The sequence below is a fragment of the Streptomyces bluensis genome (assembly GCF_014650715.1).
Classification (GTDB): domain Bacteria; phylum Actinomycetota; class Actinomycetes; order Streptomycetales; family Streptomycetaceae; genus Streptomyces; species Streptomyces bluensis.
The window spans coordinates 1-90729 of record NZ_BMVM01000024.1 but is presented as its reverse complement, the minus strand read 5'-3'; the positions used below and the strand labels follow the sequence as shown (position 1 = coordinate 90729).

Below are 90729 nucleotides of genomic sequence, written 5' to 3'. Positions count from 1 at the left end.
GTGTTTCCGACTCTATCAGATCCTTTCGGGCCTGATTCCCAGTCGGCGGGAGTTTGTCGGCGGGCTTTTCGCCTTTCGACATCCACTACGTTAGCCGATTCCCTCGGGAAACTCATAATCGAGTTCCGCAGGCACGGAATTCAGGCATGCGCGCACACTGAATTCGCCCCCGTTGAAGGGGAGCTGTAGGTAGTGGGGTTGCCGCCTCCGGCTGCTGACCAAACGCAGTACCCGGTTCAAGCGGCTCGGGCTACGCTACGGATCTCGCGGGGACGCGTCAAGTTCGGCGGCGGCGGGGGGTGTGCGCCCGGTATGGGCTCACCGTGGGGTCGTTGCCGATCCAGTAGCGCCAGGGGTGGATGCCTCCGTCGCCCGCGACGCCGGTGCGGGGGCCGCTTCGTACCTGGTCGGGGGCTACGGGAGTGCCGGTCAGGGTGGCGAAGGGGCTGTCGGGGGCAGCGCACGCGTCCGCACCGTCGAGGGCCCGGTCCACGCCCAGGGCCATGGTCAGGCGGGCCGGACCTTTGGCCAGTTCCTTGTCGTTCCGGGCCGAGATTCGACGTTTGCGGGCGAGTTCAGCGCCCACTATGACCTCACCGGCCCGCAGCAGTACCGCGCTCGCCCGGCCTTCCGGGCCGCACACCAGATTCATGCAGTGCCACATCCCGTAGGTGAAGTAGACGTACACGTGGCCGGGCGGACCGTACATCACCTCGTTGCGGGCTGTGCGGCCACGGTAGGCGTGGGAGCCGGGGTCGTTCTCGCCGTCGTATGCCTCGACCTCGGTGAGGCGGAGTTCGATCGGACCGTCCGGGGTGGTGCGTACGAGGACGCGGCCCAGGAGGTCCGGTGCGACCTCAAGGACGGGTCGGTTGAAGAACTCACGGGTGAGGGGCGTACGGTCGGGGGTCGCGATCATGGCGTACGAGCGTAGTCCAGACGGGTGGGTACCGACGGGTCGTCGGGTGGCGTCCGCCTTGGAAGGGTAAGGGCGCGGAACCGGTCGCGGCTGGATCGCGTTTCTAGGGATCAAGGATCCGTACGGAACAGGGCTTCATAGACGGCACAGGCGTTGCCTGGGGAGGAAGAGACATGGGGTTCAAGCGGCTGCTCGCGAGCCTGGGAGCCGGTGGTGCTTCGGTCGAGACGGTGCTGACCGAGGTCAACGTCGTACCGGGCGGCGTCGTCCAGGGTGAGGTGCGTATCCAGGGCGGCTCGGTGGACCAGCAGATTGAGGGGCTGTCGGTCGGGCTGCAGGCCAAGGTCGAGGTCGAGGGCCAGGACACGGAGTACAAGCAGGACATCGAGTTCTTCAAGGTCCGGCTCGGTGGGGCCTTCGAGCTGAAGGCCGAGGCGGTGCACGCCGTGCCGTTCGGTCTGGAGATCCCGTGGGAGACGCCGATCACGATGATCGAGGGTCAGGCGCTGCGTGGGATGAACGTCGGCGTGACGACCGAACTGGAGATCGCGCGGGCCATCGACTCCGGTGACCTGGACCCGGTCAACGTGCACCCGCTGCCGGCGCAGCAGGCGCTCCTGGATGCCTTCATCCAGCTGGGATTCCGCTTCAAGAACGCGGACCTGGAGCGCGGGCACATCCGGGGTACGCGGCAGAGGCTGCCCTTCTACCAGGAGATCGAGTTCCTCCCGCCGCAGCAGTACCGCGGCCTGCACCAGGTCGAGCTGAGCTTCGTGGCGGACGAGCACGAGATGGACGTCGTGCTGGAGATGGACAAGAAGCCGGGTCTGTTCAGCGAGGGCAGCGACACTTTCCGCTCCTTCCAGGTGGGGCTGAACAACTACCAGGGCACCGACTGGACGGCCTATCTGAACCAGTGGCTGTCCGAGGTCGGCAGCAGGCGCAACTGGTTCTAGGCTCAGGAACGAGCGATTCCAACCCACCAGGAGGTACCGAGGTGACCGAGCCCAGCAGGCCGCCGCTCCCCCATGACTTTCATCCGGTCGTGCCGTCGTTCACGGTCACGAGCGAGGACGTCGAACCGGGGGCGACGCTGAAGGACGCTCAGGTCTACGCGGCGGGGAACACCTCGCCGCAGCTGCGCTGGGAGGGCTTCCCGCCGGAGACCAAGAGTTTCGCCGTGACGTGCTACGACCCGGATGCCCCGACCGGGAGCGGGTTCTGGCACTGGGTGGTGTTCGACATCCCCGCCTCCGTCACGGCGTTGCCGGCGGGCGCGGGCACGGGCAAGTTCGAGGGGCTTCCGAAGGGCGCGGTGCAGGCGCGCAATGACTACGGGACGAAGGACTTCGGCGGTGCCGCACCGCCGCCCGGAGACCCGGCGCACCGCTATGTGTTCACGGTGTACGCCGTGGACCAGGAGAAGCTCGGCCCGGACTCGGACGCCTCGCCCGCGGTGGTGGGGTTCAATCTGCGGTTCCACACGCTGGCGCGAGCTCAGCTGATCGGTGAATACGAGGCTGTCGCCGACAGCTGAGCTGATGCGGATTGCCGCAGACTGACGTTCATTGAACGTTTGCTCGCCTCTGGTCTTGGAATTGATCAGAGGCGGGCATTTTTATTGCGTTGTCCATCTCGGCGTGCCCGGCCAGAGTTGATCCAAGCCCGCCAGGGGGTGGGCGGTGCACAGGAGGTGGGCTGGAATGCGGGACACGCTGGTACTGAACGCGAGCTTCGAGCCGCTGTCGACGGTGACGCTGAACCGCGCCGTCGTGCTGGTGCTGCAGGACAAGGCCGTCGTGGAGCAGACCCACCCCGAACTGCGCATGCGCGGAGCCGCGGTCGACATACCGGCGCCCCGGGTGATCAGACTCTGCAGGTACGTACGGGTGCCGTTCCGAAGACAAGCTCCATGGTCGAGGCGGGGGGTGCTGGTGCGCGACCGTCACAGGTGCGCGTACTGCGGCAGGCGGGCGACGACCGTGGACCATGTGGTGCCGCGGTCGCGGGGCGGTGAGGACACGTGGCTGAACACGGTGGCCTCGTGCGCGGAGGACAACCACCGCAAGGCGGACCGTACTCCGGAGCAGGCGGGTATGCCACTGCTGCGGCAGCCGTTCGAGCCGACGCCGGCCGATGCGATGTTGCTGGCGCTCGGCCGGGACGACCTTGAGGCTCTGCCGGATTGGTTGGGTCAGTCCGCTGCGTAGGGATTCGTGAGGTCGGCGGGAAACTGCGGGCCGTTCGTGGCTGGTCGCGCCCACGCGGCGCAGCCGCATATCGATACAGCCCCGCGCCCCTTTCGGGGCGCGGGACCCCTCAGTCCGTGATGGACGGCTTCTCTCGGCGTTCCATTCCGGAAGCCGGGGCGGGGACCGTGCCCGGGCCGCCTGAACCGCCGGTCATCGGGCCGAAGTTGCCGATGGCTCCGGAGAGGCCCTTGAGGGCGTCTCCGATTTCGCTGGGGACGATCCAGAGCTTGTTGGCGTCGCCCTCGGCGATCTTCGGCAGCATCTGGAGGTACTGGTAGGAGAGCAGCTTCTGGTCGGGGTCTCCGGCGTGGATGGACTCGAAGACCGTACGGATGGCCTGGGCCTCACCCTCGGCCTTCAGGGCCGCCGCCTTGGCCTCGCCCTCGGCGCGCAGGATCGCGGACTGCTTCTCACCTTCGGCGGTGAGGATCTGCGACTGGCGGATGCCTTCGGCGGTGAGGATCGCGGCGCGCTTGTCACGGTCGGCGCGCATCTGCTTCTCCATCGAGTCCTGGATGGAGGTCGGGGGCTCGATGGCCTTGAGCTCCACGCGGTTGACGCGGATACCCCACTTGCCGGTGGCCTCGTCGAGGACTCCTCGCAGGGCCGCGTTGATCTCCTCGCGGGAGGTCAGGGTCCGTTCCAGGTCCATGCCACCGATGATGTTGCGGAGGGTGGTGACGGTGAGCTGCTCGATCGCCTGGATGTAGCTGGCGACCTCATAGGTGGCAGCGCGTGCGTCGGTCACCTGGTAGTAGATGACGGTGTCGATGTTGACGACCAGGTTGTCCTGGGTGATCACCGGCTGGGGTGGGAACGGGACGACCTGTTCGCGCAGGTCGATGCGGTTGCGGATGGTGTCTATGAACGGGACCACGATGTTCAGGCCCGCGTTGAGTGTCCGTGTGTAACGGCCGAAGCGCTCGACGATGGCGGCGCTGGCCTGTGGGATGACCTGGATGGTCTTGATCAACGCGATGAAGACCAACACCACCAGAATGATCAGGACGATGACGATCGGTCCCATCGTGGCTTCCCCGTACCCTTCTCCGCTTCGGCGCTTCGGGAGGATCTTATGCTTGTTGAAGATCTTGCTGGACGAGTCTGACAGAACACAGACTCCCAGGTGGGCCTTCGGCCCAGTTCCGTCGTGCGAGATCACATGATGATCGCCGTGGCGCCCTCAATGTCCACGACGTCCACTTCCTGACCCACCTCGTAGGCCTGTGCGGCGTCGAGAGCGCGTGCCGACCAGACTTCCCCGGCGAGCTTGATCCGGCCGCCTCTGCTGTCGACTCGTTCCAGTACGACGGCGTGCTTGCCCTTCAACGCGTCTATGCCCGTGGAGTGTTGGGGCCTCTGGGAGCGGTGCCGGGCCGCGATGGGTCGTACGACGGCGATGAGAGCGGTCGAGACGACGGCGAACACGACCACTTGGAGCACGACATCGCCACCGAGCCCCGCGGTCACGGCGCCTGCGACGGCGCCTACAGCGAGCATGCCCAGCTCCGGCATCGCGGTCACGACGAGCGCGACCCCGAGCCCGGCTGCGCCGACCAGCCACCATACCCATGCGTCGATGCTGTCCACATGGCCATGGTAGGACCGCAACGGTCCCGCGGACAGAGCGCCTGATCAAGTTGTGGCAGTCCAGCCCGGGTTGTGGGGCCGGGTGGTCCAACTCTCGGGCGGATGCGAGGGTTTGGTGGTCAGGTCAGCGGCAGGCCCTGGGCGGTCCAGCGGTCGCCGACCTGTTCGACGACCAGGGGGAGGCCGAAGCAGAGGGAGAGGTTGCGCGAGGTGAGCTCCAGTTCCAGCGGGCCGGCCGCGAGAACCTTGCCCTGGCGGATCATGAGGACGTGGGTGAAGCCCGGCGGGATCTCCTCGACGTGGTGGGTGACCATGATCATGGAGGGCGCGATCGGGTCGCGGGCCAGGCGGCCGAGACGGCGTACGAGGTCCTCGCGGCCGCCGAGGTCGAGGCCGGCGGCCGGCTCGTCGAGGAGGAGCAGCTCGGGGTCGACCATCAGCGCGCGGGCGATGAGGGTGCGCTTGCGTTCGCCCTCGGAGAGGGTGCCGAACCTGCGGTCCACGTACTCGGTCATGCCGAGGCGGTCGAGGAAGGCGCGGGCGCGGTGCTCGTCGACCTCTTCGTAGTCCTCGTTCCAGGTGGCCGTCATGCCGTAGGCGGCGGTCAGCACGGTCTGCAGGACGGTCTGGCGCTTGGGGAGCTTCTCGGCCATGGCGATGCCCGCCACGCCGATGCGCGGGCGCAGCTCGAAGACGTCGACCTTGCCGAGGGTGTCGCCGAGGATGGTGGCGGTGCCCTTGCTGGGGAAGAGGTAGCTGGAGGCGAGGTTCAGGAGAGTGGTTTTCCCGGCGCCGTTGGGGCCGAGGATGACCCAGCGCTCGCCCTCCTTGACCGACCAGGAGACCTGGTCCACCAGAGCCCGGCCCTCGCGGACCACGGATACGTCCTCCAGCTCCAGAACATCGCTCATGAGCGCGCTGTCTCCCCTTGCAGTGTCGGCCTGTCTCGGATGTCGGCCTGGTCTCGGCTGTCACGTACGCCTGTGGGCGCCGCCCTCGCCTTGTGGTGCGCGGCCCCCAGGGAAATCTACGCCACCGGCCCGGCGCTCCATCCCATCGGTCGGTCCTTAGGGTGGGGAGCATGCTCTCGGAACCACGTTCAGGACGCCTCGCCGCATGGGGAAATGCCCTCTTGGCCGGACTTGTCTCACCGGATGACGCGGTGCTCGCGATCGTCGGGGAGGATGCCGTGCACCGGGTCGACGGGTTGCCCGGGGAGTCGGGGCCGGTCGGTCTGACGCTGGCACTGGGGCGGCTGCGGTCGCTCGGTGCGAGTGGGTTGCGGGTGGCGCTGCCCGCTCCGGGGCATCCGCTGGGGCTGAGCGGGCCGCCGGAGTTCAATGCGCGGGCGCTCGACGCGGAGCAGGCGGTGATCTGTCACGGGGCCGCTCTGGGGCTGGTGCCGGAGGTACAGGAGGCAGGGCCCGACGGCGATGTGCACGTGGAGGTCGTCTGGCACTGTCTGGCGGTGCGGGAGGCTCCGCCGGCCGACGTGCCGTCCCTCGGGGAGGCCGAGCGGGAGCTGGCGGAGGCGTTGCGGGAGGCGACGGAGGTGCTGTCGCGGCTGGACGTGGCGGCCTCGGGGCCGGTGGCGGAGGCGGCGATCGACGCTTACCGGGCGCGGTCCGAGCGTGGGCGTGAGGTGCTGGCGCCGGGGTATCCGCCGCGTGCGGTACGGGTGCTGGAGCTGGCCCAGCGAGTGGGGTTGCTGATCTCGGTGGCGTACGAGCGGGGGCACGGGGGTGCGGTGAGCGCCTCGGAGATGGCGGCGCGGGCGTCGGCCCTTCGGCCCGTGGAGCGGACGGCTCGGCGGGCGCAGGTGGCGGCGTACAACTCCGTTGTGGAGGAGCGGGAGCGGGGGGTGCGCTGAAGCGGAGCGGCGCCGGACGGAGATGTTTCGCCCCCGCCGCCCCTACCCGTCCCATCCCTGGAGGCTGCGCCACCAGACCCCCGCAGTCTGCCTGAACGGCCTCGTCCTCAAACGCCGCATGGGCTGGATATGGCTGACCGGCCTCCCAGGGATCTCTGGGAGGCCGGTGGTCACTGATGGGTCGGGGCAGACCTCAGCGGTTGACACCCAGGTTGCCGAAGGCCGGGTTCAGGACGCCGATGACGTTCACCGAGTTGCCGACCGCGTTCACGGGGACGTGGACCGGAGCCTGGACGAGGTTGCCCGAGAGCACGCCCGGCGAGCCGATGGCCTTGCCGCCCGCGTGGGCCCCACCGTCGGTCGCGGAAGCCATACCGGCACCGGCGGCAACCAGGCCACCGGCCACGAGGGTGACGGCAGCGGCCTTCTTCAGGTTCTTCACTTCTCAGTCCTCCTTGGCGATCGCTGCGGCAAGTCGCCGCAGCACGCCCTGGAAAACGGCCCGGGCCCGGCAGGAGATACGCCATCCGGGGGACATACACACGACGGTATGAATCTCAGCCCGGAGCGTAACCTTCTGAATTGCCGCTCATGCCATCAATCCCACTGGTCATCCCGTCACACCGTGGCGGACCGCCCACAGCGCGGCCTGGGTGCGGTCGGCCAGGTCCAGCTTCATCAGGATGTTCGAGACGTGGGTCTTGACCGTCTTCTCGGAGAGGACGAGGGCGCGGGCGATCTCGCGGTTCGAGCGGCCGTCCGCGATCAGGCCGAGCACCTCACGCTCCCGCTCGGTGAGTGAACCGCCCCTGCCCTGGCCCGAGTTGGCCTCCTCCTGGGAGAGGAGCGCGCCGGCCACCTCCGGCTGGAGCAGGATGTGCCCGGCGTGCACCGACCGGATGGCGCCCGCGAGCGCGTCGGGGTCCACGTCCTTGTAGACGTATCCGGCGGCGCCGGCGCGCAGGGCCGGGACCACCGTGCGCTGCTCGGTGAAGCTGGTGACGATCAGCACACGCGCGGGGTTGTCGAGTGAGCGCAGCCTGCGCAGGGCCTCGACGCCGTCCATGCCCGGCATCTTGACGTCCATGAGGACGATGTCGGGCCTCAACTCCTCGGCGCGGGCGACTCCTTCGGCACCGTCGGACGCCTCGCCCACGACCTCGATGTCGTCCTGCACCTCCAGGAAGGTGCGCAGGCCGCGGCGGACCACCTGGTGGTCGTCGACGAGCAGCACCTTGATTGTGTCAGCCACCGGGGACCTCCATGTCGATCGTGGTGCCCTTTCCGGGCGCCGACTCCACGGTCAGGCGGCCGCCGACCCCGCTCGCCCGGTCGCGCATGGAGACCAGGCCGAGGTGGCGTCCGGCGCGGCGTACGGTCGCCGGTTCGAAGCCGCTGCCGTCGTCCGTGACGCGCAGGACCGCCGTGCCGTCGCGCCGCTCCAGGGTCACCTCGACCCGCTCGGCCCCCGAGTGCCGCAGCGCGTTGTGCAGGGCCTCCTGGGCGACGCGGAGCATGGCCTCCTCCTGTGCGGCGGGCAGGGCGCGGACGCCGCGGCTGGTGAAGGTCACGCGCGCGGTGTGGGCGCGGTCGAGGACGTGGACCTGGGTGCGCAGGGTGGCGACGAGACCGTCCTCGTCGAGGCCCGCGGGGCGGAGCTCGACCACGGCGGCGCGCAGTTCGTCGGCGGCCTCCGCGGCGAGCGTGGCCACCTGCTGGAGCTCTCCCTTGGCGCGGCCCGGGTCGCGGTCGACCAGGGCGGCCGCGGCCTGGGCGGTCAGACGCAGGGAGAAGAGCTTCTGGCTGACGGCGTCGTGCAGCTCGTGAGCGAGGCGGGAGCGCTCCTCGGCGATGGTGAGCTCGCGGCTGCGCTCGTAGAGCCTCGCGTTCGTCAGGGCGATCGCGGCGTGCTGGGCGAGGATCGACAGCAGTTCCTCGTCCTCCCCGGTGAATCCGCAGCCGCCCACCGGCTTGGGGCACCGCTTGTTGGCGAGGAAGAGGGCGCCGATGACCTCGTCGCCGTCACGGATGGGCAGGCCGAGGAAGTCGGCCAGGTCGGGGTGGGCGCTCGGCCAGCCCTCGAATCGGGGGTCCTTGCGCACGTCGGCCAGGCGTTCCGCCTTGGCCTCGTGCAGCATCGCGGCCAGGATGCCGTGCTGGCGCGGGAGCGGGCCGATGGCCTTCCACTGCTCGTCGCTGACGCCGTCGACCACGAACTGGGCGAAGCCCCCGTGGTCGTCGGGCACGCCCAGTGCCGCGTACTCCGCGTCGAGCAGCTCGCGTGCGGAGGCCACGATCGTCTTGAGGACGTCGCGCACCTCCAGGTGCCTGCTCATGGCCAGCAGCGCGGAACTCACCGCGGCGAGGCCGGACCGTGGACCGTGACTCATGACCTCACGGTACCGGCGGGGTGTGACACCGCGGATCGGACCTGTGACGGCCTCCACCTGGGCCGCGAGCCCTAGGGCGAAGGGCCCTGGTGCGTTGCGGCCCGCGCACGAGGCGGGCGGGACGGCCCGGTTCCTACGGTGAAGGCGTCCGCCGAGAGCGATCGGTGGCCGGCGCCTGGGGGCGGTCGGCGGCCGGGAACACGCGCCGGGAGCGGCGGTCATGGGACGAGGGGACGGATGACATGCCAGTAGCGATCATCACAGGGGCTTCGAAGGGGCTGGGGCGGGCGCTCGGCGCTGCCCTGGCGGAGCGCGGCTGGGACCTGGTGCTCGACGCCAGAACCGCGGAGGTGCTCCAGGGGACGGCGAAGGAGCTGTCGGCGTACGGCACCCGGGTGGAGGCCCTGGCGGGGGACGTCACGGACGCCGGGCACCGGGCCGCGCTGGTGGCGGCGGCACGTCGGCTGGGCGGTGTCGATCTGCTGGTGAACAACGCGAGCGCGCTGGGCGCCGAACCGCTCGTACGGCTGGACGAGCTGCCGCTGGAGGGGCTGCGGCGGGCGCTGGAGGTGAACGTGGTCGCGGCGCTGGGTCTCGTCCAGGAGGCGCTGCCGCTGCTGCGGGCCGCCGGGGCGGGCGCGGTCATCGGCGTCAGCTCGGACGCGGCCGCGGAGGCGTACGAGACGTGGGGCGGGTACGGGGCGTCCAAGGCGGCGCTGGACCATCTGTCGGCGGTGCTCGCCGAGGAGGAGCCCGGGCTGCGGGTGTGGGCGGTCGATCCCGGGGACATGGCCACGGACCTGTACGCGGCGGCCGTACCGGACGACGACGATCCGCGGCCGGAGCCCGCCGGCGTCGTACCGGCCTTCCTGCGGCTGATCGACGAACGGCCGGCCAGTGGCCGCTACGGTGCGCCGTCGCTGCTGGAGGGTCGATGACGACCGCGCTGCGGGTGCCGGATGAGCTGTCGGCGCGGGTGCCGGCCGAGCAGCGCGGCCCCGGCCTGGACCGGGACGCGGTGCGGCTGCTGGTCTCGCGCGGCACGGAGGTGTCGCATCACGAGTTCGTGGAGTTGCCGCGGCTGCTGCGGGCCGGGGACCTGCTCGTCGTCAACACCTCCCCCACGCTGGCGGCCGCTGTGGACGGTCATGTGGGGCACGCGCGCGTGGTGGTGCACTTCTCGACGTGGGGTGATGACGGACGATGGGCCGTCGAGCTGCGGGATCCGGACGGGACGGGCACCACGCGCGCGCGTGCGGGCGGGCCCGCCGGGACTGTGGTGCGCCTGCCCGGGGACGTAGGGCTGGTGCTGGAGGAGCCGCTGAGCGCGCACAGTGCCCGGCTGTGGTGGGCGCGGGTGTCGGCCCCCACGGGGCCGGACGAGGGTCCGGACGTGCCGGGGCTGCTGCGGGAGCACGGGCGGCCCATACGGTACGCGTACACGGAACGGGACCAGCCGCTGTCGGCGTACCAGACGGTGTTCGCGCTGCCGTCGGCCGACGGTGCCGGCAGTGCGGAGATGCCGAGTGCGGCGCGGCCTTTCACCGCGCGTCTGGTGGCGGAGCTGGTGAGCCGGGGCGTGCAGTTCGCGCCGGTCACGTTGCACACGGGGGTGGCGTCGGCGGAGGCGCACGAGCCGCCGTACCCGGAGCGCTTCGCGATGCCGGAGGCGTCGGCCCGGCTGATCAACGCGGCGGGAGCCGGTGGGGGGCGGATCCTCGCGGTGGGTACGACCGCGGTGCGGGCCGTGGAGTCGGCGACCGGGCCCGACGGGGTGGTGCGGGCCACGGAGGGCTGGACCGGCCTCGTGGTGACCCCGGAGCGCGGGGTGCGGGTGGTGGACGGGCTGCTGACCGGACTGCACGAGCCGGAGGCCTCGCATCTGCTGATGCTGGAGGCGGTCGCGGGACGGGCGGCGGTCGACCGGGCGTACGAGGGGGCGCTGCGTGGGCGCTACCTGTGGCACGAGTTCGGGGACGTGCACCTCATTCTCCCCGAGGAGGGATCTCACACAGCGCAGGACAGCAGCGACTGCTGGTGAGACGGTCCCCGGGCGCTGTGAGCCCTACTCGGGTCTCGTGAACGGAGCAGGGCGGCACCCCGGTGGGGTGCCGCCCTGCCCGTGCCGGGACCGGTTTCCGGGAACTACTTGCGCATGACTTCCGGCTCGTGGCGGCGCAGGAAGCGGGCCACGAGGACGCCGCAGATCGCGCCGATGGCGATCAGGGCGATCATGTCCAGGGTCCAGACACCGACCGTGTGGTCCCACAGCGGGTCGGTCTGGGTCGGGTCGTCCTTGTTCGGGTTGACCAGGTTGAAGTCCAGCGTGGCGCCCGCCGCGGCGACGGCCCAGCGGGACGGCATCAGGTACGAGAACTCGTTGACGCCCACGGCGCCGTTCAGCGTGAAGAGACAGCCGGTGAAGACGACCTGGATGATCGAGAACATCACCAGCAGCGGCATGGTCTTCTCGGCCGTCTTCACCAGCGCGGAGATCACCAGACCGAACATCATCGCGGTGAAGCCGAGCGCCATGATCGGCAGGCAGAGCTCCAGTTTGGTGAGGGTGCCGAGGACCAGGCCCTCCGAGGGGACCTCGCGCGCGCCGAAGCCGATTCCGCCGACGATCAGGCCCTGGACCATGGTGATCATGCCGAGCACGATGACCTTGGACATCAGGTAGGCCGAGCGGGACAGGCCCGTAGCGCGTTCCCGTTCGTAGATCACCCGTTCCTTGATCAGCTCACGGACGGAGTTGGCCGCGCCGGCGAAGCAGGCGCCGACGGCGAGGATCAGCAGGACGGTGGTGGCGGTGCCGTTGGGCGCCCGCAGACCGCCCGCGCGCGGCTCGTTGGGCAGCAGGTCGTTGCCGGATTCGATGAGCAGGCTGACCGCGCCGAGCACGGCGGGCAGGATCAGCATCAGGGCCATGAAGCCCTTGTCGGAGGCGATGACCGACACGTACCGCCGGACCAGGGTCAGCAGCTGTGAGCCCCAGCCCTGCGGCTTGGGCTGGCGCATCTGCTGTGGCGGAGGCATGTGTACGGACTGCGGGGCGACGGCGTCGATGTCCGCGGCGTACATCTGGTAGTGCTGCGAGCCCTTCCAGCGGCCCGCCCAGTCGTAGTCGCGGTAGTTCTCGAAGGCGGAGAAGACATCGGCCCACGTGCCGTAGCCGAAGAAGTTGAGGGCCTCCTCCGGCGGACCGAAGTAGGCGACGGCACCGCCGGGCGCCATCACCAGAAGTTTGTCGCACAGCGCGAGTTCGGCCACCGAGTGGGTGACGACGAGGACCGTACGGCCGTCGTCGGCGAGGCCGCGCAGCAGTTGCATGACGTCGCGGTCCATGCCCGGGTCGAGACCGGAGGTCGGCTCGTCCAGGAAGATCAGCGACGGCTTGGTGAGCAGTTCCAGGGCCACGGAGACACGCTTGCGCTGGCCGCCGGACAGGGACGTGACCTTCTTGTCCTTGTGGATGTCCAGCTTCAGCTCGCGCAGCACCTCGTCGATGCGGGCCTCGCGCTCCTGGGCCGTGGTGTCGGCGGGGAAGCGCAGCTTGGCCGCGTACTTGAGGGCCTTCTTGACGGTCAGCTCCTTGTGCAGGATGTCGTCCTGCGGGACCAGACCGATGCGCTGGCGCAGCTCGGCGAACTGCTTGTACAGGTTCCGGTTGTCGTAGAGAACGTCGCCCTGGTTGGCCGGGCGGTAACCGGTGAGGGCCTTCAGCAGCGTCGACTTGCCGGAGCCGGACGGACCGATGACCGCGATCAGCGACTTCTCGGGGACGCCGAAGGAGACGTCCTTCAGGATCTGCTTGCCGCCGTCCACGGTGACCGTCAGATGGCGGGCGGAGAAGGAGACCTCACCGGTGTCGACGAACTCCTCAAGGCGGTCGCCGACGAGACGGAACGTGGAGTGGCCGACGCCGACGATGTCGTTCGGGCCGAGCAGCGCCGAGCCGCTCTTGGCGATCGGCACGCCGTTGACGAACGTGCCGTTGTGCGAGCCGAGATCGCGGATCTCGTAGCGGCCGTCGGGCGTGGCGTGGAACTCGGCGTGGTGGCGTGAGACCTGGAGGTCGGAGACGACGAGTTCGTTGTCCAGCGCACGGCCTATGCGCATGACGCGGCCGAGGGCCAGCTGGTGGAACGTGGTCGGGCTGCGGTCGCCGTAGACCGGTGGCGCCCCCGCGACACCACCAGGCCCCTGCTGTGCGTGGCCCCCGGCCGGACCCTGCTGGTGCGGGACCTGCGGCTGCTGCCAGCCCTGTTGGGGTGCGGACTGCGGCGGTGCGGACTGCGGCGGTGCCGCCTGGTGGGCCGCCCACGCCGGGTTCGCGCCCTGAGCCGCGTACGGCTGCTGCGGCTGTACCTGATGTTGTGCCTGCTGTTGTACCTGCTGTTGTACCTGGGGCGTCGCCACGGATGCGGCCGAGCCTTTCAGGCTCAGGCGCGGGCCGTCGGTCGCGTTGCCGAGGTGCACGGCCGAGCCGGGGCCGATCTCCAGGTGGTGGATCCGCTGGCCCTGCACGAATGTGCCGTTGGTGCTGCCGTGGTCCTCGATGACCCAACTCCGGCCGCTCCAGCTGATCGTGGCGTGACGCCAGGAGACTCTGGCGTCGTCGAACACGATGTCTCCCTGTGGATCGCGTCCGAGCGTGTATGACCTGGACGGGTCGAGCGTCCAGGTTTGTCCATTGGATTCCAGTACGAGTTCCGGCACTCCATGCCCCACTGAGTTGTCCCCCGAGTTACCCCCGTCGCGGGGAGTCTAGGGATGTCGAACATCGGGTGGAACTATTTCAGGCTCGGCCCCCTGACTGAAAGCCGGGCCTTGCGAAGCCTGCGAACCAGGGCGTCGACCGGTCCCGTTGACGGGGTTGAAACCGGGCCGGAGAGTGGTAATCCGACGCGAGGGGGATATCTGCGGTGGAACGCCGCGGGGCTGATCGGGGGTCCGACCATGAGCACCGGTACCTCGCAGCAGGCCCGGGGTATCCCCTGGGGCGATGTCCTGCTCTCCGCGATCGCCGCCGTGAGCTGGGCGTTGATCGGAATGGCGGGGACGGCGGCGCTCGGTCTGCGTCTGCTCGAAGCGGACTCTGCGGGCCCGCTCGGGCCGATGACCGCCGCGGTTGTGGCCCTTGGTGTGGGTGGTTCCGTCACCCCGTCGGGTGGTGTCTCCTTCTTTGGCCTGGAAGGAGCGCATGCGACCACCGCCATCGAGATTTCGCCACTCGGTGTGGGGCTCGTGGGGGCGGTCCTGCTGTCGTGGTTCTTCCTGCGGTCCTTGCGCGGAGCTGGGACTGTGATCGCGCCCGCCGAACTCCTCGCGCGCGCGGGCGCGCTGCTCGTGCTGTTCGCCGCCGTGCTGGGCGGCATCGCCCGGGCCGGTCACAGCGGCATGGACCGGCTCGGCGACCTCGCGGACGTCAGGTCGAGGATCGGCTTCACGGTGAACACCGCGCCCACGCTGCTGGGCGGTCTGATCTGGTGCACAGGCGTCCTGGTGATCGCTCTGCTCACCTCCCGCCACACTCCCCTGCCGCCCGGCTGGGCCACGGTGCACAAGGTGGTACGGCCCGCCGTGTCCGCCCTGATCAGCATGTTGCTGATGGCGGTCCTCGCGGGCCTCGCGGCGGCGGCGTACGCGGCGATCGGTGACGACAACCCCGAGCGGATCGCGGGCGCGGCGCTGCTGGGTGCGCCCAACGGGGTCTGGCTGGGCATCCCGATCGGTCTCTTCGTGCCGTGGAACGGCCGGGCCACCGGTGAACTGGCCGCCCTGCTGCCCGGCCCGCTCGACGAGCTGCTCCACGCCGACTCCGGCCGGCGCGTCACGCTCGGCCGGCTGGCCGAACTGGACGGAAACGTCTGGTGGTTGGGGGCGGGGGCGGCCCTCATGATGCTGTTCGCGGGCGTACTGACCGCCGTGCGTACGCCTTATACGTCTCATACGTCTTGCGTTCGGGACTCGTCCGCCGTCGTTGGACGAAGGCCGCCCGGTGCGGATGGACCAGGCGGGGGTCCGCTCGGGTTCGTGGGGCGCTGCGCACTTCGGCTCGGGGTCGCGACGGCGCTGATACTGCCGCTGCTGGCCTGGCTGACGGAGGTGTCCGTGGACGCCTCGCTGTCGGTGCTCGGCTTCGGCGCGTTCGGGGCAGGCATGGAGCTCCACGGGAACCTGGGGATGGCGCTGCCGCTGGGGGCGCTGTGGGGTGCGGGCGCCGGGGCCACCGGGGCGTTGCTCGCGTGCGCGAGCGGGGCGGCGGGACGCAACGCCTTGCCGTGGGCGCGGGGTGACGTGGAGGCTGCGCCGGGCACTGCGACGTCCCCGGGCGCCGGGGCCGGGACTTACGCGCCGAGTGCGCCGTACCGGCCGCGGCACCCGGACACCAATCCGTACCTGGGGCTGCCCGAAGGTCCACGGAGGCCTGGGGACGGGCGGTCGGCCTCGGGGAGCGCCGCGCAGCCCGACGGCGGGGATCGGTCCGGCGGTGCGCCGCCGCCCGGCGCCGCGGGGTCTGAGCAGGAGACCGACGTGTACGGGGGACCCACGGTGTCCCGGCCGTTTCCCCCGCCACCGAGGCGGCCTCCGCAGCGCCCCCGGTCGAGTTCCCGCGACCGGCCGGAGCCGCCGCCACGGGGGCGTTGAGGCGCCGCGCATCCGGGTCACGGCGCCCACGGTCCAGGCGTACGTCATCCGCCCGCAACCCAGTGTTCGCCGTCCGCTGGGCGGACCTCGGAGGCGACGGGCACTGCGTGCCGGATACGGTGGGAACACCATGAGCGCTTCGCAGACCTCTGACGCCCCCACTCTCCTCGTCAAGATCTTCGGCAGGGACCGGCCGGGCATCACGGCCGGGCTCTTCGACACCCTCGCCGACTACTCCGTCGACGTCGTCGACATCGAGCAGGTCGTCACCCGTGGCCGCCTGGTGCTGTGCGCACTCGTGACCCTGCCGCCCGGCGGGCGCGAGGGCGATCTGCGGGCCACCGTCCACAACTGGGCGGAGTCCATGAAGATGCAGGCGGAGATCATCTCCGGGCTCGGCGACAACCGTCCGCGTGGCCTCGGGCGCTCCCTCGTCACCGTGCTCGGGCACCCGCTGACCGCCGAGTCGACGGCCCGCATCGCCGCGCGGATCACGGCGACCGGCGGCAACATCGACCGTATCTTCCGGCTCGCCAAGTACCCGGTGACCGCGGTCGAGTTCGCCGTGTCGGGTACGGAGCCGGAGACGCTGCGAACGGCTCTCGTGACCGAGTCGGCGGCGCTGGGCGTGGATGTGGCGGTGGTGGCGGCCGGGCTGCACCGGCGGGCCCAGCGGCTGGTGGTCATGGACGTGGACTCGACGCTCATCCAGGACGAGGTGATCGAGCTCTTCGCCGCCCACGCCGGGTGCGAGAAGGAGGTCGCCGAGGTGACGGCGGCCGCGATGCGCGGCGAATTGGACTTCGAGCAGTCACTGCACGCGCGCGTGGCGCTCCTCGAAGGGCTCGACGCCTCGGTGGTGGAGAAGGTACGCAGCGAGGTACGGCTCACGCCGGGGGCGCGCACACTGATCCGTACGCTGAAGCGGCTCGGCTTCCAGGTAGGGGTCGTCTCGGGTGGGTTCACCCAGGTCACGGACGATCTGAGGGAGCGGCTCGGGCTCGACTTCGCGCAGGCCAACACGCTGGAGATCGTCGGCGGCAAGCTCACGGGCAGGGTCGTCGGCGAGATCGTGGACCGGGCGGGCAAGGCGCGGCTGCTGCGGCGCTTCGCGGCCGAGGCGGGCGTGCCGCTGGCGCAGACGGTGGCGATCGGTGACGGTGCGAACGACCTGGACATGCTGAACGCGGCCGGGCTGGGCGTCGCCTTCAACGCCAAGCCGGTGGTGCGGGAGGCCGCGCACACCGCGGTGAACTTCCCCTTCCTCGACACGGTCCTCTACCTGCTGGGTGTGACCCGGGAAGAGGTCGAGGCGGCGGACATGCACGACGAGGACGTCTGACGCGTCTGGGACGCCGTACCGCACGAGCAGGCCGTACGGGGCCGTACAGAGGCCGTCCGGAGATGTCATGAAGGGGCCCGGCACCGATGGGGTGCCGGGCCCTCGTCGCTCGGTGGGTGCCCTTACTCCGTGGGCGCCCAGTAGTCGAGCAGTGCGGCCACGCCCGGCTCCAGGGTCTTCCAGGTGCCGTCGATGGAGAGCACGGCGAAGGCGGCGGCGGGGAAGCCACGGCGGCTCATCCGCTCCCGGGCGTCGCTCTCGGAGCGGCCGGCCAGGATGTCGGCGAGGCCCTGAACGCCGGGGTTGTGGCCGATCAGGAGGATGTTCTGGGCGTCGTCGGGGAGCTCGTTGAGCACCTCGATCAGCTCGCCGGGCGAGGCCTCGTAGATCCGCTCCTCATAGACCGTTTTCGGCCGATGGGGCAGCTCCTGGACGGCGAGCTTCCAGGTCTCGCGGGTACGGACCGCGGTGGAGCAGAGGGCCAGATCGAAGGGGATGCCGGAGTCGGCCAGCTTGCGGCCGGCGACGGCGGCGTCCATACGGCCCCGGTCGGCGAGCGGCCGCTCGTGGTCGGTCACCTGTGGCCAGTCGGCCTTCGCATGCCGGAAGAGAACAATCCTGCGGGGTTCTGCGACGCTCATGCGTCCCAGCTTCGCATGAAACACGCCATGGGGCGCAGGGAGTTGAGAGCGACGCTGCGTCCTTGTCACGGCACGCCGTGCAGCAGGGCCTGCTGTATCCGCTCGAAGAGGTGAGCCGGCGCGGGTCCGGTGGTCGCAGCCTGGGCGTCCGAGGGGTTGAGGATCATGAGCAGCAGGGCGACGAAGGCGAGCATGGGCAGGACGAGGGCCCACCAGGGCAGCCGGACGCCGACGCCGTACGTGGTCGCCGGGTGGGGCCTGGTGTGCGTACGGGCCGACATGCCGCCTCCGTGGGTCCTTGAGTGGTCCGCTGGCCGCGTCCTCGCGGCCACATCTCGAAGCTACGGAATGCGAGCCCCTCAACCCATCCGGTGATCCACCCACTTGACCCTGACCCTCACCCCCTAGGGGATGGGGGTGCCAGCCCCACCATGGCCCGATCAGACGCGCAAAGACTCGCGGACGCGGGGCGTCGGCGCGGCTCAGTCAGGCAAGGCCGTCGTCACCGCGAGGCGACCGTCACGGCAAGGCGATCATCACGGCTGGACGGTCGTCACGGCGAAGCGATCGTCACGGCTGGACGGTCGTCACGGCGAAGCGATCGTCGCGATGACGCCGATGATCACGAAGATGGCGAAGAACGCGCCGAACACGATCAGCATCTTCTTCTGGCCGTTCTGGGGGTTCGGGTCGAGCACAGGCATGCCGTCAGTCTCGCACCTTCGTCCGCCCGGCCGCCGCCGGGGTCGCCCCGCCGCGAGGCTCAGCGGGCGGCCAGCGGCCGGCGCGGGGCCTCGTCCTCCACGGTCCGGGGCCGGCCCGCCAGGACGCCCACCACGATCTGCGGGATCATCAGGCCCGTCATCAGGGCGATCGGCAGGCCCCAGCCGCCGCTGTGCTGGTAGAGGACGCCGACCAGAAGCGGCCCCGGGATCGAGATCAGGTAGCCGGTGCTCTGCGCGAAGGCGGACAGCTTGGCGACACCGGCGGAGGTCCGCGCCCGCATCCCCACCATCGTGAGAGCCAGCGGGAAGGCGCAGTTCGAGACGCCGATCAGCATCGCCCAGGCCCAGGCGCCGCCCGCCGGGGCGACGTACAGACCCGCGTACCCGGCGAGGCCGCACAGGCCCAGGACCACCACGATCGGGCCCTGGTGCGGCAAGCGCGTGGCGAGCCGGGGGATCACGAAGGCCAGCGGCACGCCCATCACCATCGTGACGGCCAGCAGCAGGCCCGCCGTACCGGCCGGGACACCCGCGTCGCGGAAGATCTGCGCCATCCAGCCCATCGCGATGTACGCGGCGGTCGCCTGGAGCCCGAAGAACACGGCGAGCGCCCAGGCCGTACGGCTCCGGGTGATGCGCGGCGCGTCAGGGTCCTGCCGAGGCGACGGCACACCCCGAGCGGCGCCGGCCGCGGAGACGTCCCCCCGCGCGCGTGCCATCGCCATCCACGGCAGTGCGGCCGCCACGGCGAGCACCGCCCACGCGACGAGGCCCGACGGCCAGCTCCCGCCCAGGGCGCCGGTCATGGGGACGGTGAGCGCCGCGGCGGCCGAGGTGCCGAGGGCGAGGGCCATGGAGTACAGGCCGGTCATGGAGCCCACGCGGTCGGGGAACCAGCGCTTGACGATCACCGGCATCAGGACGTTGCTGACAGCGATGCCCATCAGGGCGAGCGCACTGGCGGCCAGGAAGCCCGCCGTGGTGCCGGCGTAGGGCCGGACCGCCAGGCCGGTGGCGATGGCGAGCATGCCCGCGCAGACCACGGCATCCGGCCCGAAGCGGCGGGCGAGCCGGGGTGCCATGGCTCCGAAGACCGCGAAGCAGAGCGTCGGTACGGAGGTGAGCAGCCCGGCGACGCTGCCGCTCATGCCGAGCCCGGCGCGCACCTCTTCGAGGAGGGCTCCGAGGCTGGTGATGGCGGGGCGCAGGTTGAGGGCCGCGAGGACGATGCCCACGACCACGAGACGCGTTGCCCACGCGCGCGTGGGGGCCGTTTCGCCCGGGGACGCGGCATCCGGGGAGTCGGCCGGGCCGCCGGCTCCGGACTCCGTGTACGCCGAGCCGCGTGCCCGGGGTTCGGTCCGGGTCGTCGGGGCCGTCTTCGTCCGTATCTCCTCGCACGCCATGCGGCCCATCATAGAATCATGGGATGATTGGTTGTCCACTCCCCCGCTCCCTGTGCCTCGCTGCCGTTCGCTGCCGGGGACTTCGTGCGAAGGTAATGCCATGCCGCTGAGCCATCCCCGCCGTTCGGCGCTGTCCGAGCAGGTCATCGCCGCGCTGCGGAACCAGATCGCCTCGGGCGAGTGGCCGGTCGGCTCCCGCATCCCCACCGAGCCCGAGCTGGTCGAGCAGCTGGGCGTGGCCCGCAACACGGTCCGCGAGGCCGTGCGGGCCCTGGCGCACAACGGCCTGCTGGACATCCGCCAGGGCTCCGGCACGTACGTCGTCGCGACCAGCGAGCTGGCGGGAGTGATGCACCGCCGCTTCGCGGACGCCGATCCGGAGCACATCGCCGAGTTGCGCTCCGCGCTGGAGTCGAGCGCCGCGCGGCTGGCCGCCGAGCGGCGCACCGAGAAGGACCTCAAGCAGCTCGACGCGCTCCTCGTCCGGCGTGAGGAGGCCTGGGCGTCGGGCGACGCCGAGGCCTTCGTGGCCGCGGACGCGACGTTCCACATGGCGGTGGTGGCCGCGTCCCACAACGACCCCATGACGGCGATGTACGCGGATCTGGGCGAGGTGCTGCGGGACTGGCTGCGCTGGGACGTCGGCCAGGAGCTGACCCCGGGGACGTACATGGAGCACACCCGGCTCGTCGACGCGATCCGCACGGGCGACGCGGAGGCGGCCGCCGCGGAGGCCGCGAGCTATCCGTTCACGTGCCGTCCAGGTCGTCCGGGGCGCCCCGGACGTCCGGGGCATTCGACGAGGGCAGCGGCCTCTGGTGGCTGACCCACGCCGAGCGGACCTCCTTCCAGCAGCGGCCGGTGAGCCGCACGGTGCGCGCGGGACCGACCTCCACCGGGGAGCCGTCGCTGTCGATGTCCCACCAGCGGTCGCACTCGATGTGGAGACGTACGCGGTCGATGTCCACGTAGGCGTTGTGGCAGTAGGCGACCACGCGGGAGCCGGTGATGTTCGTGCGGCACTCCGCCCCGAACGGATCACCCTCGGCGGGCGGTTGCGCACCTGCGGGCGCATGGGGCACGGCCTCGTACGACAGCACGACCAGGAGGGCGGCGACGACCGCGGTCACCGGGGCGACGATGCGGAACAGACGCACAAGGGAGACCTCCTCGGCCGGGCTGGGGAGGACCACGTGGTGAACCGCAGTCACGTGGTGAAGGCGTAATCCCAGAGTGCGAGCCGTCCCCGTCCTCCGCCCGGCCGGATGGGCCGAACGGGGGACACGACAGGACGACGCACCGAGGGCCCGCATCCGCGGGGACGCGGGCCCTCGGTCGTCGGCCGGGCCTCAGCGGCAGCGGTCACGCACCGATCGCGTGCAGACCGCCGTCCACGTGGATGATCTCGCCGGTGGTCTTGGGGAACCAGTCGCTGAGCAGCGCGACGACACCCTTGCCGGCCGGCTCCGGGTCCTTGAGGTCCCACTCCAGCGGGGAGCGGTTGTCCCAGATGGCGGCCAGGCCGTCGAAGCCAGGGATGGACTTGGCGGCCATGGAGCCGAGAGGGCCGGCGGAGATGAGGTTGCAGCGGATGTTCTGCTTGCCCAGGTCGCGCGCGATGTAGCGGCTGGTGGCCTCCAGGGCGGCCTTGGCCGGGCCCATCCAGTCGTACTGCGGCCAGGCGAACTGGGCGTCGAAGGTGAGGCCGACGACCGAGCCGCCGTTCTGCATCAGCGGCAGGCAGGCCATGGTGAGCGACTTCAGGGAGTACGCCGAGACGTGCATGGCCGTGGCGACGGACTCGAACGGCGTGTTGAGGAAGTTGCCGCCGAGGGCGTCCTGCGGGGCGAAGCCGATGGAGTGGACGACGCCGTCGAGGCCGCCGAGTTCCTCGCCGACGACGTCGGCCAGGCGGCCCATGTGCTCGTCGTTGGTGACGTCGAGCTCGATGACCTTGGTGGGCTTCGGGAGCTTCTTGGCGATGCGCTCGGTCAGGGTCGGCCGCGGGAACGCGGTGAGGATGATCTCGGCGCCCTGCTCCTGCGCCAGCTTGGCGGTGTGGAAGGCGATGGAGGACTCCATCAGCACGCCGGTGATCAGGATGCGCTTGCCCTCAAGGATTCCGCTCATGGTTCAGTGACCCATTCCCAGTCCGCCGTCTACGGGGATGACGGCTCCAGTGATGTACGAGGCGTCGTCCGAGGTGAGGAACCGCACCGTCGCGGCGACCTCCTCGGGCTGCGCGTACCGGCCGAGCGGCACCTGCGACACGATGTTCGCGCGCTGCTCGTCGGTGAGGACCTTGGTCATGTCGGTGTCGACGAAGCCGGGCGCGACGACGTTGAAGGTGATGTTGCGCGAACCGAGCTCACGGGCCAGGGAGCGCGCGAAGCCGACCAGGGCGGCCTTGGAGGCGGCGTAGTTGGCCTGCCCCGGGCCGCCGTACAGACCGACGACCGAGGAGATGAGGACGACACGGCCCTTCTTGGCGCGCAGCATGCCGCGGTTGGCGCGCTTGACGACACGGAAGGCGCCGGTGAGGTTGGTGTCGATGACCGAGGTGAAGTCCTCCTCGGACATGCGCATCAGCAGCTGGTCCTTGGTGACGCCGGCGTTGGCGACGAGGACCTCGACCGGGCCGTGCTCGGCCTCGATCTCCTTGTAGGCCTGCTCCACCTGCTCGCTGTCGGTGATGTCGCACTTGACGGCGAGGAAGCCTTCCTTCTGAAGAGCCTCCGGGTCACCGGAACGGTATGTGATCGCGACCTTGTCGCCGGCGTCGGCGAAAGCGCGGGCGATGGCGAGGCCGATGCCCCGGTTGCCTCCGGTGACGAGAACCGAGCGGCTCAACGGATCACCCTTTCCATAGCGGTCTGGACGCCCGCCCGACCAGCTGGCGGACAGGCGGCTTCTCCAAAAACCTATCGGTCCGTCCTGCTGGGCAGGGAATCGGGCACCGACAGTGGCACGGGGGACTCACTGTCGGGTCCCTACAGTCGTCGCGGTCCGTCAGTCCGCCATTCCGGGGGCATGAGCGGGCAGTCCCTCGCCGCGCGCCGTCTCAAGCATCCTGCGGTCGTACGTCACTACCGCGGTCAGGTCGTCCCGCAGCGACAGTGCGCTGGCCACATGGATGGCATCCAACGTTCTCAGGCGCCCGACCAGGAGAGCCGCACTGTCACGCACCTCCCGGGTGAGGAGGATCTCGGTGATCCGGGCCTCCAGGTCCTCCATCGCCTTCGGAAAGTGCCCCATGAGGTCCAGAGTCCGTACGGTCTCCACGAAGCCGAGCGTGCTGGTGGCGAGCGGCTGCGTGACTCCCTGCTGGAGGAAGGCGTCCAACTCGGCCCAGTGGTTGCGGCGGGTCATCCACGTGACCAGGGCCGACGTGTCCATGTAGATCAACGGTCGTCCGCCTCGCGCTCGGCCAGGAGCAGCGCCACGGGGTCGACGTCCTCCGGCACCTCGTAGTGCGGCATGCTGTGCCGGTCGGCGGCGGTGACCGGCTTCAGCTCGATCTTTCCTTGCGCCACCAAGTGCGCGTACCGCTCCATGGGGCCGCCGGCCGGCGACAGTATGGCGATCACGTTGCCGTGCCGGGTGACCTGGATCGCCTCCCCCTTCTCGACACGGGCGAAGACGGCGCTGGGGTTGTACGAGAACTCGCGGACGGAGATGGTGCTCATGGGGTACCCCTTCGGCAGGCCGGAGCATGTACCTACATCACAGAAAGTGTAAGCACGTTTTGCGGCGTCTACGGTGCACGACGTGCCAGTACCACTCCTGCTAGGGCATCGATGCTCTGGTTCAGTTGCTGCACGGGCTGGTTCAGGTCCAGCACATGGCGGTGCAGTCTGACCTCACCGTCGGCCACTGGCACGCGTACGACGTCGGCACGGCCGGAGGCGTACACCAGGTGACCGTCCATGAGACCTAGGCGTATGCAATATGCGAGCATCTGGTAGAGGTCGTCCCGGTGGAAGCCGTGCTTGTACTTGGCGTCGACGACCACTGCGGCCCGGCTCCCTCCGGAAGGCGCCGGGAGGTAGTGGACCAGGTCGGGTTTGAGGACGTACTTGCGCGGCGGGGCGAGGAAGTGGGCGCGGTCTTGCGTCTTGTACCTGCCTCCCGCCCTGCGGGTCAGCGCCTCCCCCAGCGCGCGGGCTAGGAACGCCTCGTACACGCGCCACATCTGGAACATCACCCCGTCGACGGTGATGGCCCGCCCGTCTTCCAGTTCGTACGACGCCCCGGCGAGTATGAGTTCGGCGAGGGCGAGGGAGCGGTGGTAGCGCGCGTTCAGGCGGTTTCGCCGCCATGGTCGCAGGGGGACACCGGGGACTGGCGGCGTGACCCCGTCCAGGCGTGCTGCCAGGGCGTGGAGTGCCGTGCGCTGCGCCCCGTCGACTCCTGGAACGCGCAGCAGCCGCCGTGCGGCGCCGAGCAGCAACTGGTTCTCCGCGATGTCGACGGTGTGCTCGTCGTAGGCGACCTCCAGCGGCAGCGCGAGTCCGGGGCGGCGGCTCATCTGTGCCGCCGCCCGTAGTCTGCCGCGCAGGACGGGCTGTGACGCTTCCGTCTCCCGGTAACCGAGCAGCACCCCTTGCCGCAGGGCCCTTTGCGCGGCCCGCGTGTAGGCGCGGGCGACAGCCGGCAGGAGGTCGGTGCGGGTCGCGGCGTCGACCGGGCCACCGTCGTGCAGCCACTGTTCCTCGGCGTAACCGAGGAGGTGGAGGAGCCGGTCCACGGGCACCTTGGGTTCGACGGACAACCGGACCTGTGCGGGGCCGCGGCCTACTCGGGCGGCGCCGACTCGGTCGCGGGCCTCGAGGCGGCACCAGCCGGGGCGGCGGGAGGGCCGTACCTTGACGTGTTCGCTGTCGTCGAGGGCCACGATCTGCGCGGGGGTGAGTTGCCACTCGCTCCAGCCGTCGGCCTCCTTCAGCCGAACCGGCGGCGCGTCGGTCACGGGGCACCGCCGGTGCCGTCAGCGCCGTCAGCACTCTCGGCATCCTCCGCGTCTTCCTCGCCGATGCCGAGGTGGCGGAGCAGCTCGTCGAGCGCGTATTCGGCCGACACGTCGATGTCGTCTCCCCAGTGGAACTCGGTGAGCAGCGGGATGATCTGGGTCCGCCACAGCCGTTCGAGTGCGGCACGCCCACCGTGGGCAAGGGGCTGCATGAAGTACGACGGGCCGATACGGAACCCCTGGTCGCCCGAGGGGCTTTGGCCGATGCGCCGGTTGAGCTCGGCGAGGAGCTTCGCCGCGTCCTGGGACTGGCCCCTGTCTTCCAGCCACCGCTCCAGCATGCCGTCCAGCGGCTCGACCTCGGGGTGCAGCTCCATGAAGGAGAAGCGCCGCCGCATCGCCGCGTCCATGAGGGAGACGCTGCGGTCGGTGGTGTTCATGGTGCCGAGGATGAACAGGTTGGGCGGCAGCCGGAATCCGTTGCCGTCGTCCGAGCCGTACTGGAGGTGGATGTACTGCTTGCGGTATTCGAGCAGGAAGTACAGCTCGCCAAAGACCTTGGCGAGATTGCCACGCGTCATCTCGTCGATGACCAGCACGAAGATCTCGGCGGGCCTGAGTTCGGCAGCGTCGGCGAGCCTGCGCAGCGGTCCCTTCGCCAGATGGAAGACCACGCCCGAGCCGCCGTCCGGGCCGGTGTCGGCGCCCTGCTTGGTGAGTCGGGGCCGGATGCCCTCGAAGAAGTCCTCGTAGGAGTAGGCGGGGTGGAACTGCACCAGACGTACGTTGCCCGGGTTGCCGCCGGTCAGGTGGCGGGCGAGGGCCAGCGCGGTGAAGGTCTTGCCGGTGCCGGGCGGGCCATGGAAGACCAGTTGGGGTTTGGCGCGCAGCAGTTCCACGCACTCCTGGAGCCAGGTCGAGTTCTCCTCCTGAGTGAGTTCGTCGAGCAGGTCCTTGGTGACATCGGGCAGTTGAGGCTCGATGTCGGCGGGCGGCACCTCCTCCACAGGGTCGGGTCCGATGAGCGCTTCGAGACGGGGCGCGAACTCGCTTATGTCGACGATCCGGGCGTCGGCGTCTCCGAGCCGGCCTAGCAGTGCGTCGCCGAGGTCCTTGACGATGTCGAGCGGGGCGTCGAGGTTGCGCCAGTCGACTCTGCGCCGGTATGCACCCGTGGTGCCCGGCTCATACACGGCCGGGCCGCCCACCACCCCGAGGTATCCCTTGGTGCCGTCCGTGCACACCACGATGTCGCCCTCCTGTATCCGGGCGACGAAGGTGTGCACCTCCTTGGCCAGCTCCTCGCGGCGGCTCGCGGACAGCGACTCGTACGCGTCGTCGATGGCCTTGCGCACCCGCTGCGGGCCTGCGCCCGTGGGCAGTGGTGACATGCGCCCCGCCCCGAGGGTGACCACGGACTCGTCGCGCCAGAGCGTCCGGATGAGGCTCGCGCCGGCGTCGTCGGTGCCGCGCAGTACCCAGACCCGGCGGGGCCGCTCGGGCAAGGCGGGGTCGTCGGCCGGTTCGCCCAGGACGAGCGCGGTGATGTCCGCGCGGCTCAGCTTCCTTTCGGGCAAGGCTCGTACGACGTCCATGCTGGAGGTCTGCTCGTCGAGGAGGCGGTCCTCGCTGAGCAGGTTCCGCCACGTCTCGATCTCGTTCGACAGCAGCGTGATGCCGATGCCCACCGTCGTGCCCTCGGAGTCGAGCGCTAGGTGCCAGCCATCGGGACGGGTGCCCTGGAAGACCGAGGCGAGGGTGTACGCGTCGACTTCGTACTCTGCGGCGAGGTCCTCGATGTCCAGCCAGTGGCCGTCGGGGAGGAGTTGGAGGAGAGCAGCGGCCGCGTCGAACGCCTCCCGGTCCCTGCGCCAGTCCATATAGCGGTCGCCGGCCTCGCTGAGGAAGTCCACCGGCTTGGGGAACTCGGCGAGGGCCTGGACACCAAGCCCCGTCAGCCGCCAGACCCGACCCTTGCGACATAACCAGCCAGCCTTGACCAGGCTGGTGGCGTTGTGACTCAGGTTGACGTCGATGCCCCGCGTTGCATTCGGCGCGACGGCCCAGAAGTCATCCTCCAGGCTTGGATCGGCCGCCTGGACCAGCGGCCACAACCGCCGGAACGGAAGTCCGTCCTGGGTGTGCTCGAGAAGCACCGTCGCAGCCTGGTGGACCGCCCTGGCGCTGATCTCGAAAGGCGTGCTCACGGGTTCCCTCCGTCCGGAGTTGACCTTCAACTCCACCCACCAGAGAGGCTAACTCCGAGCACTGACAATCACCGGGCCACCGACCGCCCCCCTACGATGATCCAGCCACCAGCCGCCTTACGGTCAGCCGACCCCGTCCAGGTCTCGCGCCAGCAGGCAGCGGACCTGCTTCCCGACGGGCGTGGTCACCACGTCCCAGCCGGGCGCGAGCAGGTCCATAAGCGGCAGCCCACGCCCCGACTCGGCTTCCGCCTCATCGAGTTGAGCCCCAGGCCTGCGATGCGGACGCCTGTGTCCGTCGGGGTCGTGCAGCCGCACCCAGACTCCGGTCCGCACCGCCTCCACCTCCGCGACCAGCGGCACGTGGTCGCCGCAGGCGCGGACGGCGTTCGAGTACAGCTCGGAGACGACGAGTTGGGCGGCGTCGACCAGGTCCGGTCCGGCTCCGGCGCCGCGCAGGGTGTGGGCGGTGAGTCCGCGGACGGCATGGAGGTTCCTGGGCGAGGCGGACATGTGGAGGGTGAAGCCGGTGGGGGTGGGGGTCAGGTAGTGGCCCAGGGAGGCGGTGGGGGTGAGGGGGGTGGGGGGTTCGGGGCACGGTGGGCTCCTTAGCGGTTTGCCGACCAACTCGTTCGGGTTGCGGCCAAATTGAGAGTGGCGCCCTTCCTTGATCGATTGCAACTTTGTCACCTGAATTGGTTAGCCGAATTTCTGTTCCCCTGGACTTGCGGCGGGCTGCGATGGAAGGCTCGCCTCATGCCAAACGTGCGCCCCGTACCCACCGTTCGACGACGCCGGCTCGGCGAGGCTCTGCGCCGGTACCGCAACGCCACGGGGATGAGCCTCGACACCGCATCGGCACAACTGGGGTGGATGGGACCCAAGCTCTCGCGGATCGAGACCGCCAACGCGCATATCCGCCCGAGCGAGGTCGCCGACCTGTTGAAGGTGTACGGGGTCACTGACCCAGAAGTCGTGAGCGCACTGGAGGGGCTGGCAAGGGACGCTCGCAAGCAAGGGTGGTGGCAGACCTACAGCGGGATCGTCGCACCCGCGTATGCCGACTACATCTCTTTGGAGTCGGATGCCGAGAGCGTGCATGCCTACGAGCCCCTGCTTATCCCCGGGCTGTTGCAGACCGCTGGCTACGCTCGCGAAGCCGTTGCCGCGAACGCCACCACCCGCACTGCCGAGGAGGTGGCCGCCCTCGCAGAGGTGCGCATGGCTCGGCAAGCGGTGCTCACACGTCCCGAGGGGCCCTTGAAGTTCTGGGCCGTCATTCATGAAGCGGTGCTTCATCAGCGGTTCGCGGTACGCCCCAACACGATGCGTGATCAGCTGCGCCGCCTCCTCGACATTGCGGAGCTGCCCAACGTCACGCTTCAGGTCATGCCGCTGGCGGCCACGCCCCACCCTGGTGGGGCGGGCGGTTTCAGCCTTGTCGGCTTCCCGGGGCCCATGCCTGACGTAGTTCTACTGGAAAACCTCATCGGTGCGACCTACGTTGAGGGGGTCGACGAAGTGCAGGTCTTCGCCGATGCCTTCGAGCGCATCGTCGCGACAGCACTTCCCGTCGACGACTCGATGGCACTCATCGCACGGATGGAAGAGGAAAGACGCACGTGACTGACCCGAAGGCAGAGCTGTACGCGTACGACCTCTCTGCCGCGACCTGGCGCAAAGCCTCTGCCAGCGCCGGAGAGAACAACTGCGTCGAGATAGCCGAACTGCCCGGTGGCGCTCGGGCCGTGCGGGACTCGAAGAAGCCGGAGCGGGTGCCACTGCGGTTCGCGGCATCAGAGTGGGCGGCGTTCCGGGCGGGTGTGCTCGCCGGCGAGCTGTGAGCAGTTGGGCGTTACGCAGCCAGCCGTCACTCGAAAGGTTCAGGTGACGGCCACTCTTGCGTGCGTGAGTCCGGGAGGTTACTCGTCGCCGGAGGAGAAAATGTCGAGCTGTATGTCGACTCCTTCGACCTCCTCCAAACCGAACAGGCCGCCGCCCAACTGGTCGGCTTCGGAGACCTTCTTGGCCTTTTTAACCGGGACCGCCTTCTTTCTCTGAGTCGGCACGTCGGCCGTCGGGGCGGGCAGTGACGGCGGGGCCACTCGGGTCAAAGGGCTGGTGCCCGGGGCGTGGCGGGGACCTGCGCCCGGGGGCGGGTCGAGGGGGGTGACGTAGGGAACGCCGGACGCCATCTCCTCGTAGACACGGACGATCTCCTTCTTCGTACGCTCGAACAGCTCCGGCTGCTTGTTACGGAAGGCGCGGAAGCTGTCCATGACGAGATCGACGTCCTGGCGCTTGATGCCGTAGAGGTGGAAGTACGCGGCGTCGAGCTCGGCGCGCATGAGGAAACGGCGCTCCTCGTCCCAGATGAATGGGGAGTTTTCGTCACCCAGATAGCTGGCCCAAGAAGCCATCTCGTAGGACGCGTAGGTGAGTTCGAGGACCCGTGAGCGGATCCAGGACTCAGGCGCCCGGTTGCCGAGCCAGGGGACGGGCTTGCCATAATTTTCTGGAGGAAGGACTGGCAGTTGTTCGAGGTAGGTATAGGTGACGTGTGAGCCCTGAATCTTCTGGCGCGCCGCGAAATCAAGCACGATGGATGACAGATTGGCGAGAAGGGCAAATACCGGCAATCCCAGGTCCCTGGGCACAATAAACGGCTCCGTATGACCCACAGCTGTACGCGGCAGCACAGACGGAATAATCGTGCGCTGGTTTGCTGCAGGAGCCACATCTCGCCAGCCCAGCAACCAGCCGTGGGGCCATCGGACTCCTGGACTGCCAGGCTCCGGATCCAGCCAGGCCTCCACTTCCTCCGCAGCAATCCAATGGCGCGGAAGCGGCAACTTTGCCGGGTCTCGGTGGTCTTCCGGGCCAAACCGAGGAAGCGTACCCTTGTTGATCTGCGCCTGCGTGGCGTTCTCGAACGTCGCGAATCGAGAGTCGAAATGGTGCGTGAACTTTCCTTCATAGAGCGGAAGGAAACGATACTCGCCCTTGACGAAGACCGAACCTTGAAGCGTCCAGCGATCCGCCATGAGAGCTTCTAGGCTGCGAAATCGGTCAGAGTCATCCGACATGTGGAACATCCGAATGAGCAGAAGCCGCCATGGATTACCCTGCCCGTCGCTTTTGTCCCAAAGAACCGACGACACTTGGTGCATCTCGTCAAGAATTCGATAGTGATCGGGCCCCTCGCATACTGGCGACGTCAGACTATTCGGGTTGATCCGACGAAGTGCCTTAGCATCCATAGGGAACTCCCGCGCGTCCAGCTGATCCGGCCGCCTCGCCCGGAACGCTAGTCGAACCTGCCCGAACTCACGTCCCGGCCCACCGAACGTGAACAGGCAGAAGCGGTACTGGTTGTGCACATCCGCGAACAGCTTCTCCTCGTTCTCAAGATCCAGCACCGTCGCCAGCTGCCTCCGCTCCACCAGGTCCGCGAAGAACCCCGACGTCGTCTTGTCCGTAGCAATGCCCGTCGGTAGGACCAGCCCCGCCACCCCCTCGGGGGCCAGCAGCATTCGAGACTTCTCCGCGAAGACGGCGTACGTGTTGACGTCGCCCTTGCCCGTCAGCGGGAAGATGCCCGAGTCCCGGAGCATGTTGGTCGTGCCCTTGGACTCTCGCTGGGCGGTCAGGTACTCGCGGTGGAGCTTGCGGTCGGCCTCAATGGGCTGGCCGTGTTCGTCTACGGTGCGGAGCAACTCGCCGATGCGCGCTTCGCGCTCGCTCGCCGTGGCCGCGTCGGCGACGTAGGGGTTCTGGGCGGCGAACCACTCCTTCTTCTGGATCTTCACTCGCTCCCACGGCGGATTCCCCAGCACCGCATCGAAGCCCCCCTGCCACCCCGTGGCCGGGTTCGCGTCCTCGGCGTCCCCGTCCTCCACCCGGAAAACACGGGGAAACTCCAGGTGCCAGTGGAAGAAACGGTTACGGGAGACGATGTTGCGCAGCTCACGCTCGCCCGCGCGCTCCCGCCACTCCACCTCCTCGTCCGTCTCCTCGACGGGCTCCTCCCCCATCTTCGGCTCGGGCTTCGGGATGCCCTCCAGCAACTGGTCCTTTTCCAGCTTGGCCAGCGTCCCCGTAGTGATCGGAGCGGGCGCGTCCGCGCGCTTGGGCCAGATGAATGCCGCGCACCAGGCGTCAGCGACCCGCTTGAGCCGCTTGAGCTCCGGGTCGCGCTCGAACTCACGGTGCCGCTTGGCCAGCTCGCGGATGGCCGCGAGCCCCTTGCCGACCGGGCGTCTGGCGGCCTCCTCGGCGGCTACGCGTACCGTCGCTGTACCGGTGTGGGTCGCGGGCTCGCCCAGCTGGGTCTGGACCCAGACCTTGACGCCCTTGAGTTCCTTGCGGTTGCGGTCCCGCGCCTCGGTGACCGCCTTGGGCTCGTCGCCCTCCAGCTTCTTGAACGCCGTCTCGGGGATTCCTGACTCCAGGAGCTTCGGCGTCGTACCGAGGAGGGCGTTGCCGACCTTGATACGGTCGTCGAGGTAGGCCAGCGGCTCACCCGGGGTGAGGGATTCCAGCCACAGGGACACCTTGGCGATCTCCGCCGCCAAGGGGTTGATGTCGACGCCGTGGACGCAGTTGCGGACAACCTTGGACATCGCCTCGCGGATCCGCTCAGGCGCGGGTTCCAGCTCGCCGTCGTACATCTGGGCGTAGCGCAGCGCGATACGGCGGGCCGCGGCGACCAGGACGTGCCCCGATCCGCAGGAGGGGTCCACGAAACGAATTTTGAGCAGGTCGTCCGGGATGCCGGAGGCCGCGTGCTTCTCGATGACCGGGTCGAGGGCGTTGTCGAGCAGCTTCTCGATCAGGACGGACGGGGTGTAGTACGAACCGGTGGTCTTGCGTTTGTTGCCCGCCACCAGGTCCTGAAGCCAGAACTCGTTCTTCGCCGGGTTGTGGCGCGGGATGAGTTCCAGGAGGGATTCGTAGACGCTGCCGAGTTCGTCGGCGCCCAAGTGGCGGTAGTCGACCCGGGTGGGGCGGCCCTGGCGGTCGTACACCCGGGAGAGCAGCTTGACCGCGGCAAGGAGGTTCTCGTTCGGCAGGTCAGCCGCGCGCAGTGGCTCGGGGCTGCCGGGCAGCAGCGCCACCCACTCGGGGTCTTCCTCCTCGAAGCGGAAGTACAGGCCGCCGAGTTCGGGGAGGGCAAGCGCTTCGAGGCCGCCCTCCTGGCCGAGGGCGTTGAGGACGGTGCGCAGGCCGACCCACAGGTCGGTGTTGCGGTCGCCCAGCCTGCGAGAGGCGATGCGGCGCAGGCGGGCCGTGGAGAAGTAGCGGTTGTAGAGGTCGCGGGCATCCTCCAGGGCCTCGGCTTCCTCGGGGGAGGTGTCGTCCTGGGGGCGCAGCAGGAGGGCGTCTCGGTCCTCCGCGACGAACAGGAACACCAACTGGTAGGCCAGGCGGAGGAGTTCGTGATGGAAGTCGTCCAGGGCCGCCTTGCCGCCACGGGTGAGGGCTTTACCGAGCCTTGGGTTGGCCTCAAGGAAGCCGCTGCCGAGGATGCCGAGAGCCGCCTTGACCTGGTTACGCAGGCGGTCGCGGGCGCGGATGCCGGTCTCGATGGCGAAGGTGCGCCACCATTCGATGCGGCAGTCGGCGGGGGTCAGTTCGTCGACGTCGTCCGCGAGGTTCGCAGCTCCGTCGAGTGTGCCCTCCTCGGCCTCGGCGTCGTCCTCCGCATCCTCAACGACGGCCGCCGTACGGCGCTTCTTCTCCGGTTTGGCCGTGAGTTCGAAGCGGGAGGCGTGGAGCATCGCGTACAGGAGCTGGAAGTCGGCGAACTGGTCGCCGCCGAAGATCGCGTCGAGATCGAACTCGACGTACGCGGAGCCGACGAGCGCGGTGGAGTCCCGTAGGACGCGCAGCACCCTGCCGTTGGAGAGCAGGGCCCACAGGTGCTTGTCGGATACGTTGAGGAGTTCCTGGAGCATCGACTGGGGGGCTCGGTCGTTGCCGATCCCCCGGTCGAGGTGGGTGTCCCAGCGCAGCAGATGGACGGGCAGGTGGGACTGCCAGAGGTGGCTGACGCGATACGAGCCCGGCTCGCGGCCGGGGACCAGGATGCCGGGCCGTTTGGGTACCGCGGTGCGGCCCGCGTAGCCCAGCTCGTCGAGGAGGACGCTCAGCCATTCCTTGTACGTCAGCTTCGCCCAGTCGGCTTCGGGGCCGAGCGTCGCCAATTGCTCACGGAAGGAGGCGTACGTGGCCTTGAGGTACTCCCATTTGCGGCTGGCCGCGTCCTCCACGCGCACACCGCGCGGCAGGCCGTAGTCGGCGGGGGCGGCGCCGGGGAGTTCCTTGTCGCCGAAACGGATCTTGTTGATCAGGTCGGCGGAGAGCAGGGCCCCTTCTACGCGTACCGCCGTGCTCGCCGGGAGGTGATCGGGGGCGAGAGTCGTCACCGGGAGCCTCCGGGGCGCTTGACGTACACGTAGACACCGAGCAGGTCAGGCTCGCCTGCCGGGTCGGCGGTGATATTGCGGACCGCGGCGGCGCCGCGTGCCCGGCCGCGTTCGCCTGCGGCCTCGCGTACCCGCTTGTGGGCGGCTTCAAGGCGGCCGGCTACCTCTCGGCCGTGGGCGGCGAGGCGTTCCTCCACCCCTTTCTCCTCGAGTTCTTCCAGGGCCCGGTCGATCTGTTGCTCACGCATGGAGGGGATCGTGTTGCGGTCGGGTGCGGCGCGCAGCAGGTCCGCGATCTCCTCGTCGGTGAGCCATTCGCGGGTGCCGTCCTCAGCGGCGCGCCAGGCCAGCAGCTGGGCGTCCTCGGCGACCAGTTCGTGAGGCCGGCCCTTCTCCGGGCCGGTGCGGCGACGAGGCAAGGTCAGACGGAAGCGGTAGCGGGCAAGGAGCAGCACGGTGCGCGCCTCGACGGCAGTGGTGCGGATGACGCCGAGCCGCCGGGCGGGGCGGTCGTGCTCGGACAGTTTCGGGTCGAGAGCGGAGTCCAGGACGTAGCGGGCCACGGCCCGTACGGCCGGGTCGCCGCGGAAGAGGGCGTGCTCGCCCGCCGCGACCGGCAGGTCCTGCCGGAACACGAGCTCGGGTGGGGCCGTCGCGGTACGGGCGCGGCCCTTCGCAGATGTGCGCGCGGGCGCCGGGGCGGCTCCAGGTCCTTCGCTCTGGTCCGGGTCCTCGAAGATGCCGAGCGCGTGGCGCAGGCCGCGTGGCAGCGGACCCACCGGGGCGGTGAACCCGGTGGAGCGCGGGTCGGGGCGTACGGGCGAGCCGAGCGCCTTCAGCGTCTCCCGGGTGAAGTCGGCGATGTCGGCGGGCTCGCCGAGCGCCTGGCGCAGGGCCGCCAGTTCGGCCTGGACCTCGTCGGGCCGCAGACCGCTGTGGGCGAATTTGGTCAGGACCTTCGACTCGCGGTCGGCGGCGCTGTCCCACTCCTTGTGAAGCCGCTCCCTGGCCTGGCTGAACAGTTCGTCGGTGCCGAAGTCGAGGGTGAGCTGCTCGTCGACGCCCTGACCGCGCACCAGGAGGCTGTTGGCCAGGGCTCGCAGTACGCCGTCGCCGCCGTCGGGGACGGGGACGACAACGCCGATCTGCTGGGCGATGTCCCGGTGCTTGCGGATGAGGACATCCAGGACGAGGCCGTCGATGCCGGTGTCGGTGTCGTACAGAGTGACCGCCCGGACGTTCTCACGGGACTGTCCGAAGCGGTCGACGCGGCCCTCGCGCTGCTCGTGCCGGGTGGGGTTCCAGGACAGGTCGTAGTGGAGGACCGCGCCGAAGTCGTCCTGCAGGTTGACACCCTCGGAGAGGCAGTCGGTCGCGACCAGGACGTGCCGACCGCGTTTGGCGGTGAGTTCGTCAATGCGGGTCTGGCGGGCGTCCGGGTGCAGTTTGCCGGTGACGGCGTCGACGTGGGCGCTTCGCCCGAGGGCATCGGCCAGGTGCTGGGCGACGTACTCCGCCGTGGGGATGAAGCGGCAGAAGACGATCGGGTCGTAGCCGTCGACGAGGAGGCTCTTCACCTCGTCGACGAGGGTGCGCAGCTTGGTGTCGGTGTCCGGGCCCGCCAAGGCCTCGGCCCGGACCGCGAACGCCTGCAGCTTGCGGCGGCCCCGGGCTCCGTCGCCGATGTCGTCCGTGTCGAGGAGGGAGCCGTGGACGGCGTCCATTCCCTCGGTGGCCTCGTCGTCGATGAGTTCCAGGGCTGCCGCGCGACCGATCCGAACCGCCTCCTCCTCGCTGCGAGCGGCGGCGATCGAGGCGCGTGTGGTCAGCGTCTCGACGGCGGCCGCGGGTGAGGACAACACGCAGCGCAGCAGGTTCAGTACGGACCACCAGGTGAGGCGCTGCTTGTGGGAGCCGTCGGGGCGGCGGACCTGCTCGCGGGCGTAGGCGATGATGTCCCGGACGAACTGGGCGTATTCCGGGCCCAGTTGGTAAGGAACTTCGCGCAGCTTGCGGTCGCTGGGGAACGGTGTGTCCTGGTCGAGGTAGTGCCTGATGTCGCGGCGGCGACGCTGTACGAAGTGGCGGGCGAGACGGTCACGGTGTGCGGGCAGCGAAGGATCGAGGCCCTTCAGGCCGGGGTCGAGAAGTCCGGTGAGCTTGGCGAAGGCGTGGGCGTCGCCGCTGTGCGGGGTCGCGGTGACGAGGATCAGGTGGCGGTCCTCGTCCCGGGCGAGGGAGCTGAGGAGCTCGTAGCGCTGCTGGTGCCCGGTGCCCGCGCCGACGCACGTGTGTGCCTCGTCGACGATCAACAGATCGGGGCAGGTGCGGCGGAACGCCTCACGGCGGTCGGACTGCTTGATGAAGTCGGTGGACACCACCGTGTAGGGGTAGCTCTGGAAGAGCGTCTGCCCCTGTTCCACCCCCTTCTGGAGCCTGGCCGCGGTGGAGGGCAGTACGAGCTCCGCCTCCATGCCGAACTTCTCGTGCAGTTCGCTCTGCCACTGCTCGGCGAGTGACGGTGAGCAGAGCACTACCATGCCGCCGGCCGAGCCCTGTTCGATGAGTTCCTTGCCAATGAGAGCGGCTTCGACGGTCTTGCCGATACCGACGTCGTCGCCGATGAGGAGCCGTACGGTGTCCATGCGCAGCGCCATCATCAGCGGCACCAGCTGATACTGGCGGGGCTGCACCGAGATGGACGCCAGCGAACGGAAGGGGCCCGCTCCGTGGCTGGCGGCGATGCGCAGGGCGGTGCGCAGCAGTCCGGCGGAGGCGAAGTCGCCGACCTCTCCAGGTACGGCCCGGGGCCTGCCGAAGCCGGGGTCCTCGATCTCGTGCGGGAAGAGCGCGGTGACGAACTCGCGGTCCCCGTCGAGGGGCTGGGCGATCACCAGGCCTCCGGGCGAACCGGGCTGCACCACCCAGTCGCGGCCGCGGGCGGAGATCAGGTCGCCGGGTGCGCGAGGCGTCGTGGACTGCGCCGAGCCGGTGCCGGGGAATGTCATCGGATGCTCCGTCCGGGGCCGAAGACGTCCGGGTGTGCTCGCACTGCGTTCTCCCACTCCTTTGTGCCCTCGCCGGCCCGGATGACCAGCCAGCCGTCGTCGATCAGCCGGAACTCGGTCTGCCGGTCGAGATGCCAGCCGCCGGGTTCGTCCACGTAGACGGCGACGTCCGCGCCCGGAAGGCGGTAGACGACATCGGGCCGGGCCGAGTCACCGGACCGCTCGGGGTGCGTCTCGTCGGGGAGGCGGTGGCCCGAGCGGCCCAGCCACTCTACAAACTCGGCGACCGGTCCCCGCGCGTGCTCCGTGGCCAGGGCGAGCGCCTGGGCCCGTTGCGCGGCGGGCGTCACCTGTCGCTCGCCCCGGGTGGTCGAGGCGGCCAGCCGCATCAGGAGGGGGACGACGACGAGCCGGTCGATACGGGTGTGGAAGCGCTGGTTGCTGTACGTGAGCAGGCAGTCGTAGCAGCCCCGCTCGCAGCGCTCCACTGCGCCCGGGGCCTGACCGAGGTCGCGGCCGTCGTCCGGGTCGACGTGGATGATCCGCAGAGCGGTCCGGGCCACCTCTGCGAGGGCTTCGGAGTCGTCGTGCAGGAGCCTGAGCACACCTGCCCCGCCTTCGGCGCCCTCGATGAGGAGCATCCGGCCGCGTTGCTCGTCGTCCGGGAGGTCCTGGCTGTCCAGCTCGGCGTCCTCTAGTTGGTAGCGGGCCTCTATGCCGCGCTCCAGGGCATAGCGGAGAGTGACTGCGACCGTTTCGTCGTCGACCGGTTCGGCCAGGCGCAGCACGGCGATGTTCTTGCGGTCCTCGACGTAGGGGATGACCTGGAGGGTGCGGTCCGCGGAGGCGAACGGGCTGAGGGCTTCGTCCTCGGCCGATGCCTCCTGGATCTCAGTCGCCTTCTTTGCGCTGAGCCACCGGCCCTGGATCGGGTCGAGCCAGAAGCCCCGGTCCGCGGGCTGCTTCCGCTTGCGGCGGCCGATGTTGAAGACCCGGACCCGTGCCGTGTCGCCGTAGCTGACGGTCAGTACCGGGCCGTCGTCATCCGCGGCGGTGGCGTCCAGCCGTCCGCCGTCCTGCGAGAACTGGTAGCCCGTCAGCAACTCGAAGCCAGATCTGAGGCGTTCCTCCTCGTCGGAGGAGATCCGGCGCACTGGTGACGCGTGCACCGTGGACAGGAGCATGGTCCGGCTCAGCGTGAGGGAGAGCGGCACCTCGCAGTCGTCGCACCGGTCGAGCCCGTCCGAACGGTCGTACCAGGTACCGCAGTTGCCGCAGATCCGTACATCGCTGGTGGCGACCTGCCCAGGGGTGGCGCCCATGGGTACCTGCACCCGGTCGACGGCGTACCGCTGGCCCTCGTGGTAGATCAGCGCCCCGGGGCCGAACTCGGAGATCGCGATGAAGCGGGGGCGCTGGATGTACGCCCCGTTCTTCTGCCCCAGCCGTCCTTCGCCCCGCTGCCCGGGGATGTAGGCGGCGAGCGGAAGGCGGGGGAAGGAGTAACCGGGGAGGAACCCCTCGGATGCGAAGTAGCGATAGGTGTAGAAGTCGCTGAAGGACTCCTCGCTGTCCTCGTTGCGCAACAGCTTCAGCTGGTTCTCGGCCTCGGCCCGGCGTGCCTGGGCAATGCGGCGGCGGCTGGGATCGACAGAGAGATCGCCTACGGTGCGATGCTGCTCCTCGCGCTCGGCGAGCGCCGCACGGTACAGGCGACGCCAGCGCTCGCAGTCCTCGTCGAAGCGGCGCAGTGCGGAGCGCACGATGTCCTCGATCCATCCGTCGTACCACCAGGTGGTGCGCGCCCGGAGGTCGTCGAGGAGCGGTTCCAGCACTGCGGTGGCGCGGTCGATGGCCCGCCGACGGGCCGCCTCGCTGTCGAGCTGGGTGCGCATGGCCTCGGTGAGCCGGAGGGGCACCGGCTGGCCGGGCACCTGGGCGGCGGTCTCGGCGTCGATGAAGTCGGTCATGCGCTGGCCGAGGGCAGCTCCGGTCTCGGCGAGCCAGATCGCGTGGACGTGGCTGCGCAGCAGTTCCTCGTTGGCCAGGTCGAGGCGGGGTGGTGTCACGCTGCCCGAGACCATCAGCTCGGGTCGCCGGAAGTAGTACTGGTCGTGTGCGCTGCCCGTCGAGCAGTAAGTGGTGACCAGCGCGGGCTGCCCGGAACGGCCGGCCCGGCCCGATCGCTGGGCGTAGTTGGCCGGGGTCGGCGGAGCGTTACGCATGGCGACCGCGTTCAGGGTGGCGATGTCGACGCCGAGTTCCATGGTCGGCGAGCAGTACAGCAGGCTGAGGTCGCCGTCACGGAACGCCTTCTCCCGCTTCTCCCTCAGGTCGGAGGGGACCTGCGCGGTGTGCTCCCGGGCTTCGATGCCTGTCAGCTGGGACGCAGTGTCCCGGTAGAGGTCTCTGAAGTAGGCGTTGACGTAGGGCTCGGCGTCCGGATCGCTGACCTTGCGCAGCGGGTCGGGCTCGGGAGCGAGCCCGTCACCCGGCAGCCATCGCAGGGCGGCGGCTCTGACCTGATGGCCGAGTGAGCCGTCCCGCTCCTCGCGGACGATCGCGACCAGCCCCTGGGTCTCCAGGACGCGCAGCAGGCCGCGGATCACCGCGTCCGCGTCGGCGACCGACATGCGCTTGCCGGCAAGCCCGGGAATCTGATGGAACTGGTCGGGGCGGCGCAGGAAGCGGCCGTACGCCCCGAGGCCGCTGAGATAGATGGCCTCACCGGAGGGGGCGCCCTTGGGGCCGCTGCCGGGGAAGGCGACCCGCGAGGGCACGCCCGGCTCCTTCGGCGGGAGCGCCCAGACGCCGAGCAGGTGGGCGTCGGACTGGCGCCGGAGCTGGTCGAACCCTGCCTGTGTCAACAGCGGCTCGTCGACGGCGAGGGACCGGCGGAGCTCGTCAAGGAGGACTCGGGCGAGGTACTCGCGGTGCTCGGGAGAGTCACCGGCGAGCGCCGCGGGTGCGTCCTGCCAGCACTCCTGGTCGGCTGCGATCTCCCGCAGGTCCGTGTACTCGAACCGCAGCAGTCCGGTCTGGGTGAGGTTGGGCATGGTGATGCGCCAGCCCCGTTCGAGATCTGCGTTGACACGGTAGGCGAGGACCGCTCGCAGGGCCGAGCGGGCGGACTCACGTTGGCTGTACTTGGCTGCGGGGTTGCGGGCGAAGTCCTCCATGCACAGGCCCAGCGCCTCCTCGACGGCCTGCGGCAGCGCGTCGTGGCGCAGCCCCGCCGGGCCCGCGGCGGCGAGTGCCCGGTACAGGGCGCCACGGATCTGGGTGACCTGGGCGAAGTCGTTGAAGTGCCCGGCCTGGAGACTGGCGTCCTGACGGTTGTCGACGAAAGTGAGGAGTTTGCGCGCCCGCTCGTCGATGTCCTGCTGGCCGCGCAGGGAGCGCACCACGCTGGAGCTGATGAGGGAGACCGCCGAGCTGCGGCCCTCGGCGGCGAAGGTGGCGAGCTTCGCGAAATCACGGGCGCGCAGTTGTTCGTGGCTGACGCGACATCGCAGACAGAAGCGGAAGGGGGCGGCGATCCACCAGGCGCGCATTCCATCGCCCATTCCGGCCGCTGCTCCGGCGAGGACCGTTCCGTCCGGAGCGATGCGTACCTCGCGCGGGACGTCACCGCTGCGGGCCTGCACGATGGAGCGCGAGCCGTCATCGGCGGTCTCGACCCAGCTGTCGGGCAGCCTTCCCAGGAACTCGTCGGGCGCGGTCGGCCAGGGCCGCTCCTCACTGACGTAGAGGTAGCCGTCGCCGTCCTCGGCGGGGGCCTCGGGATCCCGGCGTGCGACGAAGCGCTGCCCGGCCGCGCCTTCCTCGCGGGTCACCACCAGGTATTCGTGGCCGCAGTCCCGGCAGAACGCCAGGGGGATCAGCGGCTTGTCGCGCTGCGTAGGCACACTGACCTGGTACTGGCTGGTCAGGTGGCGCTGCCCTGATGGTTCGAGACTCGTGTAGACGGTGTCGCCCTTGGAGAGGAACTGGTGGAGCCTGAAGGCGAACAGCGGACGTCTGTGCTGCGGGTGCAGCGCCTTCGCGCCGGCTCTCAGGACAGCCTCGATCGCCGTATGGCACGTCTCCTGGTGCTCACCGCAGTCCTCGCTGAGCACGGCTGCCGCCGCGGGCACCGTGACCGGCGTACGGCGCACCAGCCGGCCGTCGGCTTTTTCGTCCTCGACCAGTCCAAAGGAGTCCTCCACCCAGATGGCGAGGGGATCGACCTTCAACACCGAGTAGTCGCGTGACAGCGCCTGCGGTTCCTGCGCGGCCCGGCGGACAGCAGCGGCCAGCGCCGCTCTCCGTTGGGCAGCGGGCAGCGCCAGGTACCCCACCGGATCGGTGGACCGCTCCAGCGTCTCGCCGATGACATTGCCGGGTCGCACCGTCGTACCGAACAGTCGGGATGCGACGTCTGCGACCTTCTCCTGGGCGTCCTCGAACGTGGCGGCGCTGGCCATAGTGGCGGACGTACCGATGCACTGGAGGCCGGGGGCAGCACAGGCGTCCCGGAGCCTGCGTACGAGGAAGGCGACATCCGCCCCCTGCCTGCCGCGATAGGTGTGCAGTTCGTCGAGAGCCAGAAACCTGAGGCCCTGGGCTGCCCCGATGAGTTCCTCCCGCTCGTGAGGGCGCGTGAGGAGGTACTCCAGCATCACGTAGTTCGTCAACAGAATGTCAGGCTTGGCGCGCAGTACGGCCGCTTTTCCCTGAGCATCCTCCTGGCCGGTGTACCGGGCGAAAGTCACTCGGCGGTCCGCCTCGGGGATCCCCCATTGCAGATAGCGGGCGAGTTCGTATTCCTGACTGTTGGCGAGCGCGTTCATGGGATAGACGACGATCGCCGAAATGCCGTCGGGATTCGGGTGGCGCAGCACCTCGTTGACGATGGGAAGAATGTAGGCGAGGCTCTTGCCGGAGCCGGTTCCCGTGGTGAGGACGTACGAATCTCGGCGACCAGCCGCATTGATCGCCTGCCGCTGGTGGCGGTGGAGCGTCAGGGTCCGGGAACCTGGGTCTTCCTCGTGTTCCTTCACGCGGAAATAGTCGCGGCACATGGGGTGAAGAACGCCGGCATCGACGAGTTCAGCGACGGTGCCGCCACTGCGGAAATTCGGGTTGAGTGAGATACGGGGGTCGGGCCAGCGAGCCTTGCGTGCCTGCTCCTCATCGAGATGCTGCTGAATATCCCTGTCCCGGACGGATACCAGCGAACTCGTAAAGGCGCTGTAGTCACTGATCAGGTTGTGGTGGACCCCGAAAACATCCATCGTCGCCTGTACTCCCCCTTGCTGCTGCGACGGCTCCACCGGCGCCGTTGCCCGGACAACACCCCCGTCGCCGACGACTCATCAGCCTACTGCCATGGACGCCCCACGAACGCGTGAAAGAGGTGGCCGCCCACAGCCGCCGCACGGCATGGTTCACTGCGGACATCCGCAGAACAGACGGGGAGAGCTTCATGGCCCATGGCATCGACGAGACATTCCTGGCCCTGCCTCTCAGGGCGCTGGCCGACGCCGCCCTAGCACGCGCCCGCGCCCTCGGCGCAGAGCACGCGGACTTCCGGTTCGAGCGGGTGCGGAGCGCGGCCTGGCGGCTGCGGGACGCCAAGCCGGCCGGGTCGTCGGACACGACCGACCTCGGGTACGCGGTGCGGGTGGTGCACGGCGGGACGTGGGGGTTCGCGTCCGGCGTGGACCTGACCATGGACGCGGCCGCGAAGGTCGCCGCGCAGGCCGTGGCCATGGCGAAGCTCTCCGCGCAGGTGATCAGGGCCGCCGGGTCCGAAGAGCGCGTGGAGCTGGCCGACGAGCCCGTGCACGCCGAGAAGACGTGGGTGTCCTCGTACGAGATCGATCCCTTCAGCGTGCCCGACGAGGAGAAGTCGGGGCTGCTGACCGACTGGAGCGCGCGGCTGCTCGCGGCCGACGGGGTCGACCATGTGGACGCCTCGCTGCTCACGGTGCACGAGAACAAGTTCTACGCGGATACGGCCGGGACCGTGACCACCCAGCAGCGGGTGCGTCTGCATCCGCAGTTCACCGCCGTGTCCGTCGACGAGTCCAGCGGTGAGTTCGACTCCATGCGCACCCTCGCGCCGCCCGTCGGGCGCGGGTGGGAGTACCTGACGGGCACCGGCTGGGACTGGGACGACGAGCTGGCGCGGATCCCGGAGCTGCTCGCCGAGAAGATGCGGGCGCCGAGCGTCGAGGCGGGCGTGTACGACCTGGTCGTGGACCCGTCCAACCTGTGGCTGACCATCCACGAGTCCATCGGGCACGCCACGGAGCTGGACCGCGCGCTCGGCTACGAGGCCGCGTACGCCGGCACGTCCTTCGCCACCTTCGACAAGCTCGGCAAGCTGAAGTACGGCTCCGAGCTCATGAACGTCACCGGTGACCGCACCGCCGAGCACGGCCTCGCGACCATCGGGTACGACGACGAGGGGGTCGCAGGGCAGTCGTGGGACCTCGTGAAGGACGGGACCCTCGTCGGCTACCAGCTGGACCGCAGGATCGCCCGGCTCACCGGCTTCGACCGGTCCAACGGGTGCGCGTACGCCGACTCCCCCGGCCACGTGCCCGTGCAGCGCATGGCGAACGTGTCGCTCCAGCCGGACCCGGCCGGGTTGTCGACCGAGGACCTGATCGGCAGCGTCGACCGCGGGATCTATGTCGTCGGTGACCGGTCGTGGTCCATTGACATGCAGAGGTACAACTTCCAGTTCACCGGGCAGCGGTTCTTCAAGATCGTGAACGGGCGGATCACCGGGCAGCTGCGGGATGTCGCGTACCAGGCGACGACCACCGACTTCTGGGGGTCCCTGGCCGCCGTCGGCGGACCCCGGACGTATGTCCTCGGTGGCGCCTTCAACTGCGGCAAGGCCCAGCCCGGCCAGGTCGCCGCCGTCTCGCACGGCTGCCCGTCCGCTCTCTTCAAGGGCGTCAACATCCTCAACACGACCCAGGAGGCCGGTCGATGAGCGCTGCCGCGTCGACGAACCGCACGAACAAGCCGCACGAGGTCGTCGAGCGCGCCCTGGAGCTGTCCCGGGCCGACGGCTGTGTGGTGATCGCCGACGAGCACTCGACGGCCAACCTGCGGTGGGCGGGCAACGCGCTGACCACGAACGGGGTCACGCGCGGGCGCACGCTGACGGTCATCGCGACCGTCGACGGCAAGGAGGGCACGGCGTCGGGCGTCGTGTCGCGGTCCGCCGTCACCGCCGACGAGCTGGAGCCGCTCGTCCGGGCCGCCGAGGCCGCCGCGCGCGGGGCGGGTCCCGCCGAGGACGCCCAGCCGCTCGTCTCCGGCATCCCTCAGTCGCCCCACTTCACGGACGCGCCCGCTGAGACCTCGTCCGCCGTGTTCGCGGACTTCGCGCCGGCGCTCGGGGAATCGTTCGCCCGCGCGCGGGAGGGCGGCCGCGAGCTGTACGGGTTCGCCAACCACGAGCTCGTCTCCAGCTATCTGGGGACGTCGACGGGGCTGCGTCTGAGGCACGACCAGCCGAACGGCACGCTGGAGCTGAACGCCAAGTCCCCGGACCGTACGCGCTCGGCGTGGGCCGGCAGGTCGACGCGGGACTTCAAGGACGTCGACCCGGCGGCGCTGGACGCGGAACTGGCCGTACGGCTCGGCTGGGCCGCGCGGCGGGTCGAGCTGCCCGCCGGGCGGTACGAGACGCTGCTGCCGCCCACGGCCGTGGCGGACCTGCTGATCTACCACATGTGGTCGGCGTCGGCCCGGGACGCCGCCGAGGGCCGCACGGTCTTCAGCAAGCCCGGCGGGGGCACACGGATCGGCGAGAAGCTGACCGAGCTGCCGCTGACGCTGCGCAGCGACCCGAACGAGCCGGGGCTGGAATCCTCCCCCTTCGTGCTCGCGCACTCCTCCGGTGACGACGCGTCGGTGTTCGACAACGGACTGCCGCTGACGGCGACCGAGTGGATCGGCGGGGGCGAGCTGCGGCACCTGACGACCACCCGGCACAGCGCGGGCCTGACCAAGCTGCCGGTGACACCGTTGATCGGGAACCTGATCCTGGACGGCGGCGAGGACCGCTCCCTGGAGGAGATGGTCGCGAACACCGGGCGCGGGCTGCTGCTGACCTGCCTCTGGTACATCCGCGAAGTGGACCCGGCGACGCTGCTGCTGACCGGGCTGACCCGGGACGGCGTGTACCTCGTGGAGGACGGCGAGGTCACCGGCGAGGTGAACAACTTCCGGTTCAACGAGTCGCCGGTCGACCTGCTGGGCCGGGCCACTGAGGCCGGGCGCACGGAGAAGACGCTGCCCAGGGAGTGGAGCGACTGGTTCACCAGGGCCGCCATGCCCGCGCTGCGGGTGCCGGATTTCAATATGAGCTCTGTCAGTCAGGGCGTATAACCTCGTAGCGGTAGTCACTCGACTGCCCGATGATCACCAAGGAGACGCGAGAACCGTGACGGACATCGTCGACGAGCTGAAGTGGCGGGGCCTGTTCGCTCTGTCCACTGACGAGGACGCTTTGCGCAAGGCGCTCGCGGACGGTCCCGTCACGTTCTATTGCGGTTTCGACCCGACGGCGGCCAGCCTGCACGTCGGCCACCTGGTGCAGGTCCTCACCATGCGCCGGCTCCAGCAGGCGGGTCTGCGTCCGCTCGCCCTGGTGGGCGGGGCGACCGGCCAGATCGGCGACCCGCGCCCCACGGCGGAGCGCACGCTCAACGACCCGGAGACGGTCGCGAACTGGGTGACCCGGCTGCGCGGGCAGATCGAGCCGTTCCTGTCCTTCGAGGGCGAGAACGCCGCGGTGATGGTGAACAACCTGGACTGGACGGCCGGAATGTCGGCCATCGAGTTCCTCCGGGACATCGGCAAGCACTTCCGCGTCAACAAGATGCTGACCAAGGACTCGGTCGCCCGGCGCCTGGAGTCCGAAGAGGGCATCAGCTACACGGAGTTCAGCTACCAGTTGCTCCAGGGCATGGACTTCCTGGAGCTGTACCGACGGTACGGCTGCACGCTCCAGCAGGGCGGCAGCGACCAGTGGGGCAACCTCACGGCCGGGCTCGACCTGATCCACCGGCTGGAGCCGCACGCTCAGGTGCACGCGCTGGCGACGCCGCTGATGACCAAGGCGGACGGGACCAAGTTCGGCAAGACCGAAGGCGGCGCCATCTGGCTCGACCCGGAGATGACCACGCCGTACGCGTTCTACCAGTTCTGGCTGAACGTGGACGACCGGGACATCTCCACGTACATGCGCATCCTGTCCTTCCGGTCCCGTGCGGAGCTGGAGGAACTGGAGCGGCAGACCGAGGAGCGTCCGCAGGCCCGGGCCGCGCAGCGTGCGCTGGCCGAGGAGCTGACGACGCTGGTGCACGGCGCGGACCAGACGGCCGCCGTGATCGCCGCGTCCAGGGCCCTCTTCGGTCAGGGCGAACTGACCGATCTCGACGACCGGACCCTGGCCGCGGCTCTCTCCGAGGTGCCGCACGTCAAGGTCGCCGAGCTCGGTCCCGTCGTGGACCTCTTCGCGGAGGTCGGGCTCGTGCCCAGCAAGTCGGCCGCGCGGCGGACGGTGAAGGAGGGCGGGGCGTACGTGAACAACGTGAAGGTCACCGCGGAGGACTCGGTCCCCGTCAAGGAGGATCTGCTGCACGGGCGGTGGCTGGTGCTGCGGCGTGGGAAGAAGAACCTCGCCGCGGTGGAGGTCACCGGAGTCTGATCGCCCCGTTGAAGGGGCGCACCGCGGGGAGCACGGTGCTGGTTTCCGCGCCCTTGCCGTGCGCTCCGACGACACGTGCCCCAGTCTCGTAGGCGACACAGACGCGGCGTAACGTGGACCTTGTCCGGGTCGCGGTCCCCTGACCGGTCCGGGCCCAGGTACGTGCCGGGGGAGCGTCCGACGCAGGCGGGTGGTGGAACGTGATGCGGAAGCAGAGCGACGGCCAGGTCTTCCGGATCACCGGAGCCAGGCAAGGGCTCGCCGACGATGTGCGTGGCAGGCAGCGGCGGTACGTCATCTCGATGTCGATCCGCACGCTGTCCGTGATCGCGGCGGCGGTCCTGTGGAATGTCGAGCGGTATGTCGCGATCGTCGCGCTGGTGCTCGGTGTGGTTCTGCCCTATATCGCGGTGGTGATCGCCAACGCGGGCCGGGAGAACGCGCCCTCGCTGCCTTCGACGTTCGTGCGGGTCCCCCCGAAGCCGATGATCGCGCCTTCCGAGGACAGCGGCTCCGACCAGGGCCGTGCCGAGGGTGGGACGGGCTTCGCGGGATCCGTCCCGGAGGACGTCGCCGACCCCGCGGCCGCCTCGGCGACCGGCCCCGAAAAGCGGCCCTGACCTCGGGGAACAGCGGGAAAGCGGAATCCGGTCGGCCGCCCGGCCCAGGAAAAGCTGAGAACAATCGTGTTGTTCCGGTGCCGGGCGACGGGTTCCCCGTGACATACTTCGTACGCGCTCCGCATCCCCCGTCGGAGCGACAGACCGACGCCGGGCAGCTCCCCCCGTGGCTGCTCGGCGTCGCCTTTTCCCGGCACTTGTCCGTGCTGCGGGGCGCGTTAGGGTCGGGGTGTGATGCTGAACGTCCCCGGCAACGACCCCGGTCCCGAGCCGTCCTCACCCATCTGCTCCGCCAAGGGCTGCCGCGCCGACGCGGTGTGGGTGCTCGCGTGGAACAACCCGAAGCTGCACACCCCGGAGCGCCGCAAGACATGGCTCGCGTGCGAGGAGCACCGTGAGCATCTTTCGCAGTTCCTCGGAGTGCGGGGGTTCTTGAAGGACGTCGTGGAACTGACGGAGTGGCGGGCTCCCGAGGGCAGCGAGAGGTAGGGCGGCGCCCGGAGGCTCGTCAGGGCGGCAGACGAGGGCTCGTCAGCCGCCGATCGCCGACATCGGCCGGTCCGGCTGCACGAATGACGGGTCGTCCAGGCCCGCTCCCGCCTTCTTGCCCCACATCGCAAGCCGCCAGATGCGGGCGATCTCCTCGTCGGGGGCGCCGGAGCGGAGCGCGGCGCGCAGGTCGGTCTCCTCGCGGGCGAACAGGCAGGTGCGTATCTGGCCGTCGGCCGTGAGCCGGGTACGGTCGCAGGCCGCGCAGAACGGGCGGGTGACCGAGGCGATCACGCCGACGCGGTGCGGGCCGCCGTCCACGATCCAGCGTTCGGCGGGGGCGGAGCCCCGCTCGTCGGCGCCCTCGGGGGTCAGGTCGAAGCGGGTGCGCAGGGAGGCCAAGATGTCGCCGGCGGTGACCATGCCCTCGCGCTTCCAGCCGTGCTGGGCGTCGAGGGGCATCTGCTCGATGAACCGCAGTTCATAGTCGTGCTCCACGGCCCAGGCCAGCAGGTCCGGGGCCTCGTCCTCGTTCAGGCCCGGCATCAGGACCGAGTTGACCTTGACCGGGGTCAGGCCGGCCTCGTGGGCGGCGTGGAGGCCCTCGATGACGTCCTTGTGGCGGTTCCGGCGGGTGAGGGTCTTGAAGACGTCGGCGCGGAGGGTGTCCAGCGAGACGTTCACCCGGTCCAGGCCCGCGGCCTTCAGGGCCGGTGCCGTGCGCTGGAGGCCGATGCCGTTGGTGGTGAGGGACATCTGGGGGCGCGGCTCCAGGGCGGCGACGCGCTCCACGATGCCGGTCAGTCCGGGCCGGAGCAGGGGCTCGCCGCCGGTGAAGCGGACCTCGGTGATGCCGAGCGTCCGGACCGCGATGTCGATGAGGCGGACGATCTCGTCGTCGGTGAGCAGGTCGGGCTTGGCCAGCCACTGGAGGCCCTCCTCGGGCATGCAGTACGTACAGCGCAGGTTGCACCGGTCGGTCAGCGAGACCCGTAGGTCAGTGGCCACTCGGCCGTAGGTGTCGATGAGCACGTGGGCCCCCTCCCGCGAACGGATCACCAATTCTCCGACATCTGCGAGCCTACGTGACCGGGCTGACAACAACAGTGGCGCGCATCGCACGAGACGCGGCGGGGCCGCCGTAGATCCCTACGACGGCCGAAAACCGATGGCCCGTAGATCTCTGCGACGGCCCCGCGCGCTGTCGAGTGCTGTACCCGGTGGGGGAGCGCTCAGTGGGCCCCGGTGCCGGTGAGGGAACGCACCTCCAGCTCGGCGTACTTGCCGGCGTCGGGCTCCTCCTTGGACAGGACCGTGCCCAGCCAGCCCATCAGGAAGCCGAACGGGATAGAGATGATGCCCGGGTTCTTCAGCGGGAACCAGGCGAAGTCGACGTCCGGGAACATCGCCTTCGGGTCGCCGGAGACGACGGGCGAGAACAGCACCAGGCCCACGGCCACGATGAGACCGCCGTAGATCGACCACAGCGCGCCCTGGGTGGTGAACTTCTTCCAGAACAGGCTGTAGAGGATGGTCGGCAGGTTGGCGGACGCGGCGACCGCGAAGGCCAGCGCGACCAGACCGGCCACGTTCAGATCGCGGGCCAGGGCGCCCAGGGCGATGGAGACGATGCCGATGAACACGGTCGCCCAGCGGGCCGCCTTCATCTCCTCCTTCTCGGTGGCCTTCCCCTTGCGGATGACGTTGGCGTAGATGTCGTGCGCGAAGGAGGACGACGAGGCGAGGGTGAGACCGGCGACCACGGCGAGGATCGTCGCGAAGGCCACCGCCGAGATCGTGGCGAGCAGGATCGCGCCCCAGGCCGAGTCGACGCCGCCCAGGTGCAGGGCGAGCAGCGGTGCCGCCGTGTTGCCGGACGGGTTGGACTCGATGATCTCGTCCTGGGAGATCAGCGCGGCGGCGCCGAAGCCGAGGGCGATGGTCATCAGGTAGAAGGCGCCGATGATGCCGATCGCCCAGTTCACGGACTTCCGGGCGGCCTTGGCGTTGGGCACCGTGTAGAAGCGGATCAGGATGTGCGGCAGACCGGCGGTGCCGAGGACCAGCGCGATGCCGAGCGAGATGAAGTCCAGCTTGGAGGTGCCGTTCAGGCCGTACTGCAGTCCGGGCTCCAGGAAGGCGGCGCCCTTGCCGCTGTTCTCGGCGGCCGAGCCGAGCAGGTCGGAGATGTTGAAGTTGAACTTCAGCAGCACCAGGAAGGTGATCAGGAGGGTGCCGCCGATGAGCAGCACGGCCTTGACCATCTGGACCCAGGTGGTGCCCTTCATGCCGCCGATGGAGACGTACACGATCATCAGGAGGCCGACGAGGGCGACGATGGCGATCTTGCCCGCGTCCGAGGTGATGCCGAGCAGCAGCGAGACGAGGACGCCCGCGCCCGCCATCTGGGCCAGCAGGTAGAAGATCGAGACGACGATCGTGGAGGTGCCGGCCGCCGTGCGCACCGGGCGCTGGCGCATGCGGTACGCCAGGACGTCGCCCATGGTGTAGCGGCCGGAGTTCCTGAGCGGCTCGGCGACCAGGAGCAGCGCCACCAGCCAGGCGACCAGGAAGCCGATGGAGTAGAGGAAGCCGTCGTAGCCGAAGATGGCGATCGCGCCCGCGATGCCGAGGAACGACGCGGCCGACATGTAGTCGCCGGAGACCGCGAGTCCGTTCTGGAAGGCGCTGAACTGGCGGCCGCCCGCGTAGAAGTCGGCGGCGTCCTTGGTCTGACGACCCGCCCAGACGGTGATGACGAGCGTCGCCACGACGAACGCCGCGAACAGGGTGATGATCAGTGGCCGGTGCTCGCTGGCCTGGTTCGCGGCCAGCACGGTCTGCTGTACGGGGCTCATGCGCCGCCCTCCATCTCGGACTTGATGGCCTCGGCCTTGGGGTCGAGCTTCGCGGCGGCGTGCCGCGAGTACCACCAGGCGATGAGGAACGTGGTGACGAACTGGGCGATGCCGAAGACGAGGGCGATGTTGATGTTGCCGAACAGCTTGGTGCCCATGAAGTCGCCCGCGTAGTTGGAGAGCAGGACGTACAGCAGGTACCAGGCGATGAAGGCGATCGTCAGCGGGAAGGCGAAGGAGCGGTAGGAGCGGCGCAGTTCACCGAAGTCCGCGCTCTCCTGCACCCGGACGAACTCCTCCGTCGGGGGGAGTTGGTGCTCTGCCTTCGAGGGGGGCGGTGCGTCGGTTGCCACGGAGTCTCCTCGCGTTGCGGTTTCGGTTGCCCCGGGGGTCGGGGGTGATGTCGGGGACGGGTCGGTTTCGGACATATGACGGCTCTGATCCTCAGGTAGATGTGGATCACACCGGCCGGCGAGGTGCAGGTGCCCGGTGCGTGATCCGGCAGGGGGCCCGATGGTGCTCGGGCTCCCTGCTCAACGTCACGGCGGCGCGCGGGAACCGGTTCAACTCCCGCACGGTTCTTTTCGCAAGTGGTTCACATGCGGTTCGCAGGCGGTCGGGACCGGTCACCCGCTCGGCTCAAGTGAGGGGTTTCCCTGTACTTCGGTCGTCGTCGCCGTAAGTCGTTGCTGGCCAGGGAGGGCGGGAGATAGTTTCGGCCTGCACCACGCGTCATGTACCTGCCCGGGCACCCCTGTGTCACGGGCGGGTTTTCGTTTCAGGATGATGTGGAGATCCCATGGCTCAACTGCGCTCAAGACGCCGTCTCGCGCTCGCGGTTCCGGTCGCCCTCTCGCTGACCGCCTCTCTCGGCTTCCTGCCGGGTGTCGCCTCGGCCGCGCCGCTCACCTCGGCCGCCTCCGCCGCCTCGGTGACCGAGGACGGCCCGAACCTGGCGTACGTCGTCAACACGAGCACGGACAAGCGGACCATCGCGGCCGTCGAGAAGGCGATAGCCAAGGCCGGTGGCACCGTCGTCATCACGTACGACAAGATCGGCGTGATCGTGGTCCACTCGGCCAACCCGGACTTCGGCGCGCAGATACGTGCCGTGCCCGGTGTGCAGTCCGCGGGTGCGACCCGGACCACGCCGCTGGTCGCCGCGGGCACGACGGACGTGGGTGCCGCGGACTATCTGACGGCCGAGGAGGCCGCCAAGGTGAAGGCCGCGTCGGCGGACGTCCCCGGGAGCGAGCCCCTTGAGGCCGACCAGTGGGACCTGCGGGCGATCGGCGCCGACAAGGCCGCGAAGATCAACCCGGGCAGCGGCAAGGTCACCGTCGCCGTGATCGACACCGGCGTCGACGACACCCACCCCGACCTCGCCCCGAACTTCTCCGCGTCCCAGTCGGCCAACTGTGTGGGCGGCGTGGCGGACACCAGCGAGGGCGCCTGGCGCCCGTACACCGCGGACGACTACCACGGCACGCACGTCGCCGGTGAGGTCGCCGCGGCCCGCAACGGCATAGGCGTCGCCGGTGTCGCCCCCGGCGTGAAGGTGTCCGGCATCAAGGTGAGCGACCCGGACAACGGTCTGTTCTACCCGGAGAGCGTCGTCTGCGCCTTCGTGTTCGCCGCCGACAACGGCGTGGAGATCACGAACAACAGCTACTACGTCGACCCGTGGCTCTACAACTGCGTGGACGACCCGGACCAGAAGGCCATCGTCGACGCGGTCAACCGGGCTCAGCTGTACGCCCAGAAGAAGGGCCTGCTGAACGTGGCGTCGGCGGGCAACTCCAACCACGACCTCGCCTCGGACGCGATCGTCGACACCACGAGCCCCGACGACTCCACCCCGGTCGAGCGCACCATCGACCCGTCCGAGTGCTTCGACCTTCCGACCCAGCTGCCGGGTGTCGTCACGGTCAGCGCGACGGGCGTCCAGAACCTCAAGTCGTACTACTCGACGTACGGCAAGGGCGTCGTCGACGTCGCGGCCCCGGGCGGCGACCGCCGCTACCAGCTCCCGGACACCCCGTCGAAGGACGGCCGGATCCTCTCCACCATGCCGAACGGGCAGTACGCCTTCCTCCAGGGCACCTCGATGGCGTCGCCGCACGTCGCGGGTGTCGCCGCGCTGCTGAAGTCCACCCACCCGTGGGCGAACGGAGCCGAGCTGCAGCGGCTGCTGAAGGCGCAGGCCGACCAGCAGGCCTGCCCCGAGTCGTACGACCAGGACGGCGACGGCACGCAGGACGCCGTGTGTGAGGGCGGCCCGAAGGCGAACGGCTTCTACGGCGCCGGCATCGTCAACGCGCTCAAGGCCGTCAAGTAGCGGCAGCCGTCGGCTGACTGCTCTCCCGCACGGCTCGTACGGCCGTACCGACTCGTACCGCTCGTACCGCGAACGAACTGGAGACATCATGACAGCGCCGCACAAGCGCTCCCGCCGCGTGGTGGCGATCCCCCTGGGGATGGCCATGGCGACGGCGCTCGCCGTCCTGCCGAACACGACGGCGTCGGCCTCGGTGGCGGCTCCCCAGGAGGCCGCCGCCGACGCCACCCCGCTCAGCTACGTGGTCAACGTCAGCCCCGGGCACGGCACTTCCTCGCACGTGAAGAAGGCCATCGCCAAGGCGGGCGGCACGATCGTGACGTCGTACGACCAGATCGGCGTCATCGTCGTGCACTCCTCGGATGCCGGGTTCGCCGCGGCGATCCGCAAGGTACGCGGCGTGCAGTCGGCCGGTGCCACGCGCACCGCGCCGCTGCCCGCGCTGTCGACGGCCGACCTGGACACGCCGAAGGTGCTGACCGCCCGGGAGGTGGCGGCCGCCGACGCGGAGGCCGGGCAGGACCCGCTGGAGCCGTTGCAGTGGGACCTGCCCGCCATCAAGGCGGACAAGGCGCACGAGAAGTCGCTCGGCAGCCCGGACGTCACGGTCGCCGTCATCGACACGGGCGTCGACGACACGCACCCCGACATCGCGCCGAACTTCGACCGCGAGGCGTCGGTGAACTGCGTGACGGGCAAGCCCGACACCACCGACGGGGCCTGGCGGCCCGGGGCCGACGAGAGCCCGCACGGAACGCATGTCGCGGGTGAGATCGCGGCCGCGAAGAACGGCGTCGGGATGACCGGTGTGGCGCCCGGGGTGAAGGTGTCCGGCATCAAGGTGTCCACGCCGGCCGGCTTCTTCTACACGGAGGCCGTGGTCTGCGGGTTCGTGTGGGCGGCGGAGCACGGCGTCGACGTGACGAACAACAGCTATTACACGGACCCCTGGTACTTCAACTGCAAGGACGACCCGGACCAGAAGGCGCTCGTCGAGGCCGTCACCCGGGCCTCCCGGTACGCGGAGCGCAAGGGCGCGGTCAACGTCGCGGCGGCGGGCAACGAGAACTACGACCTCGCCTCCGACGAGATAACCGACCCGTCGTCCCCGAACGACACGACTCCGTCGGACCGTGTGGTCGACCCCTCGGAGTGCCTCGACATCCCGACCCAGCTGCCGGGTGTCGTCACGGTCGCCTCGACGGGCGCGAAGGGCATCAAGTCGTCCTTCTCGAACCACGGTCTGGGGGTGATCGACATAGCGGCCCCCGGTGGCGACTCGACCCGCTACCAGACCCCGGCCCCGCCCGCCACCAGCGGCCTCATCCTGGGCACGCTGCCCGGCGGCAACTGGGGTTACATGGCCGGTACGTCGATGGCGTCCCCGCACGTCGCGGGCGTCGCCGCGCTCATCAAGTCCACGCACCCGTACGCCTCTCCGGCCCTGGTGAAGGCGCTGCTGTACGCCGGGGCGGACGCCACACCGTGCACGGACCCGTACGACATCGACGGGGACGGCAAGGTCGACGCGGTGTGCGAGGGACCGAAGAACCGCAACGGCTTCTACGGCTGGGGCATGGCCGACGCACTGGACGCCGTGGCGAAGTAGGGCTTCACGTACGTCGCCTGCTTCACGTGCAGGCGTTGGGCCGGGCGGTGCTGGTGCCGCCCGGCCCTTTCGCTGCCCCCACGTCGACGTGTTGGCCGAGCACACACTACATAGTGCACCCATGGATGCTGTGAACACGGAGTTCGTGTGGGAGGCGCTGGGCGGCGATCCCGCGCTGCTTCCGCGTGTGTCGGAGGTCGTACGCGACGGGGCGCTTCCGGCGCGGCTGCCCGTAAGGGAGGTGGCGCGGGCCTGTGTCGGGGCCTGCGCGCTGGCCGCCGCCGAGCTCGGGGCGCGGCGGGCCGGGCTCGCCGAAGTGCCCCGGGTACGGGTGGACGACGGGGCGGTCGCCACGGCCTTCGTGAGTGAGCGGCATCTGCTGGTCGACGGGCGGCAGCCGGTCACGTTCGCGCCGTTGTCGCGGTTCTGGCGGACGGCGGACGGGTGGGTGCGGACGCACGCCAACTACCCGCATCACCGGGCGCGTCTGCTGGGCGCGCTGGGGCTGCCCGGGGACGCGTCGGTGGAGACGGTGGCCGCGGCTCTGGCGGAGCGGTCCGCGACGGACGTGGAGGACACGGTGTACGGCGCCGGAGGGCTCGCGGTCGCCGTGCGCACACCGGAGGAGTGGGCGGGGCACGAGCAGGGGCGGGCCGTCGCCGCCGGGCCGCTGCTGCACCGGGAGGTCGTCGGGGCCGGTCCTGTGCGGCGGCTCGCCGGTGAGCCGGGGCTGCCCGCCGCGGGCGTACGCGTCCTGGATCTCACCCGGGTCATCGCGGGCCCCGTCGCCACCCGCACTCTCGGCCTCCTGGGCGCGGACGTTCTGCGTGTGGACTCCCCCGGGCTGCCCGAACTCCCCGACCAGCACGCGGACACCGGCTTCGGGAAGCGGTCGGCCGCGCTCGACCTGGCCGACCGCACGGACCGCCGCAGGTTCGGGGAACTGCTCGCCGGGGCGGACGTGGTGGTGACCGGCTACCGGCCCGGCGCCCTGGACCGGTTCGGGCTCGCCCCTCAGGAGCTGGCCGGGCGGCGGCCCGGGGTCGTGGTGGCGCAGTTGTCGGCGTGGGGCGCGTACGGGCCGTGGGCGGGGCGGCGGGGCTTCGACAGCCTGGTGCAGGCCGCCACCGGGATCGCGGTGACCGAGGGCTCGGCCGGGCAGCCGGGTGCGCTGCCCGCTCAGGCCCTCGACCACGGCACCGGTTACCTGCTGGCCGCGGCCGTGCTGCGCTCGCTCACCCAGCAACGGGAGGAGGGCGGCACACGGCTCGTCCGGCTGGCGCTCGCGCGGACAGCGGCCTGGCTGACGAAAGGCAGCAGGGGCGAAGGCCCGGGCGAGGGCGGGCCCGCCGACGCCTCGTACGGCCGCCCGTACGCCCCGAACGACCGCCCCTATGCCCCGTACGACCGTCCCGATGCCTGGCTCGCCGAGACCCGTGGCTTCCTCGGGACGCTGCGGTACGCGCTGTCGCCGCTGTCCTTCGAGGGCGGGCCCGCCGACTGGTCGCGCCCGCCCGGGGCGTGGGGCGCGGACGAGGCGTGCTGGGCTTGAATCGGGCGGCGGCCGGAAGCGTACTCATGGGCGGAATGCTGTACGGCCAGTTGTTTTCCATGACTTGCCCTGTTCTGTGGCAACTGGCGAAGCTCTGGGGGTGAGCTTGACCAGACCGACAGCCGACGCCGTCCGTCCCGGCGCCGGGCGGGCCGTCGCCGTGCTCGTCCTGGTGGCCGTGGCCGCCCTGATCCCGCTGCTCGGGCCGCGCGTCGCCCTGGAGGGCACGGGCGAGGCGGTCGCTCCGGGAGCGGGCGGCATAGCCGTGCTGCGCACGGTGCTGTTCGTGGCGCTGTGCATACCGGCGGGCGAACTGTTCGCGGCGCGGCTGGCGCGGCGTGTGCCGGGGGCGCCCGCGGAGGCACCGCGCAGTTGGGCGCCGTACGCGGCCGCCGCCGGTTTCGTCGCCGCGCTGGGTCTCGCCTCGGTCGTGGCGACCGGCAACCTGGTGCCGCGGAGCCCTGCCGACATCGACGTGGGGGGCCTCTACGAGACCCGGGACGGCATGCTCGCCCTCCTGGAGGTCAACGCGTTCGCCGCGGCCGGCCTGTGCGCTCTCTCGCGCCGCCCCACCGCCCAGGCATGGCCGCTCGCCGCGGTCGCCGTCGCGGAGGCCCTGCGGGCGCACCCGACGACGGAGCACACTCCGCTCGCCGGCAGCGGCCTGACGCTGGTTCACGTGGTCTGCGCCGCCCTGTGGACGGGCGGGCTGTTCCATGTCCTGCGGATGCTGCGGCGGTGGGACGGCGCGGAGGCGGGTGCCGCGCTGTTGGGGCTCTACGCGCGCGTGGCGGCCGTTCTCCTCGCCGCCCTCACCGCCACCGGAGTGTGGAGCACGCTGCGCCGTATGCCGCCGGACACGGTCCTGGAACAGCTGACCATGACGGCGTACGGGCGCACTCTGCTGGCCAAGGTGCTCCTCGTGGCCGTCGTCGCGGTCCTCGCGCTGGTGTCGCGCGTCCGGCTGACCCGCGCGAGCGACCCGCTCAGCGCCTGCTCCCCCGCGCGTGCGGAGGTGGTCGCGCTGGGCGTGGTCGTCGCGGTGTCAGCACTCCTGACGGCGCTTCCGGTGCCGATCCGATGGTGAGGCTGCCGGTGGAGCGCGGCGGTGAACTGGCGGACGGCGTCGCGAAAGCGGCGGGCCACGCGCGCATGTGCCGTGATGCCGCGGCTCGTTCGGGGCGGTGGCTGTACGGGCTGTCAGTCGCGGCCCGTATCCTCAGTGACCATGCTCGAAGACCGTACGACCGCGCCGTCCGACGCCCCTTGGCCGGCCGCGTATCCGCAGGGGTACGCGGTCGTCGACGTGGAGACCACGGGCCTGGCCCGGGACGACCGCATCATCGCGGCGGCCGTCTACCGGCTGGACGCGCGCGGCGAGGTCGAGGACCACTGGTACACGTTGGTCAACCCGGAGCGTGACCCGGGCCCGGTGTGGCTCCACGGTCTGACGAGCGAGATGCTCGAAGGAGCCCCCCTCTTCCAGGACATCGCCGAGGAGTTCTCGGCCCGCCTGGCCGACCGCGTGCTCGTCGCGCACAACGCGGTCTTCGACTGGTCGATGATCGCGCGGGAGTACGCGCGCGCGGAGCGCCAGGCGCCGGTGCGACAGCGGCTGTGCACCATCGCGCTCTCCAAGGAGCTGGGCCTGCCCCTGCCCAACCACAAGCTGGAGTCGCTGGCCGCGCACTTCGGCGTCGTACAGCAGCGGGCGCACCACGCGCTGGACGACGCGCGTGTGCTGGCCGAGGCGTTCCGGCCGAGCCTGCACACGGCGGTGAGCCGGGGCGTGCGGCTGCCGCTCCTCGAATGCCGGCCGCTGACCGAGTGGTCCGGCTCCGCGCACATCGGACAGCAGTCCTCCGGGGGCTACGGGCCCGGGAGTTGGCGCCCGTCGCGCAAGCGGCCCCCGTGCCCGTACCCCAACCCGGGGCGCTACGAAGAGGGCACACCACTCAAACAGGGCATGCGTGTCGCCTTCTCGGGGGATACGTCGGTCGACCGCGAGCTGCTGGAGGACCGTGCCGTCGAGGCCGGACTGCATGTCTCGACGAGCCTGTCGCGGCTGACCAGCCTCCTCGTCACCAACGACCCGGACTCCGGCACGTCGAAGGTGGTCAGGGCCCGGCAGTACGGGACGCCGGTGATCGACGAGGCGGCGTTCGGGCAGCTGCTTCAGTCCGTCGAGCCTGCGGCGGGCCAGGGGGCGCCGGCGGCGGGCCGGGGGGCGCCCGCGACGGGCCGGTGACCCGGGCGTACGGGTGATTGCCGGGCGACTCGCCCGGCGCCCGCTCGCCCGTGTCCCGTCGGCGCCGCACCCTGTGGCGCATGACACGTTGCGAAGTCTGCGGAAACGACTACGGCATGACCTTCGAGGTGCACGCGCAGGGCGCGGTGCACGTCTTCGACTGCTTCGCCTGCGCGATCCACCGCATGGCGCCCATCTGCGAGCACTGTCGCGTCCAGATCATCGGCCAGGGCGTCGAGGCCGACGGCCGCTGGTTCTGCGGTGCCCACTGCGCCCGGGCGGAGGGGAAAGTGGGGATCGTCGACAAGGTCTGAAGCGGGCCCCACCCGCATGCGCCCCATGACCGAGTTGTACGGTCGTGGGGTGTACCGCTTCCTGTTGTCCCGGCAGTGGGTGATCCTCACGCTGGTCGCCCTCCTCCTCATCCCCACGATGATCAGGCTGGGCATCTGGCAGATGCACCGCTACGAGGAGCGCACCGCGAGGAACCAGCTGGTCTCCGACGCGCTGGGCGCGCGGCCGGTGCCCGTGGAGAGGATGACCTCCCCCGGACACACCGTCACCAGCAACGAGCGGTACCGCAGCGTGACCGCGAAGGGCCGCTTCGACACCGGCGAAGAGGTCGTCGTCCGCCGCCGCACCAACTCCGACGACGCGGTGGGCTACCACGTCCTGACCCCCTTCGTCCTCGACGACGGCAAGGTCCTGCTCGTCAACCGGGGCTGGATCCCCGCGGACGGCCCGAGCCAGACCGAGTTCCCCGAGATCCCCGCACCGCCCCGCGGTGAGATCACCGTCACCGGGCGGCTCATGCCCGACGAGACGACCGAGGCCAGCGGCATCAAGAACCTCCAGGGGCTGCCGGACCGGCAGATCATGCTGATCAACAGTGGGCACGAGGCCCGCCGCCTCGGTGCCGAGGTGCTCGGCGGCTACATCGTGCAGACGGCACCGGAGCCGAAGGGCGGCTCCCCCGAGCCTCTCGGCAGGCCCGGCAGCGAGGACGCCGCACTGAACTACGCGTACGCCGTCCAGTGGTGGCTGTTCGCCGCCGGCGTCCCTGTGGGCTGGGTCATCCTGGTCCGCCGCGAGCGCCGTGACCGTGTGGCGGCGGCCTCCGCGCCCGCGGAGGACAAGGAAACGGCCGCGGCTCCGGCATAGCCCCGCCGCTCCTGCTCGGCGGCAGCACGTCGCAGGCCCCCACCTGCCCGGGGGCCGGGCCGGCGGGTGAGGGAGGATAGGGGCCATGGATCTTGGGCTGAAGGACCGTGTGTACGTCATCACCGGCGCGACCCGTGGGCTCGGCAACGCGAGCGCACGGGAACTCGTCGCCGACGGCGCGAAGGTGGTCATCACCGGGCGGGACGAGAAGAACGTCACCCACGCGGCGGCCGCCCTCGGCCCGAACGCCGTGGGGGTCGCCGCGGACAACGCCGACCCTGAGACCGCGACCCGGACCGTCGCTGCCGCGCGCGAGCACTTCGGCGGGTTCGACGGCATCCTGATCAGCGTCGGCGGCCCGGCGCCCGGGTTCGTCGCGGACAACACGGACGCGCAGTGGACGGCCGCGTTCGAGTCGGTCTTCCTGGGGGCGGTCCGGCTGGCGCGGGCCGCGGCGACGGAGCTCGGTGAGGGCGGCGTCATCGGTTTCGTGCTGTCCGGTTCCGTGCACGAGCCGATTCCGGGTCTGACCATCTCCAACGGGCTGCGCCCCGGTCTCGCGGGTTTCGCCAAGTCCCTCGCGGACGAGTTGGGTCCGCGCGGCATCCGCGTGGTCGGGCTGCTGCCGGCCCGTATCGACACCGACCGCGTACGGGAGCTGGACGGGCTCTCGGCCGACCCGGCGGCGACCCGCGCGGGCCACGAGTCCCGTATTCCGCTGCGCCGGTACGGCACGCCGGAGGAGTTCGGGCGCACGGCGGCGTTCCTGCTGTCGCCCGCCGCGTCCTACCTGACGGGCGTCATGCTGCCGGTGGACGGCGGGGCACGGCACGGTTTCTGAGGCCCCGGCTTCAACTCGCCCATCTCATCCTGGGGTTGAGGGATCAGCTCACCCGGTCCGCCCGGTGGCTGGTCCCTCGCATGCGTACCTCGGTGGGGAGCGCGGCCAGTCCCGCCGAGTCCCGGGCGTGCGCGACGGCCTCCGCCGTCAGCCGGCGCAGGGCGTCCCCGGGGGCGACATGCGGTTGGAGCAGGACCCGCACCCGCGCCTCGGGGGCGCTGCGCCGCCCGGTCAGCCGCACCTGTGCCCGCTCCACTCCGTCCAGCTGCCCCGCCTCACCGCTGAGGGCACCCTCCAGGGCGCGCCCGCGCAGCAGGGCGCCCTCTCCATCACCGGTGTCGACGAGCACCTCGCCCAGCCGGTGGCGCCGCAGCTCGGCGGACAGCCACCACAGGGCGAGCAGCAGCACGACGGCGAGTACGGCGATGACGGTCGGCCACCACCAGCTCTCGCCCCGCCACCGCGTCCGGGCGGCGGCGCTGAGCAGGACGTCGTGCCGCCCGTGGTACACCCACCAGGAGGGCGGTTTCACACCGAGCCCGACGGCGAGCACGGACCCTCCGGCGACGACCAGCACCAGCCCGACGAGTCCCAGCAGCACCCGGTTGACGATCCTCAGCACCGGATCTCACCCCTTCCGTCCGGGCCGGCGGACGTGCACGGCCAGCGCCGGCGGCCGGGACAGCCCGAGGCCCCGGATGGCGTCGGCGAGCGTGGCGTCCAGGTCGGCGCGTACCTCGTCGAGGTCGCGGAAGTGCGCGACCGCGCGGACGTCGACCTTCTTGCGGCCCACGTGGACCTGTACGGTCTGTACGCCCGCCACCTCGATGGCCCGGTCGCGCAGCGCCATCCCGGCGGCGCCCCGGTGCAGCCCGGCCCGGACGTCGGCGTGGACGCGCCGCATCGGCAGCACGTCGCGCAGCCCGGGTGTCGCGGCGAGCACGAGCAGCCAGACGCCGAGCGCGACGGCGACGAGGGCGCCGACGAGCACCCAGGTGTCGTCGAGGGGGCGTTCGGCGAGCTCCCGGGCGAGGGTCTTGCGCCACCGCATGGCGGGCTGCCCTGCGCGGACGGCGACGACGTCGTACAGCAGGAGACCCGAGCCGGCGAGGAGCAGCAGCGCGACGACACCGGCGGGGATGCGACGTGAGGACCAGAAGCGCCTCTGGTCGCCGTTCTCTCCGTCGAGGGCCGGCAGCGGGTCGTACGCGGCCGCCGACGTGGCCTGGACCGGGTCGTCGGCGGCGGCCTTCTCCATGACGGGCAGCCGCTGTGTGCCGTGCGTGCCTTCGGAGCCCTGGGACTCGCTCATCGAATCCTCCCCTGTGCCGCGCCGGGGACGTGCGCGAGGTGCAGCTGCTCCACCAGGACCGCCACCTCCGCCACGTCCATCCCCGCCAACGCCTCTACCCGCTGGACCACCCGGCGACGCACGGCGGCGCAGCGAGCGCCGATGTCGGCGGGGTAATCGAGTTCCAGGCCGACGCGGACACGCGCGGTGTCCTGTTGGACGACGGCGACGGCGTGTGGGGGCATGGCGGCGGGCGGCACCGTTCCCAGCGCTTCGCGCGCCGCCTGTGAGGCGATCTTCGCGACGGCGCGGTCGGCGATCCTGGTGGCACCGCGCTCGGCGGGCGCGACAAGGGCAGCCCCCGGCCGACGGCCCTCGTCGAGACGGTTGTCGTCGAGGCGGCTGTCGTCCACGCGGGTCACCGCCGCCGTTCGTGACGCGGACGGAAGAAGTCACCGACGTCCAGGTCACCCTCCAGGAACCGGCCGACAAAGAAACCAACGGCACCCAACGCTGCCACCAGCAGGAAGGCACCGAATCCGCCGAAGTACCCGGCGAACCCCAGCGCCATTCCGGCGATCATGCCGATCACGGCCAAACTCATGCTGTGCTCCTAGGAGCTCATCGGGCGCCCGGGACAGTCCCCGGGCCTGCTACTGGGCTCTTACCCGGGGCTCACGGGGGTTTCCCGGGCTACTGAAGCCGAGTCTCCACCTCTTCTTCCTCTTCCTCGGGCAGTTTCACATCGCTGACCGCGATGTTGACCTCGACGACCTCCAGGCCGGTCATGCGCTCCACGGCCGCGACGACGTTCTCGCGCACGGCGCGGGCGACATCGCCGATGGACATGCCGTACTCGACGACGATCTCCAGGTCGAGCGCGGTCTGCACCTCGCCGACCTCGGCCTTCACACCCCGGGTGACCGCCTTCGTCCCGCCGGGCACCCGGTCCCGTACCGCCCCGAAGGTCCGTGACAGCCCGCTGCCCATGGTGTGTACGCCGACCACGTCGCGCGCGGCGAGCCCGGCGATCTTCTCGACGACCCCGTCGGCGATGGTGGTACGCCCCCGGGTCGCCGGGTCGCCGCCACCGCGCCTGGTGGTTCTGCGGGCGCCGGTCGCGGCCGGCGTCTCCGTCTCGGGCTTTTCCGTCCGGTCCCGGTCCGTCATGTCGCTCATGCCGTACGCCCCTTCCGGTTTGTTCCTCTCTGCCCACAGTAGGTGCCGTTGCGTGGTTGTGCGCTGGGCATGCGGCAGGCTGGAGCAATGACGGCGGACGGATGGGCGAAGACGGTACGGCAGCAGATCGGGCTCGGCAGGGTGCTCCCGCTGGGCGGCCCGCGCGACGGCGCGTGGATCACGGAGAAAGCGGCCGGCTCGGTCCTGCGCCGCGCGGCCGGCGCGACGCGCGGGCTCCGGCTGGGCGCGCTACGGATCTCGACCGTGGACCCGGACGCGCCGTACGACCCCGCCGTACCGCCCCCGCCGAGCGCGCTGCCTCCGGGCCCGCTGCGGGTCTGTGCGGACTTCCTGGCGTCGGCGGACCCCACGGCCCCGGCCGCCGAACCCCTCCCGGCGACGGCGGCACGCCTGCGGGCAGCGCTGGCCGCGGCGGCGGGAGAACGCCTCGGCCTGACGGTGACGGAGGTGGATCTGCGGGTGACGGGCTTGCTGGACGCCGACGAGGATGCCGCGACCGACGCAGCCCACGCCGGGGAAGCCGATGGCGAGCCCGTGCCCGAGCCGCCGGGCGACGGCGAGGAGTCCCGCGTGGCGGCCGCCGTGCTGTCCGTGCCGGGCGTGACCCGCCTGACGGGTGCCCTGGGCGGGCTGGGGCGCGCGGTCCATATCGAGACCGGCCCGGCGCTGCCGCGCCGCCATGTGCGCGTGGAGGTGGCGGTCACGGCGGCGGAACGGGCCCTGGATGTGGCCCGCGCGGTACGCACGGCGGTGGGCGAGGCCCTGCCGGACCACCCGTCGGTGGCGGTCGTGGTGACGTCGGTGGACTGAGTGTGCCGGCCCCGAGCCGCCGCTGTGCGTGCCCGGGCGCGCCAGGCACGGTTCCCGCCGTTCGCCCGTCCCCGCGGGGTTCCGCGCGGGGACTCCGCCTCCCCGGTCTACTCCCCGATCCCCGCCAGGTCCCGCAGGCGCCTTGTTTGCGCGGCGCGTTCGGCGGCGCGCTGGTCGTCGTACGTCCGCTCCTGCGCTCCCCGCAGCAGCGCCTTGGTCTCGATCACGGCGTCGCGTGGCGCGGCGAGCACTGCCGACGCCAGATCGCCTGCGGCGTCGTCGAGCTGGCCGACGGGCACGGCGAGGTTGGCGAGGCCGGTCTGCACCGCCTCCTCCGCGTGTACGAAGCGCCCGGTCACGCAGATTTCGAGCGCGCGACCGTACCCGACGAGGCTCACCAGGGGGTGCGTGCCGGTCAGGTCGGGTACGAGTCCGAGGCTGGTCTCGCGCATGGCGAACTGCACGTCGTCCGCGACGACGCGCACATCACAGGCGAGCGCGAGCTGGAAGCCCGCACCGATGGCGTGTCCCTGCACGGCGGCGATGGACACGATGTCACTGCGGCGCCACCAGGTGAACGCCTCCTGGTACGCGGCGATGGTCGCATCGAGACCGGCGTCGTCACGGCGCGCGAGATCGACGAGCGACGGCTCGCCCTCGATTCCCTCGGGCGTGAACATCTGCCGGTCGAGCCCCGCCGAGAACGACTTGCCCTCGGCGCGCAGCACGACCACCCGGACGGAGCCCGGCAGTGTTCGCCCAACCTCGGCCAACGCCCGCCACAGAGCGGGGCTCTGGGCGTTGCGCTTGGCCGGGTTGGTCAGTGTCACCGTGGCGAGCGCCTCATCGACGGTGAGACGCACGCCGTTCTTGTCGAGTACGGGAGCGAGGTCCTTGTCGAGCGAAGCCATGGGCGCCTCCGGTGCGTGCGGTCGAACGGAACGCCGTACGTTGTCGCACGACGGCGTTTCCAAGTGACTGCACAGTAACCACCCGGTCGGTCGGTCGGGCCGACCGGGTGGCCACCGTCGAAGCCGATGGGCCGCCCGGCGTCAGACCGACGGGGACTTCTTGCCCCGCGTCGCCCCGCCGCGCCCTCGCAGCGTGACGCCCGACTCGCTGAGCATCCGGTGGACGAAGCCATACGAGCGGCCGGTTTCCTCGGCCAGCGCTCGGATGCTCGCACCGGAGTCGTACTTCTTCTTCAGGTCTGCCGCGAGCTTGTCGCGCGCGGCGCCGGTCACCCGGCTGCCCTTCTTCAGAGTCTCGGCCACCCGTGCCTCCTCATGGGAAGTGCGCTCTGGTCTCCTCATGATCACCCCTCCGGGGCGTGATGGCCACCCATTCGGCAAGGTCCGTGAGACAAGGTTGTGACGACGGGAGCACATCCCCACGAGTGGAATGCAGGATTCCGCGCAAGCGTGTCCGTACACCCGAACGGGTTGTTCCGTGAAGCGGCAGGTCAGCGGCGCGCAACGGCCGAGCCCTCGGTTCGGGGGCTCGGCCGTGAAACCGATGGAGGACTCACTCCGGACTCACTCCGGTACGAGGAGATCTCACACAGATGACGGATCACGGATCGGCCGAATGATCCATACGCAGTGGATCAGTCATTCGATCAAGCGGAAATGACCGCGCGAATGATCACGCGAATGATTGCGGGAATGTCCGGGCGAATGTCCGCGGGAATGTCCGACGAGCAGCCGACGGATGGTCGACGGGTGGGCGGCCGGAGTCAGGCGAGGGCGACGAGATCGGCGTAGTCGGCGCCCCAGAGGTCCTCGATGCCGTCCGGCAGCAGGATGATCCGCTCCGGCTGCAGCGCCTCGACCGCGCCCTCGTCGTGGGTGACCAGGACGACCGCGCCCTTGTACGTGCGCAGGGCGCCGAGGATCTCCTCGCGGCTGGCCGGGTCGAGGTTGTTGGTCGGCTCGTCGAGGAGGAGGACGTTCGCGGAGGAGACGACCAGCGTCGCGAGCGCGAGGCGGGTCTTCTCACCGCCGGAGAGCACACCGGCCGGCTTGTCGACGTCGTCACCGGAGAACAGGAACGAGCCGAGCACCTTGCGGACCTCGACGAGGTCCATGTCGGGCGCGGCCGAGCGCATGTTCTCCAGCACCGTGCGGTCGGCGTCGAGGGTCTCGTGCTCCTGTGCGTAGTAGCCGAGCTTCAGTCCGTGGCCCTCGATGACCTGCCCGGTGTCGGGCTTCTCGACGCCGGCCAGGAGGCGGAGCAGCGTCGTCTTGCCCGCGCCGTTGAGGCCGAGGATGACCACGCGTGAGCCCTTGTCGATGGCCAGGTCGACGTCGGTGAAGATCTCCAGCGAGCCGTAGGACTTGGACAGGCCCTCTGCGGTGAGCGGGGTCCTGCCGCAGGGCGCGGGCTCGGGGAAGCGCAGCTTGGCCACCTTGTCGGACTGGCGCACCGCCTCCAGACCGGCCAGCAGCTTGTCCGCGCGGCGGGCCATGTTCTGCGCGGCGACCGTCTTGGTGGCTTTGGCGCGCATCTTGTCGGCCTGCGCGTTCAGGGCGGCGGCCTTCTTCTCGGCGTTGGCCCGCTCGCGCTTGCGGCGCTTCTCGTCGGCCTCGCGCTGCTGCTGGTACAGCTTCCAGCCCATGTTGTAGATGTCGATCTGGGCGCGGTTGGCGTCCAGGTAGAACACCTTGTTGACGACCGTGTCGACCAGGTCCACGTCGTGGGAGATGACGATGAAGCCGCCGCGGTAGGTCTTCAGGTAGTCGCGCAGCCAGATGATCGAGTCGGCGTCGAGGTGGTTCGTCGGCTCGTCCAGCAGGAGGGTGTCCGCGTCGGAGAACAGGATGCGGGCCAGCTCGATACGGCGCCGCTGACCGCCGGAGAGCGTGTGGAGCGGCTGGCCGAGCACCCGGTCGGGCAGGTTCAGCGCGGCGGCGATGGTGGCGGCCTCGGCCTCGGCGGCGTATCCGCCCTTGGTGAGGAACTCGGTCTCCTGGCGCTCGTACTGCTTGAGGGCCTTCTCGCGGGTGGAGCCCTTACCGGTGGCGATGCGCTGTTCGTTCTCACGCATCTTGCGGATCAGTACGTCCAGGCCGCGCGCGGACAGGACGCGGTCACGGGCGAGCACGTCCAGGTCGCCGGTGCGCGGGTCCTGCGGCAGATAGCCGACCTCGCCGGAGCGGGTGACGGTGCCCCCGGCGGGGATGCCCTCGCCCGCGAGGACCTTGGTGAGGGTCGTCTTGCCGGCGCCGTTGCGGCCGACCAGGCCGATGCGGTCGCCCTTGGCGATACGGAAGGAAGCGGACTCGATGAGGACGCGGGCACCGGCGCGCAGCTCGATACCGGAGGCGGAGATCACGGACAGACTCCAGGGCAGGGTCGTTGACGGCGGGGTGGGCGGCTGAGGGCGGTCACGCCGTCTAATGCGCGAGGAGAATGGCCATGCGGCCAATTCTAACGGGGGCGGCAAGCGGTTTTCCGCCCCCACCGAACAGGCTTACGTGGTCTCGGTCACCGACGTCACCGCGTCACCGATACGGACGACGCGGTGACGCGGTGACGCGGTGACGATCCTGATGCCCCGGCGTGGGGAGGTCAGCTCCCGCCGGTGTGGACCTGGAAGGCGGCGCGGCGTACGGCCTTGGCCAGGGCGGGGTCGGGGTGCGCGGCGGCGAGGGCGACCAGGACCTGCACGGTGCGGGGGTGCCCGACGGCCCGGACCTCCTGGAGGAGAGCGGGCACGGTGGCCTGGACCGCGGACTCCAAGTGCCGTACGAGGAGCGGGGCTTCACCGTGGTCGGCGATGGCGGCGGCCGTGTCCACCCAGAGCCAGGTGGCCTCGTCACGGGTGAGCACCTCGTGGGCCTCCTCCGGGTCGGCGCCGTCGTGCTCGGCGAGCCACAGCAGGGCGTAGGGCCGCAGCGGGGTCTCGTCGACCACGGCGTGCACATCGGGCTCGGCGGGGGCTCCGACGACACGGAGCGCCTCGAAGGCGAGGCCGCGCAGCAGGGCGTCCTCGCCGCGGGCGGCGTCGATGAGTTCGGTGACGGCGCTGCCGACGGGGCGGGCGGCGAGCCAGGCGCGGTACTCGGCGCGGGCGGCGTTCGGGCGGAGCTGGGCGCAGCCGCGGAGCATGTCCTCGGCGGACACCTCGATGTTTCCGGCGGGGCTCTGCGCGGCGACGCAGATCTGTTCCAGTTTCACCCACACCGCCCAGCTGCCGAGCGGGGTGAGCGTGGCCTGCCCGTCGCCGTAGGTGAGGGCACCGACGGAGGCGAGAGCGTGCAGGGCCCAGTCGAGGAGCGGTGCGAGGGGGGTGTCGTCGGGGCCCGCCTCCGGCTCGTCGGTGTCCGCGACGCGCTCCGGCTGGGGTCCGAACGGGATCTCGCAGCGCTCGGTGCGCAGCTCGGTGACCCGCTGCTGGAGGAGGTCGAGAAGCTGCTCGACGGGTACGGGGCCGGCGGAGAGCTGGAGGAAGGAGAGGACCTGGGGCATCGCGGAGACGACCTCGGCGACGGTGGCGGGCGCGCGGTCCGCGGGTTCCGGGTGGGCGAGCGACCAGGCGTCGAAGAGGGCGACCCAGCCACGCAGGACGGCGCTGTCGTCGCGGTTCCAGGCACGCAGCCGCCAGCCGGGGCGGGCGGTGTCCCCGTGCACCTCGACGAGCCCGGCGAGGCGTGCCGTGTCCCAGTCGTGGCGGACCTGATCCGGGGTCAGCCCCAGCTCGGCGGCGGCCCGCTCCGCGGTGGCGGCGGAGAGGGTGCCCTTGTCGTCGGAGCTCGTGCCCCCACGGCCGGGGTGGAGGGCGGCGTCGGCCCAGCGGGCGACGCGGGCCGCGTCTGCCAGGCCGGTACGGGCCATACGGGCGAGTTCCGCGGGCGGAGGGGTGCCCTCCGGGGGGCGGGGGGCCGGTCGGCGGCGCTGGGTCACTGCTGCTCGGGGAGCGGCGGCCAGGTTTCGCGGGCGGACGAGTCGGAGCCTGGAGTCGCGCGGGTTACGGGACGTCACGGGTGCAGTCTTCCGGTTGACGGTCCGAAAACCCAAACGGAATGTCACAGGGGGCGACAGGGATGGCCAACGCAGGGGCTCGGTACGGGCTCGACGCGTGTGAGGGCCGCCTTGGTCGCGCCAGAAACGGAATGGCGTCCGCCGCTGCGGGAGGGGGTGGGTGCCGGGCTCCGGCCAGCAGGTCGGAGCAGTTCGTGTGCGGGGGCCCGGCCCGTATCGCACAGAGGGCGCCGGAGGGACCGGCGCGGTGATCGGGCTCCGGGGCGCTCTTGGCCCCCCGCCGCCGTCGCTCACGCTCCTCCCGCGACGCCGGCGCACGCCCGCTCTCGCCGCCGCCCGTGCCCTACATCAGGGGCGTCAGGAAGCGGCGGAGGGCTTCCTCGTAGCCTGCCGGGTCGGCGTTCCACATGGCTCCGTGGGGGGCGTTCGGAACGGCGCGCAGGGCGACCTGGTTCGGGTGGCGGTCGGCAAGGCCGCGGGAGAGGGCCCAGGGGGCGATCGTGTCGCCCGGGCCGTGGAAGATCAGGACCGGCGCCTTGAACTGTTCGGGCAGCTCGGCGGCCCGGCCGCGGTCGCCGCGCATGCCGGTGCGACCTTGGGCGGCCCGGACGGCCAGCGGCAGCAGGGCGCCTGGGGTGCGGCGGGCCGCCGCGAGGGCCCGCAGCGTGGTCTCCCAGCTGAGGACGGGCGAGTCCAGCACGAGACCGGTGACGCGCTCGCGCAGGGCGGAGTGGGCGGCGGCGCGCAGGGCCATGGTGGCGCCGGTGGACCAGCCGTGCAGGACGACCTGCTGGGCACCCTGACGCACGGCATGGTGGATGGCCGCGTCCAGGTCGCGCCACTCGGTCTCGCCGAGGTGGTTCAGCCCGTCGGGGGACCGGGGCGCCCCGGCGTCACCGCGGTGGGCGGGAAGCAGGACGGGGAGCCCGCGGCTGTGCAGGAACTCCACGATGTTCAGGGGCTGTTCGCGGGTGGCGCCCAGCCCGTGCACGGCGATGACCCAGGTGTCACGGGCCGCGGGCACGAACCAGGCGGGCAGGGGGCCCAGTTCGCCGGGCAGCTCGACGTCGGTGTGGTCGAGGCCGAGGGCGGCACCTGGATCGCCGACGTGGACGTTCGGGGTGAGCCACACCTTGTCGCCGGGTTCGAGGGTGCCGTGGCTGACGCGCTCCAGACGGCGTACGACGGTGTCGGCGCCGTGGGCGGCACCCTCCAGGACCGGGCCGACCACCGCGTGCGTGCCGTTGCCCGCGAGGCCGTACGTGCCGGGCCGCTGCGAGGCGAGGTCCCGGGTGAGCGTGACCTGCCCGGCGGCCGTCGCGTGGACGGTCAGCCGGGGCTCGGTGGGCAGCGGTCCCCCCGCCGGCACCTTCAGCGCGGCGTCACTGGCGAACCGGCCGACGGCGATGCTCGCCGCACCGGCCGCGAGTGCGGCGGTGGCGGCCGCGGCAGCGGCTTTGGCTGTGCGCACCCCTCCAGTGTCCTGTCGGACCCGGCCCCCGGCCAGTGGGAGGACGGTTCGGAGTGACGGCACCCGGCGGGCCCGGCCGCCCCTCCGGCACCGCCGGAAGTCCCCTTGCCGCGGCCCGCCTCATCCCGGCTGCCCGTACCCCCGCAATCGCTCCTCCACTTCCGCCACCTGCTCGCGGCTCAGGAGCGTCGGGGTCAGCCCCGGCACCGTGGACGCGGTGAGCCAGACGCGGCACATCCACTCAAGCTGCGCCGTGCGGTCGTACGCCTCGGAGAGGGTGGCTCCGTAGGTGAGCGTGCCGTGGTTCTGGAGGAGGCATGCGGTGCGGTCCGCCAGGGCCCGCAGCATGTTCTCCGCCAACTCCTGTGTGCCGTAGGTCGCGTACGGGGCGACGCGGACCGCTCCCCCGAGCGCGGCGGACATGTAGTGGATCAGCGGCAGTTCCGGAACGAGGGTGGAGACGGCCGTCGCGTGGACGGCGTGGGTATGGACGACGGCGCGGGCGCCGGTGGCGCCGTAGACCGCGAGGTGCATGGGGAGTTCGCTCGTCGGGCGGAGGGAGCCGAGGACCTGGCGGCCGTCGAGGTCGACGCCCACCACGGTGTCCGGGGTCAGACGGTCGTACGGCACTCCGGTGGGCGTGACCAGGACCGTGTCGCCGACGCGCACGGAGACGTTGCCCGAGGTGCCGACGACCAGTCCGTCGGCCACGCTCCGGCGGGCCGTCGCGACGAGTTCGTCCCACGCCCGTGCCACGTCGTCCGGCACACCCCGGCCGCGTACGGCGCGTACGTCCCGCGCGCCCTGACCGTCTCCCGCGTCCCGCCCCTGCTCTGCCATGCCCTGATCCTGACAGGCGGCGGGCTTCCCGTGACCCACCACGGGGTGGCGGCCCGGACGCGAGCGTCACCGGAAGGTGTACAGAACGTATGCGGAGCGAAACAGTCCGCATCTGTTCGAGGCACAATGCCCTCGGCGCACCGCCACCGGCCACCAAGGCAGCCCCTCTCGACACAAGCGGAATACCGGCACGCCGATCAGTACACCCCTCGGCCTGTCCGTGTTCATCTTCCGTTCATCCAGGTTGCCTACGGTCCACACGCCACTGACGTCCAAAAGAAGCCCGGGTAAATGGAAAACTTCTCGCTGATCCTCGCGATCGTGGTCATCACCGCGCTCGCGTTCGATTTTACGAACGGTTTCCACGACACCGCCAACGCGATGGCCACCACCATCTCGACCGGCGCGATGAAGCCCAAGGTCGCGGTGGCCATGTCCGCCGTGCTCAACCTTGTCGGCGCCTTCCTCTCCATCGAGGTCGCGAACACGATCTCCAAAGGGCTCGTCGACGAGGCCGGCATACGACCAGAGGTGATCTTCGCGGCGCTGGTCGGCGCCATCCTCTGGAACCTGCTGACCTGGCTCGTCGGACTCCCCTCCAGTTCGTCGCACGCCCTCATGGGCGGTCTGATCGGCGCGACCATCGCTTCGGCCGGCCTGGGCGCGGTGCACGGTGACGTGCTCGTCACCAAGGTGCTGATCCCCGCCGTCGCGGCGCCGCTGGTCGCGGGCATCGCCGCGATGATCGCCGCGCGGCTGACCTACACGCTCGGCCGGAGCGCCCACGAGAAGGCCACGTCCAAGGGCTACCGCGCCGGCCAGATCACCTCGGCCGGCCTGGTCTCGCTGGCCCACGGCACGAACGACGCCCAGAAGACGATGGGCATCATCACCCTGGCCCTGGTCGCGGGCGGTGCGCTCGCCCCGGACTCCGACCCGCCGGTCTGGGTCATCCTCTCCGCCGGTATCGCCATCGCGCTCGGCACCTACCTGGGCGGCTGGCGCATCATCCGCACGATGGGCAAGGGCCTCACCGACCTCCAGCCGCAGCAGGGGTTCGCCGCCCAGACCAGCGCGGCCACGGTCATCCTGGCCTCCTCCCACCTCGGCTTCTCCCTCTCCACCACGCACTCCGTCTCCGGGGCCGTGATGGGCGCGGGACTCGGCCGCAGGGGCGGGGTGGTCCGCTGGTCCACGGCCACCCGCATGTTCGTGGCCTGGGGCCTGACCCTCCCGGCCGCGGCCCTGGTCGGCGCCGGCGCCGAGTGGGTGACGTCCTTCGGCTCCTGGGGCACGGCGCTGGTCGCCGTCTTCCTCGTCACCTCCAGCGCAGCGATCTGGCTGGTCTCGCGCCGCGAGGTGGTCGACCACACCAACGTCAACGACACCGACGAGCCCTCCGGCATCGTGACCACGGCCGTCGCGGCGGTCACCCCGCCCCCGGCCGGCACGCTCACCGACGACCTCACGGCCACCGTCCCCGCCCACGCTCCCGCCGAGACCCCGGCGAAGCCGCCGGCGACCGCTCTCTGAGCCCGCTGAGCACTCCGAGCAAGAAGGACACCACCATGCACATCGACTGGGCAGCCCTCGGCTCTGTCTTCGGAGTCAGTCTCGTGGCCACCGTGGCCCTCGTCGGCCTCTTCACCCTCGGCATCGTCGGCCTCTCCAGGCGCGAGACGGCCACGGCCTCCGGCAACTCGGCGGCTCTCGCCACGACGGCGGCGTACACGTGCTTCGCCGCCTGCGCGGCGGCGGTGGCGTACGGGATCTATCTGATCGTGGCCTGACACCGGCGCCACGCGAACGAGTGGGGTGCGGGACGGTGATCCGTCCCGCACCCCACTCGTATGTGGGCCTCAGCACACTCACCCTTCGCAGGTCAACGGCAAGTTGACGGCTCTTCCAGGGGCGTGGTGGACTGCCGGAGCCATGTACGACGGCAGCAGAGGAAGCCGGTGGAAGTCCGGCGCGGTCCCGCCACTGTGACCGGGGTAGTGAGTCCCCGGGAGCCAGGAACTCTCGCCGTCGGTCTCGTCGAACCAGGGCGTGGACACCCTGAGTGAGGACATATCGCCATGCTCGGCTGCCGATTGAGGTCCAGCACCACCGCCCTGCCGTATCCATCGGTCGGCTGAACGCATGCGGGCCGATCGCGTCTTCGCGTACGGCGCCGCCGCCGGTCTTCTCGGTGACCTGTTCCTGGGCGATCCTCGCCGGGGGCATCCGGTCGCCGTGTTCGGGCGGGCCGCGGCTGCCGTGGAACGGGTGTTGTGGCGGGACCACCGGGGGTGGGGCGCGCTGCACACCGCCGTGTGCGCCGGTGGCGCCGTCGCGCTCGGTGCCCTGGTCACACGCGCCGCGCGTACCTCCCCCGCCGCCTCCGTCGTGTTGACCGGCGCCGCCACCTGGGCCGTCGTCGGAGGGACGTCGCTCGCCCGGGAGGCCCGGGGCATCGGGCGCGCTCTGGAGGCGGGGGACGTCGAGGCCGCTCGGGCCCGGCTGCCGCATCTGTGCGGACGGGATCCGCAGGCGCTCGACGCGGACGGGATCGCGCGGGCCGTCGTCGAGTCCGTCGCCGAGAACACGTCCGACGCGGTGGTGGGCGCCCTCGTGTGGGGCGCTGTCGGCGGCGTGCCGGGGCTTGTCGGGTTCCGGGCCGTGAACACCCTGGACGCCATGGTCGGTCACAAGTCGGCCAAGTACCGGCGGTACGGCTGGGCTTCGGCGCGGCTCGACGACGTCATGGGGTGGCCGGGGGCGCGGTTGACTGCCCTGCTCGCGGCGGCGGCCGGAAGCGACCGCCGGGGGGCCCTGCGCGCCTGGCGTGCCGACGCCGCCAGGCATCCCAGTCCGAACGCCGGGCCCGTCGAGGCCGCGTTCGCGGGGGCTCTCGGGGTGCGGTTGGGCGGGACGCTCTCGTACGGGGGGCGCATCGAGCACCGCCCCGTGCTGGGCGGCGACGCGGGACGCGCCGTCGCCCTCCACGACATCGAGCGTGCCGTACGGCTCTCCCGGCAGGTCGGTTGGCTCGCGCTCGGCGTCTGCGTCGCCGGGCGGCTTCTCACCGGGAGGCGGGCATCGTGAGTGGTGGTCTTCTGGTCGCCGGCACCACCTCCGACGCCGGCAAGAGCGTCGTGACCGCCGGGATCTGCCGTTGGCTCGTGCGGCAGGGGGTCAAGGTCGCGCCCTTCAAGGCGCAGAACATGTCCCTCAACTCGTTCGTGACGCGGGAGGGCGCGGAGATCGGGCGGGCACAGGCCATGCAGGCGCAGGCGTGCCGTGTCGAGCCGACCGCGCTGATGAACCCCGTGCTGCTGAAGCCCGGCGGTGAGCGCAGCAGCCAGGTCGTGCTGCTGGGCAAGCCCGTGGGTGAGTTGAGCGCCCGCGGCTATCACGGGGGGCGGCAGCAGAAGCTGCTCGGGACCGTGCTGGACTGTCTCGCCGAGTTGCGGGGCACGTATGACGCGGTGATCTGTGAGGGCGCGGGGAGTCCCGCCGAGATCAATCTGCGGCGGACGGACATCGTGAACATGGGCATCGCGCGCAACGCGCGGCTTCCCGTGCTGGTGGTCGGTGACATCGACCGCGGGGGTGTGTTCGCCTCGTTCTTCGGAACGGTCGCGCTGCTGTCGCCCGAGGACCAGGAGTTGGTGGCCGGCTTCCTCGTCAACAAGTTCCGCGGGGACGTGTCCCTGCTGGAGCCCGGACTGGACATGCTGCACGGGCTCACCGGCCGGCGCACGTACGGCGTCCTGCCCTTCCGGCACGGGCTCGGGATCGACGAGGAGGACGGGATGGCGGTCTCCCTGCGGGGGACCGTGCGGGAGTCGAACGTCGCTCCCCCCGTCGGCCAGGACGTGCTACGGGTCGCCGTCTGCGCGATCCCGCTCATGTCCAACTTCACCGACGTGGACGCGCTCGCCGCCGAACCCGGCGTCGTCGTGCGGTTCGTGGACCGGGCCGAGGAACTCGCCGACGCGGACCTGGTGGTGGTCCCCGGCACCCGGGGAACCGTCCGTGCCCTTCAGTGGCTGCGGGAGCGCGGGCTCGCCGACGCGCTCGTGCGCAGGGCCGCCGACGGCCGCCCCGTGCTCGGCGTCTGCGGCGGCTTCCAGATCCTCGGCGAGCACATCGAGGACGACGTCGAGTCCCGGGCAGGCCAGGTGGACGGCCTCGGGATCCTGCCCGTGCGGGTGCGGTTCGCCCGCGAGAAGACCCTCACCCGTCCCGTCGGCGAGGCCCTCGGCGAGCACGTCGAGGGGTACGAGATCCACCACGGGGTCGCCGACGTCACGGGCGGTGAAACCTTCCTGGACGGGTGCCGGGTCGGTGCCGTCTGGGGCACGCACTGGCACGGCTCGCTGGAGTCGGACGGTTTCCGGCGGGCCTTCCTGCGCGAGGTGGCCGCCGCCGCGGGGCGCCGCTTCGTGCCGGCCCCCGGCACGTCGTTCGCCGCGCTCCGCGAGGAACAACTCGACCGGCTCGGCGACCTGATCGAGGAACACGCGGACACGGACGCGCTGTGGCGGCTCATCGAGTCGGGCGCGCCGCAAGGACTGCCCTTCATTCCACCGGGAGCGCCCGCATGAGCACAGTGTTGTTGTTGTCGACCGCCGACACCGATCTGCTGGCGGCCCGCGCCTCCGGCGCCCCGTACCGGATCGGCAACCCGACCCGCGTCGATGTCGCCGAGGAGCTGCCGGGGCTGATCGAGGGCGTGGACATCGCCGTCGTACGGCTGCTGGGCGGCAAGCGCGCCTGGGAGGACGGGCTGGCCGCGCTCAGGACGTCCGGTGTCCCGACCGTGCTGCTCGGCGGGGAGGCCCTGCCGGACGCGGAGTTGATGGCCGAGTCGTCGGTGCCCGCGGGGGTGGTGGCTCAGGCGCTGCGGTACCTCGTCGAGGGCGGCCCCGCCAACCTCACCGAACTGGCCCGGTTCCTCTCCGACACCGTGCTGCTCACCGGTGAGGGCTTCGACGAGCCGCACAAGATGCCCGAGTACGGCGTCCATGGCGAACGTCCCCTGATCGAGGGCCGCCCCACCGTCGGCGTCCTCTTCTACCGGGCCCACGAACTGAGCGGCAACACCGCCTTCGTGGACACCCTGTGCGACGCCATCGAGGCGCGCGGCGCCAACGCCCTCCCCGTCTACTGCGGTTCGCTGCGCGGTGCGGACGCCGGGCTGTACGAGCTCCTCGGGCGGGCCGACACGCTCGTCGCCACGGTGCTCGCGGCCGGCGGCACCCACGCCTCGCAGGCGTCGGCCGGCGGGGACGAGGAGTCCTGGGACATCGGGGCGCTCGCCGACCTCGGCATCCCCGTGCTCCAGGGCCTCTGCCTGACCTCGTCGAGGAGCGCCTGGGACGGGTCCGATGCCGCCCTCTCCCCCATGGACGCGGCGATGCAGGTCGCGATACCGGAGTTCGACGGGCGGATCGTCACGGTCCCGTTCTCGTTCAAGGAGCAGGGGCCGGACGACGTCCCGGTGTACGTCGCCGACCCGGAACGGGCCGGCCGGGTCGCCGGGATCGCCGTACGCCACGCACGACTGAGGCACAAGAAGAACGCCGACAAGAAGATCGCCCTCGTCTTCACCGCGTACCCGACGAAGCACTCGCGCGTCGGCAACGCGGTCGGCCTCGACACGCCCGCCTCGGCGGTACGGGTGCTGGACGCCCTCCGCGACGCGGGGTACTCGCTCACCGCATACCCCTCCGGCGGCGACGAGTTGATCCACCGGCTGATCGAGGCCGGCGGTCACGACGTCGAGTGGCTGACGGAGGAGCAGCTCGCCGCCGCGCCCGCGCGCGTGCCGCTGGCCGACTACCGCGCGTGGTTCGACCGGCTCGACCCCGAACTGCGCGACGGGATGGTGGAAGCGTGGGGCGAGCCACCGGGCTCGCTGTACGTGGACGGCGACGACATCGTGCTGGCCTCCCTCCGGTTCGGGAACGTCGTCGTCATGATCCAGCCGCCGCGCGGTTTCGGCGAGAACCCGATCGCGATCTACCACGACCCGGACATGCCGCCCTCGCACCACTACATGGCGGCCTACCGGTGGCTGGAGGCCGCGCCATCGGAAGGGGGGTTCGGCGCCGACGCGATCGTGCACATGGGCAAGCACGGCACGATGGAGTGGCTGCCCGGCAAGGGACTGGGGCTGTCGCGCGGGTGCGCACCGGACGCCGTCCTCGGCGACCTGCCCCTGATCTACCCCTTCATCGTCAACGACCCCGGTGAGGGCACCCAGGCCAAGCGCCGCGGGCACGCCACGGTCGTCGACCACCTGGTACCGCCCATGGCGCGCGCCGACACCTACGGCGACCTGGCCAAGCTGGAGCAGCTCCTCGACGAGTACGCGCTCGTGTCGGACCTGGACCCGGCGAAGGCCCCGGCCGTCCGCGCCCAGATCTGGACGCTGGTCAAGGCCGCCGAACTGCACCACGACCTGCACGTCGACGAGCAGCCGGACGACGGCGACTTCGACGAGTTCGTCATGCACATCGACGGCTATCTGTGCGAGATCAAGGACGTGCAGATCCGCGACGGTCTGCACATCCTCGGTGGCGGCCCGGTCGGCGAGCCGCGCGTGAACCTGGTCCTCGCCGTGCTGCGCGCCTCCCAGGTGTGGGGCGGGCGGGCGAACGCCCTGCCGGGGCTGCGCGCCTGCCTGGCCGAGCACTTCGGGCTGGTCGAGAAGGAACTGCTGGCCGAGCCCGGAGCGCCGGTGAAGGTGCCGGCCGAGCTGACGGACCTGGCCGAGGGGCCGTCCCGCACGGCCGCCGACGCCGTCGACCTGCTGGAGCAGCTGTGCCGGCGGATCGCGGAGGGCATGGAGGAGCGGGACTGGGCGGTCGGGGAGATCGGGGCGCTGCTAAGGGACGTACTCGGTACCGAACTCCCCGCTGCCATGGCCGTGCTGGAGTTCGCGTGCACGGAGGTCGTGCCCCGGCTCGCCCGCACCACCGACGAGATCGGCCACATCCTCAAGGCGCTCGACGGCGGCTACGTCCCGGCGGGCCCGTCGGGCTCGCCCACGCGCGGGCTCGTCAACGTCCTGCCGACCGGCCGGAACTTCTACTCCGTCGACCCCAAGGCCATTCCGTCCCGGCTGAGCTGGGAGGTCGGCCAGTCGCTCGCGGACTCCCTCGTCCAGCGGTATCTCCAGGACACCGGTGCGTATCCGAAGTCCGTCGGCCTCACCGTCTGGGGAACGTCCGCGATGCGCACCCAGGGCGACGACATCGCGGAGATCCTCGCGCTGCTCGGCTGCCGCCCTGTCTGGGACGACGCCTCGCGCCGGGTGACCGGCTTCGAGATCGTGCCCCTGGCGGAGCTCGGCCGGCCGCGCATCGATGTCACGGTCCGCATCTCCGGCTTCTTCCGGGACGCGTTCCCGCACGTGGTGGGACTGATCGACGACGCGGTGCGGGCGGTCGCGGAGCTGGACGAGCCGGCCGACCAGAACTTCGTACGGGCCCACGCCGACGAGGACACCGCCGAGCACGGCGACCGACGGCGCGCGACGGCCCGCGTCTTCGGCTCGAAGCCGGGCGCGTACGGAGCCGGTCTGCTGCCGCTGATCGACGCCCGCAACTGGCGTTCGGACGCCGACCTCGCCGAGGTGTACGCGGTGTGGGGCGGTTACGCGTACGGGCGCGGGCTCGACGGGCGGGCGGCGCGCGGGGACATGGAGACGGCGTTCCGGCGGATCGCGGTCGCCGCGAAGAACGTCGACACCCGCGAGCACGACCTCGTCGACGCGGACGACTACTTCCAGTACCACGGCGGCATGGTCGCGATGGTGCGCCATCTGACGGGAGCCAGCCCGGAGGCGTACGTCGGTGACTCGGCCGTACCGGACCAGGTGAAGACCCGGACGCTGGGCGAGGAGACCCACCGCGTCTTCCGCGCCCGCGTGGTCAACCCGCGCTGGATGGCCGCGATGCGGCGCCACGGCTACAAGGGCGCCTTCGAGATGGCGGCCACCGTCGACTATCTGTTCGGGTACGACGCCACGGCCGGGGTCGTGGACGACTGGATGTACGAGAAGCTCAGCGCGGAGTACGTCTTCGACGCGGAGAACCGGGACTTCATGAAGAAGTCCAACCCGTGGGCGCTGCGCGGCATCACCGAGCGGCTGCTGGAGGCGGCGGACCGGGGGCTGTGGGCGGAGCCGGACGCCGGCACGCTGGAGCGGCTGCGCGCCACGTATCTGGAACTCGAAGGCGATCTGGAGGGTGACGTGGAGGGCGACGACCAGTGAGTGTTCCGTTTCCGTTCACGGCGGTCGTCGGCCAGGACGACCTGCGGCTCGCGCTGCTGCTGAACGCGGTGTCGCCGGCGGTCGGCGGTGTGCTCGTGCGGGGTGAGAAGGGCACCGCCAAGTCCACGGCGGTACGTGCCCTGTCGGCGCTTCTGCCGGAGGTGGACGTCGTCGCCGGGTGCCGTTTCTCGTGTGCTCCGGGGGCGCCGGACCCCGCGTGCCCGGACGGGCCGCACGAGACCGGCCCCGGTGCGGCGCGTCCCGCGCGCATGGTCGAACTGCCCGTCGGCGCCTCCGAGGACCGGCTCGTGGGCGCCCTGGACATCGAGCGGGCACTCGCGGAGGGCGTGAAGGCCTTCGAGCCGGGGCTCCTCGCGGAGGCGCACCGCGGGATCCTGTACGTCGACGAGGTCAATTTGCTCCATGACCACCTCGTCGACCTCTTGTTGGACGCCGCCGCCATGGGCGCCTCCTATGTTGAACGCGAAGGTGTTTCCGTTCGGCATGCGTCGAAGTTCCTGCTGGTAGGCACCATGAACCCCGAAGAAGGCGAGCTGCGGCCGCAGTTGCTCGACCGGTTCGGGCTGACCGTGGAGGTCGCGGCCTCGCGGGAGCCCGAGCAGCGGGTGGAGGTCGTGCGGCGGCGGCTCGCGTACGACGACGACCCGGCGGGCTTCGCGGCGCGCTGGGCCGGCGAGGAGGCTGCCGTGCGGGCGCGGATCGTGGCCGCTCGGGCGTTGCTGCCGTCGGTGCGGCTGGGCGACGGGGCGCTGCGGCAGATCGCGGCGACCTGCGCGGCCTTCGAGGTGGACGGTATGCGGGCCGACATCGTGATGGCCCGGACGGCGACCGCGCTCGCCGCGTGGGCCGGGCGGACGGACGTGCTCGCCGAGGACGTCCGGCAGGCGGCGCTGCTCGCGCTGCCGCACCGCAGGCGCCGTAACCCCTTTGACGCGCCGGGACTCGACGAGGACAAGCTCGACGAGACGCTGGAGGAATTCTCCGGAGACGACGATCGAAACGGCGATCGAGACACTGATCGAGACAGTGATCGAGACGACGACCCCGGGCCCGACGACCCCGGGCCCGGCGGGGGCGGCGGGGGCGGCGGGCAGCCGGCGCCGGACGCCGGACCGCAGGGCGGGGACACGGGTGCGCGGCCCGAGGCCGGGGAGAGCGGCGAGCCCCTCGCGTCGGGGAGCTCCGATCAGTCCGCCGTACGGGCCTCCGAGCCCTTCCGCACCAAGGTGCTGAGCGTGCCGGGCATCGGTGAGGGTGCCGCCGGGCGGCGTTCGCGGGCGCGGACGGAGCACGGGCGGACGACGGGTGCCCGGCGGCCCCGGGGGGCGCTCACCAAGTTGCACCTGGCGGCGACCGTGCGGGCTGCCGCGCCGTATCAGCGGGCGCGTGGGCGCTCGGGGCCGGGGCTGGTCGTGCGCCGGGACGATCTGCGGCAGGCGACCCGTGAGGGGCGTGAGGGGAACCTGGTGCTGTTCGTCGTGGACGCCTCCGGGTCGATGGCGGCGCGGCAGCGGATGAGTGCCGTGAAGGGGGCTGTTCTCTCGCTGCTGCTGGACGCCTATCAGCGGCGGGACAAGGTGGGGCTGGTGACGTTCCGGGGTGCGGCCGCCGATGTGGCGCTGCCGCCCACGTCGTCCGTGGACGCGGCGGCCGTCCGGCTGGAGTCGTTGCCGACGGGTGGGCGGACTCCGTTGGCCGCGGGGCTGTTGAAGGCCCATGACGTGCTGCGGGTGGAACGGCTGCGGGACCCGGCGCGGCGGGCGCTGGTCGTGGTCGTGACCGACGGGCGGGCCACCGGTGGCCCCGAGCCGGTCGCCTTGGCCGGGCGGGCCGCGCGGCTGTTCGCGGCCGAGGGCGTGGCGTCCGTGGTCGTCGACTGCGAGTCCGGTCCGGTGCGGCTGGGGCTCGCCGGGCGGCTGGCGGGTGAGCTCGGTGGTACGGCGGTGACGCTCGACGCGTTGCGGGCGGACTCGATCGCCGGGCTGGTCAAGGAAGTCCAGGGGAGTTCAAGGAGGGCCGCGTAGTGCCGCAGGGGCAGCCGAGTGTGGTGCCGGACGACGGCCTGACGACGCGTCAGCGCCGTAACCGGCCTCTGGTCGTCGTGCACACGGGGATCGGGAAGGGCAAGTCCACCGCCGCGTTCGGGCTCGCTCTGCGGGCCTGGAACCAGGGGTGGCCGATCGGGGTGTTCCAGTTCGTCAAGTCGGCCAAGTGGAAGGTGGGCGAGGAGAACGCGCTGCGGGTGCTGGGCGCCAGTGGTGAGGGCGGGTCCGTCGACTGGCACAAGATGGGCGAGGGCTGGTCCTGGGTCCAGCGCGACCTTCAGGGTGACAACTCGACCAACGAGGAGAAGGCCCGCGAAGGGTGGGAGCAGGTCAAGCGGGACCTCGCGGCCGAGACGTACAAGCTGTACGTGCTGGACGAGTTCGCGTACCCCCTGCACTGGGGGTGGGTGGACACCGACGAGGTCGTGGACGTGCTGCGGAACCGTCCGGGGACTCAGCATGTCGTGATCACCGGGCGGAACGCGCCGGGGAAGCTCGTCGACTTCGCCGACCTCGTGACCGACATGTCCAAGGTCAAGCATCCGATGGACGCGGGCCAGAAGGGCCAGCGGGGCATCGAGTGGTGATGTCGTCGTGACGTCCTCGTCGTCCGTCCCACGGCTGGTCTCGTCCTCCGTTCCACGGCTGGTCGCGTCGTCCGTCCCACGGCTGGTCATCGCCGCGCCCTCGTCGGGCAGCGGCAAGACCACCGTCGCCACGGGGTTGATGGCCGCGTTCGCCGCGCGGGGGCTCGCCGTGTCTCCCCACAAGGTGGGGCCCGACTACATCGATCCCGGGTATCACGCGCTCGCCACGGGGCGTGTGGGGCGGAACCTCGACGCGTATCTGTGCGGGCCGGAGCTGATCGGGCCGTTGTTCGCGCACGGGGCGCGCGGGTGTGATCTCGCGGTCGTCGAGGGTGTGATGGGGCTGTACGACGGGGCCGCCGGGGAGGGTGAGCTGGCGTCCACCGCGCAGGTGGCGAAGCTGTTGCGGGCGCCGGTCGTGCTGGTGGTCGACGCCTCGTCGCAGGCGCGGTCCGTGGCGGCGCTGGTGCACGGGTTCGTGTCGTGGGATCCGGAGGTGCGGGTCGGGGGCGTGATCCTCAACAAGGTCGGGTCCGATCGGCACGAAGCACTGTTGCGGGAGGCGTTGGACTCCGTCGGGGTGCCGGTGTTGGGGGTGCTGCGGAGGGTTGCCGGGGTGGCTGCTCCCTCGCGGCACCTCGGGCTGGTTCCGGTCGCGGAGCGGCGGGCGGAGGCCGTGGAGTCCGTGCGGGCGCTTGCCGAGCAGGTTCGCCGAGGGTGCGATCTGGATGCGCTGGTGGGGTTGGCGCGGAGTGCCGGTGCGTTGTCGTGTGCGGCTTGGGATGCGGCTGAGGCCCTGGGAGTTTCGCCCCCGCCGCCCCTTCCCGTACCCGACCCTGGGGGCTCCGCCCCCAGACCCCCGTACCGGCCTGAACGGCCTTGTCCTCAAGCGCCGGACGGGCTGGAGGGGGCTGACGACCGTTCTCGGACGCCGGGCGGACCGAGCGCGCCGGACAGGCAAGAGGTGACGGCCAAGCCGATCGTCGCTGTTGCCGGTGGGGCCGCGTTCACCTTCTCCTATGCCGAGCATGCCGAGTTGCTCTCGGCCGCCGGAGCCGAAGTCGTCACCTTCGATCCGCTGCGTGACGAGGGGCTGCCCGACGGCACGGGCGGACTGGTCGTCGGAGGGGGGTTCCCCGAGGTGTACGCCGCCGAGCTCTCCGCCAACGAACCCCTCCGCAAGGCCGTTGCCGAACTCGCGCTGGGCGGTGCGCCCGTGGCCGCCGAGTGTGCCGGGCTGCTGTATCTGTGCCGGGAGCTGGACGGGCAGCCCCTGTGTGGAGTGCTCGACGCCACGGCCCGCATGACGGGGCGGCTCAGCCTCGGTTACCGGGACGCCGTCGCCATCGGCGACAGTTCGCTCGCCGCTGCCGGGACCCGGATGCGTGGGCACGAGTTCCACCGGACCGTGGTCGAGCCGGGGGCGGGGACGGCTCCCGCCTGGGGGGTGCGCGCCCCGGAGAAACGCGTCGAAGGTTTCGTGCAGCGCGGTGTGCACGCGAGTTATCTGCACACCCACTGGGCCTCCTCGCCCGGTGTGGCCCGTCGGTTCGTGGAGAGGTGCCGGACGTCATGAGCAGCAGGCTGATCGGAGTGGGGGTCGGGCCCGGTGATCCCGAGCTGGTGACCGTCAAGGGCGTCAACGCCCTGCGGGCCGCCGATGTCGTCGTGGTGCCCGTCATGGCCGCGCCGGACGGAACGGACGGCGGCGAGCGGGGGCGGGCCGAGGCGACCGTGCTGCACTACGTGCCGCGGGAGAAGGTCGTACGGGTGGTGTTCGCGCTGAACGAGCGGACCGACCGGGGGCGGCGCGAGGCCGCCTGGGATGCCGCCGGGCGGCGGGTGGCCGACCTGCTCGGGACGTACTCCTCCGTCGCCTTCGCCACGATCGGTGATCCGAACGTGTACTCCACCTTCACCTATCTCGCCCAGACCATGCTGGAGTTGGTGCCGGGAACCAGCGTGGAGACCGTGCCCGGTATCACCGCCATGCAGGATCTCGCCGCCCGGTCCGGGGCCGTACTGACCGAGGGGACCGAACCGCTGACGCTGGTGCCGGTGACCGCGGGGGCCGCCGTACTGAAGGAGGCGCTGGACGGGCCGGGCACGGTCGTCGCGTACAAGTTCGGGCGGCAGGCACGGGAGGTGGCCGCGGCGCTGCGGGACACCGGACGGGTCGAGGACGCCGTGTGGGGGTCCGCGCTCGGGCTGCCCGACGAGTCCATACGGTCCGCCGCCGAACTCGATGACGGGCCGCTTCCCTACCTCTCCACCCTCATCGCGCCCGCCCGGCGCGACGGCGGACGCGGCGGGAAGCTGTGAGCGACAGACATCTGAGCGGCAGACGAACGAGTGCGGGCTCTGCCGACCCCGCCCCCACCCCCACCCCCGCCATCCGCCGGACGAGGCCCGAGAGAGGACCGATCCCCATGGCCGATGCCCCCACCGGCAAGGTGACCTTCGTCGGTGCCGGCCCCGGCGCCGCCGACCTGCTGACGTTCCGTGCCGCGCGCGCGATCGCGGAGGCGGATGTCGTGATCTGGGCGGCCAGCCTGGTGCAGGCGGAGGTCCTCGACCACGCACGCGAGGACGCGGAGATCCTGGACTCGGCGGCCATGTCGCTGGAGGACGTCGTCGCCGTGTACGAGCGGGCGCGGCAACAGGGTCTGCGGGTCGCCCGTGTCCACTCCGGTGATCCCGCTCTCTGGGGCGGCACACAGGAGCAGCTCGACCGGTGCGCCGAGATCGGGATCGCGACCGAGGTCGTGCCCGGGGTGTCGTCCTTCTCGGCCGTGGCCGCGCTCGTCCGGCGCGAGTTGACCATTCCGGAGGTCGCGCAGTCCGTGGTGCTGACCCGGCTCGGCGGTGGCAAGACACCCATGCCGCCGGGTGAGGAGGTGCGGGAGTTCGCGCGGCACGGCACGACCATGGCGGTGTTCCTGTCGGCCGCGCGCAGCGGGCAGCTGGTGCGGGAGCTGCTGGAGGGCGGCTATCCGACGAGTACACCCGTGGTCGTCGCGTACCAGGCCACCTGGCCCGAGGAACTGGTCGTGAGGTGCACGATCGAAACGCTGGAGGAGACCGTCAAGGAGCACAGGCTGTGGAAGCACACGCTGTTCCTGGTCGGCCCGGCCCTCGACGCGCACGGCACGCGCTCGCACCTGTACCACCCGGGACACTTCCACGGCTACCGGAAGGCCGATCCGGCGGCGCGCCGGGCCCTGCGTGAGGCGCGGCGGGACACGCGCGATGCACGCGATGCACGCGATGCCGCGGAGGGCTCCCGGCGAGGTGCTACGCCGTGATCACCGTCATCGGTACGGGGACGGGGGCGCCCCTGACCCCGGATGCCACGGAGGCGCTGGCCGGGGCGGCGGTGGTGGTGGGTGCGCGGAGGCATCTGGAGGCCACGGGGCTGCCGCGCACGGTCGAGCGGATCGTCCTCGGTCCGCTGGCGCCCGCGCTGGACGCGATCCAGGAACACCTTGAGAAGGGTGAGAAGGACGAGGAGCGGCGGATCGTCGTCCTCGCCTCCGGCGACCCCGGCTTCTTCGGGATCGTCCGGGTGCTGTCCCAGCGGTTCGGGGCGCGGCTCCTCGACGTACGGCCGGGGGTGTCGTCCGTCGCCACGGCCTTCGCCCGGGCCGGACTCTCCTGGGACGACGCGGTGGTGGTGAGCGCGCACGGGCGCCATCTGCGGACCGCGCTGAACGTGTGCCGGGCGCATCCGAAGGTGGCCGTGCTGACGGGTCCGGGCGCCGGACCCGCCGAGCTGGGCGCGGGGCTCCGGTCGAGCCGGCGCGTCCTCGTGGTGGCGTCCGCGCTGGGCGATCCCCGGCGCGAGCGGATCGAGCGGGTGACGCCCGCCGAGGCCGCGGGCCGCGAGTGGGGCGGCGCGGTGAGCGTCGTGCTGTGCCTGGACGAGAAGCGGCCGGTCGCTCCCGTGCGCACCGTGGCCGGGCCCGCGCCCCGACCCGCCGGATGGGCCCTGGAAGAGGACGCGTTCGCGCACCGCGACTCGATGATCACCAAGTTCGAGGTGCGGGCGCTGGCACTGGCCCGGCTCGGTCCTCGCCTCGGTGACCTGGTGTGGGACGTCGGCGCGGGCTCCGGTTCCGTGGCCGTGGAGTGCGCACGCCTCGGCGCCGCCGTCACCGCGGTCGAGAAGACGCCGGACGGGGTGGAGCGGATCCGTGCCAACGCGGCGGCACACGGCGTCGACGTACAGGTCGTGCACGGGGCGGCGCCCACCGTGCTGTCCGATCTCGACGATCCGGACGCCGTGTTCATCGGCGGCGGGGGGCGCGAGCTGCCCGCCATCGTCACCGCCTGCGCGCGGCGCGCCCGGCGGACCGTGGTGGTCGCCTTGGCGGCGCTCGACCGGGTTCCGGCCGCGCGGGACGCGCTCGTCGGCGCCGGGTTCGACTGTGACGGCGTCCTGTTGCAGTCGTCGCGGCTGGCGCCGCTGCCGGGTGACGTGACCCGGCTGGCGGCGACCCATCCCGTTTTCCTGCTGTGGGGCGTCAGGCCTCCGGCGCGTACCGAAGGAGTTGCCCCGTGACCGGCCTGATCGGCCTGATATCCGCCACCGCGGCGGGCGCGGCCGCCCGTGACCGGCTGGCCGCGGCGTGGCCGGACCGCACGCGCGTGTACGACGGGCCCGTACGGGACGCCGTACGGCGGGCGTTCGGGGAGTGCGAGCAGTTGGTGTGCTTCCTCGCGACGGGCGCGGTGGTCCGGCTGGTCGCACCGCTGCTGGGCGGCAAGGCGTCCGACCCGGGCGTGGTGTGCGTGGACGAGGGCGGGCGGTTCGCCGTGTCCCTCGTCGGCGGGCACGCGGGCGGCGCCAACGAACTCGCCCGCGAAGTAGGCGAGGTGCTGGGGGCTGAGCCGGTCGTCACCACGGCGACGGACGCGGTGGGCGTGCCGGGCCTCGACACGCTCGGGTTGCCCGTGGAGGGCGATGTCGCGGGGGTGACACGGGCCCTGCTGGACGGCGAGCCGGTCGCGCTGGAGGCGGAGGTGCCCTGGCCGCTGCCCGCGTTGCCGGTGACGGACGGGAGGGATGAGGCGGAGGAGGGGGCTTCGGGGGATGAGGGGGATTACGTCATCCGCCTCACCGACCGGGCGGTCGAGCCCGCCGAGCGCGAGGTCGTCCTGCGTCCGCCCTCCCTCGTCGTGGGTGTGGGCGCCTCCAAGGGCGCCCCGGTGGACGAGGTCCTGGGCCTCGTCGAGGGCGCCCTGCGCGACGCCGGACTGTCCGTGCGCAGCGTGGCCGAGGTGGCCACCGTGGACGCCAAGGCCGGCGAGCCCGGCATCGTCGGGGCGGCCGAACGGCTCGGGGTGCCCGTGGTGACGTACACCGCCGAGGAGTTGGCGGAGGTGACCGTGCCGAACCCCTCGGACGCGCCGCTCGCCGCCGTCGGCACACCGTCCGTGGCCGAGGCCGCTGCCCTGGTGCGCGGGGGCGAACTCCTCGTGCCCAAGCGGAAGTCGGAGCGTGCGGACGGGCGGCCCGCCATGGCGACCTGTGCCGTCGTACGGCGGCCCGCGCGCGGCCGGCTCGCCGTCGTCGGGCTCGGTCCCGGCGCCCGCGACCTGCTCACGCCGCGCGCCAGGGCGGAACTGCGCCGCGCCGCCGTGCTCGTGGGCCTCGACCAGTACGTCGACCAGATACGCGACCTGCTGCGCCCCGGCACCCGGGTCCTGCAGTCCGGTCTCGGTGCCGAGGAGGAGCGGGCGCGTACGGCGGTCGCCGAGGCGCGGCGCGGGCAGGCGGTCGCGCTGATCGGCAGCGGGGACGCGGGCGTCTACGCGATGGCGTCGCCCGCGCTGGCGGAGGCGTCCGACGACATCGACGTGGTGGGGGTGCCGGGTGTCACGGCGGCGCTCGCGGCGGGGGCGATCCTCGGGGCGCCCCTCGGCCACGACCACGTGTCGATCAGCCTGTCCGACCTGCACACCCCCTGGGAGGTCATCGAGCGGCGGGTGCGGGCCGCGGCCGAGGCCGACCTCGTCGTGACGTTCTACAACCCCCGCAGCCGGGGCCGGGACTGGCAGCTCCCGAAGGCGCTGGCGATCCTCGCCGGGCACCGGGAGCCGACGACGCCGGTCGGTGTCGTACGGAACGCTTCCCGCGCGGACGAGTCCAGCCGTTTGACGGACCTGGAGTCCCTGGACCTGGCGACCGTCGACATGATGACCGTCGTGACCGTCGGCAACACGGCCACCCGGGAGATCGCGGGCCGCATGGTCACACCGCGCGGCTACCGCTGGCAGGAGAGGGACCGGTGAGCCAGGTGATCCCCGAGAACCGGGTCGAGAACCACATCGACAACCAGATCGAGAACCGGGTCGTGCACCCGATCGAGGCGGAGTCCTTCCGGCGGTTGCGCGCCCGCCTGGACACCTCGCAGTTCCCGCCGCTGACGAGGGCCGTCGTGGAGCGGGTGATCCACTCGGCGGCCGATCTGGAGTACGCCACCGACCTCGTCATGGAGGAGGGCGTGCTGGAGAGGGCGCACGCCGCGCTGCACGCGGGGGCGCCGGTCGTCGTCGATGTGGAGATGGTCGCGGCGGGCATCACGCGCCGCGAGACCGTGTGCCGTCTCAAGGACGCCGTACCGGGTCCTGGGCTGACGCGCTCGGCGCACGCGGTCCGGCTGGCGTACGAGGAGGTCGGCCCCGGAGCGCTGTGGGTGATCGGCTGTGCGCCCACCGCCCTGGAGGAGCTGCTCACCCTGGACGCGGACCCGGCGCTCGTCATCGGGCTGCCCGTCGGTTTCGTGGGTGCGGCCGAGTCCAAGGCCGCGCTGCGCGAGAGCGGGCTGCCCGCCGTCAGCAACGTCTCCGAGAAGGGCGGTTCGGCGGTCGCGGCAGCCGCGTTGAACGCCCTGTTGTACCACCCCGTATCGTCACCCACCACACTCTTCGCATCACCTGTACCGCCCGTCTCGAAGGAGAAGCCGTGACCACCCCCCCGTCCCCCGCCCTGCTCATCGCCGGTCACGGCACCCGGGACGACGCGGGCGCCGAGGCGTTCCGTTCCTTCGTACGCGAGCTGGGGCTCCGGCACCCCGAACTGCCCGTGGCGGGCGGGTTCATCGAGCTGTCGCCGCCGCCGCTCGGCGAGGCGGTCACCGAGCTGGTGCGGCGCGGGGTGCGCCACTTCGCCGCCGTACCGCTGATGCTGGTGTCCGCCGGGCACGCCAAGGGGGACATTCCGGCGGCGCTGGCCCGCGAGAAGGAGCGGCACCCGGGGATCTCGTACGCGTACGGGCGTCCGCTGGGCCCGCACCCGTCGCTGCTGAACGTGCTGGAGCGGCGGCTGGACGAGGCGCTGGGCGGCACCGGGGGCCGTACGCCGGGGGACCGGGCCGATGTGACCGTGCTGCTCGTCGGGCGGGGGTCCACGGACCCCGACGCCAACGCCGAGGTGCACAAGGCGGCGCGGCTGCTGTGGGAGGGGCGCGGGTACGCGGGTGTGGAGACGGCGTTCGTGTCGCTGGCGGCCCCGGATGTGCCGGCGGGCCTGGACCGGTGCGCGAGGCTGGGCGCCCGGCGGATCGTCGTCCTGCCCTACTTCCTCTTCACGGGCGTCCTCCCGGACCGGGTGCGGCTGCAGACCGAGGGCTGGGCGGCGGCGCACCCCGAGATCGAGGTGTTCTCGGGCGACGTCATCGGTCCGGAGCCGGAGTTGCTGGACCTGGTGATGGAACGGTACGAGGAGGCGGTGAAGGGGGATCTGCGCATGAACTGCGACGTGTGCGTGTACCGGATCGCGCTGCCGGGCTTCGAGGACAAGGTGGGCCTGCCGCAGCAGCCGCACCACCACCCCGACGACGACGGCCACCATCACGGGCACGGGCACGCACACTCCCATGCACACTGACGGGCACGATCTGCGCCACCACGGGGACGCCGAGGTCCGGGACGACGGCTCGGCCCTCATCGACCTCGCCGTGAACGTCCGCGCGGACACGCCTCCGGCGTGGCTGCGGGACCGGATAGCCGAGTCGCTGGCCGGGACCGCCCTGGCCGCCTACCCGGACGGCCGGGCCGCGCGGGCGGCGGTGGCGGCGCGGCACGGGCTGCCCGTGGAGCGGGTGCTGCTGACGGCGGGTGCGGCGGAGGCGTTCGTCCTGCTGGCCCGTGCCCTGAAGGTACGTCAATCCGTCGTCGTCCACCCCCAGTTCACGGAGCCGGAGGCGGCTCTGCGGGACGCGGGGCACCCGGTCGACCGGGTGCTGCTGCGCCCGGAGGACGGTTTTCGGCTGGACCCGGCGGAGGTGCCCGAGGACGCGGACCTGGTGGTGATCGGCAATCCGACGAACCCGACGTCGGTGCTGCACCCTGCGGGGCTCATCTGCGAACTCGCGCGGCCGGGGCGGACGTTGGTCGTGGACGAGGCGTTCATGGACGCGGTGCCGGACGAACGTGAGGCTCTGGCCGGGCGAGGGGACGTACCCGGTCTCGTCGTCCTGCGCAGCCTGACGAAGACGTGGGGGCTGGCGGGGCTGCGGATCGGGTACGTGCTGGCGGCGCCCGAGACGATCGGTGCACTGGAGCGTGCCCAGCCGCTCTGGCCGGTGTCCACGCCCGCACTCGCGGCGGCGGAGGCGTGCGTGTCGCCGCGGGCGCTCGCGGAGGCGGCGTCGGCGGCGCGCCGCATCGCCGCGGACCGTGCCCATCTCGTGGCCGGTCTCCGTGAGTTCGCCCCCGACGGGCTCGTGGTCGCGGAGCCGGCGGAGGGGCCGTTCGTCCTGGTGCGCCTTCCGCGCGCGGCGCGCGTGCGGCAGCACCTGCGCGGGGTCGGCTTCGCCGTGCGCCGCGGGGATACGTTTCCCGGGCTCGACGAGGGGTGGCTGCGGGTGGCGGTGCGGGATCGGGTGACGGTGAACCGGTTTCTGCAGGCGTTGGACAGGGCGGTGACGCTGGCGGGGCGCTGAGGGGTTTTCCTCGCCCCCGCCGCCCCTACCCGTCCCATCCCCAGGGGCTCCGCCCCTCCGCCCCCGCCAAGGGGGCTACGCCCCCTGGACCCCCGTTCCCGGGGCTCTGCCCCGGACCCCGATTCGGGGGCCAGCCCCCGGACCCCCGCTCCTCAAACGCCGGAGAGGCTGGATTTTACCGGGCCCGGGGCCTTCCCACCGGGCAGGCCCCTCCCGATCGGACCGCGAATCCCGACCAAGCCGGGGGCCCGCCCTCCCTCCGGGGCGGGGCTCCTCACAACGGGCACCGATATTCCCAACCGGCCGGGACCCTCCTATCGGGGCAAGGGTCCTCCCACCCCAACCGGAACGCCCAACCAGGCCGCGCCCCTCCCCCGTTATGTTCTTCGCGGTCCTGCAAGAGGGCCGCTGGCCTCCGGGCCCGGC

At 71.1% G+C, this 90729-nt stretch carries 77 protein-coding genes and 1 riboswitch; of the genes, 40 read left to right on the top strand and 37 right to left on the bottom strand.

What is annotated here, in order from left to right:
- Positions 1-277: 277 nt before the first annotated feature.
- Entirely contained in the window at positions 278-919 is a 642-nt protein-coding gene (locus tag IE262_RS35685; protein ID WP_189879605.1) for a DNA-3-methyladenine glycosylase, read from the bottom strand.
- A 173-nt stretch (positions 920-1092) separates the two neighbouring features.
- Here IE262_RS35685 and IE262_RS35680 point away from each other — a divergent pair, with 173 nt between their 5' ends.
- From IE262_RS35680 to IE262_RS35670, 3 genes are all read left to right on the top strand, one after another.
- Positions 1093-1875, top strand: a complete 783-nt coding sequence (locus IE262_RS35680; protein ID WP_134040658.1) for a sporulation protein — start codon at positions 1093-1095, stop codon at positions 1873-1875.
- Between the two features lie 41 nt (positions 1876-1916).
- Positions 1917-2456 (top strand): YbhB/YbcL family Raf kinase inhibitor-like protein, encoded by a 540-nt coding sequence (locus tag IE262_RS35675; protein WP_189879603.1) that lies wholly within the window; start codon positions 1917-1919, stop codon positions 2454-2456.
- Between the two features lie 166 nt (positions 2457-2622).
- Positions 2623-3129 (top strand): HNH endonuclease, encoded by a 507-nt coding sequence (locus tag IE262_RS35670; protein WP_189879601.1) that lies wholly within the window; start codon positions 2623-2625, stop codon positions 3127-3129.
- A 109-nt stretch (positions 3130-3238) separates the two neighbouring features.
- On the opposite strand, the gene IE262_RS35665 is transcribed toward IE262_RS35670, so the two are convergent.
- From IE262_RS35665 to IE262_RS35655, 3 genes are all read right to left on the bottom strand, one after another.
- Positions 3239-4198: an SPFH domain-containing protein gene (locus IE262_RS35665; RefSeq protein WP_134040661.1), complete on the bottom strand. Its 960-nt coding sequence runs from the start codon at positions 4196-4198 to the stop codon at positions 3239-3241.
- A 131-nt stretch (positions 4199-4329) separates the two neighbouring features.
- The gene (locus IE262_RS35660; protein ID WP_134040662.1) at positions 4330-4761 is read right to left on the bottom strand and encodes an NfeD family protein; all 432 of its coding nucleotides are present in this window, start codon (positions 4759-4761) and stop codon (positions 4330-4332) included.
- Between the two features lie 119 nt (positions 4762-4880).
- On the bottom strand, positions 4881-5672 hold the full coding sequence (locus tag IE262_RS35655) for an ABC transporter ATP-binding protein (protein ID WP_131571900.1): 792 nt from the start codon (positions 5670-5672) through the stop codon (positions 4881-4883).
- Positions 5673-5842: 170 nt separating this feature from the next.
- Between IE262_RS35655 and IE262_RS35650 the strand changes: the two genes are divergently transcribed.
- Positions 5843-6631 (top strand): Rv1486c family protein, encoded by a 789-nt coding sequence (locus IE262_RS35650; protein ID WP_189879599.1) that lies wholly within the window; start codon positions 5843-5845, stop codon positions 6629-6631.
- Between the two features lie 193 nt (positions 6632-6824).
- On the opposite strand, the gene chpE is transcribed toward IE262_RS35650, so the two are convergent.
- From chpE to IE262_RS35635, 3 genes are all read right to left on the bottom strand, one after another.
- Complete coding sequence (gene chpE, locus IE262_RS35645; protein ID WP_134040664.1) at positions 6825-7073, bottom strand: chaplin ChpE; 249 nt, start codon at positions 7071-7073, stop codon at positions 6825-6827.
- Positions 7074-7241: 168 nt separating this feature from the next.
- A complete protein-coding gene (locus IE262_RS35640; RefSeq protein WP_134040665.1) occupies positions 7242-7883 on the bottom strand; it encodes a response regulator in 642 nt (213 codons plus the stop codon).
- Positions 7876-9021: a GAF domain-containing sensor histidine kinase gene (locus IE262_RS35635; protein WP_189879597.1), complete on the bottom strand. Its 1146-nt coding sequence runs from the start codon at positions 9019-9021 to the stop codon at positions 7876-7878. The genes IE262_RS35640 and IE262_RS35635 overlap by 8 nt, the downstream gene beginning before the upstream one ends.
- 242 nt (positions 9022-9263) lie before the next feature.
- Here IE262_RS35635 and IE262_RS35630 point away from each other — a divergent pair, with 242 nt between their 5' ends.
- Together IE262_RS35630 and IE262_RS35625 are read left to right on the top strand one after the other, a co-directional pair.
- On the top strand, positions 9264-9959 hold the full coding sequence (locus IE262_RS35630; RefSeq protein ID WP_189879596.1) for an SDR family NAD(P)-dependent oxidoreductase: 696 nt from the start codon (positions 9264-9266) through the stop codon (positions 9957-9959).
- Positions 9956-11062, top strand: a complete 1107-nt coding sequence (locus IE262_RS35625; RefSeq protein WP_189879594.1) for an S-adenosylmethionine:tRNA ribosyltransferase-isomerase — start codon at positions 9956-9958, stop codon at positions 11060-11062. Before IE262_RS35630 ends, IE262_RS35625 begins: the two co-directional genes overlap by 4 nt.
- 104 nt (positions 11063-11166) lie before the next feature.
- On the opposite strand, the gene IE262_RS35620 is transcribed toward IE262_RS35625, so the two are convergent.
- Positions 11167-13743: an FHA domain-containing protein gene (locus IE262_RS35620; RefSeq protein WP_189879592.1), complete on the bottom strand. Its 2577-nt coding sequence runs from the start codon at positions 13741-13743 to the stop codon at positions 11167-11169.
- 240 nt (positions 13744-13983) lie between these two features.
- On the opposite strand from IE262_RS35620, the gene IE262_RS35615 reads away from it, so the two are divergent.
- The gene (locus IE262_RS35615) at positions 13984-15675 is read left to right on the top strand and encodes a streptophobe family protein (RefSeq protein ID WP_189879589.1); all 1692 of its coding nucleotides are present in this window, start codon (positions 13984-13986) and stop codon (positions 15673-15675) included.
- Between the two features lie 130 nt (positions 15676-15805).
- Complete coding sequence (gene serB / locus IE262_RS35610; protein ID WP_134040670.1) at positions 15806-17017, top strand: phosphoserine phosphatase SerB; 1212 nt, start codon at positions 15806-15808, stop codon at positions 17015-17017.
- A gap of 122 nt (positions 17018-17139) precedes the next feature.
- On the opposite strand, the gene IE262_RS35605 is transcribed toward serB, so the two are convergent.
- From IE262_RS35605 to IE262_RS35595, 4 genes are all read right to left on the bottom strand, one after another.
- A complete protein-coding gene (locus IE262_RS35605; RefSeq protein WP_134040671.1) occupies positions 17140-17658 on the bottom strand; it encodes a SixA phosphatase family protein in 519 nt (172 codons plus the stop codon).
- A 65-nt stretch (positions 17659-17723) separates the two neighbouring features.
- Positions 17724-17939, bottom strand: coding sequence for a hypothetical protein (locus IE262_RS35600; RefSeq protein WP_134040672.1), 216 nt, complete (start codon positions 17937-17939; stop codon positions 17724-17726).
- A 306-nt stretch (positions 17940-18245) separates the two neighbouring features.
- Positions 18246-18362 (bottom strand): SGM_5486 family transporter-associated protein, encoded by a 117-nt coding sequence (locus tag IE262_RS40300; RefSeq protein WP_134040673.1) that lies wholly within the window; start codon positions 18360-18362, stop codon positions 18246-18248.
- 59 nt (positions 18363-18421) lie between these two features.
- On the bottom strand, positions 18422-19789 hold the full coding sequence (locus IE262_RS35595) for a CynX/NimT family MFS transporter (RefSeq protein WP_229877840.1): 1368 nt from the start codon (positions 19787-19789) through the stop codon (positions 18422-18424).
- A gap of 100 nt (positions 19790-19889) precedes the next feature.
- Between IE262_RS35595 and IE262_RS35590 the strand changes: the two genes are divergently transcribed.
- Entirely contained in the window at positions 19890-20615 is a 726-nt protein-coding gene (locus IE262_RS35590) for a FadR/GntR family transcriptional regulator (RefSeq protein ID WP_134040675.1), read from the top strand.
- Here IE262_RS35590 and IE262_RS35585 read toward each other — a convergent pair.
- The 8 genes from IE262_RS35585 to IE262_RS35550 form a co-directional block, all read right to left on the bottom strand.
- Positions 20539-20946, bottom strand: coding sequence for a hypothetical protein (locus IE262_RS35585; RefSeq protein WP_189879617.1), 408 nt, complete (start codon positions 20944-20946; stop codon positions 20539-20541). The genes IE262_RS35590 and IE262_RS35585 overlap by 77 nt on opposite strands.
- 205 nt (positions 20947-21151) lie before the next feature.
- The gene (gene fabI, locus IE262_RS35580; RefSeq protein WP_134040676.1) at positions 21152-21919 is read right to left on the bottom strand and encodes an enoyl-ACP reductase FabI; all 768 of its coding nucleotides are present in this window, start codon (positions 21917-21919) and stop codon (positions 21152-21154) included.
- 3 nt (positions 21920-21922) lie between these two features.
- On the bottom strand, positions 21923-22639 hold the full coding sequence (fabG, locus tag IE262_RS35575) for a 3-oxoacyl-[acyl-carrier-protein] reductase (RefSeq protein WP_134040677.1): 717 nt from the start codon (positions 22637-22639) through the stop codon (positions 21923-21925).
- A 159-nt stretch (positions 22640-22798) separates the two neighbouring features.
- Complete coding sequence (locus IE262_RS35570; protein WP_229877837.1) at positions 22799-23185, bottom strand: type II toxin-antitoxin system VapC family toxin; 387 nt, start codon at positions 23183-23185, stop codon at positions 22799-22801.
- Positions 23186-23190: 5 nt separating this feature from the next.
- The gene (locus IE262_RS35565) at positions 23191-23475 is read right to left on the bottom strand and encodes a type II toxin-antitoxin system Phd/YefM family antitoxin (RefSeq protein ID WP_189879586.1); all 285 of its coding nucleotides are present in this window, start codon (positions 23473-23475) and stop codon (positions 23191-23193) included.
- A gap of 68 nt (positions 23476-23543) precedes the next feature.
- Complete coding sequence (locus IE262_RS35560) at positions 23544-24758, bottom strand: McrC family protein (RefSeq protein ID WP_189879585.1); 1215 nt, start codon at positions 24756-24758, stop codon at positions 23544-23546.
- A complete protein-coding gene (locus IE262_RS35555; RefSeq protein ID WP_189879584.1) occupies positions 24755-26965 on the bottom strand; it encodes an AAA family ATPase in 2211 nt (736 codons plus the stop codon). The genes IE262_RS35560 and IE262_RS35555 overlap by 4 nt, the downstream gene beginning before the upstream one ends.
- A gap of 123 nt (positions 26966-27088) precedes the next feature.
- Positions 27089-27655 (bottom strand): ATP-binding protein, encoded by a 567-nt coding sequence (locus IE262_RS35550; RefSeq protein WP_229877835.1) that lies wholly within the window; start codon positions 27653-27655, stop codon positions 27089-27091.
- 66 nt (positions 27656-27721) lie between these two features.
- On the opposite strand from IE262_RS35550, the gene IE262_RS35545 reads away from it, so the two are divergent.
- Entirely contained in the window at positions 27722-28591 is an 870-nt protein-coding gene (locus IE262_RS35545) for a helix-turn-helix domain-containing protein (RefSeq protein ID WP_189879583.1), read from the top strand.
- Complete coding sequence (locus IE262_RS35540; RefSeq protein ID WP_189879582.1) at positions 28588-28809, top strand: DUF397 domain-containing protein; 222 nt, start codon at positions 28588-28590, stop codon at positions 28807-28809. The genes IE262_RS35545 and IE262_RS35540 overlap by 4 nt, the downstream gene beginning before the upstream one ends.
- 78 nt (positions 28810-28887) lie before the next feature.
- On the opposite strand, the gene IE262_RS35535 is transcribed toward IE262_RS35540, so the two are convergent.
- Genes IE262_RS35535 through IE262_RS35525 form a run of 3 tightly spaced genes read right to left on the bottom strand, consistent with a single transcriptional unit; the run spans position 28888 to position 41443 of the window.
- Entirely contained in the window at positions 28888-33393 is a 4506-nt protein-coding gene (locus IE262_RS35535) for an Eco57I restriction-modification methylase domain-containing protein (protein ID WP_189879581.1), read from the bottom strand.
- Entirely contained in the window at positions 33390-36401 is a 3012-nt protein-coding gene (locus IE262_RS35530) for a DUF8741 domain-containing protein (RefSeq protein ID WP_189879580.1), read from the bottom strand. The genes IE262_RS35535 and IE262_RS35530 overlap by 4 nt, the downstream gene beginning before the upstream one ends.
- Positions 36398-41443: a DEAD/DEAH box helicase family protein gene (locus tag IE262_RS35525; RefSeq protein WP_229877830.1), complete on the bottom strand. Its 5046-nt coding sequence runs from the start codon at positions 41441-41443 to the stop codon at positions 36398-36400. The genes IE262_RS35530 and IE262_RS35525 overlap by 4 nt, the downstream gene beginning before the upstream one ends.
- Positions 41444-41868: 425 nt before the next feature.
- On the opposite strand from IE262_RS35525, the gene IE262_RS35520 reads away from it, so the two are divergent.
- The 5 genes from IE262_RS35520 (at position 41869) to IE262_RS35500 (ending at position 47231) form a co-directional block, all read left to right on the top strand.
- Entirely contained in the window at positions 41869-43392 is a 1524-nt protein-coding gene (locus IE262_RS35520) for a TldD/PmbA family protein (RefSeq protein ID WP_189879578.1), read from the top strand.
- Entirely contained in the window at positions 43389-44798 is a 1410-nt protein-coding gene (locus tag IE262_RS35515) for a metallopeptidase TldD-related protein (protein WP_189879577.1), read from the top strand. The genes IE262_RS35520 and IE262_RS35515 overlap by 4 nt, the downstream gene beginning before the upstream one ends.
- A 55-nt stretch (positions 44799-44853) precedes the next feature.
- Positions 44854-46122 carry a tyrosine--tRNA ligase gene (gene tyrS / locus IE262_RS35510; protein ID WP_134040680.1) on the top strand — a complete coding sequence of 423 codons (1269 nt, stop codon included), beginning with the start codon at positions 44854-44856 and terminating at the stop codon, positions 46120-46122.
- A 203-nt stretch (positions 46123-46325) separates the two neighbouring features.
- A complete protein-coding gene (locus tag IE262_RS35505; RefSeq protein WP_134040681.1) occupies positions 46326-46742 on the top strand; it encodes a DUF3099 domain-containing protein in 417 nt (138 codons plus the stop codon).
- 234 nt (positions 46743-46976) lie between these two features.
- Positions 46977-47231 (top strand): hypothetical protein, encoded by a 255-nt coding sequence (locus IE262_RS35500; RefSeq protein WP_134040758.1) that lies wholly within the window; start codon positions 46977-46979, stop codon positions 47229-47231.
- Between the two features lie 42 nt (positions 47232-47273).
- Here IE262_RS35500 and moaA read toward each other — a convergent pair whose 3' ends face one another.
- The 3 genes from moaA to IE262_RS35485 form a co-directional block, all read right to left on the bottom strand.
- Positions 47274-48263, bottom strand: coding sequence for a GTP 3',8-cyclase MoaA (gene moaA / locus IE262_RS35495; protein WP_229877828.1), 990 nt, complete (start codon positions 48261-48263; stop codon positions 47274-47276).
- 200 nt (positions 48264-48463) lie between these two features.
- Complete coding sequence (locus IE262_RS35490; protein ID WP_189879576.1) at positions 48464-50089, bottom strand: monocarboxylic acid transporter; 1626 nt, start codon at positions 50087-50089, stop codon at positions 48464-48466.
- Complete coding sequence (locus IE262_RS35485; RefSeq protein WP_134040684.1) at positions 50086-50442, bottom strand: DUF485 domain-containing protein; 357 nt, start codon at positions 50440-50442, stop codon at positions 50086-50088. Before IE262_RS35485 ends, IE262_RS35490 begins: the two co-directional genes overlap by 4 nt.
- A 446-nt stretch (positions 50443-50888) precedes the next feature.
- On the opposite strand from IE262_RS35485, the gene IE262_RS35480 reads away from it, so the two are divergent.
- The 8 genes from IE262_RS35480 (at position 50889) to IE262_RS35445 (ending at position 59838) form a co-directional block, all read left to right on the top strand.
- Positions 50889-52427, top strand: a complete 1539-nt coding sequence (locus IE262_RS35480) for a S8 family serine peptidase (RefSeq protein WP_189879575.1) — start codon at positions 50889-50891, stop codon at positions 52425-52427.
- A gap of 88 nt (positions 52428-52515) precedes the next feature.
- Positions 52516-54036, top strand: coding sequence for a S8 family peptidase (locus tag IE262_RS35475; RefSeq protein ID WP_134040686.1), 1521 nt, complete (start codon positions 52516-52518; stop codon positions 54034-54036).
- Positions 54037-54157: 121 nt separating this feature from the next.
- Positions 54158-55588, top strand: coding sequence for a CoA transferase (locus IE262_RS35470; protein ID WP_189879574.1), 1431 nt, complete (start codon positions 54158-54160; stop codon positions 55586-55588).
- 100 nt (positions 55589-55688) lie between these two features.
- Positions 55689-56675 carry a CopD family protein gene (locus IE262_RS35465; RefSeq protein WP_189879573.1) on the top strand — a complete coding sequence of 329 codons (987 nt, stop codon included), beginning with the start codon at positions 55689-55691 and terminating at the stop codon, positions 56673-56675.
- A 141-nt stretch (positions 56676-56816) separates the two neighbouring features.
- On the top strand, positions 56817-57836 hold the full coding sequence (locus tag IE262_RS35460) for a DEDDh family exonuclease (RefSeq protein WP_189879572.1): 1020 nt from the start codon (positions 56817-56819) through the stop codon (positions 57834-57836).
- 80 nt (positions 57837-57916) lie between these two features.
- The gene (locus IE262_RS35455) at positions 57917-58150 is read left to right on the top strand and encodes a metallothionein (protein ID WP_119102784.1); all 234 of its coding nucleotides are present in this window, start codon (positions 57917-57919) and stop codon (positions 58148-58150) included.
- A gap of 49 nt (positions 58151-58199) precedes the next feature.
- Positions 58200-58997, top strand: a complete 798-nt coding sequence (locus tag IE262_RS35450; protein WP_189879613.1) for an SURF1 family cytochrome oxidase biogenesis protein — start codon at positions 58200-58202, stop codon at positions 58995-58997.
- A gap of 85 nt (positions 58998-59082) precedes the next feature.
- Positions 59083-59838, top strand: coding sequence for an SDR family oxidoreductase (locus IE262_RS35445; protein WP_134040690.1), 756 nt, complete (start codon positions 59083-59085; stop codon positions 59836-59838).
- 43 nt (positions 59839-59881) lie between these two features.
- Here the strand turns inward: IE262_RS35445 and amaP are convergent, their stop codons facing one another.
- From amaP to IE262_RS35420, 5 genes are all read right to left on the bottom strand, one after another.
- On the bottom strand, positions 59882-60460 hold the full coding sequence (gene amaP / locus IE262_RS35440; protein ID WP_134040691.1) for an alkaline shock response membrane anchor protein AmaP: 579 nt from the start codon (positions 60458-60460) through the stop codon (positions 59882-59884).
- A 6-nt stretch (positions 60461-60466) separates the two neighbouring features.
- Positions 60467-61150 (bottom strand): DUF6286 domain-containing protein, encoded by a 684-nt coding sequence (locus IE262_RS35435; RefSeq protein WP_189879571.1) that lies wholly within the window; start codon positions 61148-61150, stop codon positions 60467-60469.
- Positions 61147-61542 carry an Asp23/Gls24 family envelope stress response protein gene (locus IE262_RS35430; protein WP_189879570.1) on the bottom strand — a complete coding sequence of 132 codons (396 nt, stop codon included), beginning with the start codon at positions 61540-61542 and terminating at the stop codon, positions 61147-61149. The genes IE262_RS35435 and IE262_RS35430 overlap by 4 nt, the downstream gene beginning before the upstream one ends.
- Before the next feature lie 5 nt (positions 61543-61547).
- Positions 61548-61733: a hypothetical protein gene (locus tag IE262_RS35425; RefSeq protein WP_134040694.1), complete on the bottom strand. Its 186-nt coding sequence runs from the start codon at positions 61731-61733 to the stop codon at positions 61548-61550.
- A gap of 89 nt (positions 61734-61822) precedes the next feature.
- On the bottom strand, positions 61823-62308 hold the full coding sequence (locus tag IE262_RS35420; RefSeq protein ID WP_134040695.1) for an Asp23/Gls24 family envelope stress response protein: 486 nt from the start codon (positions 62306-62308) through the stop codon (positions 61823-61825).
- Positions 62309-62395: 87 nt separating this feature from the next.
- Between IE262_RS35420 and IE262_RS35415 the strand changes: the two genes are divergently transcribed.
- Positions 62396-63139 carry a nucleopolyhedrovirus P10 family protein gene (locus tag IE262_RS35415; protein WP_189879568.1) on the top strand — a complete coding sequence of 248 codons (744 nt, stop codon included), beginning with the start codon at positions 62396-62398 and terminating at the stop codon, positions 63137-63139.
- Between the two features lie 107 nt (positions 63140-63246).
- On the opposite strand, the gene IE262_RS35410 is transcribed toward IE262_RS35415, so the two are convergent.
- The 6 genes from IE262_RS35410 to IE262_RS35385 form a co-directional block, all read right to left on the bottom strand.
- Positions 63247-64050, bottom strand: a complete 804-nt coding sequence (locus IE262_RS35410) for an enoyl-CoA hydratase/isomerase family protein (protein WP_134040697.1) — start codon at positions 64048-64050, stop codon at positions 63247-63249.
- A gap of 141 nt (positions 64051-64191) precedes the next feature.
- Entirely contained in the window at positions 64192-64413 is a 222-nt protein-coding gene (locus IE262_RS35405) for a helix-turn-helix domain-containing protein (RefSeq protein WP_189879566.1), read from the bottom strand.
- 461 nt (positions 64414-64874) lie between these two features.
- Positions 64875-66473: an ABC-F family ATP-binding cassette domain-containing protein gene (locus tag IE262_RS35400; RefSeq protein ID WP_189879564.1), complete on the bottom strand. Its 1599-nt coding sequence runs from the start codon at positions 66471-66473 to the stop codon at positions 64875-64877.
- Between the two features lie 236 nt (positions 66474-66709).
- Positions 66710-68122: a hypothetical protein gene (locus IE262_RS35395; protein ID WP_189879563.1), complete on the bottom strand. Its 1413-nt coding sequence runs from the start codon at positions 68120-68122 to the stop codon at positions 66710-66712.
- Between the two features lie 343 nt (positions 68123-68465).
- On the bottom strand, positions 68466-69593 hold the full coding sequence (locus IE262_RS35390) for an alpha/beta hydrolase (RefSeq protein ID WP_134040700.1): 1128 nt from the start codon (positions 69591-69593) through the stop codon (positions 68466-68468).
- A gap of 120 nt (positions 69594-69713) precedes the next feature.
- Complete coding sequence (locus IE262_RS35385) at positions 69714-70433, bottom strand: class II aldolase/adducin family protein (RefSeq protein WP_134040701.1); 720 nt, start codon at positions 70431-70433, stop codon at positions 69714-69716.
- Between the two features lie 291 nt (positions 70434-70724).
- On the opposite strand from IE262_RS35385, the gene IE262_RS35380 reads away from it, so the two are divergent.
- The 15 genes from IE262_RS35380 (at position 70725) to cobC (ending at position 90303) form a co-directional block, all read left to right on the top strand.
- Positions 70725-71966 carry an inorganic phosphate transporter gene (locus IE262_RS35380; protein ID WP_189879561.1) on the top strand — a complete coding sequence of 414 codons (1242 nt, stop codon included), beginning with the start codon at positions 70725-70727 and terminating at the stop codon, positions 71964-71966.
- A 35-nt stretch (positions 71967-72001) separates the two neighbouring features.
- A complete protein-coding gene (locus tag IE262_RS35375; RefSeq protein WP_189879559.1) occupies positions 72002-72223 on the top strand; it encodes a hypothetical protein in 222 nt (73 codons plus the stop codon).
- A 110-nt stretch (positions 72224-72333) separates the two neighbouring features.
- Positions 72334-72477: riboswitch (cobalamin riboswitch) on the top strand.
- Between the two features lie 98 nt (positions 72478-72575).
- Positions 72576-73520 (top strand): cobalamin biosynthesis protein, encoded by a 945-nt coding sequence (locus IE262_RS35370; protein ID WP_189879556.1) that lies wholly within the window; start codon positions 72576-72578, stop codon positions 73518-73520.
- Positions 73517-75025: a cobyric acid synthase gene (locus IE262_RS35365; RefSeq protein WP_189879554.1), complete on the top strand. Its 1509-nt coding sequence runs from the start codon at positions 73517-73519 to the stop codon at positions 75023-75025. Before IE262_RS35370 ends, IE262_RS35365 begins: the two co-directional genes overlap by 4 nt.
- Positions 75022-78702 carry a cobaltochelatase subunit CobN gene (cobN, locus tag IE262_RS35360; protein WP_189879552.1) on the top strand — a complete coding sequence of 1227 codons (3681 nt, stop codon included), beginning with the start codon at positions 75022-75024 and terminating at the stop codon, positions 78700-78702. Before IE262_RS35365 ends, cobN begins: the two co-directional genes overlap by 4 nt.
- A complete protein-coding gene (locus tag IE262_RS35355; RefSeq protein WP_189879551.1) occupies positions 78699-80747 on the top strand; it encodes a putative cobaltochelatase in 2049 nt (682 codons plus the stop codon). Before cobN ends, IE262_RS35355 begins: the two co-directional genes overlap by 4 nt.
- The gene (gene cobO, locus IE262_RS35350; RefSeq protein ID WP_189879549.1) at positions 80747-81355 is read left to right on the top strand and encodes a cob(I)yrinic acid a,c-diamide adenosyltransferase; all 609 of its coding nucleotides are present in this window, start codon (positions 80747-80749) and stop codon (positions 81353-81355) included. Before IE262_RS35355 ends, cobO begins: the two co-directional genes overlap by 1 nt.
- Positions 81356-81413: 58 nt before the next feature.
- The gene (locus IE262_RS35345) at positions 81414-82931 is read left to right on the top strand and encodes a cobyrinic acid a,c-diamide synthase CobB (protein WP_189879610.1); all 1518 of its coding nucleotides are present in this window, start codon (positions 81414-81416) and stop codon (positions 82929-82931) included.
- Entirely contained in the window at positions 82928-83677 is a 750-nt protein-coding gene (gene cobI, locus IE262_RS35340) for a precorrin-2 C(20)-methyltransferase (protein ID WP_189879547.1), read from the top strand. The genes IE262_RS35345 and cobI overlap by 4 nt, the downstream gene beginning before the upstream one ends.
- A gap of 107 nt (positions 83678-83784) precedes the next feature.
- Entirely contained in the window at positions 83785-84660 is an 876-nt protein-coding gene (gene cobM, locus IE262_RS35335; RefSeq protein ID WP_134040710.1) for a precorrin-4 C(11)-methyltransferase, read from the top strand.
- A complete protein-coding gene (gene cbiE, locus IE262_RS35330; RefSeq protein ID WP_189879545.1) occupies positions 84657-85916 on the top strand; it encodes a precorrin-6y C5,15-methyltransferase (decarboxylating) subunit CbiE in 1260 nt (419 codons plus the stop codon). Before cobM ends, cbiE begins: the two co-directional genes overlap by 4 nt.
- A gap of 5 nt (positions 85917-85921) precedes the next feature.
- A complete protein-coding gene (gene cobJ, locus IE262_RS35325; RefSeq protein ID WP_189879609.1) occupies positions 85922-87649 on the top strand; it encodes a precorrin-3B C(17)-methyltransferase in 1728 nt (575 codons plus the stop codon).
- The gene (locus IE262_RS35320; protein WP_229877826.1) at positions 87646-88326 is read left to right on the top strand and encodes a precorrin-8X methylmutase; all 681 of its coding nucleotides are present in this window, start codon (positions 87646-87648) and stop codon (positions 88324-88326) included. The genes cobJ and IE262_RS35320 overlap by 4 nt, the downstream gene beginning before the upstream one ends.
- Positions 88323-89246, top strand: coding sequence for a sirohydrochlorin chelatase (locus IE262_RS35315; protein ID WP_189879543.1), 924 nt, complete (start codon positions 88323-88325; stop codon positions 89244-89246). Before IE262_RS35320 ends, IE262_RS35315 begins: the two co-directional genes overlap by 4 nt.
- The gene (cobC, locus tag IE262_RS35310; RefSeq protein WP_189879541.1) at positions 89236-90303 is read left to right on the top strand and encodes an Rv2231c family histidinol phosphate aminotransferase CobC; all 1068 of its coding nucleotides are present in this window, start codon (positions 89236-89238) and stop codon (positions 90301-90303) included. Before IE262_RS35315 ends, cobC begins: the two co-directional genes overlap by 11 nt.
- Positions 90304-90729: the final 426 nt, after the last annotated feature.

What these genes read in the sequence shown, in the direction of transcription:
- IE262_RS35545 (WP_189879583.1), top strand. Translation starts at nt 27,722, where the DNA reads ATGCCAAACGTGCGCCCCGTACCCACCGTTCGACGACGCCGGCTCGGC.
- IE262_RS35635 (WP_189879597.1), bottom strand. Translation starts at nt 9,021, where the DNA reads ATGAGTCACGGTCCACGGTCCGGCCTCGCCGCGGTGAGTTCCGCGCTG.
- IE262_RS35480 (WP_189879575.1), top strand. Translation starts at nt 50,889, where the DNA reads ATGGCTCAACTGCGCTCAAGACGCCGTCTCGCGCTCGCGGTTCCGGTC.
- cobM (WP_134040710.1), top strand. Translation starts at nt 83,785, where the DNA reads ATGGCCGATGCCCCCACCGGCAAGGTGACCTTCGTCGGTGCCGGCCCC.
- IE262_RS35470 (WP_189879574.1), top strand. Translation starts at nt 54,158, where the DNA reads ATGGATGCTGTGAACACGGAGTTCGTGTGGGAGGCGCTGGGCGGCGAT.
- IE262_RS35595 (WP_229877840.1), bottom strand. Translation starts at nt 19,789, where the DNA reads ATGGCGTGCGAGGAGATACGGACGAAGACGGCCCCGACGACCCGGACC.
- serB (WP_134040670.1), top strand. Translation starts at nt 15,806, where the DNA reads ATGAGCGCTTCGCAGACCTCTGACGCCCCCACTCTCCTCGTCAAGATC.
- IE262_RS35475 (WP_134040686.1), top strand. Translation starts at nt 52,516, where the DNA reads ATGACAGCGCCGCACAAGCGCTCCCGCCGCGTGGTGGCGATCCCCCTG.
- IE262_RS35435 (WP_189879571.1), bottom strand. Translation starts at nt 61,150, where the DNA reads ATGAGCGAGTCCCAGGGCTCCGAAGGCACGCACGGCACACAGCGGCTG.
- fabI (WP_134040676.1), bottom strand. Translation starts at nt 21,919, where the DNA reads ATGAGCGGAATCCTTGAGGGCAAGCGCATCCTGATCACCGGCGTGCTG.
- cobC (WP_189879541.1), top strand. Translation starts at nt 89,236, where the DNA reads ATGCACACTGACGGGCACGATCTGCGCCACCACGGGGACGCCGAGGTC.
- IE262_RS35410 (WP_134040697.1), bottom strand. Translation starts at nt 64,050, where the DNA reads ATGGCTTCGCTCGACAAGGACCTCGCTCCCGTACTCGACAAGAACGGC.
- IE262_RS35520 (WP_189879578.1), top strand. Translation starts at nt 41,869, where the DNA reads ATGGCCCATGGCATCGACGAGACATTCCTGGCCCTGCCTCTCAGGGCG.
- IE262_RS40300 (WP_134040673.1), bottom strand. Translation starts at nt 18,362, where the DNA reads ATGCCTGTGCTCGACCCGAACCCCCAGAACGGCCAGAAGAAGATGCTG.
- IE262_RS35490 (WP_189879576.1), bottom strand. Translation starts at nt 50,089, where the DNA reads ATGAGCCCCGTACAGCAGACCGTGCTGGCCGCGAACCAGGCCAGCGAG.
- IE262_RS35460 (WP_189879572.1), top strand. Translation starts at nt 56,817, where the DNA reads ATGCTCGAAGACCGTACGACCGCGCCGTCCGACGCCCCTTGGCCGGCC.
- cobN (WP_189879552.1), top strand. Translation starts at nt 75,022, where the DNA reads ATGAGCACAGTGTTGTTGTTGTCGACCGCCGACACCGATCTGCTGGCG.
- IE262_RS35680 (WP_134040658.1), top strand. Translation starts at nt 1,093, where the DNA reads ATGGGGTTCAAGCGGCTGCTCGCGAGCCTGGGAGCCGGTGGTGCTTCG.
- IE262_RS35385 (WP_134040701.1), bottom strand. Translation starts at nt 70,433, where the DNA reads ATGGCAGAGCAGGGGCGGGACGCGGGAGACGGTCAGGGCGCGCGGGAC.
- IE262_RS35630 (WP_189879596.1), top strand. Translation starts at nt 9,264, where the DNA reads ATGCCAGTAGCGATCATCACAGGGGCTTCGAAGGGGCTGGGGCGGGCG.
- IE262_RS35600 (WP_134040672.1), bottom strand. Translation starts at nt 17,939, where the DNA reads ATGTCGGCCCGTACGCACACCAGGCCCCACCCGGCGACCACGTACGGC.
- IE262_RS35570 (WP_229877837.1), bottom strand. Translation starts at nt 23,185, where the DNA reads ATGGACACGTCGGCCCTGGTCACGTGGATGACCCGCCGCAACCACTGG.
- IE262_RS35455 (WP_119102784.1), top strand. Translation starts at nt 57,917, where the DNA reads ATGACACGTTGCGAAGTCTGCGGAAACGACTACGGCATGACCTTCGAG.
- IE262_RS35380 (WP_189879561.1), top strand. Translation starts at nt 70,725, where the DNA reads ATGGAAAACTTCTCGCTGATCCTCGCGATCGTGGTCATCACCGCGCTC.
- IE262_RS35615 (WP_189879589.1), top strand. Translation starts at nt 13,984, where the DNA reads ATGAGCACCGGTACCTCGCAGCAGGCCCGGGGTATCCCCTGGGGCGAT.
- IE262_RS35625 (WP_189879594.1), top strand. Translation starts at nt 9,956, where the DNA reads ATGACGACCGCGCTGCGGGTGCCGGATGAGCTGTCGGCGCGGGTGCCG.
- IE262_RS35605 (WP_134040671.1), bottom strand. Translation starts at nt 17,658, where the DNA reads ATGAGCGTCGCAGAACCCCGCAGGATTGTTCTCTTCCGGCATGCGAAG.
- IE262_RS35375 (WP_189879559.1), top strand. Translation starts at nt 72,002, where the DNA reads ATGCACATCGACTGGGCAGCCCTCGGCTCTGTCTTCGGAGTCAGTCTC.
- IE262_RS35530 (WP_189879580.1), bottom strand. Translation starts at nt 36,401, where the DNA reads ATGACATTCCCCGGCACCGGCTCGGCGCAGTCCACGACGCCTCGCGCA.
- IE262_RS35420 (WP_134040695.1), bottom strand. Translation starts at nt 62,308, where the DNA reads ATGAGCGACATGACGGACCGGGACCGGACGGAAAAGCCCGAGACGGAG.
- IE262_RS35500 (WP_134040758.1), top strand. Translation starts at nt 46,977, where the DNA reads ATGCTGAACGTCCCCGGCAACGACCCCGGTCCCGAGCCGTCCTCACCC.
- IE262_RS35515 (WP_189879577.1), top strand. Translation starts at nt 43,389, where the DNA reads ATGAGCGCTGCCGCGTCGACGAACCGCACGAACAAGCCGCACGAGGTC.
- IE262_RS35590 (WP_134040675.1), top strand. Translation starts at nt 19,890, where the DNA reads ATGCCGCTGAGCCATCCCCGCCGTTCGGCGCTGTCCGAGCAGGTCATC.
- IE262_RS35505 (WP_134040681.1), top strand. Translation starts at nt 46,326, where the DNA reads ATGCGGAAGCAGAGCGACGGCCAGGTCTTCCGGATCACCGGAGCCAGG.
- IE262_RS35445 (WP_134040690.1), top strand. Translation starts at nt 59,083, where the DNA reads ATGGATCTTGGGCTGAAGGACCGTGTGTACGTCATCACCGGCGCGACC.
- IE262_RS35670 (WP_189879601.1), top strand. Translation starts at nt 2,623, where the DNA reads ATGCGGGACACGCTGGTACTGAACGCGAGCTTCGAGCCGCTGTCGACG.
- IE262_RS35370 (WP_189879556.1), top strand. Translation starts at nt 72,576, where the DNA reads ATGCGGGCCGATCGCGTCTTCGCGTACGGCGCCGCCGCCGGTCTTCTC.
- cobI (WP_189879547.1), top strand. Translation starts at nt 82,928, where the DNA reads ATGAGCAGCAGGCTGATCGGAGTGGGGGTCGGGCCCGGTGATCCCGAG.
- IE262_RS35415 (WP_189879568.1), top strand. Translation starts at nt 62,396, where the DNA reads ATGACGGCGGACGGATGGGCGAAGACGGTACGGCAGCAGATCGGGCTC.
- IE262_RS35685 (WP_189879605.1), bottom strand. Translation starts at nt 919, where the DNA reads ATGATCGCGACCCCCGACCGTACGCCCCTCACCCGTGAGTTCTTCAAC.
- IE262_RS35665 (WP_134040661.1), bottom strand. Translation starts at nt 4,198, where the DNA reads ATGGGACCGATCGTCATCGTCCTGATCATTCTGGTGGTGTTGGTCTTC.
- IE262_RS35650 (WP_189879599.1), top strand. Translation starts at nt 5,843, where the DNA reads ATGCTCTCGGAACCACGTTCAGGACGCCTCGCCGCATGGGGAAATGCC.
- IE262_RS35425 (WP_134040694.1), bottom strand. Translation starts at nt 61,733, where the DNA reads ATGAGTTTGGCCGTGATCGGCATGATCGCCGGAATGGCGCTGGGGTTC.
- IE262_RS35565 (WP_189879586.1), bottom strand. Translation starts at nt 23,475, where the DNA reads ATGAGCACCATCTCCGTCCGCGAGTTCTCGTACAACCCCAGCGCCGTC.
- IE262_RS35655 (WP_131571900.1), bottom strand. Translation starts at nt 5,672, where the DNA reads ATGAGCGATGTTCTGGAGCTGGAGGACGTATCCGTGGTCCGCGAGGGC.